At 65.4% G+C, this 85,610-nt stretch carries 73 protein-coding genes, 2 pseudogenes and 6 riboswitches (1 of these 81 only partly in view); of the genes and pseudogenes, 44 read left to right on the top strand and 31 right to left on the bottom strand.

The genetic code is table 11. From position 1 onward, the window contains the following. The first annotated feature begins 184 nt into the window (after nt 1-184). Entirely contained in the window at nt 185-661 is a 477-nt protein-coding gene (locus H7K34_RS06350; protein WP_276059345.1) for a SixA phosphatase family protein, read from the top strand. 5 nt (nt 662-666) lie between these two features. Here H7K34_RS06350 and H7K34_RS06345 read toward each other — a convergent pair whose 3' ends face one another. Together H7K34_RS06345 and H7K34_RS06340 are read right to left on the bottom strand one after the other, a co-directional pair. Next, nucleotides 667-1,212 carry a DUF3558 domain-containing protein gene (locus H7K34_RS06345; RefSeq protein WP_264060958.1) on the bottom strand — a complete coding sequence of 182 codons (546 nt, stop codon included), beginning with the start codon at nt 1,210-1,212 and terminating at the stop codon, nt 667-669. Then, nucleotides 1,212-1,760 carry a DUF3558 domain-containing protein gene (locus H7K34_RS06340; protein WP_264060957.1) on the bottom strand — a complete coding sequence of 183 codons (549 nt, stop codon included), beginning with the start codon at nt 1,758-1,760 and terminating at the stop codon, nt 1,212-1,214. The genes H7K34_RS06345 and H7K34_RS06340 overlap by 1 nt, the downstream gene beginning before the upstream one ends. Before the next feature lie 185 nt (nt 1,761-1,945). On the opposite strand from H7K34_RS06340, the gene H7K34_RS06335 reads away from it, so the two are divergent. The 9 genes from H7K34_RS06335 (at nt 1,946) to H7K34_RS06295 (ending at nt 14,261) form a co-directional block, all read left to right on the top strand. Next, nucleotides 1,946-3,712 carry an ABC transporter ATP-binding protein gene (locus H7K34_RS06335; RefSeq protein WP_264060956.1) on the top strand — a complete coding sequence of 589 codons (1,767 nt, stop codon included), beginning with the start codon at nt 1,946-1,948 and terminating at the stop codon, nt 3,710-3,712. Next, nucleotides 3,709-5,610, top strand: a complete 1,902-nt coding sequence (locus tag H7K34_RS06330) for an ABC transporter ATP-binding protein (protein WP_264060955.1) — start codon at nt 3,709-3,711, stop codon at nt 5,608-5,610. Before H7K34_RS06335 ends, H7K34_RS06330 begins: the two co-directional genes overlap by 4 nt. Before the next feature lie 120 nt (nt 5,611-5,730). Then, nucleotides 5,731-6,066, top strand: a complete 336-nt coding sequence (locus tag H7K34_RS06325) for a DUF732 domain-containing protein (protein ID WP_264060954.1) — start codon at nt 5,731-5,733, stop codon at nt 6,064-6,066. A 347-nt stretch (nt 6,067-6,413) separates the two neighbouring features. Then, nucleotides 6,414-7,148: an LppX_LprAFG lipoprotein gene (locus H7K34_RS06320; protein ID WP_264060953.1), complete on the top strand. Its 735-nt coding sequence runs from the start codon at nt 6,414-6,416 to the stop codon at nt 7,146-7,148. Between the two features lie 80 nt (nt 7,149-7,228). Then, on the top strand, nt 7,229-7,597 hold the full coding sequence (locus H7K34_RS06315) for a DUF4189 domain-containing protein (RefSeq protein ID WP_264060952.1): 369 nt from the start codon (nt 7,229-7,231) through the stop codon (nt 7,595-7,597). Nucleotides 7,598-7,739: 142 nt separating this feature from the next. Continuing rightward, a complete protein-coding gene (locus tag H7K34_RS06310) occupies nt 7,740-8,438 on the top strand; it encodes a C39 family peptidase (RefSeq protein WP_264060951.1) in 699 nt (232 codons plus the stop codon). Between the two features lie 202 nt (nt 8,439-8,640). Next, nucleotides 8,641-9,795, top strand: coding sequence for a BTAD domain-containing putative transcriptional regulator (locus H7K34_RS06305; RefSeq protein WP_264060949.1), 1,155 nt, complete (start codon nt 8,641-8,643; stop codon nt 9,793-9,795). Between the two features lie 228 nt (nt 9,796-10,023). Next, nucleotides 10,024-11,811, top strand: coding sequence for a serine/threonine-protein kinase (locus tag H7K34_RS06300; RefSeq protein WP_264060947.1), 1,788 nt, complete (start codon nt 10,024-10,026; stop codon nt 11,809-11,811). A gap of 80 nt (nt 11,812-11,891) precedes the next feature. Further along, nucleotides 11,892-14,261: an FHA domain-containing protein gene (locus tag H7K34_RS06295; protein WP_372510695.1), complete on the top strand. Its 2,370-nt coding sequence runs from the start codon at nt 11,892-11,894 to the stop codon at nt 14,259-14,261. A gap of 7 nt (nt 14,262-14,268) precedes the next feature. On the opposite strand, the gene H7K34_RS06290 is transcribed toward H7K34_RS06295, so the two are convergent. Further along, nucleotides 14,269-14,484 carry a hypothetical protein gene (locus H7K34_RS06290; RefSeq protein WP_264060946.1) on the bottom strand — a complete coding sequence of 72 codons (216 nt, stop codon included), beginning with the start codon at nt 14,482-14,484 and terminating at the stop codon, nt 14,269-14,271. Nucleotides 14,485-14,761: 277 nt separating this feature from the next. Here H7K34_RS06290 and H7K34_RS06285 point away from each other — a divergent pair, with 277 nt between their 5' ends. Then, the gene (locus H7K34_RS06285) at nt 14,762-16,630 is read left to right on the top strand and encodes a serine/threonine-protein kinase PknH/PknJ (protein ID WP_264060945.1); all 1,869 of its coding nucleotides are present in this window, start codon (nt 14,762-14,764) and stop codon (nt 16,628-16,630) included. Between the two features lie 56 nt (nt 16,631-16,686). Here the strand turns inward: H7K34_RS06285 and H7K34_RS06280 are convergent, their stop codons facing one another. Next, nucleotides 16,687-17,250 carry a hypothetical protein gene (locus H7K34_RS06280; protein WP_264060943.1) on the bottom strand — a complete coding sequence of 188 codons (564 nt, stop codon included), beginning with the start codon at nt 17,248-17,250 and terminating at the stop codon, nt 16,687-16,689. A 247-nt stretch (nt 17,251-17,497) separates the two neighbouring features. Further along, complete coding sequence (locus tag H7K34_RS06275; protein ID WP_372510702.1) at nt 17,498-18,673, bottom strand: adenylate/guanylate cyclase domain-containing protein; 1,176 nt, start codon at nt 18,671-18,673, stop codon at nt 17,498-17,500. On the opposite strand from H7K34_RS06275, the pseudogene H7K34_RS06270 reads away from it, so the two are divergent. Beyond that, nucleotides 18,672-19,166, top strand: a pseudogene (locus H7K34_RS06270) (DNA-deoxyinosine glycosylase). The gene H7K34_RS06275 and the pseudogene H7K34_RS06270 overlap by 2 nt on opposite strands. Here the strand turns inward: H7K34_RS06270 and H7K34_RS06265 are convergent. Next, nucleotides 19,161-20,549: an amidase gene (locus H7K34_RS06265; protein WP_264060940.1), complete on the bottom strand. Its 1,389-nt coding sequence runs from the start codon at nt 20,547-20,549 to the stop codon at nt 19,161-19,163. The pseudogene H7K34_RS06270 and the gene H7K34_RS06265 sit on opposite strands and share 6 nt — an antisense overlap. Nucleotides 20,550-20,611: 62 nt before the next feature. Here H7K34_RS06265 and H7K34_RS06260 point away from each other — a divergent pair, with 62 nt between their 5' ends. The 4 genes from H7K34_RS06260 to H7K34_RS06245 all read left to right on the top strand — a co-directional run bounded on the left by H7K34_RS06260 (nt 20,612) and on the right by H7K34_RS06245 (nt 25,630). Beyond that, nucleotides 20,612-21,040: an HIT family protein gene (locus H7K34_RS06260; RefSeq protein ID WP_264060939.1), complete on the top strand. Its 429-nt coding sequence runs from the start codon at nt 20,612-20,614 to the stop codon at nt 21,038-21,040. A gap of 10 nt (nt 21,041-21,050) precedes the next feature. After that, complete coding sequence (locus H7K34_RS06255; protein WP_264060938.1) at nt 21,051-21,503, top strand: nitroreductase family deazaflavin-dependent oxidoreductase; 453 nt, start codon at nt 21,051-21,053, stop codon at nt 21,501-21,503. 132 nt (nt 21,504-21,635) lie between these two features. After that, nucleotides 21,636-22,661 (top strand): hypothetical protein, encoded by a 1,026-nt coding sequence (locus H7K34_RS27025; protein WP_264060937.1) that lies wholly within the window; start codon nt 21,636-21,638, stop codon nt 22,659-22,661. Next, the gene (locus H7K34_RS06245) at nt 22,601-25,630 is read left to right on the top strand and encodes a diguanylate cyclase domain-containing protein (RefSeq protein ID WP_264060936.1); all 3,030 of its coding nucleotides are present in this window, start codon (nt 22,601-22,603) and stop codon (nt 25,628-25,630) included. The genes H7K34_RS27025 and H7K34_RS06245 overlap by 61 nt, the downstream gene beginning before the upstream one ends. Here the strand turns inward: H7K34_RS06245 and H7K34_RS06240 are convergent. From H7K34_RS06240 to H7K34_RS06230, 3 genes are read right to left on the bottom strand one after another with little or no spacing between them, the layout of a single operon-like run. Beyond that, a complete protein-coding gene (locus H7K34_RS06240) occupies nt 25,614-26,645 on the bottom strand; it encodes an LLM class flavin-dependent oxidoreductase (RefSeq protein ID WP_264060935.1) in 1,032 nt (343 codons plus the stop codon). The genes H7K34_RS06245 and H7K34_RS06240 overlap by 17 nt on opposite strands. A 38-nt stretch (nt 26,646-26,683) precedes the next feature. After that, a complete protein-coding gene (locus tag H7K34_RS06235) occupies nt 26,684-27,814 on the bottom strand; it encodes an FAD-binding protein (RefSeq protein ID WP_264060933.1) in 1,131 nt (376 codons plus the stop codon). Between the two features lie 6 nt (nt 27,815-27,820). Next, nucleotides 27,821-28,657: a uracil-DNA glycosylase gene (locus H7K34_RS06230; protein ID WP_264060991.1), complete on the bottom strand. Its 837-nt coding sequence runs from the start codon at nt 28,655-28,657 to the stop codon at nt 27,821-27,823. Between the two features lie 71 nt (nt 28,658-28,728). Here H7K34_RS06230 and H7K34_RS06225 point away from each other — a divergent pair, with 71 nt between their 5' ends. Beyond that, nucleotides 28,729-29,976: a multidrug efflux MFS transporter Tap gene (locus H7K34_RS06225; RefSeq protein WP_264060931.1), complete on the top strand. Its 1,248-nt coding sequence runs from the start codon at nt 28,729-28,731 to the stop codon at nt 29,974-29,976. A gap of 69 nt (nt 29,977-30,045) precedes the next feature. After that, on the top strand, nt 30,046-31,365 hold the full coding sequence (locus H7K34_RS06220; protein ID WP_264060990.1) for an FAD-binding oxidoreductase: 1,320 nt from the start codon (nt 30,046-30,048) through the stop codon (nt 31,363-31,365). A 32-nt stretch (nt 31,366-31,397) separates the two neighbouring features. Here the strand turns inward: H7K34_RS06220 and H7K34_RS06215 are convergent, their stop codons facing one another. Beyond that, nucleotides 31,398-32,111, bottom strand: coding sequence for an MgtC/SapB family protein (locus tag H7K34_RS06215; protein ID WP_276059301.1), 714 nt, complete (start codon nt 32,109-32,111; stop codon nt 31,398-31,400). Between the two features lie 328 nt (nt 32,112-32,439). Beyond that, a riboswitch (M-box (ykoK) riboswitch) is annotated at nt 32,440-32,608 on the bottom strand. Nucleotides 32,609-32,781: 173 nt separating this feature from the next. Further along, entirely contained in the window at nt 32,782-33,081 is a 300-nt protein-coding gene (locus H7K34_RS06210) for a hypothetical protein (protein WP_264060930.1), read from the bottom strand. Nucleotides 33,082-33,092: 11 nt separating this feature from the next. Next, nucleotides 33,093-33,275, top strand: a riboswitch (M-box (ykoK) riboswitch). A gap of 428 nt (nt 33,276-33,703) precedes the next feature. Here H7K34_RS06210 and H7K34_RS06205 point away from each other — a divergent pair. The 4 genes from H7K34_RS06205 (at nt 33,704) to H7K34_RS06190 (ending at nt 36,518) form a co-directional block, all read left to right on the top strand. Then, complete coding sequence (locus H7K34_RS06205) at nt 33,704-34,711, top strand: VWA domain-containing protein (RefSeq protein WP_264060929.1); 1,008 nt, start codon at nt 33,704-33,706, stop codon at nt 34,709-34,711. A 289-nt stretch (nt 34,712-35,000) separates the two neighbouring features. After that, nucleotides 35,001-35,074: riboswitch (Fluoride riboswitch) on the top strand. Nucleotides 35,075-35,165: 91 nt separating this feature from the next. Continuing rightward, on the top strand, nt 35,166-35,633 hold the full coding sequence (locus tag H7K34_RS06200; protein ID WP_264060928.1) for a fluoride efflux transporter FluC: 468 nt from the start codon (nt 35,166-35,168) through the stop codon (nt 35,631-35,633). Further along, a complete protein-coding gene (gene crcB, locus H7K34_RS06195) occupies nt 35,630-35,998 on the top strand; it encodes a fluoride efflux transporter CrcB (RefSeq protein ID WP_264060927.1) in 369 nt (122 codons plus the stop codon). The genes H7K34_RS06200 and crcB (H7K34_RS06195) overlap by 4 nt, the downstream gene beginning before the upstream one ends. A gap of 25 nt (nt 35,999-36,023) precedes the next feature. Beyond that, nucleotides 36,024-36,518, top strand: coding sequence for a universal stress protein (locus H7K34_RS06190; protein WP_264060926.1), 495 nt, complete (start codon nt 36,024-36,026; stop codon nt 36,516-36,518). Between the two features lie 97 nt (nt 36,519-36,615). Here the strand turns inward: H7K34_RS06190 and H7K34_RS06185 are convergent, their stop codons facing one another. Continuing rightward, a complete protein-coding gene (locus H7K34_RS06185) occupies nt 36,616-37,110 on the bottom strand; it encodes an inorganic diphosphatase (protein WP_264060925.1) in 495 nt (164 codons plus the stop codon). A 217-nt stretch (nt 37,111-37,327) separates the two neighbouring features. Beyond that, a riboswitch (Fluoride riboswitch) is annotated at nt 37,328-37,390 on the bottom strand. Between the two features lie 263 nt (nt 37,391-37,653). Here H7K34_RS06185 and eno point away from each other — a divergent pair. From eno to H7K34_RS06155, 6 genes are all read left to right on the top strand, one after another. Then, nucleotides 37,654-38,913, top strand: a complete 1,260-nt coding sequence (gene eno / locus H7K34_RS06180) for a phosphopyruvate hydratase (RefSeq protein WP_264060924.1) — start codon at nt 37,654-37,656, stop codon at nt 38,911-38,913. Nucleotides 38,914-39,012: 99 nt separating this feature from the next. Further along, a riboswitch (Fluoride riboswitch) is annotated at nt 39,013-39,092 on the top strand. 142 nt (nt 39,093-39,234) lie between these two features. Next, on the top strand, nt 39,235-39,804 hold the full coding sequence (locus tag H7K34_RS06175; protein ID WP_264060923.1) for a histidine phosphatase family protein: 570 nt from the start codon (nt 39,235-39,237) through the stop codon (nt 39,802-39,804). A gap of 160 nt (nt 39,805-39,964) precedes the next feature. Further along, nucleotides 39,965-41,317: a PPE family protein gene (locus tag H7K34_RS06170; protein WP_264060922.1), complete on the top strand. Its 1,353-nt coding sequence runs from the start codon at nt 39,965-39,967 to the stop codon at nt 41,315-41,317. An 88-nt stretch (nt 41,318-41,405) separates the two neighbouring features. Next, complete coding sequence (gene crcB, locus H7K34_RS06165) at nt 41,406-41,798, top strand: fluoride efflux transporter CrcB (protein ID WP_276059299.1); 393 nt, start codon at nt 41,406-41,408, stop codon at nt 41,796-41,798. Further along, complete coding sequence (gene crcB / locus H7K34_RS06160) at nt 41,798-42,175, top strand: fluoride efflux transporter CrcB (RefSeq protein WP_264060921.1); 378 nt, start codon at nt 41,798-41,800, stop codon at nt 42,173-42,175. Before crcB (H7K34_RS06165) ends, crcB (H7K34_RS06160) begins: the two co-directional genes overlap by 1 nt. Then, nucleotides 42,172-43,275 (top strand): DUF190 domain-containing protein, encoded by a 1,104-nt coding sequence (locus tag H7K34_RS06155; RefSeq protein WP_264060920.1) that lies wholly within the window; start codon nt 42,172-42,174, stop codon nt 43,273-43,275. The genes crcB (H7K34_RS06160) and H7K34_RS06155 overlap by 4 nt, the downstream gene beginning before the upstream one ends. A 52-nt stretch (nt 43,276-43,327) precedes the next feature. Here the strand turns inward: H7K34_RS06155 and H7K34_RS06150 are convergent, their stop codons facing one another. From H7K34_RS06150 to H7K34_RS06140, 3 genes are read right to left on the bottom strand one after another with little or no spacing between them, the layout of a single operon-like run. Further along, nucleotides 43,328-45,109: an NAD-binding protein gene (locus H7K34_RS06150; RefSeq protein WP_264060919.1), complete on the bottom strand. Its 1,782-nt coding sequence runs from the start codon at nt 45,107-45,109 to the stop codon at nt 43,328-43,330. Further along, on the bottom strand, nt 45,106-46,419 hold the full coding sequence (locus H7K34_RS06145) for an MFS transporter (protein WP_264060916.1): 1,314 nt from the start codon (nt 46,417-46,419) through the stop codon (nt 45,106-45,108). The genes H7K34_RS06150 and H7K34_RS06145 overlap by 4 nt, the downstream gene beginning before the upstream one ends. Then, on the bottom strand, nt 46,409-48,409 hold the full coding sequence (locus tag H7K34_RS06140) for an APC family permease (protein WP_264060915.1): 2,001 nt from the start codon (nt 48,407-48,409) through the stop codon (nt 46,409-46,411). The genes H7K34_RS06145 and H7K34_RS06140 overlap by 11 nt, the downstream gene beginning before the upstream one ends. A 606-nt stretch (nt 48,410-49,015) precedes the next feature. Continuing rightward, nucleotides 49,016-49,078: riboswitch (Fluoride riboswitch) on the top strand. A 360-nt stretch (nt 49,079-49,438) separates the two neighbouring features. Between H7K34_RS06140 and H7K34_RS06135 the strand changes: the two genes are divergently transcribed. After that, the gene (locus tag H7K34_RS06135; protein ID WP_264060914.1) at nt 49,439-49,738 is read left to right on the top strand and encodes a hypothetical protein; all 300 of its coding nucleotides are present in this window, start codon (nt 49,439-49,441) and stop codon (nt 49,736-49,738) included. A 145-nt stretch (nt 49,739-49,883) separates the two neighbouring features. Then, nucleotides 49,884-50,162, top strand: a complete 279-nt coding sequence (locus H7K34_RS06130; protein ID WP_264060913.1) for a DUF3892 domain-containing protein — start codon at nt 49,884-49,886, stop codon at nt 50,160-50,162. 382 nt (nt 50,163-50,544) lie between these two features. Here H7K34_RS06130 and H7K34_RS06125 read toward each other — a convergent pair whose 3' ends face one another. After that, nucleotides 50,545-51,333, bottom strand: a complete 789-nt coding sequence (locus H7K34_RS06125; RefSeq protein ID WP_264060912.1) for a hypothetical protein — start codon at nt 51,331-51,333, stop codon at nt 50,545-50,547. Between the two features lie 156 nt (nt 51,334-51,489). Here H7K34_RS06125 and H7K34_RS06120 point away from each other — a divergent pair, with 156 nt between their 5' ends. Both H7K34_RS06120 and H7K34_RS06115 read left to right on the top strand, forming a co-directional pair. Next, a complete protein-coding gene (locus tag H7K34_RS06120) occupies nt 51,490-52,731 on the top strand; it encodes a cytochrome P450 (RefSeq protein ID WP_264060911.1) in 1,242 nt (413 codons plus the stop codon). After that, nucleotides 52,731-53,312 (top strand): TetR/AcrR family transcriptional regulator, encoded by a 582-nt coding sequence (locus H7K34_RS06115; protein WP_264060910.1) that lies wholly within the window; start codon nt 52,731-52,733, stop codon nt 53,310-53,312. The genes H7K34_RS06120 and H7K34_RS06115 overlap by 1 nt, the downstream gene beginning before the upstream one ends. A gap of 24 nt (nt 53,313-53,336) precedes the next feature. Here H7K34_RS06115 and H7K34_RS06110 read toward each other — a convergent pair whose 3' ends face one another. The 3 genes from H7K34_RS06110 to H7K34_RS06100 form a co-directional block, all read right to left on the bottom strand. Further along, complete coding sequence (locus H7K34_RS06110) at nt 53,337-54,053, bottom strand: siderophore-interacting protein (protein ID WP_264060909.1); 717 nt, start codon at nt 54,051-54,053, stop codon at nt 53,337-53,339. Between the two features lie 68 nt (nt 54,054-54,121). Then, a complete protein-coding gene (locus tag H7K34_RS06105; protein ID WP_264060907.1) occupies nt 54,122-55,261 on the bottom strand; it encodes an acyltransferase family protein in 1,140 nt (379 codons plus the stop codon). Beyond that, entirely contained in the window at nt 55,258-56,973 is a 1,716-nt protein-coding gene (locus H7K34_RS06100) for a DEAD/DEAH box helicase (protein ID WP_264060905.1), read from the bottom strand. Before H7K34_RS06100 ends, H7K34_RS06105 begins: the two co-directional genes overlap by 4 nt. An 87-nt stretch (nt 56,974-57,060) precedes the next feature. Here H7K34_RS06100 and H7K34_RS06095 point away from each other — a divergent pair, with 87 nt between their 5' ends. Together H7K34_RS06095 and H7K34_RS06090 are read left to right on the top strand one after the other, a co-directional pair. Continuing rightward, a complete protein-coding gene (locus tag H7K34_RS06095; RefSeq protein ID WP_235616618.1) occupies nt 57,061-57,645 on the top strand; it encodes an LppP/LprE family lipoprotein in 585 nt (194 codons plus the stop codon). Nucleotides 57,646-57,703: 58 nt separating this feature from the next. Continuing rightward, nucleotides 57,704-61,117, top strand: coding sequence for a TM0106 family RecB-like putative nuclease (locus tag H7K34_RS06090; RefSeq protein WP_264060904.1), 3,414 nt, complete (start codon nt 57,704-57,706; stop codon nt 61,115-61,117). 7 nt (nt 61,118-61,124) lie between these two features. Here H7K34_RS06090 and H7K34_RS06085 read toward each other — a convergent pair whose 3' ends face one another. Further along, complete coding sequence (locus H7K34_RS06085) at nt 61,125-63,020, bottom strand: MFS transporter (protein ID WP_372510694.1); 1,896 nt, start codon at nt 63,018-63,020, stop codon at nt 61,125-61,127. 268 nt (nt 63,021-63,288) lie between these two features. Here H7K34_RS06085 and H7K34_RS06080 point away from each other — a divergent pair, with 268 nt between their 5' ends. The 4 genes from H7K34_RS06080 to H7K34_RS06065 all read left to right on the top strand — a co-directional run bounded on the left by H7K34_RS06080 (nt 63,289) and on the right by H7K34_RS06065 (nt 69,851). Next, on the top strand, nt 63,289-64,077 hold the full coding sequence (locus tag H7K34_RS06080; RefSeq protein ID WP_264060903.1) for a hypothetical protein: 789 nt from the start codon (nt 63,289-63,291) through the stop codon (nt 64,075-64,077). Between the two features lie 188 nt (nt 64,078-64,265). Beyond that, nucleotides 64,266-67,991 (top strand): multifunctional oxoglutarate decarboxylase/oxoglutarate dehydrogenase thiamine pyrophosphate-binding subunit/dihydrolipoyllysine-residue succinyltransferase subunit, encoded by a 3,726-nt coding sequence (locus tag H7K34_RS06075; RefSeq protein WP_264060902.1) that lies wholly within the window; start codon nt 64,266-64,268, stop codon nt 67,989-67,991. 79 nt (nt 67,992-68,070) lie between these two features. After that, nucleotides 68,071-68,937 carry an SDR family NAD(P)-dependent oxidoreductase gene (locus H7K34_RS06070; protein WP_264060901.1) on the top strand — a complete coding sequence of 289 codons (867 nt, stop codon included), beginning with the start codon at nt 68,071-68,073 and terminating at the stop codon, nt 68,935-68,937. 80 nt (nt 68,938-69,017) lie between these two features. Beyond that, entirely contained in the window at nt 69,018-69,851 is an 834-nt protein-coding gene (locus tag H7K34_RS06065; protein WP_108921738.1) for an SDR family NAD(P)-dependent oxidoreductase, read from the top strand. 4 nt (nt 69,852-69,855) lie between these two features. Here H7K34_RS06065 and H7K34_RS06060 read toward each other — a convergent pair whose 3' ends face one another. The 3 genes from H7K34_RS06060 to H7K34_RS06050 are packed head-to-tail and all read right to left on the bottom strand — an operon-like array spanning nt 69,856 to nt 72,938. Next, nucleotides 69,856-70,734: a glycine betaine ABC transporter substrate-binding protein gene (locus tag H7K34_RS06060; protein WP_264060900.1), complete on the bottom strand. Its 879-nt coding sequence runs from the start codon at nt 70,732-70,734 to the stop codon at nt 69,856-69,858. Then, nucleotides 70,731-71,903 carry an NAD(P)-dependent malic enzyme gene (locus tag H7K34_RS06055; protein ID WP_235616708.1) on the bottom strand — a complete coding sequence of 391 codons (1,173 nt, stop codon included), beginning with the start codon at nt 71,901-71,903 and terminating at the stop codon, nt 70,731-70,733. The genes H7K34_RS06060 and H7K34_RS06055 overlap by 4 nt, the downstream gene beginning before the upstream one ends. A gap of 45 nt (nt 71,904-71,948) precedes the next feature. Continuing rightward, entirely contained in the window at nt 71,949-72,938 is a 990-nt protein-coding gene (locus H7K34_RS06050) for a malate dehydrogenase (RefSeq protein ID WP_264060899.1), read from the bottom strand. A gap of 196 nt (nt 72,939-73,134) precedes the next feature. On the opposite strand from H7K34_RS06050, the gene corA reads away from it, so the two are divergent. Further along, entirely contained in the window at nt 73,135-74,235 is a 1,101-nt protein-coding gene (gene corA / locus H7K34_RS06045) for a magnesium/cobalt transporter CorA (protein ID WP_264060898.1), read from the top strand. Nucleotides 74,236-74,259: 24 nt separating this feature from the next. Here corA and H7K34_RS06040 read toward each other — a convergent pair whose 3' ends face one another. The 6 genes from H7K34_RS06040 to H7K34_RS06015 form a co-directional block, all read right to left on the bottom strand. Then, nucleotides 74,260-74,871 carry a suppressor of fused domain protein gene (locus H7K34_RS06040; RefSeq protein WP_264060897.1) on the bottom strand — a complete coding sequence of 204 codons (612 nt, stop codon included), beginning with the start codon at nt 74,869-74,871 and terminating at the stop codon, nt 74,260-74,262. Next, a complete protein-coding gene (locus H7K34_RS06035) occupies nt 74,868-76,049 on the bottom strand; it encodes an ABC transporter ATP-binding protein (protein ID WP_264060893.1) in 1,182 nt (393 codons plus the stop codon). Before H7K34_RS06035 ends, H7K34_RS06040 begins: the two co-directional genes overlap by 4 nt. Before the next feature lie 4 nt (nt 76,050-76,053). Next, on the bottom strand, nt 76,054-76,893 hold the full coding sequence (locus tag H7K34_RS06030; protein WP_264060892.1) for a carbohydrate ABC transporter permease: 840 nt from the start codon (nt 76,891-76,893) through the stop codon (nt 76,054-76,056). Next, nucleotides 76,883-77,782, bottom strand: a complete 900-nt coding sequence (locus H7K34_RS06025) for a carbohydrate ABC transporter permease (protein ID WP_264060891.1) — start codon at nt 77,780-77,782, stop codon at nt 76,883-76,885. Before H7K34_RS06025 ends, H7K34_RS06030 begins: the two co-directional genes overlap by 11 nt. Next, nucleotides 77,779-79,122 carry an extracellular solute-binding protein gene (locus H7K34_RS06020; protein WP_276059335.1) on the bottom strand — a complete coding sequence of 448 codons (1,344 nt, stop codon included), beginning with the start codon at nt 79,120-79,122 and terminating at the stop codon, nt 77,779-77,781. The genes H7K34_RS06025 and H7K34_RS06020 overlap by 4 nt, the downstream gene beginning before the upstream one ends. A gap of 84 nt (nt 79,123-79,206) precedes the next feature. Beyond that, the gene (locus tag H7K34_RS06015) at nt 79,207-79,734 is read right to left on the bottom strand and encodes a general stress protein (RefSeq protein WP_264060887.1); all 528 of its coding nucleotides are present in this window, start codon (nt 79,732-79,734) and stop codon (nt 79,207-79,209) included. Between the two features lie 86 nt (nt 79,735-79,820). On the opposite strand from H7K34_RS06015, the gene H7K34_RS06010 reads away from it, so the two are divergent. The 5 genes and pseudogenes from H7K34_RS06010 to H7K34_RS05990 all read left to right on the top strand — a co-directional run bounded on the left by H7K34_RS06010 (nt 79,821) and on the right by H7K34_RS05990 (nt 84,917). Then, a complete protein-coding gene (locus H7K34_RS06010; RefSeq protein WP_372510693.1) occupies nt 79,821-80,390 on the top strand; it encodes a DUF4190 domain-containing protein in 570 nt (189 codons plus the stop codon). 59 nt (nt 80,391-80,449) lie between these two features. Continuing rightward, nucleotides 80,450-81,758: pseudogene (locus H7K34_RS06005) on the top strand (magnesium transporter MgtE N-terminal domain-containing protein); the annotation flags it as partial. Continuing rightward, a complete protein-coding gene (locus H7K34_RS06000; RefSeq protein WP_308203135.1) occupies nt 81,757-82,266 on the top strand; it encodes a DUF1003 domain-containing protein in 510 nt (169 codons plus the stop codon). The pseudogene H7K34_RS06005 and the gene H7K34_RS06000, both read left to right, overlap by 2 nt. Before the next feature lie 161 nt (nt 82,267-82,427). Continuing rightward, nucleotides 82,428-83,714, top strand: coding sequence for a lytic transglycosylase domain-containing protein (locus H7K34_RS05995; RefSeq protein ID WP_264060883.1), 1,287 nt, complete (start codon nt 82,428-82,430; stop codon nt 83,712-83,714). Between the two features lie 18 nt (nt 83,715-83,732). Next, nucleotides 83,733-84,917: an Mrp/NBP35 family ATP-binding protein gene (locus H7K34_RS05990; protein ID WP_264060881.1), complete on the top strand. Its 1,185-nt coding sequence runs from the start codon at nt 83,733-83,735 to the stop codon at nt 84,915-84,917. A gap of 3 nt (nt 84,918-84,920) precedes the next feature. On the opposite strand, the gene tatB is transcribed toward H7K34_RS05990, so the two are convergent. Both tatB and htrA read right to left on the bottom strand, forming a co-directional pair. Then, nucleotides 84,921-85,334, bottom strand: coding sequence for a Sec-independent protein translocase protein TatB (gene tatB, locus H7K34_RS05985; RefSeq protein ID WP_264060880.1), 414 nt, complete (start codon nt 85,332-85,334; stop codon nt 84,921-84,923). After that, nucleotides 85,335-85,610, bottom strand: partial view of a serine protease HtrA gene (htrA, locus tag H7K34_RS05980; protein ID WP_264060879.1) — the 3' end only. Its footprint extends 1,239 nt past the window's final position; only the last 276 of its 1,515 coding nucleotides appear in the window; its start codon lies beyond the right edge, outside the window; its stop codon occupies nt 85,335-85,337.

Below are 85,610 nucleotides of genomic sequence, written 5' to 3'. Positions count from 1 at the left end.
CACCCCAACGGCGACACCGAATGGATCCCACCCCCACACCTCGACCGCGGCCAACCCCGCACCAACACCTACCACCACCCCAACAAACTCCTCCTCAACCCCGACAACGACGAGCCGGCATAACAGCCGCGGTTACCCACGGGTTAGCGTTAGTCCCGTGAATCGTGAGCGCACCCTGCTGCTGATGCGGCACGCGAAATCCGGCTACCCGCCCGGCGTAACGGACCACGACCGGCCCTTGGCGCCCCGCGGCATTCGGGAGGCGGGCCTGGGTGGCGACTGGCTGCGCGCCAACCAACCCGGCATCGACGCCGTGCTGTGCTCCACGGCCACCCGCGCCCGTCAAACCCTGGCCAACACTGGCGTCGACGCGCCCGTGCAGTACCGCGAGCGCCTCTACGACACCACCCCGGGCACGATGATCGACGAGATCAACGGGATCGCCGACACCGTCGACACCTTGCTCGTCGTCGGGCACGAACCGACCATGTCTTCCCTGGCGATCGGCCTGGCAGGCAACGATGGCACCGATACGACTGTGGTGCAACGTATTTCAGAGAAATTTCCGACGTCGGCGATCGCGATCCTAAGGGTCGCCGGCGAGTGGACGGATCTGCAGCTACGACGAGCCGCGTTGATCGGCTTTCACGTTCCGCGCTGAACCCCCTAGGAGTTCGTCGAGAGCGTCAGCTCCATCAGCTTGAGGGCCTGGCCGCAGGCGTCGATACCGGGTGCTTGCGGGTTGACCCACCAGCCGACCACTCCGGCCGCATCGCTGGCCACACCGCACGCCCCGTTCGGGTCGTCCGGGCGCATCACAATCGAGTTCACGCCCGCGATCGTCCGCGTTTCCACCTTGTATTTCAGGAAGTCGGCGACCTTACGCTCTTCGCTCAGACTGCCCTGCTCGAACCAGAATCGGGTGATATCGATCAGGCCGGCCGGGTTGGCCGCCTGCCACCGACAGATCGCGCCGACGAACGTGCTCTGAATATCGAGCGGGTCGGCGCCCACGGTCTTAGCCAGGATGTCGCTGGTCAAAACCTCACATTCCTTGAGCAGGTTCGGGTACTGCTGCTGGGAGGTGTTGTTGCGCGGCACGCCGCCGGTGCCTGCCTTGACAGCATTACCCGCAATCGATCTCGAGCAGCCGGTCAGGATCACCAGCGCGGTCAGCGAGATGACCACCGCCGTCCGGACACGTCTTGCCATCATTTCGAGTTCGCAATCGATTGACGAGTCAATTCTCTGGCGATGTCGCACGGCTGCGGGAATGGCTTCTGGCTGAAACTGATCGACCACTCGATGAAGTCGTCCTGGAACTGAATGCCGACCTCACACAGCGAGTCACCCAGGTTCGGCTCGTTGCCGACCGCGATGAAGCCGCTGTGGCCGTTGATGTTGATGTCGTCGACGCTGGCGCGCGAAAGCTCCTCGGTCTTGCGTTCACGTCCGATTGGGCTGCCGCGGTACCAGGAAAAGGAGAAGTGCGGGCCGAGGATGCCACCGCCCGCCAGCCACTGGCATCCCACGGAGTTGCGGGCCGTGTTGATCAGGCCACTCACCTTGGTCAGCTCCGCGACCGTCTGGTCGCCGACGCCCCCGCATTGCGGAAACATCGGTCCGTGGTGGCCTTCTGCGTTCCCCGGCGCCGACGACGACGTCCCACCCGGTTTGTTGTCGCCGGAGCCTGAGCAACCCGCAACCGTCGGGATCAAGAGGGTGACCGCAAGGGCTAGCGCCGTGAGGTTACGACGCACCGCTACCCTGCTTCCGCTCAGCTTGCACCTGGTCCACACGATGCACTGTAGCGGCAGCCCACCGGGTCAACCACCGACGCGCCACCTGATCAGGCATTTTCCTTGCGTTGCGGGATGCGGCACGCGCGCACAGCCGCCCGGCGGTGCTCAGCGCCGCGCCGCGTGCCATATGCGACAGTTACCAAATGCTTCTGGCACTGCTGCGCCAGTACATCCGGCCGTACCGGCGGCTGGTGGCGGTGCTGATGGTGCTTCAAACGATCAGCACGCTGGCGACGCTGTACCTGCCGACGGTCAACGCCGCGATCATCGACGACGGCGTTGCCAAGGGCGACACCGCGGCGATCATCCGTCTCGGCATGGTGATGCTGGCCGTCACCGGATTGCAGGTGTTGTGCTCGGTCGGAGCCACCTACTTCGGGTCGCGGACGGGAATGGGATTCGGCCGCGACCTGCGCCTAGCGATGTTCGAGCACGTCACCACCTTCTCCGAGCGCGAGACCGCCCGATTCGGCGCGCCGACGCTGCTCACCCGCAGCACCAACGATGTTCGCCAGATCCAATTCCTGGTTCAAATGGCGGGCACGGTGCTGGTTACGGCCCCGATCATGTGCGTCGGCGGAATCTTCATGGCCATCCACCAGGAAGCCGCTCTGACATGGTTGCTGCTGGTCAGTGTCCCGATCCTGGCCGTGGCCAACTACTGGATCATGTCGCATATGCTGCCGCTGTTTCGCAGCATGCAAGCCCTGATCGACGGCATCAACCGGGTGATGCGCGACCAGCTGTCCGGCGTACGGGTGGTCCGGGCGTTCACCCGCGAAGAATTTGAGCGCGACCGGTTTTCTCGCGCCAATGTCGCGCTGTCGAATGCCTCGCTGACGGCGGGCAACTGGCAGGCGCTGATGCTGCCGGTGACCACGCTGACCATCAACGTGTCCAGCGTCGCGCTGATCTGGTTCGGCGGGCTGCGTATCGACCGCGGCCAGATGCAGGTCGGCTCACTGACCGCATTTCTGGCGTACTTCACGCAGATCCTGATGGCTGTGCTGGTGGCGACGATGACACTGGTAGTACTGCCGCGAGCTTCCGTGTGCGCCGAGCGGATCACCGAGGTGCTGTCCACTCACGCTGCTGTCGACAACCCGCAACATCCCAAGCTTCCGAAAGCGGGAATCAACGGCGTGGTGCGCTTGCAGGGCGCGACGTTCACCTATCCGGGCGCGGATCACCCTGTGCTGCAAGATATCTCGTTGACAGCGCTGCCCGGCACCACCACCGCGGTGGTCGGCAGCACCGGCTCGGGTAAATCGACGCTGGTGTCGCTGATCTGCCGGCTCTACGACGTGACCGCCGGCGCCGTGTTCCTCGACGACCTCGACGTCCGCGATTACGACACCGAGCGGTTGTGGTCGGCGGTCGGCCTGGTCCCGCAACGCGGATACCTCTTCTCCGGCACGGTCGCGGACAACCTGCGGATAGGCGCGGCTCCCGGCCAGGTGGTGACCGAGGAGGAGATGTGGGAAGCGTTGCGAGTCGCCGCCGCCGACCAATTCGTCCGGGCACACGCCGACGGGCTGCAGATGCGCGTCGCCCAGGCCGGGATCAATTTCTCGGGCGGGCAACGGCAACGGCTGGCGATTGCCCGCGCAGTCATCCGCCGCCCGGCGATCTACTTGTTCGACGACGCATTCTCCGCGCTCGACGTGCACACCGACGCCCACGTCCGGGCCGCGCTGCACGAAATCTCCGGCGGTGCGACCATTATTGTTGTCACACAACGTATCTCGGCGGCTTATCGAGCCGACCAGATCATCGTCGTGGACAACGGGAAACTGGTGGGCACCGGCACGCATGAATCGCTGCTGGCAGATTGCACCACCTACGCCGAATTCGCCGACTCGCAGTCGGTCGGCGCGTTGCGATCAGGTCAGGCTGGGGGCACGCCGTGACCACGACGACGAACCGCCCCGGCCGCGGCGCCGTCCCCAACACCCGATCCCGCGACTTCTGGGGCACAGCGGCGCGGCTGGTGAAACGGCTTGCGCCACAACGAACACTGAGCATCGCGGTGATCACCCTGGGCCTCACCGGCACCGTGATCGGCGTGGTCGTACCGCGAATTCTCGGCCACGCCACCGATCTGCTCTTCAACGGTGTGATCGGGCGGGAACTACCGGCGGGAATCACCAAGGCACAGGCCATTGCCCAAGCCCGCGCGCGCGGCGACCGGGCTTTCGCCGAACTGCTGTCCGGAATGAACGTGATACCGGGCCACGGCGTGGACTTCGGCGCGGTGGCCGCAACACTGGCCATTGCCCTGGCCATGTATATCGTTGCCTCACTGTTGATTTGGGCGCAGTCCCGGCTGCTCAACCTCACCCTGCAGCGCACCATGGTCGCGCTGCGGTCCGACGTCGAAGATAAAGTCCACCGACTACCGTTGTGCTACTTCGACGGACGGCTGCGCGGCGAACTATTGAGCCGGGTGACCAACGACATCGACAACGTCCAATCCTCGCTGTCGATGACGATCAGCCAGGTGCTGACGTCGATCCTGACCGTTGTCACGGTGCTGGCGATGATGCTGTCGATCTCGCCGATGCTGACGCTGATCACGGTGCTGACCGTGCCGCTCTCGCTGCTGGCGACCCGAGCGATCACGCGCCGCTCGCAACGGCATTTCAAGGCTCAGTGGACCAGCATCGGACGGCTCAACGCCCACATCGAAGAGACCTACAGCGGGTTCACCGTGGTCAAGACCTTCGGCCACCGCGACGCTGCACGTGAACAATTCCGCGACCTCAATGACGACGTCTACCAGGCCAGCTTCGGCTCCCAGTTCTTCTCCGGCTTGGTGGCACCGGCCACGACGTTCATCGGCAACCTCGGCTACGTCGCGGTCGCGGTGCTCGGCGGCCTACAGGTGGCCACCGGACACATCACCCTCGGCGACATCCAGGCGTTCATCCAATACGTCCGGCAGTTCAACAACCCGCTGAGCCAGGTGGCCGGGATGTACAACACGCTGCAGTCCGGGGTGGCCAGCGCCGAGCGGGTGTTCGAGCTGCTCGACGAGCCCGAGGAAGCGCCGGTCTCCGCGCAACTGCCCCCCAACGGCCAGGCCCCGCCGCACGGACGTGTCGAGTTCGACCGCGTGGGCTTTGCCTACCACCCGGGCACCCCGGTGATCGAGGACCTGTCGATGACGGTCGAGCCGGGCAGCACCGTAGCGATCGTCGGCCCGACCGGAGCGGGCAAAACCACGCTGGTCAACCTGCTGATGCGGTTCTACGACGTCGACGCCGGCCGCATTCTGGTCGACGGCGTCGACATCACCACGATCAGCAGACAAGCACTGCGCTCGCAAATAGGCATGGTGCTGCAGGACACCTGGCTGTTTGACGGGACCATCGCGGAGAACATCGCCTACGGGCGCCCCGAAGCCAGCGAAAACGAGCTGGTAGAAGCCGCCAAGGCGGCCTACGTCGACCGGTTTGTGCACACCCTGCCGGCCGGCTACCAGACCCGGGTCACCGGCGACGGCGCCAACATCAGCGCCGGTGAGAAGCAGCTGATCACGATCGCGCGCGCGTTTCTGGCCCGTCCGCAGCTGTTGATCCTGGATGAGGCGACCAGCTCAGTCGACACCCGCACCGAGGCCCTAATACAGCGCGCGATGCACGAGCTGCGCCGAGATCGCACGAGTTTCGTTATCGCGCAACGACTTTCGACGATTCGTGACGCCGACCGCATCGTGGTGGTCGAGTCCGGCCGCATCATCGAACAGGGCAACCATGCCGAGCTGATGGCCCGCCGGGGCGCCTATTACGCGATGACCCGCGCCTGACTTCAGCCACCTGAGACTTTACTGAAACGACGCCAAGAAGTTATTGAGGATCCATTTAGGAGCGGGGCCGACGCTAGTTCCATCAGCACCCCAACCGCACACCTGAAAAGGATCACCGCCATGTTCTCTCACCGCATCCGCACCATTGCCGCCACCGCGATCGGCGCCGCCGCCATCGGACTCGTCGCAGTTGGAACCGCCGGCACCGCCGGGGCCAGCACCGCCGACGACGCGTTCATTACGCAGATGGACAAGCTCGGTATCACCTTCAGCTCCCCCGCCGAGGCAGTCCGGGAAGGCCACCTGGTGTGCCAGGAGCTCGCCTCCGGCAAATCCGGGACCGACGTCGCCACCGAGGTCCTCAAGCAGACGAACCTGACCACCCACCAGGCGGCCTACTTCGTCGTCGATGCGACCCACGCCTACTGCCCGTCGCTCGCCCCTCAACTCACCTAGTCGCACCCACCACCCCAAATGGGGGGATCCCGGTAACCGGGATCCCCCCATTTACCTGTTTTCAGCTCCGATTTAGACATCTACTTCGCGCCGGCGGCGCATCGCACTCGCCGGCACGGCCGTGACTACACAGCAAGGCGATGATTGGAACACCTTGATAATCAAGGTGATTCAACCTCGCGCCAATACGCAATCGGTCGAGCGCAGGACCGCAATTCACGCCAGATCTCGTTGCGACCTTCCGAAGCCGGTGTCGGGCTCACTAAGCTTCGGGTTCGGCTGTTGATTTGCTGCGCGGCGATTGCTATGCAGTAAGCAGCTGTGGCCAACACATCAAGGAGATGTCGATGAAGCTCTCGCCTCGCGCCGTTACCGCCGCCGCTGCCGCCGCGCTGGCTCTGGTATTCGCCATCGGTGGTTGTTCGAACGACTCGAGCAATGGCAAATCGCCGGGACCCACCGCGACCACTTCCAGCAGCGAAGCAGCCACCCTGCTCAAGCAGGCTACCGACGCGATGAGCAAGGTCACCGAGATGCATGTGAGCGTGGCTGTGCAGGGCGACGTGCCCAACTTGCGGTTGACCAAGCTGGACGGCGACATCTCCAACGCCCCGCAGACGGTGGCCACCGGCACCGCAACGCTGCTGGTCGGCAAATCCTCCCAAGACGCGAAGTTCGTCTACGTCGACGGCCATCTCTATTCCGATCTCGGACAAGCCGGCACCTACACCGACTTCGGTAACGGCGCCTCGATCTACAACGTGTCGGTGCTGCTCGACCCCAACAAGGGGCTGGCCAATCTGCTGTCGAAGCTGCAGGGCGGGTCGGTCGCCGGTACCGATCAGGTCAACGGCGTCGCGACCACGAAGATCACCGGAAATTCGTCCGCCGACGACGTGGCCACGCTGGCCGGGTCCAAGCTGACCGCCCAGAGCGTGACGACGGTGCCCACCACGGTCTGGATCGCCTCGGACGGGTCCTCGCACCTCGTCCAGGTTCAGATCCATCCCACGAATGACACCTCGGTGACGCTGACCATGTCCGACTGGGGCAAGACAGTCACCGCCACCAAGCCCGCCTAGGGATCGACGTGGGTGTCGGCGCCGTGCATCGCAAACCCGTGGAAACCGCCGGACCGCCGGCATTCGGAAAGGAACCACCAATGAGGATGATTACTCGTCGCCGGCGGTTAACCGTGGCCGTCGCCGGAATGGCCGGCGCCGCCGCGATCAGCCTCGCGCTGGCTCCCGCGGCCGGCGCCGCCGATCAATACGGCGCAATTGCCTACTCCAGCAACGGTTCCTGGGGCCGTGCCTGGGACTACCCGACCCGGCCGGCCGCCGAGGCCACTTCGGTCAAAAACTGCGCCTACCCGGACTGCAAGGTGCTGACCAGCTTCACCGATTGCGGAGCGGTCGCGACCAACGGCCAGCGCTTTCAGGGAGGTGTCGGCCCCACGCTGGCCACCGCGATGAAAGACGCGCTGACCAAACTCGGTGGCGGCTCGATCGACACCTGGGCCTGCAACTAGCCCTACCAATAGGGCCGGACAAACCCGGCCTGCCAAGGCGGCACGAGGTCACTCCAAGAATTCCTGGAGATAACAAATAGGCCACGATCGCAACCTTTTCTCAACCAACCCCGCAGCACTGCGGAACGAGAAAAGGACAACGATGAAGACCACCAAGATTGCCGCGATCGCCAAGACCGCCACCCTCGCGGTCGTCACCGGTGCCATCGCGCTGGGATTGGCCGGCCCGGCCGAGGCGGCGGCGGGCACCATGTACGGCGACCCCGCGGCCGCGGCGAAATACTGGCGCTACCAGAAATACGACGACTGCGTCCTGATGTCGAGCGCCGACGTGATCGGTCAGGTGACCGGTAAGGAGCCCTCGGAGCGAACCATCATCAAGCGGGCACAGTCCACGCCGAGGGTCGTCCACCCCGGCTCGATCTACACCACGCCTGCCAACACCAAGAACCCAAACTCCGGGATGGGCACCAGTTTTGCCGACGTCCCGACATTGTTGGGGCTGTACAAGATCGGCGCCATGATCACCAACAAGGAGCACGCAGTCAAAGACGGCATCCCGACCGGCATCGAGGGCATCGAGCAGCAATTGAGTGCGGGCCACAAGGTCATCGTCAGCGTCAATGGCGAACTGATCTGGCACCAGCCCGTCGAGACGAAGGACGACAATGGAAACCCGCGGGGCGACCACGCCGTGGTCGTGACCGGTGTCGACACCACCAATAACGTGGTGCACCTCAACGACAGCGGCACGCCCAATGGTCGCGACGAACAGATTCCGATGGCACTTTTCCTTCAAGCATGGGGCGCCAGCAAGGAATTGATGGTCTTCACCACCTGAGCCAGCGACACCAGGCCGATCGGTGTTTTCGATGAACGCCAACGCATTTCAGCCGTCGGCGAGCACGCATCCGCACCGGACCGCGGCACGCCAATCTTCAGGGTTTTACCGAATTCGCCGGCTTCGTATCACAATGACAAGGAATGACACCGTATTGGCACGTGACGCCGCGCAGAGAACCCGGAAGGGCTGGTTAGCGACGATGGTAGACAAGAGTCTCGAATTCGGCCTGCTCGGGCCGTTGGAGATGACTGTTGACGGCACTCTGGTGCCGTTGGGCACGCCCAAACAGCGGGCAGTGCTGGCCATGCTGCTGATGAACCGCAACAGCCCGGTCGGCGTCGAGAGGCTCATCACCGCATTGTGGGACGAGGAGCCGCCGTCCGGCGCGCGGGCCAGTATCCATTCCTACGTGTCCAATCTGCGCAAGCTGCTCACCGGTGCCGGTATCGACCCACGAGTGGTGCTGGCCGCGGCGCCGCCCGGTTACCGGCTCGCCGTCGCCGAAAGCAGTTGCGATCTCGGGCGGTTCATCACCGAGAAGACCGCGGGCGTGCATGCGGCCGCGTCCAGCCGGTTCGAGCAGGCCAGCCAGCACCTATCGGAGGCATTGACGCAGTGGCGGGGACCCGTGCTCGAGGACCTGCGGGACTTTCAGTTCGTCGACACCTTTGCGACCTCGCTCGTGGAGGAAAAGATTCTGGTTCATACGGCGAAGGCGGAGGCCGAAATCGCTTGCGGACGTGCCGCCGCCGTGATCAGCGAGCTGGAAGCCCTGACCGCGGAGCACCCCTACCGCGAGCCGCTGTGGGCCCAGCTGATCACGGCTTACTACCTGACCGATCGCCAATCCGACGCGCTGGCCGCCTATCGCAGGGTGAAGACCACACTTGCCGACGAGCTGGGGATCGACCCCGGGCAGACGCTGCGTGACCTCAACGAACGGATCCTGCGCCAGGAGCCGCTGGACGCCAAGAAATCCGCCCGGACCACGGCCGTCGGCACCATTACCCTGCTGGACCAGCGCACCAAGGTCCCGGCCGGGAAGCCGGCCGCCTATCTGCACGAAGCGTCGGGCCGCAGCTATCCACTGCGCGCGGCGGAAACCCGGATCGGACGACTCAGCGACAACGACATCATCCTGGCCAGCGCCAATGTCAGCCGGCACCACGCCGTCATCGTCGACACCGGCACCAGCTACATCATCAACGACCTGCGCTCCTCGAACGGCGTTCATGTGCAACACCAACGGATCCGTTCGGCGGCCACGCTCAAAGACGGCGACCACGTCCGAATCTGCGACCACGAATTCACGTTCGAGATCCCTCGCGGCTATACCGGCGACGCATCGAACTGAGTAAGACCAATCCATCTGCTGTGCAACGTAATTCACGGCATTAGTTCGCGCGACGCGCCCAGTCAGCTTGGGCGACAACGGCATGACGGACGAGATCTCGCGATCGTCGCGCGTCCGGATCGGCAACGGCTTACCGTGATGGTTGCTGGCAACGGAGGTCAACGGCGCGGATCTGCGCGTAATTGTTGATATCGTCGGCGAGTCTGCTGTTGGTTTGGAGGATCAACGATGAGCGAGGAGCAGAACTCGCGGGCGGGGTCGATGTTCGGGCCCTACCACTTAAAGCGGCTGCTAGGTCGCGGTGGCATGGGCGAGGTCTACGAGGCCGAGCACACCGTCAAAGAGTGGACGGTTGCGGTCAAGGTGATGACCGCGGAGTTCAGCAGGGACCCCGTCTTCCGCGAGCGGATGCGGCGTGAGGCGCGAACCGCGGGCCGTTTGCAGGAACCGCATGTGGTGCCCATTCACGACTATGGCGAAATCGATGGGCAGATGTTCATGGAGATGCACCTCATCGAGGGCATCGACTTGGACGACATGCTCAAACGGTTTGGCCCGCTGACCGCGCCGCGCGCGGTCGCCATCATCACCCAGATCGCCTCGGCCCTCGACGCGGCCCACGCCGCCGGGGTCATGCACCGCGACATCAAGCCGCCCAACATCCTGATCACTCGCGACGATTTCGCCTACCTCGTCGATTTCGGCATCGCCAGCGCCACCACCGACGAGAAACTCACCCAGCTCGGCACCGCGGTCGGCACCTGGAAATACATGGCGCCCGAACGCTTTTCCAACGGCGAGGTGACTTACCGCGCCGACATCTACGCGTTGGCCTGCGTGCTGTACGAATGCCTGACGGGCACCCCGCCGTATCGCGCGAGCACCGCCGGCGAACTGGTCAGAGCTCACACGACCGACGAAATCCCCCTCGCCAGCTCGGTGCGCTCGGGCATCCCCAAGGCGTTCGACTCGGTGATCGCGCGTGGCATGGCCAAAAAGCCCGAGGAGCGTTACGCCAGCGCCGGCGACCTGGCCCTGGCGGCCCATGAGGCACTCAGCAATCCCGATCAAGACCACGCCGACAACATCCTGCGGCGCAGCCGCGAGGCGACCCTCGCCACCGACATCAACATCGCCCCTCCTCCCACCACCCCCGCCACGGCACAACCTCGGGTCAATACGCCGTATCCGGGACCGAGTTCAACGCCCGTGCCACCGCCCACGCAGGCCCCTCGACACTGGGCACCAGAAAGCGGCCCCATCCCTACCCCGAGTCAGCCCGCCTCCGGCCCGCAGTACTACCAGGGCACCGGCGGCAGCTGGGCCGGTCCGCCGCCGCCTGCCGGCCCCACCGGCTGGAACCTGGGATCCCAGCCGCCACCCAAGCCCAAACGCAACCCCTGGCCGATCGTCGCCGCTGCCGTCGGCCTGATCGCGGTTCTGGTGCTCGCCGCCATCGGCATCTATGTCGCCACGCAGGACGACGACAACCCGCATCCCCACCCCACGGCGACGAGAACGCCGACGCCGACGAAAACCACGACCTCGAATCCGACCACCACGACCACCGCGGCCGGCGACCTTGAAGGCCAGTTGCTCAGCGTGCTGCCCCCCGGTTACCCGAGTGGCGTGTGCACACCGGCGACCCCGAAACCGGACACCGTGTGGTCGGATGCGCTGGCCATGGTGGACTGCGACCAGAACACCAACCCGGGCGGCCCGTCTCGAGCGCGATACGCACTGTTCCCGAATCCGAACGTCCTGAAGGTCGCATTCGACGCCGACGTGAAGCTGCTGCAGCAGATGGCCACCTGCCCCGGCGGAACCGCGAACCCGGAGTCATGGCAGCACCCCAACGCCCCCAAGGTGGATGTGGGCATGGTCGCCTGTGGCACCTACGAGAGCCACCCAAACATGGTGTGGAGCAACCAGGTGAAGCTGCTGCTGTGCGATGTCTTCGGAGACCCGCCGACCATCGACGATCTGCACACATGGTGGACCAAGTACGGTGGCTGAGCCGCGGTAATTCGGCTTGTGTGGTGGCGAATCTCAACCAGCCCAACAACATTGGCTAGCTAACACAGCGGAGGCTATGCGTGGACGACAGGACCGATATGGTCACCACCATTCCCGGGTTGGAATTGCGGGTCGGTGGACGTACCTGGCAGGCCACCGGTGGCCGGTCCTGGAGCATTGGCCGCGCGAATGAAGCCGACATACAGCTGGAGAATCCGAGAGTGTCGCGCCAGCATGCGGTGCTGCAGCCGACGCCGGCGGGCTGGATTCTGGTCAACCGCAGCAACAACGGGATGTTCGTGAACGGTCGGCGAGTGGAGACCCTGACGATCCACCAGCCGATCACCGTCGTGCTCGGGTCGCCCTCCTCCGGGCAGGCGCTGGAGGTCTACCCCGTCGCGCAGCAGCCCAGCCGGCCCAGGCCGCAGCCCGTTGCTGCGCCGCAACGTCCGGTCGGCGAGACCACGGTTGCCCGGCCGCCGACCGCGGTACACACCATCGATCAGGTGGTAATCGGGATTGGCCGCGGAACCGACAACCACGTCGTGCTTGACGACTTGCTGGTCTCTCGCCACCATGCGGTGTTGCGCCGCTCCGGCAATCAGTGGGAGCTGGTAGATAGCAACAGCGCCAACGGCACTTACGTCAACGGCAACCGGATCAATCGCGCGATCATCGGACCGAACGACATCGTCGGCATCGGCCACCAGCTGCTGCATCTGTCCGGCGACCAGCTGGTGGAATACGTCGACACCGGCGACGTGTCCTACGAGGCGTCCAACCTGCGCGTGGTCACCAACAAAGGCAAAGTGCTGCTGACCAACATCAGTTTCGCACTACCGCAACGCTGCTTCATGGCAGTGGTCGGGCCAAGCGGCGCAGGAAAATCCACGCTGTTGGGCGCCTTAACCGGGTTTCGCCCGGCCGGTAGCGGCGCCGTCCGATATGACAATCGCGACCTCTATCAGAACTATGCCGAGCTGCGACACCGAATCGGCTTCGTGCCGCAGGACGACATCCTGCACACTCCACTGACAGTGCGGCGGGCACTGAATTATGCTGCACGACTTCGATTTCCACACGACGTTTCCTCCAGAGAACGAAAGCTGCGCATCGACGAGGTGCTGGGCGAGCTTGGGTTGGCCGCGCACGCCAATCAACGGATCGACAGTCTTTCCGGAGGACAGCGCAAACGGACCAGCGTCGCTCTGGAACTACTGACCAAACCGTCGCTGCTGTTCCTCGACGAGCCCACGTCGGGCCTTGACCCCGGGTACGAGAAATCCGTGATGCAGATGCTGCGCGCGCTAGCCGACGACGGTCGATCCGTCGTGGTGGTCACGCATAACACCGCGCAGCTGAACCTCTGCGACCGGCTGCTCATCCTGGCGCCGGGCGGTCGGCTGGCCTACTTTGGCCCGCCGCAGCAGGCGCTGAACTACTTCGGCTGCAACGACTTCGCCGACCTGTTCAACCTTCTCGAACACGACACGACGACCGACTGGACCGGCCGGTATGTCGCGTCACCGATTCACGGAGCGCTGAGCGGGCCACACGCATCGCTGCGAGCCGCGGCACCTGCCGCCCGCTCCGCGAAGCCGCTGGCTCAGCAGAGCGCACTGGCCCAATTCACCACCCTGTGCCGGCGCTATCTCGCGGTTATCGGCGCCGATCGCCAATACTCGGTGACACTGCTGGTGTTGCCGTTGCTGTTGAGCCTGTTCGCGCACGCCGTCCCGGGCCAAGCTGGGTTGTCGCTGACCAAGGCCATCGAGTCGAAGTCCACTCAGCCCTCGCAATTGCTGGTGCTGCTGATCATCGGCGGCGGGCTGATGGGCTGCGCCGCTTCGATCCGCGAGATCGTCAAGGAACGAGCCATCTATCAACGCGAGCACGGCATCGGGTTATCCCGCGGCGCGTATGTGGCTTCCAAGTTGGTGGTCCTCACCGCGTTGACCACGTTGCAGGGGCTGATTCTGGGTTTCCTCGGGGTGGTGGGTCTGCCGCCGCCCGACCAGGCCGTCGCACTGCCCTGGCCCAGAGCCGAAGTGGCCGTAGCGGTCGTCGCCGTCACCGTGGTTTCGATGATGATCGGCCTGCTGATTTCGGCGATGATCGGCAACGCCGACCGGGGTATGCCGTTGCTGGTGCTCGTGGTGATGGCCGAACTGGTGCTGTGCGGCGGGATGTTTGGGGTGAAGGGCCGCATCCCGCTGGAGCAGTTGGCATGGCTATCGCCGTCCCGGTGGGCGTATGCGATGGCCGCCTCGACCATCGATCTCAACGATCTGCGCCGGACCGCCGGCGGCGACGAAGACCCGCTGTGGGACTACGACCCCAGCAACTGGTGGCTGGCCGTGGTGGCGTGCACCGTCCAGGCGGTCGTGCTGGTGATCCTGCTCGCCCTGCGACTCAGAGCGCTTGACCCGCAACGCAAAGCGGGCAAGTGAGGGGTGTCTACGCGTGTTTCGCGACCAGCGGTAGCGCGCTGAGAGCCCAACAGCCACAGGTCATCTGAACCGACAGCAGCCGATACCCGACGCTGTACACGCCGTATGACCAGACTCGCTGGGCGCCGGCCCGCCAGTGCACGGGCAACACTGCCGCGACACCGATCAAGGCGGCCAGGACGGCGAGGCGGGCCCTGAAGTCGGTGCCGGTGATGGTGAGCATGACGTCCCTTCGCTGTAACTCGCTTTCCTATGGAGAAAGGGTCTGCCCACATACTGCGGAGATCCTTGATGAATCCTTGGAACGCACCGGACATTTGGGCCCCGGGATGAACGGATTGGGCAGCCGCGACACGCATGAACGATGTTTGCCGTTGTCGAGCGGGCGAGCCCGCCGGCGCATACCGTCATGGGTGCTTACCGGGGGGTTGCGGCCGCCGGGGTGGGCGGGAAATTGTTGATATGGTCGGCGGGTCTGCGGTTGGTTTGGAGGATCAGCGATGAGCGACGAGCAGGCCTCACGGGCGGGGTCGACTTTTGGGCCCTACCACCTCAAACGGCTGCTAGGCCGGGGCGGGATGGGCGAAGTCTACGAGGCCGAGCACACCGTCAAAGAGTGGACCGTAGCGGTCAAACTGATGTCGGATCAATTCAGCTCAGACCCCGTCTTTCGGGAGCGGATGAAGCGTGAGGCACGCACCGCGGGCCGTTTGCAGGAGCCGCATGTGGTGCCCATCCACGACTACGGCGAAATCGACGGAAAAATGTTCATGGAGATGCGCCTCGTCGAGGGCACCGACCTGGACAGCTTGCTCAAACGGTATGGCCCGCTGACGCCGCCACGCGCGGTCGTCATCACCACTCAGATCGCCTCGGCTCTGGATGCCGCCCATGCCGCCGGAGTGATGCACCGCGACGTTAAACCGCCCAACATCCTGGTCACCCGAGACGATTTCGCCTACCTGGTGGACTTCGGCATCGCCAGCGCCACCACCGACAAGAAGCTCACCCAACTCGGTACCGCGGTCGGCACCTGGAAATACATGGCTCCCGAGAGGTTCACCAACGACGAGGTGACCTACCGCGCCGACATCTACGCATTGGCTTGCGTGCTGCACGAATGCCTGACGGGTGCCCCGCCGTATCGCGCGGACAGCGCCGGAGTGCTGGTCAAGGCTCACATGAGCGACCCGATTCCACAGCCCAGTGCGGTGCGCTCGGGCATTCCCAAAGCATTCGACGCGGTGATCGCCCGCGGCATGGCCAAAAATCCCGAGGACCGCTTCGCCAGTGCCGGCGATATGGCGCTCGCCGCGCACGAGGCCCTCACCAATCCCGATCAAGACCACGCCGACAACATCTTGCGCCGCAGCCAAGAAGCCACCCTGCCCGGTAAAGAGGAGCTCAAGCAGCCGCCGACGGTCGCGGCCACCGCGCTGGCGCCGCCGGCCAACACACCACCGCCGCCGTACCCGCGACCGAGTTCAACCCCGGTGCCTCGCCCCGCGCAGGCTCCCCGGCCATGGGCACCGGAGAGCGGCCCCGTCCCCACCCCGAGCCAACCCGCCTCCGGCCCGCAGTACTACCCGGGCACCAGCGGCAACTGGGGTGGTCCGCCGCCGGGCACGCTGCCGCCCGCCGGTCACGCTCCGTGGGGCCTGGCACAGCAACCCCCACCCAAACCCAACCGCAATCCCTGGCCGATCGTCGCCGCGGCCGCGGTCGTCCTCGTCGTCGTCATCAGCGCGGTGGCGATCTGGGTGATCATCCCCGACCCCAAGCCGCCACCCGACCCGGTAGCGGCCACGCGACTGAACTCGCTGCTGCTGAGTTCCTCGGATATCAACTCCATCATGGGCGCGACGAATATCCAGCCCGGCAAACCCATCACGTCGATGGGCACCTCGTCGATGACGGTGTCGATACCGGACTGCCAGGGAGCGCTGTATACGACTCAGGATCCGGTGTACGCCGGAAGCGGCTACACCGGCATCAACGGAGTGGTGTCCCAGGAGCCGGGAGACAACAACGATCATTGGGTCAATCAAGCCGTGGTGGCATATCCGACCGCGGACAAGGCCAAGGCGTTCTTGCAGACCTCGACCGACAAATGGAAGAACTGCGCCGGCCAGACCGTGACGGTCAAGAATTCGAACAAAACCTACCGATGGACCTTCGCCCCGATCCACGGCAGCGCAACGAAGATATCGGTGCTGCAGACTCAAGAAGGCGCCGAAGGCTGGCAGTGCGAGCACGCGATGAGCGTGGCGAACAACGTGATCGCGGATATCAACGCATGCGGGTACCACATCAGCGATCAGGCCGGCCAGATCGCTGACAAGATCGTCGAGAAAGTCAATGAAGTCTAGCGACGCTGATTCGACTGCGAAGCGCACCAACGCCGAAGCGGCACTGCGGCATTGGCCTAGTTCTGTGGATCTGGTCCCTGCGCGCGCAGATCGTCGACCGCCGACATGGCGTTGCGCAGTTTGGCCAGCCATTCCTCGGTGTGTTCACCGACGAGCCTGACCGACCACGCCAGCGCGTCAGCGCGAGACCTGGCGACTCCGGCGTCGACCAGCGTGTCGAGCACCTGGCGTTCGGGTTGCTTCAGGCGGGTCATCACCGGAACGGCGATGTGCGTGAACAGAAGTCGTTCACCGCCGATCTCGACGCCCCAGGAAACCTTGCGCCCGTAGCGATCCTGGGCCTCGTCGGCGATGCGCATCCGCTCGGAACGGGTCTCCTCCCGGAACCGCGACGCGCGGCCCTCGGCACGCGACTCGCTCTCTTCGTTTCCGGCGGCGTCGGGCAACTTGCCGGCGACCGTGATCTCTTCGCGGTCGACGACGACCGTGGGGTCACCGTCGAACCAGCCTTCGGGCAGCCGTCCGGCGAACCATTCGGCCGCTCCGCTGGAGTCGGGTTGCTGGGCTTGCTGCCAGCCCCCGGGGCGACCGGACCGCCGCTGACTGTGATGCGATTTCATGATTACATGATTACACCGTTACAGAGGTGCTGCATAGGGGGTTCTCCAGGAGCGAACGCCTGACGAACCCGCGGCCACATCCCAGGGCGCAAAACCGTTGATATGGCCCGCTCAACGGCGTATTTTTGATGGCGAAGCAGGCCCGGAAGCGGCCGAGTCAAAGCGCTGGCAAGGGGAAGGAGCCGGCCGCGTCGGACCGTGTCAGACGCCCCCCAGAGCCGCCCGGGCCTGCCTAAACGTAGCCCAATCAGGCGCCTTCGCTGGCGTCGCCGCCGCGGCGAACCCGGAAAAGCTTGACTTCGCTTTTGACGCCCTTGAGGCGACGTGCGCCCGCGAATGACGCGGAAAACTCCCCTGTTTCGCCGACGGCCTCCCACACGGAATCGGCGACCAGGACGGTGCCCGGGCGTGCCACGCCGGTGACCCGGCTCGCCACATTGACCGGGCTGCCGAACCAGTCACCGGCCCGGCTCACCGCCATTCCGGACGACATCCCCGCTCGCAGCCGGGGAAAGTCGTTGTCGGTATCCACGGCCTCGACGAGTTTCAGCACGACATCGAGCAACGGCGCGGGTTCGGGGCAGACGAACATCACCGCGTCGCCGATCGTTTTGATGAACCGGACCGGCGGCGCCGTCACGTCGCGCGCCAGGTTCGCCAGCCTGCTGGCGAGATGACTCAGCTCCTCGGGCGAGACCACTTCACCCAGCCGGGTGAAGCCGACCAGATCGGCGAAGGCAACGCTGACCTGGCGCGCCCCGGGCAACGGCTCACCCGCGGCCCGCTCGGCGGCATTGACCGCTTCGGTCTCCATCATGTGGCGCAGCTGCATGAACAGCATCTGCTCGATCATCGGGCCGAGCTGCGGCCCGATCTGGCCCACCAGCTCCTTGGACGCCTTGGCGATCTCCAGCTCGGTGGCTCCCGGCCGCATGATCGCCGCCAGCGCGGCGTAGCGCATTACCTCAGCAGCGTGCGACAGACCTTCGGCGAGCACCCGAACGACGAGCACCACCTGGTCGGGGTTGAGCCCCAATTCGACGAAGCGCTGCGCGTACGCGGCCGCTTCACCATCGGCGCGCAGGTGAATCGCCGCATCGGGATCGTCCACCCGGGCCAGCCCGATCGCGCGCTGCACGCGCTGCAGCAGCATCAGGTCGATGTGGTGCCGGTCGCTGATCTCGCGCGCCGACACGTAAGTGCCGTCGCCGCCGATCAGGTGGCGGCTGGCCAGCAGCAGCGGCGGGTTGGTGGCACGGATCTCGTCGCCGCTGATGCCCTGTTCCAGCAGCCAGCCCACCAGCTCGGCGCGTTCCGTGCGCGCGGCGCCCTCGAGACCGTCGAGCAGATCGTCGATGTTGCGGTCTGCCCCGTCGTCCACGTGGTCAACGTACAACGCGGACGGGCCATGATGTGTTGTGATGACCCCGCCGCTTCTGCATGGCTTCGACCCCGTCGTCGACGACCGCGCCCGGATGCTGATCCTGGGCTCGTTTCCGAGTGCCCAGTCGCTGGTGGCCCACCAGTATTACGCCAATCCACGAAATGCGTTCTGGCCCATCACCAGTGAGCTGTTCGGATTCGACGCGGGCGCCCCATACGAGTCGCGTCTGGCAGCGCTGCGCGCGCAGGGAGTAGCTCTTTAGGATGTGCTGCACAGCTGCCGCCGGGTCGGTAGCGCGGACTCCGCGATCGACCCGAAAAGCTTGGTGGTCAACGACTTTACCGAGTTGTTCGCCAGCTATCCGGGCATCACCCGGGTCTACTTCAACGGCGCCAAAGCGGCGCAGGTGTATCACCGGCTGGCACAGCCGGATCAGCGGCTCCATTTCCGGCGGCTGCCGTCAACCAGCCCCGCTCACGCCACGCGGGCGGGCGTCAAACTGGCCGCGTGGCGGGAGATATTGCCGTCATGACACCGGAGGTCGGCGCTGGGCCCAGGGCCGTGCCGTTTCGATCTGTGCGGACAGCGACAACAGGGTTGCCTCATCGAACGGCCGAGCAATGAGCTGCACGGAGATAGGCAAACCGTCGCCGTCGAAATCCCACGGCACCACCGCGGCCGGCTGGCCGGTCATGTTCCAGACCGGGAAGTACGGAACCTGCTGGGCGACCAGCAGCAATGTCGACACCCAGCCCCGGTTCCGATATGCGCCGATGCGGGATGGGCCCACGGCGGTGCCCGGTGTGATCACGACATCGACATCGTCGAAGATCGACTGGACCCTGGCGCTCACCCGCTGCTCAGCGGCTCGCACCGCTGCCATTCTTCGGTCCGAGAAACGCGATCCCGCGCGCGCCATCTTGCGGGTGCGCGCTTCGAGTCGTTCCGGGTGAGCCTGCGCGTCGGCGTCGTCGCTGATGCCCCGCAGATAGCGCGGCAGGAAGTTCGCGTAGATCTGCCGCAGCGGATATTCGGGGTCGGCAGCGATCACCTCATGGCCCAGATCGCGTAGCAACGCACCGGCCTGGTCGGCGGCCGCCAACTGCGCGCGCCCCACTCGAACGGGAAGTGTTGGAACCTTGGTACTCAAGGCAATTCGCAATTTTCCGGGGTCGCGGGTCGCCGCGGCGACGAATTCGCCTGCGGGTCCGGGCAATGTCGAGGTGGCATCGAGAAATACCGCCGCGTCCAGCACCGAACGCGCGATCGGGCCGTTGGCGCTCAATCCTTGCCAAGCATCGTCATGCGGCGCTACGGACACCCGATCACGTTGCGGTTTCACGCCGAACAGGCCGCACCAGGAAGACGGGATGCGAATCGAGCCGCCACCGTCGGATCCCAACGCCAGCGGTGCCAGCCCGGCGGCGACCGCCGCGCCGCTACCGCCGCTGCTACCGCCCGGACTGCGATCGAGGTTCCACGGGTTGCGCGTCGCGCCGAACGTCAGCGACTCGGTGAACGGGAAGATCATCAACTCGGGCACATTCGTCTTGCCGATGATGACCGCGCCGGCCGCGCGCAGCCGTCGGACGGCTTCCGCGTCGGCGGTCACCGGCGGACCGTGGCCGCCACTGCCGCACGCCGTCACCTCGCCGGCGACGTCGATATCGTCCTTGATCGCAACCGGCACGCCGAGAAGCGGCAGCCGCTCGCCGGCGTCGAGGAGTTCCTGGGCGGCACGAGCGTCCTCGCGCGCGCTGTCGGACAGCACCACGCGGTAGCAGCGCAGCTGACTGTCGAGGCGCGCAATCCGTTCCAGATAGACCTCGAGCAGGTCCGGCGCGCTGACCTCACCGTCGGCAAGCATCCGTGCCAGTGCGGCCGCGCTGGAAAATGCGAGTTCGCGAGCGTCCACTGCGGCAGCGTAGCCCCTGCGGCGGCGGTCGGTCGTGTCGAGGCAACCAGTACCGTGGCGGCATGTCCTGCGTGTTCTGTGCGATCGTCGCCGGAGCGGCTCCGGCGATCCGGATCTGCGAAGACGACGACTACCTGGCGATCCTCGACATCCGCCCGTTCACGCGCGGCCACACCCTGGTGATCCCCAAACAGCACAGCGTCGATCTGACCGACACCCCGCCGCAGACGCTGGCCGAGATGATTGCCATCGGCCAGCGGATCGCACGCGCCGCCCGGGCCACGGAATTGGCCGACGCGACAAACATCGGGATCAACGACGGCAGCGCGGCCTTCCAGACGGTGTTCCACATCCACCTGCACGTGCTGCCCCGCCGCAATGGTGACAAGCTTTCGGTGGCCAAGGGGATGTTGCTGCGCCGGGACCCCGACCGCGAAGCCACCGCGCAACTACTACGCGACGCGCTGGCACGCATCGACGCCAGTCAGTAGAAATGGATTCATGAGCAACCTCACCCTCGTAGAGCGGCTGTTTCTGGCCCCTCTGCTGCGCGTACACGACACGCTCTACCGGAAGACTGACGGCCGGATCGGGCACCACGTGCCCGGAATGCCGAACAGCCTGCTGTTGCACACGATCGGCGCCAAGACCGGTCAACCGCGCAGCAGCACATTGACCTATGCCAAGGACGGCGACTCGTACCTGGTCGTGGCTTCCTACGGCGGTAGCGACGCTGCCCCCGGCTGGTATCACAACCTGCGCAAGCGTCCGGAGTGCGAAATCAACCTCGGCTCCAAACGATTCCCGGTCACCGCGCGCCCGATCACTGCCGAGGACGCCGACTACGCGCGGCTGTGGCAGCTCGTCAACAAGAACAATGCCAACCGGTACGACGGCTACCAGACCCGGACGTCGCGGCCCATCCCGATCGTCGCGCTGACGCCTGCCAAATAGCACCAACCCGCATAAAAACACCAGCTGGCACCAGTAGGACGTTTATTCTGCCCGAGCAGACGTTTATCCTGCCCTAGCAGTGGTGAAGCCTCCATCTGTTCACCGCGGGGGGACAGATCGGCTGGAGCAGCTATGAAACGCTGGACGGGGATTCCGTGGCAGCGATTCGGGCTGTCCGCGCGCGTCGGTTGGTTCGTGATCGCGGGATACTCCGTTGCCGGGTGCTTGGTCGCGGTCTCGTCGCAGCGCAAATGGCAGAGCGCCAACGTGACGCGGCCCCTGGACGTAATCGTGACGGTCGCGTGCCTGCTGGTCACCGCGACATTTGCCGGCCGCGCGGCTCACTTTGCGACCGGGCGCCGCAGAGTCGGCTGGCTGGCGATGGACACCGCCCTGCTGGGCTGGGCGATCGCCGAGATCGTGTGGGCGGTCTATGACGTCCGCCCGGAGCTGGATCACGCGATCCACCCGGCGACCGCCGACATCATCTTCCTGGTCTACCCCATCGGCGCTATGGCGTCCTTGCTGCTGTTATCCCAGGTGACGTGGCACAGTCCCCGGCGACTGGTACTCGACGGTCTGATCGTGTCGACGTCCCTCTTCGTCGTCTCGTGGGTCTTCGTCGTCGGCAAACAAGTGCGCGAAGACAGCGGTTCCCAGCTCGCGACGCTCGCTCAGGTTTTCGCCGATGTCTTGCTGCTGACTACCGGGATCCTGATGCTGTCGCGGAGTCGTCCCGGTGACCCACCGAGCCGCAGCCTGGTGGCCGCCGCAACCGCGGTGATCAACGTCGCCGACATCGCCACGGTGTTCCGCACCGGGGTGGGTACCTATCACGTCAACGATCTGGCCGACCTGGCCCGGGTGGCTGGAATGGGACTGATCGCGCTGGCGGCTCTGTCCAGCGTCAAGGAATCCCCCAGCACCTCGCCGCGAACCGAAGTGCTGTCGCGCTCCCTGCTGTGGTTGCCGTACCTGCCGGTGGTGCTGGCCGCGGCGGTGGGAATGAGTCGCGCTGTCAGCCTGATGGCGCACGGACCAATGGTCGCCGCGCTGGGGCTGCTCGTCGCGGGGTGCTCGCCCGACAGTTCGTGGTATTGCTGGAAAACCAGAAGCTGTTGTCCGAAGTCGCGCGGGAAGCGTTCCGGGACAGCCTGACCGGCCTGGCGAATCGGGTCCAATTCCTGCACCGGCTGGAAACCGCTATCGCCGCCCGGCAAAGCGACAGCGCGCCAATTGCGGTGTTGTGCCTTGATCTCGACAACTTCAAAGCGGTCAACGACGGCCTGGGGCACCCGGCCGGCGACGAGCTTCTTGTCCGGGTCGCTGGACGGCTCACCGCCGCTCTGCACGAGGACGGCCTGATCGCGCGGCTCGGCGGTGACGAATTCGCGGTGCTGCTAGAAGGTTCCGTCGAAGAGTCCCAAGCGGTCGCGCACGACGTTCTCGAGGCGTTCAGCGCTCCGATCGTGATCGACGGCGTGCCCGTCGCGGTCCGGCCGAGCATCGGCTTCACGGTGGCCACCGCCGCGTCGAAGTGCACCGTCGACCAGCTCCTGCGACATGCCGACCTGGCCATGTATACCGCCAAACGCGAAGGCGGCCAATGCGTCCGAAGCTTTGTGCCAGACATTCCGTTCTCCTATACATTCCCACGGTCGACCGACTCGCCGGCATCGAACTTGCCGGCCAAACTGGCCGAGTTGGCCCCCCTATCTGCGGCCGCTTCGGGCTACCGCGCCGTCGCGGGCGCATCCGGGCCGGCACGTGCCGCGCGGACGGAGCCAAAGCCCGCCACGTCGCTAGAGGAAGCGGCCGACGGCGTCTGGTGGCCACCGACGCCGATCCGGATAGCCATGGCACTGTTGGTAATTGGCGTATTCTTTTTCACCGCAACGAGCGTTGCCGGCGGCAATGCCGGCGACAACGCATCCTTCGCCAAGTATTTGTATGCGGGGTTGAACCTGTTGGCGGCCGGGCTGATTGCCGCTCGCGCTTACCACTTCACCACCGACCGCCTGGCCTGGCTGCTGATCGCGGCCGGGATGGCATGCTCGGCGATCGGTGACGTCGTCTACGCATTGCGGGTGCCCGACGGGCAGTCCCCCTCGTCGGCCGATCCGGAGTACCTCGCGTTCTACCCATTCGTCTACGTCGGGCTACTGCTGCTCCTGCGGTCACGCCTGGCCTCCGTCCCGATTCCGATCCGGCTCGATCCACTGGTGTGCGGTTTGGCCATGGCCGCGCTGGGGATTTCGCTGCGAGCCGGGCCCTTCCATGCGGCCGCGACCCGAGCACCGAACACCGTTCTGGTAGGCATGCTCTATCCGTGGGGCGACCTGGTCCTGTTGACTCTGGCCGCCGGAATATTACCAATAGTCGGCTGGCTCAAAGAATTCCGCTGGGCAATGCTCGTTGCGGGCCTGTTCGGGTTTGCGATCGCGGACACCGTCTATCTGTTCGAGACCTCTGCGGGCTCGTATCGGGTGGGCAGCACGCTGGATGCCGCCTGGCCCGCGGCGTCGCTTCTCATCGCGATGGCAAGCTGGGCGCCCGCATCGCCGGTGACGCCGGGGCTGCGACGCGGATTCGGCTCATACACCGTGTCGGTGGCGTGGGCGCTGGTGGCACTCGTCGTCGCCGTATGGGATCAAGACTCGCGATTGGCAGCGAGTCTGGCGGCATTAAGCCTGATCATGGTGGCCCTGCGCTTCTCGCTGACCTTCCGCGATGTCAGCATGGTGGCCGAAAACTACAAGCACGCCATGACCGACGAGTTGACCGCGCTACCCAACCGTCGTTCGCTGGCAACGGCTTTGACCTCATTGCACGGCCCCGCACCGACGGAGCTCGAGTCGGCTCTGAAAACGTCGTCACGCAAGGCGTTGCTGTTGGTGAAACTCTATGAGATTGGCGAGATTAGCGATTCGCTCGGCCGCCAATTCGGTGATGACCTGTTGCGCCACATCGCGGATCGACTTGCGACCAGCGTGCGCCGCGCGGACCTACTTGCGCGGGTGAGCGATGACGAATTCGCGATCCTGCTGACCGAGGGATCCGACCTGATCGGCGCCCGCGCCCAAGCGGGTCGTTTACTCGAAGCCCTAGGCGAACCGTTCGAGTTAGATCCGATAACCGTGCGCGTCGACGCGCGAGTCGCTATTGCGTTGTGCCCCGACCATTGTGAACATCCACAAGAGCTGTTGAGTCGCGCCGAGGCGGCGATGCCGCACGCCAAAACCGCCATGGGCAAGATCGCGGTCTACGACTCGGCATTCGAGGTGCATCGCGAAACCGACCCGAACCTCATCGACGAATTGCGCACCGCGCTGTTCGAAGGTGATGAACCGACGTTGTACTACCAACCCAAGATCAACACGAGCGACGGCAGCGTGCACAGTGTCGAGGCGCTGGTGCGCTGGAACCATCCCAGTCGTGGAGTCCTGCTGCCCGAGGTATTCCTGCCCGCCGCCGAACGCGCCGGGCTGATGCGCAAGATCGCCGACCGCACACTGAAACTCGCTCTCACCCAGATCCAGTATTGGCGCGAAACGGGCATCACCTCATCCGTCTCGGTCAACCTGGCGACCACGAACCTGCTCGACCTCGAGCTGGTCGGCACGATCGAAAGGCTGCTGTGGGCCCGCGGTCTACCGGCCGACGCCCTGATCATCGAGATCACCGAAGGCGCCCTCGTCGACTCGGTGCGGTCCCGCAATACCGTGGCCGAACTGCAACACCTTGGCGTTCGCATCTCACTGGACGACTACGGCACCGGCTGGTCGTCGCTGGCCCGCTTACAGGATGTCTCCGTCAACGAGTTGAAACTTGACAGAATCTTCGTGTCGCGACTGTCCCAGGACGCCCGGTCGGTCGCCATCGTGCGGTCCACAGTGGCGCTGGCCGACAGCCTCGGCGCGGACCTGGTGGCCGAGGGTGTCGAAGACGAGGACACGCTGAACGCGCTGCAGCGATACGGCTGCACCATTACCCAGGGATTCGTGCACACCCCGCCATTGCCACCGGCCGAACTAGAGGCTTGGATCGGCAGCCATGTACCCCAACCCAATTCGGGCGAATCCAAGCAGGAGAAAATCAGCGACGCCAGCGCTAGAACAATTCCTTAGCCAACAGCTCCAGCGTCGCCACCCGCCCCGGCGCAGTGGCCGGGTCGGTGCCGCGACGGGCCGACGCGACCGGGTTCACCATCACCTCGTCGACTCCGAACTGCTCGGCAAGCGCCTGCAGCTGGTCGGCGGCCTGGACCGCAGTACCCAGCACCGCGCGCTGCAACCCGCTTTCCACGATGTGCTGTTGGGGCGCCGTCAGTTCCGCGACTTGGGCCTCCTCCACCAGAGGCACCGGCCCCAGCGGTTGCCCGGTGCGCAGCCGCGCCATCATCTGCAGGTTCGGCAGCATCAAAGCCGTTGCCTCATCGCGTGTTTCGGCCACCGAGGCATTCACCGTCAAGAATGTCACAGGCTCGGCGGTCAACTTGCTGGGCACAAATCGTGAGCGATAGACCTCGAGTGCTTCTTCGGTTCCCTTGCCGGAGAAGTGATGTGCGAACACGTAGGGCAAGCCCTTGGCGGCGGCCAAACGAGCCGAGTACATCGACGAGCCCAACAGCCAGAGCCGTGGTTCGCTGGCCGCGGCCGGGGTGGCCTTGAGCCGGTAGTCGCCCGAGCGCAGCGGAACCATCACGCCGCGCGCACTCATCAGCGCAGCCACGTCGTCTAAGTACTCGGGGAAGTTCTCGATGTCGCGATCGTCGCGGGCCCCACGCAACGCGTACGACGTCACCGGGTCGGAGCCGGGCGCCCGGCCGATGCCCAGGTCGATCCGGCCGGGGGCCGCCGCTTCCAAGAGCGCGAACTGCTCGGCGACCGCCAGCGGCGCATGGTTGGGCAGCATTACGCCGCCGGATCCGAGTCGCAGCCGCGACGTCTGGGCGGCAAGGTACGCCAGCAGCACCGGTGGGCTGGTGGCGCCCACCGATTCCATGTTGTGGTGTTCGGCGACCCAGTAGCGCGTATAGCCGAGCCGATCGGCGGTCTGCGCCAGCGCCACGGTGGCCGCCAGCGCGGCGCCGGTCGACTGGTCGGTGCGTACCGGGACTAGATCAAGGACGGAAAGACGCACGATGGCCTCAACGCATTCGGTGCCGTGTTCGTTCCCAATCAGTAGGTGCTCAGCGTGATCGAACCCACGATCGCGTCGAACTGCTCCTGCGATATCGGCGCACCGCCGGGAATGTTGTCAGTCGCCAGGAATTGGGTGCGCTCGGTGTAGCCGTGAAAACGCCTGAAGTAGTTGGTAAAGGCGAGCCCGTGGTCTACCCAGTCGCCCTGGGAGGCTCGCTTGAGCTCGCCGGCCAGGATGTAGGCGCCCAGCAGCGCCACACTGGTGCCCTGCCCCGAAACCGGTGAGGAGCAATACCCGGAATCGCCCACCAGGGCCACCCGTCCGATCGACCAGTGATCCATCACGATCTGTGCCATCTCGTCGAAGTAGAAATCCGGTGCGCTGCGCATGAACTGAAGTAGTTGGGGCAGCACCCAGCCGGCGCCGGTCATGCGCTGCTCCACCTCGGCGAATTGGGCTTCGACATCGCGGTAGTCAAGGCGCAGTTCGGTATCCATGAAGCCCAACATGGCGCGCGCCTCGGTGTTGTTGCGGGCGCTGTAGATCCCGACCATCGTGGTGTCCCCGTAGTGCCACCTCTGCCAGAAGTCCAGATCCAGGAAGTTGGGTACGGTGAAGATGGCGGCGTGGATGCCCAACCTTTTGATGAATCGGTCCTCGGGACCGAAAACCAGACGGCGCACATTGGAGTGCAAGCCGTCGGCGCCGATCACCAAGTCGAAACTGCGGGCGGGCGAACGTTCGAACGTCACATCCACGCCCGCGCCGCGGTTCTCCAGCGCGGCGATGCTGTCGCCGAAGAGGTATTCAGTCGCCGGCTGGGTTGCCTGGTGAAGCAACTCGACCAAATCATCGCGCAGCAGCTCGATATCGGGGTTGTCGATGCGACCGCCCGTGGGCGTCGATTCGGTATCCCGGGACAGCTCGTTGCCGTCGCGGTCGACGACGGACGAACCGCGAATGCCGGTCTTGAGGTCGGCGGCAGCGGTGAGCAGGCCCATCCGGTCCAGCACCGTCAGCGCCGGGCCCCGCACATCGATGGCCTGCCCGCCCGGGCGCAGCCCCGGGTGCCTCTCCACGACGGTGACCGAAAAGCCATGCCGGGAAAGCCAATACGCCAATGTTGTACCGGCGACGCTGGCCCCGGAAATCAGTACTTTAGACATGGAAGGTCACTTAATCCCTGCCAGCTTCTTGGCTTCAATGAAGATGTCGTCGAGCATTGCCGGAGTCAGCCTACCGGTGAACATGTTCTGTTGGCTGGGGTGGTAGCAACCCAGCAAACGCATGCCCGAGGACAGCTCGGCAACTACGCCATGGCCGAACCGCGGCTTGGGCGTCCCCCGCGTCGCGGTGGCGCCCGGCAGCCGCAACGCGATCTGCCAGCCGAACCCGCCCAGCGCCACGACGGTGCGGACGTGATCGGACACCAACCGCCATTCGGCTTCCAGCCACGGCCAACAGGTGTCGCGCTCGGCCGGGGTCGGGGCGTTGGCCGGCGGCGCGCACCGGACCGGTGCGGAAATTCGAATCTGCTTGGTCTGCAATCCATCTGCGGCATCCACGCTGATCGGCTGGTTTACCAGTCCGGCACGGTACAGGGCCGCGTAGAGCTGGTCGCCGGACCGGTCGCCGGTGAACATCCGGCCGGTGCGGTTGGCGCCGTGCGCCGCGGGCGCTAGCCCGACGATGAAGATTCGCGGCCGCTGCGATCCCCAGCCCGGCACCGGCCGGCCCCAATACGGCTGATCGGCAAATGCCCGCCGTTTGGCCACAGCAACGTCCTCACGCCAGGTGACCAACCGCGGGCAGGCGCGACAGACGCTGACCGAGGCGTCGAGTTCCGCTATCGAGTCGGCCCCGCCGGCCAGCGCCCGAACCTGCTCGGCGTCAGCGGCCTGCGGCGTCTGCGGCACAGCCGGATCGCCGGGCCACCCGGTACCGGGCGCAACCGGCGAATCGAATGGCAATCCGGTATTCGGATGAACAAGCACAGCAACATCCTGCAGTCAACCAATGCCGCCCACGAAATTCGGTGGCTCGCGTGATCGCTTTAGGGTTAGATTCTCACGCGATATCCATGACAAATTCCAGCCGTGGCCCGGCGATTCTGATTCTGTTCGCAACGCTGATGGCGACCGCGGGTACCGGCATTTCGCTGGTTGCCTTCCCATGGTTGGCGTTACAGCAGCACAACAGCGCCGGCGACGCGTCGGTCGTGGCCGCTGCGATGACACTGCCGATGGTGCTGTCCACGCTGGTCGCCGGTACCGCGGTCGACTTTTTCGGGCGCCGCCGTATTTCGCTGATCTCCGATTCGCTGTCCGGCGCGGCCGTGGCGACCGTCCCGGTGATCGCCTGGCTGTTCGGCGCGGACGCGATCAACGTCGTCGAGCTGGCCGTGCTGGCATTCTTCTCGGCGGCCTTCGACCCGGCCGGGACGACAGCGCGCCAGTCGATGCTGCCCGAAGCCGCCGCCCGCGCCGCCTGGTCGCTGGACCGCACCAACAGCGTCTACGAGGCGATTCTCAACCTGGCCTACATTCTGGGTCCGGGCATCGGCGGTGTGATGATCGCCACCGTCGGTGGCGTCAACACGATGTGGATCACGGCATGCTGTTTCGGGTTGTCGTTCATCGCAATTGGGGCACTACGCCTGGAGGGCACCGGCAAGCCGCACCACACGGTCCGACCACAAGGGTTGATGTCAGGGGTCGCCGAAGGCCTGCGGTTTGTGTGGAACCTGCGGGTGCTTCGAACGCTCGGGTTGGTCGACTTGGTCGTCACCGCGCTGTACCTGCCGATGGAAAGCGTGTTGTTTCCCAAATACTTCAGCGACCGTCATCAACCCGCGGAGTTGGGCTGGGCGTTGATGGCCCTGGGGGTCGGCGGCGTGGTGGGCGCGCTCGGCTATGCCCTGCTCTCGAAATACACCCGGCGGCGCACGGCCGTGCTGACCGCGACGCTCACCTTTGGTGCCGCGTCGGTCGGCATCGCGTTCCTGCCGCCGTTGCCGGTGATCCTGGTGCTGTGCGCGGTGACCGGTTTGGTCTACGGGCCGATTCAACCGATCTACAACTATGTGATGCAGACCCGGGCCCCACACCACCTGCGCGGCCGGGTGGTCGGGGTGATGACGGGGCTTACCTTCGCCGCGGGCCCGTTGGGCTTGCTGGTGGCCGGCCCGCTGGCCGACGCCGCCGGGCTGCGGGTGACGTTCCTGACGTTGGCGGTGCCCATCATCGTGATCGGCCTGATCGCGATCGCGCTGCCGTCGCTGCGTGAACTCGACCGCGCACCCGAGTTTGCTGGCGATAACGAGCCGTAAAATCAGCCCGTGAGCACCACAGTCAATGACGACACCCTGGCCGGCCTGATCGCCGACCTGCCGGATGGGATGGTCGTCACCGACCCCTCCATCACCGACGGCTACCGCCACGATCGCGCTTTCGACCCGTCAGCCGGCACGCCGCTGGCCGTGGTCCGGCCGCGCCGCACCGAAGACGTGCAGAAGGTGTTGCGCTGGGCCACCGCCCATCAAGTGCCCGTCGTACCGCGGGGAGCCGGCAGCGGTTTGTCCGGTGGGGCGACCGCGCTGGCGAACGGGATCGTGTTGTCGACGGAAAAGATGCGCGACATCACCGTCGACCCGGTCACCCGCACCGCGGTATGCCAGCCCGGCCTGCTCAACGCCGAGGTGAAGAAGGCCGTCGCCGGATACGGCCTCTGGTACCCGCCGGACCCGTCGTCATACGAGATCTGCAGCATCGGCGGCAATATCGCCACCAACGCCGGGGGCTTGTGCTGTGTGAAGTACGGCGTCACCACTGATTACGTGCTGGGCATGCAGGTGGTGCTGGCCGACGGCACCGCGGTACGGCTCGGCGGCCCGCGGCTCAAGGACGTCGCGGGCCTGAGCCTGACCAAGCTCTTCGTCGGCAGTGAGGGCACGCTGGGTGTCGTCACGGAAGTGACGCTGCGGCTGCTGCCCGCCCAAAACACCTCCAGCGTCGTGGTGGCCACGTTCGCCTCGCTGGAATCGGCGGTCGACGCGGTGCTCGGGGTCTCGGCGCGGCTGCGGCCCGCGATGCTGGAGTTCATGGATTCGGCGGCGATCAATGCCGTCGAGGACACCTTGCGCATGGACCTGGATCGCGGGGCCGCCGCGATGCTGGTGGCCGCCTCCGACGAGCGCGGCCGCGCCAGCGGTGAGGACGCCGAACTGATAGCGGCGATATTTGCCGAGCACAATGCAACGGACGTTTTCACCACGGACGATCCGGATGAAGGCGAGGCGTTCGTCGCCGCGCGCCGATTCTGCATCCCGGCGGTCGAGGCCAAGGGATCGCTGCTGCTCGAAGACGTCGGGGTGCCGCTTCCGGCGCTGGGCGAGCTGGTCACCGGGATTGCCCGTATCGCCGAGGAACAGGACCTGATGATCTCGGTGATCGCGCACGCCGGCGACGGCAACACTCATCCGCTGATCGTGTACGACGCTGCCGACCCCGCGATGACGCAGCGGGCTCAGCTCGCGTTCGGCGAAATCATGGATCTGGCCACCGGGTTGGGCGGCACAATCACCGGTGAGCATGGCGTCGGGCGACTGAAGCGGCCATGGCTGGACGGCTACCTCGGGCCCGAGGTGGTGGCGCTGAATCAGCGCATCAAGCAGGCGCTCGACCCGCTGGGCATCCTGAACCCCGGCGCCGCGATCTAGTTCCGCGTTGGGGCCTTTGCTGGATATTGCCGCTAGTCGTCCAAGCTCATTTCGTCGGCGGTCCACCGCACCGCGGTGACCTCGGGGGCCTTGATGACGTCGGCGAGAGCGGCTTCGATACGGTGGTCGTCGCGTTCGTCGGCAATCACGGTCGCGGCGATGCGGACACCTTGATCACCGGGCAGGTCGATCGCTGTGATCGATTGCACGGTCAGGCTGGGGCGCGAAATGGCGTCAAACACCAAGCCGCGGATGTGCGCTTCGGCGCGCGTGGCGCAGCGGACCTCGAATCGGTATTCAGCAGAGGCTTTTTCAGTTCCCGGCCCATGATGGTGGTCCAGACGGCGCCCGATCGGTCGCAGGACGATATTGGCGGCGATCACCGCACCCGCGCCGATCACTGCAGGGATTAGCAGCCCGCCGCCGGCCAGCGCGCCCACCGCGGCGGCGGCCCACAAGGTGGCGGCGGTGTTCAGTCCTGAGATGGTGGCACCTTGTTTCATGATGACGCCAGCGCCGAGAAAACCGATACCGGAGGCGACTTGGGCGGCGACGCGGGTGGGGTCGGCGTTGACACCGGTAAACGCGTAGCCACCCATGACGACGAACAGCGTGGCGCCAAGACTGACCAGGGCTGCGGTGCGCAAACCGGCGTTGCGCGATCGCCACTGCCGTTCCAACCCGATAGCTGCGCCCAGGCCAAGTCCTGCGGCGATCCGCACGACGGTGTCCACTGTGTCGATCATGTTGTACTCCTGGTGTTTTCCCGACAGCGTGCTAATCACGTGACGGAAAGGGCGCGTCGGGTGGTGTCTGCGCAGGTTTGGATTTCGCGCACCGCGCCAGGCCGTGTCGGTTGTCGATCGACACTGCACACACCCGGGGGAACCCGGCTGCGACACCCACTCAGCGGTGCATGAGGTGTCCGGATAGACCTATTCGCGGATTGGGATACGGACCACTGCCACTTGCCATTCGGGTCCTCACCTCCCTCCAGCCACGGGGCAGTTCACCACGCCCACACGGTCGTACCTAACTAGCACAGGTGAGAGAGCACACATCTAAGAGATGGTCTCCGCACCCCTCTCGTCAAAGCTTTGGCACTGCACGGCGTATCAGTCTCGCTGAAGCCACTTGGGCTCAACCCTTAAGCCGGGAAGAGCTGTCCTGACCCGGGGCGTCTTTCGACGTTCGGGGTCAGTGGCCTGTATCCGTGCGGACGCCTCACCTATCGAGGTGCTGCGCGAACAAGCCTGGCACACATCAGCTCATCGGGTCAACCCACGGGCGGCGGCTGCCCCGAAGCGGCATGCCGTGACATCGGAAACCGTTCAGTCCCGAACCGAGGTGCCGTTCAGCCCAGCATCGGGGATGCCCTGACCGAGCGCGCACCGGGGCGTGTCAACCTCGACTGCATCATAGGGTGAGTCGGTGCGGACCGTCTCGCCGGTCGCGACAACTGTTGCACCAGAAGGGGTTCGATTCAGAAATCGGGTGATTGCGAATCCACCGGCTCCACGTCGCGGCGATCGGCCACTCCACGACTCCGACGAGCGCCAGCGCACCCAGTCCGGCGTAGTAGAGGTGGCCGGGCAGCCCTAGTGGCACGCCGAGAAGGGCGAGGGTGGGCGGCCCGGTCTCGGCGGCCGGTGTAATCGCGCCAGCGTCGGTGTCGGACTCACTGTAGAGAAAGCTTGACCGGTGCGAGCCCAGCATTGAGAATTGCGGTAGCACCTCGCTAGGTGAGGCGTCCGCACGGATACAGGCCACTGACCCCGAACGTCGAAAGACGCCCCGGGTCAGGACAGCTCTTCCCGGCTTAAGGGTTGAGCCCAAGTGGCTTCTGCGGCTGGATTTTTCGGTCGCGAATACGGCGTGCAGTGCCAAAGCTCTGACGAGAGGGGTGCGTGCTCAGCCGGTTCGGCTCGGCGCAACACCCCGTGTGCTGTGAGTTGACGCCCGCGTGCGTCCCGGCTGCGAGGAGGTGGGGAATCACCATTGGATAAAAGTAATAAACCGCCGTCCGCGGATTCGGTACTGTCCCCACTTTGCCGCGGGCCTATTTCGTCGTGCGGATCCTGAACGCCGTTCTCCATCAACCTGTTACGGTTGCGCTTCGTTGGGGTGCCAGACGGCGCAGACGGTTCTGGGCCACCTGGCGCACCCTTGCCTTGGCAACCCCGAATCGGCCAGTGCTGTCCCGCCGCGTAAGGCTGGGCTGCTCACCTTGCGCGGCTAACCACGCCCGCAGAAAGGATTCACAGATGCACAGCGCCGTGCGGCATACAGCTTCGTCGCCCGCAATCGAAAGTTACTGCCGCCGACGGGAATCCCGGAGATGACAGTGCCTATGCTGGGCCCGTTGACAACGTCAGGTTTCGAGCACAAGTGGTGGTTCTTATTTGTGTTCGTCGTCATCGGGTTGGTCGGCCTGTACGTCCTGGCCCTGATCAGCCGACGACGGCGACTGCTGCGATTTGCCAATATGGACATACTGGAGCGCGTAGCGCCGACGGGATCGAGGCGGTGGCGGCACCTGCCGGCGATCCTGCTCGTGGTTGCGCTGCTCGCGTCGACGGTGGGGTTGGCCGGCCCGACCCATTCGGTACAGATTCCGCGCAATCGCGCAGTCGTCATGTTATTGATCCAGGTATCGCCGGCGATGACCGCCACCGACATGGCACCGAGCAGGCTGGTCGCCGCCCAGCAAGTCGGTAGACAATTCACCGAACAGCTCCCTGCAGGAATCAATCTGGGGCTGATCGCCTTCTCTGGCACTCCAGCGGTGTTGGTCTCCCCGACAATCGATCACCAGGCCACCATGACCGCGATCGACAAGCTGCAAGTCTCTTATCGCACCGCTGTCGGCGACGCTATCTTCGCTGCACTGCAATCCATCGCCACTGTGGGCGCGGTGCTCGGCGGAGGTTCTGGTGCACCACCGGCACGGATCGTGCTGGAGTCGACCGGCCGGGAGAACCACCCGCCCGACCCCGATAATCCCCGAGGCGAATTCACCGCCGCCCGCGCCGCCCGCGATCAAGGTGTGCCGATCTCCACCATCACTTTTGGAACCCCCAACGGAACAATCCAGTTGGACGGTGCACACGTGTCGGTGCCAGTCGAAGACGACGCCCTCAAACGCGTCGCCGAATTGTCGGGCGGACACGCATTCCATGTCGATAACACTGCCGAACTCAAGACTGCCTACGCCAGCATCCAGCAGCAGATCGGCTACGAGACCGTCCGGGGAGACAACAGCACGAGTTGGTTTCGGCTGGGGGTGCTGCTCCTCGTTTGCGCCGCACTAGCCGGTCTCCTCATTAACCGGACGCTGCCGAATTGATATGCACAGCACGGATAATCACTGCCGCTTCAGTACCGAAGGGTGTCAGCACCCCGGCTGGCGGACGTGTTGTGGTCCCCAGGGCGAGGGACCGTCGAAGCCGCTGTAGGTTCTCACGCTAAGTGGCGAATAGCGCTCGCCCTAATTGCTGGTTTGCAGAAATTCTCACGAAAATGTCGCAGCTGGTTTCTCATTTTCGTGTCGAATCCTAGTAAGACACGAGTTGGATCAAGCGGCATCCGGCACCGTTAACGGGTTGCTTCACCTTGGGACCACACGCGAGGTACAGTCTTGCGCGGGTGATGGATCTCGCCTGAGCATCGCAGCTCGAACCGCCTCTGGGCTGATAGTTCCTGCCAGATATCGTCAATGGTTGGGAGATGCCCGTGCAATGCCCGTCGTCGCCCAGATCTGAGCTGATATGCGCGGCGGTTGACGTTGGTCGTGCCACACGATGAGTGACACACATTCCGAGTTGCCGACTGATCCGGACGCGACGGCATCGCCGCAACGATCGCTGTCTGCGGCATCGTTGTGGGTGTTCGTTGGTGGAGCTGCTGGGACGGCTCTTCGTGTCGCGGTCGAGGATGCGCTTCTCCATGACTGCGAGCAGTGGCCGTGGGCGACCTTGCTCATCAATCTCGTCGGCGCATTCGTTTTGGGTGCCCTGCTGGAGGGATTGGTTCGGACGGGCGATGACAGTCGGGTTCGTCAGCGGATCCGGTACGCGTTCGGCACAGGCGGCTGTGGCGCCTTCACGACTTATAGCACACTGTCGCTTGATATTTCGTTGCTAGCTAGGAGCGCGCATGTCGCGGCAGCGCTGGGTTACGGGCTGGCTAGCGTACTGGGCGGCATGGCCACTGCCTGGTTAGGCACCGTCGTTGCAGCCGGCGTTCACCGCAGGCGCTCACGCAGATGATCAGCTCCCTGACCATCCTTTTCGGCGCGATGGGCGCGGTAACGCGGTTCGTCGTAGACGCCCTCGTGAAGCGAGCCTGGCCCATGCGCTTCCCGTGGGCGACATTTCTGATCAATGTCACCGGATCTCTGCTGCTAGGCATCTTGGCCGGTGCGATTCTCTTTCAGCACCAATCGGCCAATTGGCAGAACATCATTGGCACTGGATTTTGCGGCGGGTACACCACGTTTAGTACGGCGAGCTTCGAAACCGTGCGCCTCGCCGAACAGGGCGCCGTTCGCGCTTCGCTTATTAACGCGTTCGGATCGCTCATTACGTGTGTGGCGGCGTGCGCTGCAGGCTTGGCTCTGGCCTGGCTGGTGTAGCAGCTATGTCGAGGAGGGAATCACGATGAATGCTGAAACGACTACTGCGCCTGACTATTTGGTCGGTCCAGGACATGTGCCGAACATCGTCCTAGGCTGGGACCGGCAGCGCGGCAGCGCTGCGGCACTGGCGGTCGCGGCCGACCTCGCGCAACGGCTTGACGCGCGTTTGCATGTCGTGCACGTGGCCGACACCGGTGACATGCCTATCGATCCCGACGCGGCGGACTGGGAGCAGCAGATCAATCAGCGCCTGAGGGATGACGAGGCATCCGCCCGGTCTTTCCTGGACCGGCTTGTCGTCGACTGGACATACCACTCCGCGCATGGCCAACCCAGTGAGATCATCTCCAACCTGGCCGATGAGACTCATGCGTTGATGATTGTCGTCGGCGGGCAACGCGGTGGCATGCACTCTTTCATCGGGACGCTTGCCGGCCAGTCGGTGTCGCGTCAACTGACTCATCACCACGGCCGACCCGTGTTGGTCGTGCCACCACCCCGCGAGGAGCAGACCTGACGGATCCATCGCTGCTCCCAGCCGCTATGCCCGACGCGTCAGGGCCCTGTTCGACGGCCCGGATTCTTTCAGCGACAGTCAATCTTGCGGCGAGGATTCAGTGCCGGTCTTCGTAGTAGCGCTCAAGCGAGCGTTGCAGTTCGGCTTCGGCGGCGTCTCTGTCGGCCCAGTCGCCGGTGTCGACGAACTTGCCGGGTTCGAGGTCTTTGTAATGGGCGAAGAAGTGTTTGATGGCCTCGCGCTCGAACGCGGGTACCTCGTCGATGTCGGTGATGTGCGCGTGTCGCGGGTCATCGGCTGGGACGCAGAGCAGTTTGTCATCCCCGCCGGCTTCGTCGGCCATTGACAGCATTCCGACGAGCCGGCCGCGCACGATGACTCCGGGGAACACGGGTTCAGGCAGCAACACGAGTGCGTCGAGGGGGTCGCCGTCTTCACCGAGTGTGTGATCGATGAAGCCGTAGTCGACGGGGTAGCCCATCGACGTGTAGAGGTAGCGGTCGAGGTGGACGCGGCCGGTGTGGTGGTCGATCTGGTACTTGTTGCGTTGGCCTCGGGGGATTTCAATGGTCACTTCTACAGATGTGGTCATGGCCTTCTCCTAGCGGCGTGTTGTCCGGGGTTGAGGTCGGTTAGATGAGATTGCTGCGTCGGGGCTCTTGCCGAATTGCGCGAGCGGCCCGACGTCGGCCCGCGGGGGGCAAAAGCAGTCCAATGTTCGGTCGGCGGAGTCGTCGACGCTGGCGTGCTCGATATGGGCGGTGCTCGCTTCATGGCTCTACCTCCGCAACGCCGTCATCCGACAGCAGGGTTGGGTAGAAGCCATCAGCGCTGGTGTGCGCGGTAGGGCGAGCCTCATCGCCGGCCGCGAGAGCTGGTGCGGCTGGCAGAAACATAGCAGCGCGCTAGCGGCAATCACAATACGTGTTGGTTGCCCGCTTCTGGCGCGACAAGAGTTCGTTAAGGAGAACCGTGCCGCCGGCCGGGGGATGCTGGTAGGTTTCTGTGAAACGGTGGTGGGGCTCGCCGCAACCGCAGTCCGGATCGGACAGCCAACAGTCCCTGCGTAACGATAATGGCCGGTTCGACCGCGCTCGCGCGGCTTCGGATCGGCCCTGAACGCAGGGGGATTTCCGTGGCCATCAAGTTTTCATCGATCTCTGCACTCGAAGTTCTCGACTCGCGCGGCCGGCCGACGTTGTCGGTGCGCGCGACGCTGTCCGACGGGCGGCAGGTTCGCTCGGGTGTGCCGTCGGGAGCCTCCACCGGCAGCCGTGAGGCCAAAGAGTTACGCGATCACGATGAGCGCTACGGCGGGCTGGGTGTGCGCAAAGCGGCGGCGTACGTGAACGGGATAATCGCCGAGGAGTTGTTGTCGCGGCCGTTCAGCAGTCTGGAAGGCCTGGATCAGACCTTGCGGCAGTTGGACGGGTCGGCGGACAAGTCGCTGTTGGGGGCTAACGCGATCGTGGGTGTCTCGATGGCGGCCGCGCAGGCATTCGCCATGGAGGCAGGACAACCGTTATGGCGGTGGCTGGTCCCCGACGGGGTCACCGCGCGGCTTCCTGTTCCTCATTTCAACGTCATCAACGGTGGCGCGCACGCGCTGAATGGGCTCGATTTCCAAGAGTTCATGATCGCCCCGCTCGGCGCGCCGTCGCTGCCGGAGGCCATCCGGGCGGGCGCGGAGGTCTATCAGCGGCTGCGCGCATCGCTGGCCGATCTGGATCTGAGCACCGGGTTGGGCGACGAGGGCGGTTTCGCCCCACAGATCGACGGCGCGAACGAGGCTTTGGCACTGCTCACCAAGGCGATCGAGGACGCCAGCTATACCGCTGGGCGCGACGGCGTGGCGATCGCACTCGATCCTGCCGCCAGCGAGTTCTACCGCGACGGGCACTACCAGCTGGGATGGAACTCCATTTCGAGTGACGCGTTGATCGATCACTACGCCGAGCTCGTCGACCGGTTCCCGATCTGGAGCATCGAAGACGGCATGGGAGAACACGACACCACCGGCTGGCAGAAGCTGACCGCGACGTTGGGTGATCGTCTGCAGCTGGTCGGTGATGACAACTTCGTGACCAACCCTGAGTACATCGCGGATGGCGTGCGGGCTGGGGTGGCCAATGCGGTGCTGATCAAGGTCAACCAGGTTGGCACGGTGACCGAAACACTTGATGCACTGAAGGTGTGCCGGGACGCCGGCTACGGGGCGATGATTTCGCACCGCTCGGGTGAGACCACCGATACGTTCATCGCTGATCTGGCGGTGGCCTCGGGCTGCGGTCAGATCAAGTCCGGCGCCCCGGCCCGTGGCGAACGCGTAGCGAAATACAACCGGCTACTTGAAATCGACTCAGCAGCACCGGATTTGGCATTCGGTCTTCCTTGATCGCTGGCGCCAGCGCTAGATCCCGGCGGCTTTATGTGGCTGGGACGGGGATACGACTTCCCGCGATCTGGTTTAAGGTTCCAGCCGCTCGGCTAACCTGGGCCCAGAGGCGATGGATCTCCGCCGGGGTGGCACGCGCCACCCGAACCGCCGACAAGGCTGATGGCTCCTGCTCGATTTCGTCGTGCAGGGGGCCGCGCTGATGTGCACCGGTAAACACGTCCGCTACTGGGGATTATGGGCTACGCGCCTACTCCCGACCTTGTGTAGGCTCGCACCCGCTGCGGGGGCTGAAGCGAGGGTCTTCTGGGCGGTTGGACGATGAACGCAGCCGCCGATCGTGTCTACCTCGCCAGACACGGCCAAACCGCACTTAACGCCCAGAAGCGACTGCGCGGTCTCAGCGATCCTCCGTTAGACGACGTCGGAACCGCCCAGGCGTCCCGGCTCGCTGTCGCGCTCGCACCCAAGCACCCCACGCTGGTCATCTGCAGCCCCTTGCAACGCGCCGTCGCCACCGCGCAAGCGATCGGTGCAGTATGCAGCGCGCCTGTTCGGATTGATCGGCGGCTCAACGACCGCGATTACGGGCCGATGACCGGCCGCGTACGAGCCGAGGTCGAAGAACAGTACGGCAGCGTCGATGCCGCGCCCGGCGTCGAGCCGCTCGAGACCCTGACCGCTCGGGCGCATCAGGCGTTCCTCGAGTTAGTCGAAGACTACGGCCCCGGACCGCTGGTCATGGTGTCCCACGACGCGTTCAACCGTGCCCTGCTCGGACAGATCGATCCCTTACTCGCTGACGTTGCGCAGCGAACCGCGTGCTGGAACGAGCTCAGCCAGACCGGAGACCACTGGCGCGTGGACGCATTCAACCTGGTCGCCGAATGACCCCACCACAGCCAAGGCCGGCACCCTTTAGCGATCACACGCCGTTCGGCAGGGCGCAGCATCGGTCACCGACTCAGACCGAAAGGAATCGCGAAACGTCGTTTTGTCGTCCCTCGGTTGTGCGCCCAACGCGCTGACTGAATGAAAGGAAGTGTGTGACATGGACTTTGCGGCACTACCACCGGAGATCAATTCCGGCCGCATGTACGCCGGCCCCGGGCCTGGTTCACTGTTGGCCGCGGCCACGGCCTGGGACGGGTTGGCCACTGAGCTGGGATCGACCGCGGCCTCCTATCAGTTTGCGATCTCGGAGCTGACCGGTGGGCCGTGGACGGGTCCGTCCTCGAGTTCGATGGCTGCCGCAGCCGCACCCTATGTGCAGTGGCTGACCACCACGGCCGCACAGGCCGAACAGACCGCTACTCAAGCCAAAGACGCTGCGGCAGCCTATGAGTCGGCATTGGCCATGACCGTGCCCCCGCCGGTGATCGCGACCAACCGCAGCCTGCTGGCGACCCTGATCGCGACCAACATCGTCGGCCAGAACGCTATGGCGATTGCCGCGACCGAAGCCGACTACGCCGAGATGTGGGCCCAGGACGCCGCAGCGATGTACGGGTATGCGGGATCCTCCGCGGCGGCGTCGACGTTGACGCCGTTCCCGACGCCACCAGAGACCACCAGTCCAGCGGGCACAGTCGGCCAGGCCGCTGCCGCGGGGCAATCCATCACGTCGAACGCGCCGCAGGTGATGTCGGGGATCACCCAAGCGTTGCAAGGGATGTCGGCGGCGCCGGCCGCGACGGACCCGACCACGGCACTGCTGACCGCGCTCACCGCAATCATCATCCCGCTGACCGCGGTCGACATTCCGATCGCCACCACCAGCGCGACAGCCTCGACGATCAGCGCGACAGCCTCGTTCACCTCGGTAGGCACCACCTATCGCGGATTGTTGATCAACGCCGACCGCGACTTCGGTGCCGGCAAAGGTCCCTACACCGGCTACGGTCCCGGCGCGGCCATGCTGCCCGAATGGATCCTGGGCGGGCCCAACGCTTTTCCCGAAACAGCCAGCACGCCGACGCCACCGATGGCGGCCGGGCTGGGCCAGGCCACCACCGTCGGGCGGCTCTCGGTGCCCACGGCGTGGACCGTAGCAGCACCAGAATATCGGCCGGCCGCGTACACGATGCCCTACAGCGGGGCCGCTGCTGCACCGGAGATTGTTGCGGGCACGTCGGATAATTGGTTGACCGACATGGCGCTGGCCAGTGCGGCGGGGCGCGCGGTCAGCGGTATTGCGCCGCATCAGCACCGCGATCAACGGGTCCGGTTCCTACACCGCGACAGCGGCACACCGCCGCCGGCGCAGGGTGAATCGGTGACCGAGATGGCCGCCCAGGTGCGCGAAATCGCGGCGCTGGCGCAGTCGCTGCTGACCAAGCTGGTCGACTCTGGGGTGATGACCGCCGATGAGGTGAACGAGCAGAAAAACAGGTTCCGCTGGTGAATCATGCGAATTCCATTGACGGTCAGCAGTATTGGCGTTCACCGTCTCGGCTATTGGCTGCGCCTTGGCACCGAAAGGCGGTGTGGTGATGGCTGATGTGCGGGCGTTAGCCGCGGTCTTCGCAGGTGGCGTGGTCGGCACCTTGGCCCGCGGTGGGCTCACCGCCGTGCTACCCGCCCCGGCGGCCACCGGCTGGCCGTGGTCGACCTTCACCGCCAACATCGCTGGCGCCTTCCTGATCGGTTTCTTCACCACCCGGCTGTTGGAACGGCTGCCGCTGTCGAGCTACCGTCGACCCTTCCTCGGCACCGGGGTGTGTGGTGGTTTTACCACCTTCTCGACCATGCAAGTCGAGCTTTTGGCGATGCTTAAACACCACAAATATGTTCTAGCAGTTGGCTATACCGTCACCAGCATCACGCTGGGGCTGCTTGCGGTCTATCTTGGGACCGCAGTGGTGCGGCGGGCACGGGTGCTGTGATGGCTGTCGCGCTCGATGTGCTGCTCGCCGGAGGCGCAGGAGGGGTGTTGCGCTTTCTCGTCGACGGATGGGTGGGCCGGCGAGTCAAGCGGTCGTTCCCCTTCGGCACGCTGACTGTCAATGTCAGCGCCTCGGCGCTGATCGGTCTGGTGACTGGGTTTTCGTTCGGACTCAGCGATCACGCCTTGGCCGCGATCGGCGGATACAGCACCTTTTCGACCTGGATGTTGGAAACCCAACGGCTAGAAGAAGAACGACAGCCCGGCGGCGCCCTTGCCAACATCGCCGTCAGCATGGTGCTCGGCTTGGCGGCGGCCTTGCTCGGGCAGTGGATCGCTGCGGCGATCCTCGGGCATCCGATTGGAGAACGACTGTGACAGAACCTGCCTGGAAACTCAGCGCCTACTTTCCTGAGCGGCAACGCACCGTGGTCGATGATGCAGACGGCTCGCGGCCCACGTTTTTGGCCGACCAGATGCTGGATCTGTTCGACGATCACGGCGTTGCCGCCAGCGTGATGCTGCGCGGAATCTCCAGCTTCGGCCCGGTTGGAGTGCTGCGCACCGACGAATCACTGAGCCTGTCGGAAGATCCACCCGCCGTGGTGTATGCCGTCGACGCTGAGTCGGCTATCACCCCACTGGTCGACGAGGTGGTCGCGATGACAGGACGCGGCCTGCTCACCCTGGAACGCGCCCAACTGATCCGCGGCGGCGCCACCCCGGCCTCGATCAGCTCCAGTGCCCGCGACGCGGTCAAACTCACTGTGTTCGTCGGTCGCACCGTCCGCGTCGGGGGTACAGCGGCATTCCGGGTGATCTGCGATATCTTGTACCGCCGCCGTTTCTCCGTTGCCACAGCGCTTCTCGGTGTGGACGGCACCGCCCACGGTGTGCGCTATCGCGCACAGTTTTTCAGCCGTAACGTCAATGTCCCGACGATGATCGTCGCGGTGGGTTCGGCCGAGAAGGCAGCAGACGCCGTCGCCGACATCGAAGAGCTCATCCCCGGCCTGTTAATGACGACCGAACGTGTCCAGCTGTGCAAACGCAGAGGCGAGCTGTTTCAGCGCCCGCGCGATATGCCCGCCGTTGACGTGCAGGGTCGTCCGCTGTGGCAGAAACTCATGGTGCATACCACTGAGAGTGATTCCTATGACGGCGCACCGATACACCGCCAGATCGTGCACCGGCTGTTGGCGTCAGGAACCGCGCAGGGCGCCACTGCGATACGCGGCGTGTGGGGTTTTCGCAGCGAACGCAAACCGCACGGCGACAGTCTATTTCAGTTTCTACGCCGTGTTCCGGTGCTGACCATTATCGTCGACACCCCGGAGTCGATCGCGCGCAGTTTCGACGTCGTCGACGAAATGACCGCCGAGCACGGCGTCGTGACGTGTGAAATGGTGCCGGCGGCGTTGTCGATCCACGGACCCGCGCGGCGCGGGACTCTCGTTCCAGCGCAACACAATTACTGAGCAGCGCCGGGCACTATTGCGCCAGGTTCGATGAACTGGTGCTGTTTGGAAGTCATCGATCGTCGCCGCTGCTGGATGGCGGCGCTGTTGTCGGAGCGGGCGGTCGGCCCTTCCGCAATGTGTCGAGTAGCTCGCGATGCGGCCCAACGATGTAGGCGGTGTCCTCTGCGCGCAGTTGAGCGTTGCGGCGCGGATGAAGCTGGAGTTCGTCGTCGGGGCGCGTGATCGCGATGACACGGACATGGGTGGACAGCTCATACATGTGCAGGCCGTCGAGTTCGCTGTCGGCTGCCACGCTCATCGCACCGACAACAAATGAGTGCTGGCCCACCGAAAACGTGTCGAGCACGTCGAGGCCGATCGCGGCGCCGATAAACCACGGTGCGGCCAACTCGACGGTGGAGCGGGCGTTGACGAAACCGAGGCGTTGCGCCAGCGCGAATCCCAGCGCCCGGTCGAAGACCCTTAGCACCAGCGGAACCTGGGGCCAGTGGTGCATCGGAGCCAGTCGACGACCGAGCTTTTTGGCTAGCACCATTCCGGTCTCTACATTGGTCATGTCATCGCGGGTCAGTACCGCGATCGCGCGGGCATGGTCCACGCGTGCGGTTTCCAGGGTCTTGTGCAGCGTGGCGTCTCCGAAGATCACCGGCACGTCGAGGGCGCGTGCGTCGGACAGAAATTTGTTCTCCTCGTTGATTTCGATCACCGCGACCTCATAGCCGCTGGTGACCAGGTCGCTGACGACGCGGATTCCCAGTGCGCTGAGCCCTACGACGACGATGTGGTTACGCAGCCGCCCGATGCGCGGATGGCGCGCGGCGATCAGGAACCGCTGGGACAGCAGAACATCGCCGATGAACGCCACCAGCAGCGCGATGGTTGTCACGCCGCCGAACATCAGCATCGCGGCGAACAGGCGCAGCCAGGTGGGTTGGTTGACGAAACTGAAATCGCCGTAGCCGGTTGTGGTGAGGGTTTCGATGGTGAAATACATGGCGTCGATCCAGCCCATTCGCGGGTTTTCGTGGCCGAACCGCAGCACCAGGGTGGAGACGATGACCAGCGCGAGCACGACGGCCACCACGGGATAGAAGGCGGGGTTGATGTCGTTGCCGAAAGCGCGTCCGGCATCCAGGATTCGGCGCAGGCGGGGCCGGCGCCGATGCTGTCGGGTGGGTTGGGGAACGTCGACACCCGCGGCGGTGACGGCCTCTTCGGTGCCCAGCACCATGATCCAGTCACCCTCGTCGACGTGCAGATCCCGGCGCGGGCACTCTTCCAAAGTGCCTGGGCTGGAGGAATGTCCACCCCGAATGACTGCGACCGGGGCCAAGTCGTCGCTGTAGAGTTCACGCAGCGTGGCGCTGCGCGACGCGGAGCTGCCCGAGACCACGAAACGCGTCCCCGCGGCCTCGAACGTGTGAACCCCGTGCGCCAGGCACGCCTCGACGATGGCCGGGGCGGCAAGTTCTGCGACGTTGAGGATCGCGCCGGGACCGTTCACATCGGTCAACGATTCACCCAAGACGTCATTGGTCACTCGCGCGACCACGCGCACATCGGGATTGGTGTTGCGGGCCAGTAAGTCGATCTCGACGTTGGTGGCGTCGTCGTCGGCGCCGCACACCACCGCGTGCGCTTCGGCGATACCCGCCTCGTCCAGATCGATGTCGGTGTCGGCGACCTGTGTGTCATCCAGTCGCACCACTATGACCCCAGCGTTTTTCAGCTCCGCCACGATTGTTTCGCTCAGGGCGTCATCTCCGCTGACGATGACGTGCTGGGCTCCCTGGACGCCAGCGTCGGTGCTGGCCGGCGCCGCGGTGTTCATGCGCCGGCCTCGGCCGCTGAGCCATCGACACCGCGGCCCAGCATTCCCGAGGTGAACGCCGCCGCCGCCATCCACGCTGCCGCATAACCGAACGCCGCCGCCGGTGAAGCAAATGTATAGAGCAGTCCGGCGATAACCGTTGCCACGACATCTCCGGAGGCCTGAACGATACCGAGTACTCCGAAACCACTGCCGCGCAACCTATCCGGCAGTAGCTGCGCCACCACCGCCGACTCGGCCGGCTCGGCGAGACCGATGCCTGCGCCCGCCGCGGCGAACATCAGCGCCACGACCGTCAGACTGTGCGGCCCGACCGCGAATCCGAGGTAGGCGATCACATAGACGGCGGCACCGGTTGCGAAGACTGCTCGGGGGCCCGCCCGGTCGTACCACCGTCCAGCGGCCAGGGACGCAATCGTGGCTATCACGTTGTGGCCGGCGTAAATCAGCACCGCGATCGACGTGGCGGCGGTCACCGAGCGGTGCGGATCGACCAGCAACTGAGTAGCCCGCAAAATCAGCAACGTGGTGGCCAGGTTTCCGAATTCGAACAGCAGCACCGGCGCGAGCGCCCGCAGCATCCCGGCATCGCGCAAGGCGCCGAACTCGAGGCGACGCGTTGCGGATTGCGGCCGCGGCGGAAGCTGACGTCGGGATTCGCGTGCTGCCACCACAATGGCCAGTGCTGCGAGTAGGCCCGGCACGGCCGCCAGATACAGCGTGGTGCGCACGCCCACCCAGCTCACCAGCCCGGCAGCCAGCAATGGACCGGCGACAGCACCCAAGTTGTCCCCGGCGCGTTCGAGCCCAAATGCCCGGCCTTGTGCGGCCTTTGGGCTCAACGACGCCAGCAGCGCGTCGCGGGCCGGTGAACGCAGACCCCGAGACAGCCAGGCGATCGCGCGCAGTGCACCGACCTGCCACACCGTGACCGCGGCCCCGATCGCTCCGGTTGCTATCGCGGTGCCCAGGTAACCCCCCGATGCCGTCGCTGCCCGCCGATGGGGATCGTTGGCTACGGGTCCTGCGAGAAGCTTCATCAGTCCCATGACCGCGTCGCTGATTCCGTCGATGACGCCGAGTACCGCTGCTGAACTACCCAAGATGCCGGTCAGAAATGCCGGTAGCACCGATGTCGTCACCTCGTGACCGGAATCGGAGAAGAAACTCGCCGCCGCAACGGCCCGGACACCCGGCGTCACCCATCGACCGCCCCCCGATGACGCTGGCGCAGGGTGCGCGCTCTCGACGCCACCGCTATCTGGAGTGGCGTTGCGCGGATCGTCAGAACCGTTGTGGCTATTGTTCATCGACGCTGACCTCCTTTCGTGCGATCTCGTGAGCGGAAGGATCACGTTGCTGCTCGGCCTCGCGGACGTCTTTGCGGGCGAGGCGGGAATTGATGTCGTAGGGCACGATGATGGCGGTCACTGCGGGGATCCGGCTGACCGCGCGGGCCATTTTGTCGGCGGTGCGGTCGTGCAATAGGCGCCCCAAAAGGGGTGAGAAGATGCGGCGCGGCAGCAGGACCGTCACCTTCGTGTCGGGGTGGTCTCGGCGCGTCTGCAGGCATAGCAGTTGCGCGGCGCGAGGCAGATTGCGATCCTGGCACTCGATCACGCGGAGTTCGATCTCGTGCTGGAAATGCTGCCAACGCTGTTGCAGGCGAGCCGAATGTTCGCTGTCGACAACGAAATGCACGGGAATCACCTCATCGGCGTGCAGGCCCTGGCTGTAGCGCAACGCTTCGATCTCGGCGAAATCGACGGAATCCACAAAGACGAAGACGGTCAAATGCTTGTGCTCAGACAGGTCTGGAGATGTGGTGCGCGACAACTCCAGGACCGCGGATTCCGCCTGGTACTGACGGTTGAGTCTGACTAACGCATATACCAGCAGCGGGAAGACGACCACGACCAGCCACGCACCCTCGGTGAACTTTGCGACCACAAAGATCGCCACGACGATCGTCGATAAGATCCCCGCGCACAGATTGGCCATCAGCTTGCGGCGCCAACCGTGCTCGCGGTGCGTGAAGTGGTGCCGGCTCATGCCGTAGCCGGCCATCGAGAACGCGGTGAAGACGCCGATCGCGTACAGCGGCACCAGCTTTGACACCGACGCATCGGTCGCCGGCAAGAGCGCGACGGCCAAGGCGGCCAGCGTGATGATGCCGTTGGAGAACCTCAGTCGGTGCCCGCGTTTGGTCAATGGCCGCGGCAGAAACCGGTCTTCGGCGACGAAACTGGCCATCGCGGGGAATCCGGTGAACCCGGTGTTGGCGCCGGTGAACAGGATCGCCGCGCTCGCTGCCTGCACCAGAAAGTAGAGGATGTTTCCCGCCAGTCCGTGCCCGAACACCACGCGAGCGATTTCGGAGAGCATGGAGGGATACTCAGCGCGATACGGGGCGACGTGGGTGGTGTAGGCCAGCCACGACACCCCGGCCAACAAGAACCCGAGGATCAGCGCCATGAGCGTCAGGACACGTCGAGCGTTGATGCCTTGGGGCTCACGGATGTAGACGACGGTGTTGGAGATCGCCTCGACGCCGGTCAGCGATGTCCCGCCGTTGGCGAATGCGCGTAACACCACCAGAATCGTTGCACCCATTACCAGTCCGCTGCCGTGATGAACCGGCACAGCACCCGCCACCCGGGTGGGGTCGAAGCGGGGCAGACCCCAGATCGCTTCGCGGATCAGGCCGGTGATGATGGTCGTGGTGATCAGCGCGACGAACGAATACGTGGCGATCGCGAACGTTCGCCCCGACGCCTGCAAGCCCCGTAGGTTCGCCAAGCAGATCAGCAGAACCACCGCGACTGTGATCTCCAGGTGATAGGGACGCAGTTGCGGGATGGCCGAGACCACCGCTACCGTGCCGGCCGCCGGCTGTACCGCCACGGTTACCACGTAGTCGATCAACAACGCCGCGGCGGCCATTTGTGCGACCCGCGGTCCGAAGTTCTCCCGCGCCACCATGTACGACCCGCCGGCGCGGGTATAGGCCATGATGACCCCCCGATAGGTCGCGGTCACCAACAGCAGAATCACCAAGATCACGCCGATGATCGGCAACAGCAACACAAATGCAGCCATCCCCGCGGCCGGTAACAGCTCGATCATGAGCTGCTCGGGCCCATAGGCCGTGGATGAGATCGCTTCTGGCGCAATCGCACCCAAGGCCAGCGGCGGTGACAACCGTTGTGACTCCAGCTGGTCTGTCGTCAGTGGCTTGCCCAGTACCCGCCGCTTCACGACGTCGGACAGCGACGGCGCGTACCCGCGCCTGCGATCCATATTCAAGGTTTCCGTCCTCGCTGCTGTTGGCTCTTGGAAAGGCTCTAATGCGCCGAGCGGCGCGCAGGGTCACGAAATACGCACCCGCCCTTCACAGAGCCGACGATCGCCGATAACCCGGCGACGGCGGAAGCAGTGAAAACTGACATCCCATAAGTGGCTGCGTGGCGGCAGACCCGGGCGCGCCGCCGCACCGTTCACACGGCTCAACTCTGAAGCCGCAGCGGCGCGGGGGCGCACGACCCCGAACGTCGAGGTCGTCAGCGCAACGACAGGATGCGCCGCTGGCCGGAACGGAGCGCAAAACATAAAAGGCTTCCACCCTCTCGAGTCATGCCGAGATCACTTGGGTAGAAGCCATCAGCTCCGTCAGAGCCCACGGACAATGACGGTGCGGTAAGCGAGCCTCATCGCTGTTGCATTGCCACCGACTGTACAGCAGGCATCCAGGCGGCGAACACCGAATTGCCGCGCGGTCAGTCGCCGAGCGTCTCTACGCCAGAGTCAGACTTTTACCTGCGGGACGGACTGATCCGATAGCTGAACGAATGTAGATCCTCAACTACCCCGTGAAGGGTTGCGCACTCGATTCGCGTCGCGTTAGCCTGAGGTCGAGGCGATGAAGCTCGCCTTTAACCGCCCGCCAGGGCTGATGGCTTCTACCCCGCTGTTCAAGGGTAGGAGGCTGGCCGATGGTGATGTGCGAGAGTTATCCACCGATCCCGCAGCGACCGTGTCCGAAACGCGGCGCGGGGAGTACTTCGCGTCTCGCTCGCGTACGAGTCGCTAGCCGTGCCCCCCCTTCTTCAGTCCCGGTATTCGCTGATTCTGCCGGCATGCCAGGACACCATGTGGGCTCGCTGGCCGAGCACGCAATACGCGCGGCAGACTTTCCGATTGACTGTCGGCCAGCGGCAGTAAGCCTAGATGCGTCTCTTTAGCGCGAGAGGCGAGCGCGGATGCCTTTACCAATTCTATTGTCGCACAGCACTTCCCATGACATTTACATACGAGGAGATCAACACATTCATGAGCGCCCACGACAGCGACGACAGCCACAACGCCGAAACAAAGCCCGAAACTGACACCCGCGGGCAGGCTCGGCAGGCATCAGGCAGCGATGTTGAACTCAGCGAGGAAGGCCGTGAAGAAGTTCATCAGATGGTCGAGGCGTATGAGGATAAACCGACAGTCACGCTTCCTGGGACCGGGGGCACTATCACCGGCACGGCGATAAACGACTGGCTCGACGACGAGGGTAATCCAAAATTCGGCGATCCCGACGAACACCCTTCCGAGGACCAGACCGACGCCGCAGACTCCGACTGAATATCCGCATCAGTCGAACTACGACGCGCGTGCACCGCGCGAGTTCGGCACCGCCGGACGAGCGCACTGAGTTCACGTACTGGGTCACTCGCGCGCCCGGCGCACCATCGCCCTCCAGGGCAGCTTTTACGAAAGGTCGACACCGATGGCCATCCGCATCACAGCCGTTCGCCTTACAGGAGGCGCCACCCACGAACACATCGACCACCTCTGGTGGACAGACTCTTCGACTGGGCAGACTGGTGAGGGCACTCCAGCAGACATCGCCTCCCGGATCGAAACCCACAGCGACACCGCCTATGTCGAAGACGGGGGCGACATGATTAGCGTGGGAGTGGTTCAGACCGACAGCGGGACCAAGCATCTACGCACGCACAACCACGGCGTCTGGAGCGACCACCTTTTAACGCTGCCGCAAGAATAAATGCACAGAAGGAATGTGCGCTCGGTCAGGCTCGGCCGGCGTGCGTCGACGCTCCCGCCGACTCCGACACGAACGGAGGACTACGACGCGATCGAACAGCTCGTTCGTATGGCGGCGTCGAATATGCATGGTGCACTGCTGTTTGGCATTGGCAACGCTCGCCGACTCACATTTCTATCTCATGCAGAAAGTTCGACCTCGTCGTTCTTGTACCTCGTTTGTTCGTTTCTGTACTGCAGGTCTCATCGTCCGTGTCGTGGCGGTTTGTTGACCTGCGGTGACGCCTTGTGTTGGACGCTATGTCATGCAAATTCTGTCTCATTCTCGTGTCATATCCTCGGGTGTATTCGTCCCCACGGCTCTGCCCGACCCTCGCGTAGAACTAGATCGCCCGGGCCCGTACCTCGAACAGGCGGACGGCTTCTCGCATGAGTAGCCACGCAGGAAATCCGCAGCAGAGGAGTCGTTTGTGGTCGGTGGTGGCCCGGACCAGCGACACACCTTGACCGATGACGGGGCTGATTTGGAGCTCGCTCATGCCAAGAGTTGCCCATTGGCGCCCGTGAGCGAAGCCCGAGCAGAGCTGCCACATGATGCGCGGGTTAGGCTGGATGCCGGTTTCGTTTGCGGCGTAATCCATTACACGAGTGATTACGTGGCCGCCCCCGACCTGAGTTTTACTGCAGCCCGCGACCCCGGCGACCTCTTTGACTGCGGCGATGTTGACCGCTTTTGGTCGATAATTGGGCACCCCGAGATCTTTGATGGCGCTGTCTTGGTCGATGAAGTTCTGAGCGGTGCACTGCAGCGCGCGCTGAATGCGGATCCTCGGATCGGATGTGTTAAGGACCCAATAGGCAACCCCGAACAGCTCCAATGCTCCGCGGATCAGGGTGTAGTCCGCAGCTGCATGGATCACTGGCTGATCACCGAGGATCAACTCGTTTACCGCGTGCAAGTGATCGATGCCGTCATTGAGAAAGTGCTGCACACAGTGGGACACCTGATAGGGGTTGCTGGGTATATCGTCGGCGGCGAGTTCGGAGTACGGATTGACGGCGAAACCATCGAGCGTGTCTTTTCGATCAACCAGCAGCTGAGTCTCGATCGCGATGCGCTGCCACTGCCCCACAGCCATCTCATCAGTCAACTCGCCCGGGTTCGCTGCCATGCAACCATGATGCTCGTCGATAGCCACTGTCGTGACGACGACCCGGGCTAGCAGTCGCGCACCGCGCGCTCGCTTCTTGCTTGTCTCGCCGCCAACGCAGTCTCAAGCGCGGCCGCCGGGGTTGACATCTAGTCATCATTGTCGTACGAATGACACATGACAGCAGTTATGTCTCATAACACACCGGCCATGTTCGAGCTCGCCGCCGCCGATACCTGGCCGAACCCGTGGCCGATGTACCGCGCGCTGCGCGACCACGACCCGGTGCACCACGTTATACCGCCCAAACACCCCGAGCAGGACTACTACGTGCTGTCCCGGCACGCCGACGTGTGGTCGGCGGCCCGCGACCACGAGACGTTCTCCTCGGCACAGGGACTGACGGTTAACTACGGCGATTTGGCAATGATTGGCCTGCAAGATAATCCGCCGTTCGTGATGCAGGATCCACCGGTACACACCGAGTTTCGCAAGCTGGTATCGCGAGGGTTTACCCCCCGGCAGGTCGAGGCGGTAGAGCCCAAGGTGCGCGAGTTCGTCGTGCAGCGCATCGAGAGGCTGCGCGCCGAGGGCGGCGGCGACATCGTCGCCGCCCTGTTCAAGCCACTGCCGTCGATGGTGGTCGCGCATTACCTCGGTGTGCCCGAACAGGATTGGTCTCAATTCGACGGCTGGACACAGGCCATCGTCGCGGCCAATACCGCCGAGGGCGGCATCGCAAGCGCGCTGGAAACCGTCGGCGACGCGGTCGGATCGATGATGGCCTACTTCACCGGGCTGATCGAGCGCCGCCGCACCGATCCGCAGGACGACACCATTTCCCACCTGGTCGCGGCCGGGGTCGGCGCCGACGGCGATATCTCGGGCACGCTGTCGATTCTGGCGTTCACCTTCACGATGGTTACCGGCGGCAACGACACGGTGACCGGCATGCTCGGCGGTTCGATGCCGCTGCTGCACCAGCGGCCGGATCAGCGAGAGCTGTTGGTGGACAAGCCCGAACTGATCACCGATGCGACCGAGGAACTGTTGCGGCTCACCTCACCCGCACAGGGTTTGGCGCGCACGGTCACCCGCGACGTGACGATCGGCGACACCACCGTCCCGGCCGATCGCCGGGTGCTGCTGCTGTACGGGTCGGCCAACCGCGATGAACGCCAATACGGGCCGGACGCCGGCGAGCTCGACGTGACCCGCTGCCCGCGCAACATCCTGACCTTCAGCCACGGGGCTCACCACTGCTTGGGTGCGGCCGCGGCGCGGATGCAATCCCGGGTCGCACTGACCGAACTGCTGGCCCGCTGCCCGGATTTCGACGTCGATGAGAACTCGATCGAGTGGGCGGGCGGTAGCTATGTGCGGCGTCCGGTGTCGGTGCCGATTACGGTGAAGTCCTGATGCCCGGTAACGACTGGCTCGCGACAAGCCGCAGCGAAGCAGCCGCGGACCGGATCCTCGACGCGGCCGAGCAGCTGTACACCGCGCGCGACTCGGATTCGATTGGCATGAACGAGATCGCAAGGGCCGCAGGCTGTTCCCGCGCGACGCTGTACCGGTATTTCGACAACCGCGAGGCACTGCGAACCGCGTATATCCACCGCGAGACGCACCGGCTGGGCCGCGAGATCATCGTGCGGACCGGCGACATCGCGGATCCCCGCGAAAGGCTGATCGAGAGCATCCTCGTCACGCTGGGGATGGTTCGCGAAAGTCCGGCGTTGGCAGCGTGGTTCGCCACCACCCGCGCACCGATCGGTGGTGAGTTGGCTGGACAGTCCGACGTGATCGCGGCCTTGGCGGTGGCGTTCCTGCACTCGCTGGGCCCTGACGATCCCGCCGTCGTCGAACGCCGGGCCCGCTGGGCAGTCCGGGTGATCGTCTCGCTGTTGACGTATCCAGGCCGCGACATAACAGAGGAGCGGGCGATGATCGAGGAATTTGTCGTCCCGATCATCGCCCCGGCAAGCGCCCGCCGCTAGCTGGCAGCCATCCCCCTCTTCGTATCAGGCCACCCAATAGGCTTGCGCCTTAATGGATTTGCGTGGGATACCGAAGTCCTCTCGTAACGTCTTGGCAACCGAGCGGGTGGTGCGGTTGTCGCAGGCCACCCAGCCGAAGTGGTCGCCGGCATCGAAAGCCGCCGATCGCACCGCCTCCAGCAGGGCCTGACCGGCGTTCTTGCGGTCCACCCAGGTGATGTCGGCACCAATCACCACCGGCAGGTCTTTGTCGTCGTCGTGGCCGGCTTCCAAGAACACCTGCGCCGGGGCGTCGCCGATCGCGGCGAGCAGTGAGTTGATGGCCGGCAGCGAGGCGCTGTCGCCGACGATGACGTATCCGGCCGGCGGCGGTTCGGGAATGGCGAACCTGCTGCCCAGCACGGTCGCCTCGATGGTGTCGCCGGGCTGGGCCGCGCGCGCCCACTGCGATGCGATGCCGTCGTGCAGTGCGAATTCGATGCTTACCGTGTCGGTGCCCGGGTCGGGGTCGACCAGGGTAAAGCCACGCTGGTGCACCTTGTCGCCGTCGGCGAACCACATCCGGATCCACATCGTCGGATGGACCGAGTGCGCGGCGAGCATGCCACCGGCGTCGAAGCTCAGCTGCAGGTAGTGCGGGCCGATCTCGCGCCGGCCGGTGACCGTCAGCCGGTAGTCCCCGGCGCCCATCAGCCTAAGCACCGTGCCCGTCCAGCCGCGGGTTGCCTTGTGTTCGCTCATCGAGTGATGCCCTCCCATAACTCTGCATCGAGTTAGGTTAGGGTAACCTATCTAAAGCGGATTGTCACTCAGCCGGGTACTCGGGTGACGCGGTGCAAGAGCCCGGCCAGCGGGATCGTCACCACCAGCGTCGCGATGAACAGGTAGAGCATCGACCCGGTGTAGACGTGGGCTCGCACGATGTAGACCATCGCGAATTCCATGGTCACCAGATGGATCAGGAAGATCTCGTAGGAGATCTCGCCGAGCCACACCATTGGCCGGCTGGCCAGCAGCTGCCAGTACCAACCGTCGCCCTCCAGCGCCAGCGGGGCCACCGCCAGGGTGGCGATCACCGTATAGAAGACCGTCTTGACCACCGCCTCCGCCATCGCCGAGGGTGACGTCGTGGGTGCGCCCCCGATCGGGGTGGCGACGATGAAATAGCAGATGACCGCCAGCGGTACCGCCGCGAATGCGTAGCAGCGCACGCCCATTGCCTGCAGCACCGCGAGCAACATGCCGCCCAGAAACCAGGCCAGGTAGGTCGGCAGCCACAACCGGGCGCCGTCGGGAAACCAGTGATCGATGCGCACCAGGACCACCCACACCGGGCTGATCAATGCCAGCGCCAGCACAGTGCCCACCAACAGGTTCGGCCGCCAGCGCCGCCGGCAGACAACCACCAGAAGTAGGTACGCCAAGAACGGCAGAATGACATAGAACGACGCCTCCACGGCCAGGCTCCACATCTGGGTCAGGCCCTGATGCAGGTACTTGCCGAGGTAGCCGTCGGTGTAGATCTGCGTCAACGTGAGGTTGCGGACCAGCCCGAGCCAGGAATGTCCGGGGTTGGGGCCGGCTTCGCGGTAGTGGTAAAGCAGATAAGCGATCAGCACGGTGATGACGTAGGCGGGCATGATGCGCCGAACCCGGTGCCGCGCATACCGACTCACCGACGGAGGCGGCCCGCCGGTGGCAGCCGCCTGCACCCACGGGCGGAACAGCAGAAAGCCGGACAGCACGAAGAAGATCGGCACTCCGATTTCCAGCCGGGCCCCCACCAGGCCCCAATAGCCGTGCGTGTACTTGCCGGTGGTGTAGGCGGCATGTGTGCCGACAACCAGGATCGCGGCGACCGCGCGGACACCGGTCAGGGAAGCGACCCGGTCGACATGCGAGACCTGCTCGAGGCCGCCTTGGGCGTCCTGTTCCTCGGACAGGGTCATCCAGCGCCTTTTCTGCGCGGTTTGCCGCCACCGCGCCGGGGCTTTTCGGAGGACTTGCCGGACGACCGGTCCGGCTTGAGGTCGATCAGCACACCCGAAATACGGGTGCGTTCAAGCTTTTTGAGCGTCGATGGGGACAGCTTGGCAGGCAACTCCACCAACGAGAAGTCGGGTCCGATGGCGATGTGCCCGAAGTCGCTGCGATGCAGGCCGCCCTCGTTGGCGATGGCGCCGACGATCGCGCCCGGCCCGATCTTGTGACGCTTGCCCACGGCGATCCGGTACGTCTGGAACGACCGCATGTCCCTTGACCTTTCGGGACGGTCCCGGCGCTCGGTGTCGCGCTCGGGCCGCTCGCGGCGCCGGGGCGGCGGCTCGGGCGACATCAAGAACTCTTCGCCGTCGCGGGACTGCACTGCCAGCGCCGCGGCGATGTCGGCGATCGGGACGTCGTGGTCGCGTTCGTAGTCTCCGACCAGCTTGCGGAACAACTCGATCCCGGGGTTAGCGAGCGCGTCGGTGATGGAGTCGGCGAATTTCGCCACCCGTTGCGCGTTGACGTCCTCGACGGTGGGCAGTTGCGCCTCGGTCAAGGTCTGGCGGGTCGCCTTCTCAATTGCCTTGAGCAGATGGCGTTCTCGCGGCGAGACGAACAGCAGCGCGGTGCCCGAACGCCCGGCGCGGCCAGTCCGCCCGATGCGGTGCACGTAGGACTCGGTGTCGTGCGGGATGTCGTAGTTGAGCACGTGCGAAATGCGTTCCACGTCCAGTCCGCGGGCCGCGACGTCGGTGGCCACCAGGATGTCGATGCTGCCGTCCTTGAGCGCGGCGACGGTCCGCTCACGCTGCGCCTGCGCGATATCGCCGTTGATGGCTGCCGCGGAAAAACCGCGGGCACGCAGCTTTTCGGCTACCTCCTCGGTCGCCTGCTTGGTGCGCACGAAGATGATCATCGCCTCGAACGGCTCGACTTCCAGAACCCGGGTCAACGCGTCCATCTTGCGAGGACCGGCCACCTGGATGTAGCGCTGCGAAATATTCTCGGCGGTAGCGGTTTTCGCTTTGGTGGTGACTTCGAAAGGGTCGTGCAGGTACTTGGTGGTGAGCTTACGGATGGCGGGCGGCATGGTCGCGGAGAACAGTGCCACCTGTTTGTATTCCGGGGTGTCGCTCAAGATGCGCTCGACGTCCTCGGCGAAGCCCATGGTGAGCATCTCGTCGGCCTCGTCGAGCACCAGGTAGTCCACGTGCGACAGATCCAGCGTCCCGCGCTCGAGGTGGTCGATGACCCGGCCGGGCGTGCCGACCACTACTTGCGCGCCGCGCCGCAGCCCGGCCAACTGCACGGTGTAGGACGACCCGCCGTAGATCGGCAGCACATTGACCTTCAGATGCGCGCCGTAGCGGCTGAACGCCTCGGCGACCTGCAGGGCCAGCTCGCGGGTGGGTGCCAGCACCAGGGCCTGGGTCGCCTTGCTGCCGACATCGATCTTGGACAGGATCGGGATCGCGAACGCCGCCGTCTTGCCGGTGCCGGTCTGCGCCAGTCCCACCACGTCGGAGCCCGCCATCAGCGCCGGGATGGTCGCCGCTTGGATCGCCGTCGGCGTCTCGTAACCGACGTCGGCCGTCGCTCGCAGGACCGCAGGGTGAATCTGCAGGTCGACGAAGGTAGTAGGGGCAGGTTCAGGCGGGCCGTCGGGGACTGTCATCGTGGAAGAAGTTTAGTGGTGACCGCGAGCGCAGTGCAGCTGGGCGCGGCGGGTCGCCACCAGCCGGTGCACGCGATGCCGGTACGGTTGCGCGATGTGTGGTGCCTACCGTGCCGTGTCGAGCCACTGACCGTCGGCCTGCTGCTCGCCGTGACGTTGACCGGCTGCGGTTCTGGCGATTCGACGGTCGCCAAGACGCCGCAAGCCACGACATCGACCGCGTCGATCACCGCCCCCGCCACACCCAGGCCGAACGAAGCCGCGTCACCCGGCAGCACCGCGCCGGCCGACCCGTGCGCGGTCAACCTGGCCTCGCCCACGATCGCGAAGGTGGTCTCGGACCTACCCCGCGATCCGCGCAGCCAACAAGCTTGGAACCCGGAACCGCTGGCCGGCAACTACAACCAGTGCGCCCAGCTTTCGGCGGTGATCATCAAGGCCAACACCAACGCGGTCAATGCGACCACGCGCGCGGTGCTGTTTCATCTTGGGCAGTTCATCCCGCAGGGCGTGCCGGACACCTACGGATTCAACGGCATCGACGCGGCGCAAACCACCGGCGACACGGTGGCGTTGACCTACCCCAGCGGTATCAACGGCTTGAACACCGACGTGCGATTCCATTGGAACGGCAACACCGTCGAGCTGATCGGTAACGCCACCGGACGCTGACCCGGCACACCCTCGCAGAACGCCTTCGCCGTCGGTCGCCTGACCTACAGTGGCTGCTGTGTTCGTCACCGGCGACAGCATTGTGTACAGCGCGTCGGACCTGGCCGCGGCCGCCCGATGTGAGTACGCCCTGCTCCGGAGTTTCGACGCGAAGCTGGGCTGGGGCCCCGCCGTCGAAGTCGAGGACGACCTGCTGGCCCGCACCGCCGCCCTCGGCGACGACCACGAGCGACGCGACCTCGACCGGCTGCGCGAACAGTTCCCCGACGGCGTCGCGGTCATCGGACGTCCGTCGTACACGCTGGCCGGACTGGCCGCTGCCGCCGAGGCGACCCGGCGCGCCATCGCCAACCGTGCCCCGGTGGTGTACCAGGCCGCGATGTTCGACGGCCGCTTCGTCGGATTCGCCGACTTCCTGGTCGCCGCGGGTCAGCAGTATCGGCTCGTCGACACCAAGCTGGCCCGCTCCCCCAAGGTCACCGCGTTGCTGCAGCTGGCGGCTTACGCCGACGCGCTCACCGGCATGGGCGTGTCCGTCGCGGACGAGGCAGAGCTGCGACTGGGCGACGGCTCGGTGGTGCGGTATCGCGTCTGCGATCTGATCCCGGTTTTCCAATCGCAGCGCGCGCTGTTGCAGCGGCTGCTCGACGACCACTACGCCGCGGGCGTCGCCGTGCGCTGGGAAGACGAGAGTGTGCGGGCATGTTTCCGGTGTCCGCTCTGCGTCGAACAGGTGCAAGCGACCGACGATCTACTCTTGGTTGCCGGCATGCGAGTCAGCCAGCGGGACAAGCTGATTGACGCCGGGATTGCCACGGTCGCCGGCCTGGCCGGGCATGCCGGACCGGTGCCCGGGCTGGCTCCCAGCGCACTGGGCAAGCTGACCGCTCAAGCCAAACTGCAAGTACGGCAACGTGATAGCGGCGTCCCGCAATTCGAGGTCGTCGATCCACAGCCGCTGAGCCTGTTGCCGGAGCCCGACCCCGGTGACCTGTTCTTCGACTTCGAGGGCGATCCGCTGTGGACCGCCGACGGTCACGGCTGGGGGCTGGAATACCTGTTCGGCGTCTTGGACGCCGCGGGGAAATTCAGCCCGCTGTGGGCGCATACCCGGGTAGACGAGCGCAAGGCCCTGGTCGACTTCCTGGCGATGGTGAAAAAGCGCCGCAAGCGCCGACCCAACATGCACATCTACCACTACGCGCCGTACGAGAAGACCGCCTTGTTGCGACTGGCCGGACGCTACGGGGTCGGCGAGGACGAGGTCGACGAGCTATTGCGAAACGGAACGCTGGTTGACCTATATCCGTTGGTGCGCAAGAGCATTCGGGTGGGCGCTGAGTCGTTCAGCCTGAAGGCGCTCGAGCCGCTGTATATGGGGACACAGCTGCGCTCGGGTGAGGTCACTACGGCCGCCGATTCGATCACCTCATACGCCAAGTCCTGCGAACTACGCGATGCCGGCCGCGTCGACGACGCCGAAACGGTGCTCAAGGAGATCGAGGACTACAACCACTACGACTGCCGGTCGACTCAGGAGTTGCGTAACTGGCTGCTAGTGCGCGCCTGGGAGTCCGGCGTCACACCGGTTGGAGCCCAACCTGTTTGCGGTGGCGACACCGTGGACGACCATGACGAGCTGGCGGCCGCCCTATCAGCGTTCACCGGCGATGCCGCCGTCGGCGACCGGACACCGGAGCAGATCGCCGTCGCGCTGGTCGGCGCGGCGCGCGGCTACCACCGGCGTGAGGACAAGCCTTTCTGGTGGGCACATTTCGACCGACTCAACTTCCCGGTCGACGAGTGGGCGGACAACACCGACGTGTTCATTTCCGACCCGGCATCGGACAGCGTGTCGGTCAGCGTGGACTGGCATCTGCCGCCACGTGCCCGCAAGCCGCAGCGGCGGGTGGCGCTGCGCGGCGAACTGGCCCGCGGCGACCTGATGAAGGACGTGTTCGCGCTCTACGAGGCGCCGGCTCCGCCGAGCATGAGCGACAATCCCGACCGGCGCGCGACCGGGCGCGCACAGATCGTCGAGGTCGACGACCCCGCAATACCCACCGAAGTCGTCATCCTGGAACGAGTCGGCAGTGACGGCAATGCATTTCACCAGTTACCGTTCGCCCTGACACCCGGGCCACCCATTGCCACCACCGCACTGCGCGAATCCATCGAATCCACCGCTAAGACCCTGGCCGCCGGACTGCCGCGACTCCCCCACACCGCGATGACCGACGTCCTGCTGCGCAGAGCGCCCCGCACGAAAAGCGGCGCCCCGCTGCCGCGCAGCAACGACACCATCGCCGACATCACCGCGGCGGCGCGCGACCTCGACTCGTCCTACCTCGCCGTACACGGCCCGCCGGGCACCGGAAAGACTTACACCGCCGCACAAGTGATCACCCGCTTGGTCGCCGATCACGGCTGGCGCGTCGGTGTGGTGGCGCAATCGCATGCCACGGTGGAGAACCTGCTGGGCGCCGTGATCGATGCGGGGCTGGACCCGGGCCGGGTCGCGAAGAAGAAGTACGACCACCACGCGCCGCGCTGGCGCGAGATCGGCAGCGGCGACTACGGGACATTCATCTCGGCCAGCGCCGGATGCGTGATCGGCGGCACGGCTTGGGATTTCGCTAACGCCAACCGAGTGCTGCCGGGCAGCCTGGATCTGCTCGTCATCGACGAGGCAGGCCAGTTCTGCTTGGCCAACACGATCGCCGTGGCGCCGGCGGCGGTCAACCTACTGCTGCTCGGGGACCCGCAGCAGTTGCCGCAGGTCAGTCAGGGCACTCATCCCGAACCGGTCGACACATCGGCACTTGACTGGCTGGTCGACGGTCAGCGCACGCTGCCCGATGAGCGCGGCTACTTCCTGGACTGCTCCTACCGGATGCATCCGGCGGTCTGCGCCGCGGTATCCGAGCTGTCCTACGAAGGCAGACTGCATTCGGTCATCGAGCGCACCGCCGCACGCCGCCTCGATGGCTGTCAGCCCGGTGTGCGCGCGCTTTCCGTTGGACACCAAGGTAATTCGATCGAAAGCCCCGAGGAAGCCGGCGTGATCGTCGCCGAGATCGCGGGCCTGCTCGGGTCGTCCTGGACTGACGAGCACGGCAGCCGACCGTTGGCCGCCGCGGACGTGTTGGTGCTGGCGCCGTACAACGCCCAAGTGTCGCTGGTGCGGCGGCGGTTGGCCGCCGCGGGTCTGGGCGACGTGCGGGTCGGGACCGTCGACAAGTTCCAGGGCGGGCAGGCTCCGGTGGTCTTCATCTCGATGACGGCGTCCTCAGCCGATGAAGTGCCACGCGGAATTTCGTTCTTGCTCAACAGGAATCGGCTCAATGTCGCCGTCAGCCGGGCGCAGTACACAGCAGTGATCGTGCGTTCGGAATTGCTGACCGAGTACCTGCCGGGCACGCCGGCCGGCCTGCTGGAACTGGGCGGCTTTTTGGCCCTGACGAGCGCCTGAGGCCGGCCTAGCGCCCCGCGGAATGCCGGCCGTGGCCTTTGGTGTCGTCGTCTGGATCGTGGTTGTAGTGAGGGCCGCGCGGCGCCTCACCCTCGGTGAGCCGACGCCGGATGGGACTGTTCGTGCGCCGTCCCGGCGGCGGCGCGCCGCGATCGCTGCGGGTGGCGGGACCGTGCCAGTGCGGCGCAGGCTCGACCATCGGGCGAACCCGCTTTTCGTGGGTGACGTGAGAGCTGTTGTGGGCGAATCCCATCGGTTCCGGTCGCCACGGCGGTTGGGCAGCCGCGCTGGGCTCACGCCGCAGGATGACTTCGACATAGTCGTCGTCATCGTCGTCGTCGTGCTGGGGCGGCGCACCGCCGATGCCCGCGCGGGCCAGCAGCGCAGGGGTGAAGCCGACCAGGAACAGCGCGGCGACTATGCCGAACAACGCGATGAATGCGGGCAACAGCACCGACTGCGACATCGCGGCCGAGAACGGCTCGCGGACGAATTCGGGCAGTTGCAACGGAATACCGCCATCCCCCGCGTCATGATCGGACACGTCAGGCGGCATCTCGGTGCTGATCCGCCACGTCATGAACGCCGCCATGGCGGCGCTGCCCAGCATCGCGCCGAGCTGGCGGACGGAGTTGTAGACAGCGGAGCCGGCTCCGGCCAGCTGCGCCGGCAGGTTGCGGGTCGCGGTAGCCGTCAGCGGCGACCACACAAACGCCATCCCGACACCAATTGCGCCGAACGGCAACACCAACCGCCAAATCGGGGTTTCCGGAGTCATCTCGAAGGAAAGCCAGGTCATTGCGATTGCCAACACCGAGAAGCCGAAACCGAGCACCGGCCGCGGGTGGTATCGGTCAACGATCCGGCCGACGAACGGCGCCAGCACTCCATTAGCGATCGCCATCGGAGCGAGCAGCAGGGCCGAACGGGTCGGTGACAGCCCGCACACCGTCTGGGTAAAGAAGGTCAGCGGCAACATCATCGCCGTCGCGGCGAACGACGTGATGGCCACCCCAACGCTGCACAGGCTGAAGTCGCGGTCGGTGAAGACGTCCAGTGGGATCAGCGGCTCCTGGGTGTTCACCGACTGCCAATAGACGAACGCCGAAACGAACCCGGCTCCCGCGACGATCGTCGCCCAGATCCACGGCTGCCATCGTTCGGCCTGGCCCTGCTGCAGACCGAACACGATCGCAAACATGCCGACCCCGGACAGGGCGACGCCGATCAGATCGAACCGGTGCGCCTGGGTGGGCAGCTCGGGAACCAGCCACACCGCCAGCGCCACGCCGACGACACTGATCGGGACATTGACGAAAAAGATCCACTCCCAGCCCAGCCCGTCCACCAGCACGCCGCCGGCCAGCGGACCCACCAGGCTGGCGACGCCGGCGGTGGCGCCCCACACGCTGACCGCCACCCCGCGCCGCTCCGGCGGGAAGATCCGGGTGATCGTCGACAACGTCTGCGGGGTGAGCACCCCGGCGCCGACCCCCTGTACCACCCGAGCGGCGATCAGCATGCCGGCGCTACCGGACAGCCCGCACCAGATCGACGCGACGGTGAACACCACCAGGCCGATCACGTAGAGCTTCTTCGGGCCGAACCGGTCACCGAGCCGACCGGCTACCAGCAACACCACCGCATAGCCCAGCAAGTAGGCGCTCGTCACCCAGACCACGGCGTCGTACCCGATATGCAGGTCGACCATGATCGTCGGGTTGGCAATCGCGACGATGGTCGAGTCGACCATGATCATGAAGAACCCGATCATCATCGCCCAGAGCGCGTTCCACGGGCTTGGGCTCCGCGGAGCGCCGAACTTGCGATCTTTGGCCAGGTCGGCACGACTCGGCACGGTGCGCCGGGGTCCCCCGGACGGTCCGGACGTGGCCGCGGTCATGCACTCACCTCACTTCGGCGACCCAACGACGGGCTTACCGCCGTGAGCAGGTGTGATACCGCCCGCATCCAGCGAGCCCTCAACGGCGGTCGACAAACGGCCCGCATCGCCACCGACCTGTGTCCAGCCTGCATTATTCCGGTTTTGCCGACGTGCTGCCCACCCCTTTTTCCGCCGCGGCCCAAAGAACGCGCACGGCTTACCGCTAACCGCGTGTTCAGCAAACTCGCGTTAGCCTGAAGGGAACGCCATTCGCAGGAGAGGCACTATGAGCGCTCGACGCAATAGGTCAGGGATTTGGCCCCTGAAACGATCTGAGCAACCGCCAAATAACGTGCCGCCCGGGCGCTCCGGTCGCCCCAAGGCATCTGCACGGGCATTGGCGCAGGTCATCGAGCGTAGTTCGCGGATCCAGGCTCCCGCCGCGGAAGCCTATGTGGCCCGGCTGCGGCGGGCGTTCCCCGGCGCGAGCCCGGCGGAGATCGTCGCCAAGCTGGAAAGCAGGTATCTGGCCGCATTGACGGCCAGCGGGGCCGCGGTGGGGTCGGCGGCGACATTCCCCGGTATCGGGACGTTGACGGCGATGTCGGCGGGCGCCGGCGAGACCGTGTTCTTCATGGAGGCAACGGCGATCTTCGTCCTGGCGCAGGCCCAGGTCTACGGCATCCCCGCCGATCACCACGAGCGGCGTCGCGCGCTGGTGCTGTCCGTGTTGGTCGGCGACGACAGCAAGAAGGCCATCGGCGAGCTGATCGGTCCCGCGCGTACCAACGGCGGATGGCTGGCCGAGGGCATGGCGTCGCTGCCGCTGTCGACTCTGGGCCGGCTGAACAGCCGAATGCTCAAATACTTCGTCAAGCGGTATGCGGTGCGACGCGGCGCGCTCATGTTCGGCAAAATGCTGCCTGTCGGCATCGGGGCCGCGGTCGGTGGCGCCGGCAACCGGATCGTGGCTAAGAAGATCGTCCGTAATGCCCGCCAGGCATTCGGCGCCCCGCCGGCCCGCTGGCCGAACACCTTGCACGTGTTGCCGGCGGTGTGCGAAGCGAGCCAGTAGCCATCGCGACCCGGGTTCCGACGTCTCGCTGGCGAAATAGCGGCGAAGGGTTAGCCTTTATGAGGCGGAAACGCAGTAGTCCGCCGCGGGTGTGAGGTACCTCGTCAACCGAGGTGCGCAGAGTCCAAGCGGCGGGCAATAGCGCTTATAGAGCCTGCAGGACAAGAGAATTGAGGAGAACAGCGGCCGTGAGCAACATCAGTTCACCATTCGGGCAGAACGAATGGCTGGTCGAGGAGATGTACCGCAAGTTCCGAGACGACCCCTCCTCGGTGGATCCGAGCTGGCACGAGTTCCTGGTGGACTACAACCCCGAGCCGACCACCACAGCCGGCCAGGACACCCCGAGCCCCGCGCAACCACCGCCCGCCGCTGCCGCCCCGGCGCCCACGCCGGTCGCCGTCGCCGAGCCGCCGGCCGCCCCGCCGGCCCCCGCCAGGCCTGCCAGCCCGGCTCCCGCCGGCAACGGCGCCGCGACGCCACCGCCCGCTGCGCCCGCCCCAAAGCCCCCCCAGCCCCTGCCGGCCGAGGGCGACGAGGTGCAGGTGCTGCGCGGCGCCGCCGCGGCCGTCGTCAAGAACATGTCCGCGTCGCTGGACGTGCCGACGGCAACCAGCGTCCGTGCCGTCCCGGCGAAGCTGATGATCGACAACCGGATCGTCATCAACAACCAACTCAAGCGCACTCGCGGCGGCAAGATCTCCTTCACGCATCTGCTGGGCTATGCGCTGGTGCAGGGGGTCAAGAAGTTCCCCAACATGAACCGGCACTACGCCGAGGTCGGCGGAAAACCCAACGCCGTCACCCCGGCGCACACCAATCTCGGTCTGGCCATTGACCTTCAGGGCAAAGACGGCAAACGCTCCCTGGTGGTAGCCGGCATCAGGGGCTGCGAAACAATGCGGTTCGCCGAATTCGTCTCCGCCTACGAAGACATCGTGCGCCGCGCCCGCGATGGCAAGCTGACCGCCGAAGACTTTGGTGGAGTCACGATTTCGTTGACCAATCCGGGCACCATCGGCACCGTGCACTCGGTGCCGCGGCTGATGGCCGGCCAGGGCGCCATCATCGGTGTGGGCGCGATGGAATACCCCGCCGAGTTCCAGGGCGCCAGCGAGGAACGCATCGCCGAGCTGGGCATCGGCAAGCTGATCACCCTGACCTCGACCTACGACCACCGCATCATCCAGGGCGCGGAGTCCGGCGACTTCCTACGCACCATCCACGAGATGCTGCTCTCGGATGCGTTCTGGGACGACATCTTCCGGGAGCTGGGTAACCCGTACCTGCCGGTGCGGTGGAGCACCGACAACCCGGACTCGATCGTCGACAAGAACGCCCGCGTGATGGAACTGATCGGGGCCTACCGCAACCGCGGACATCTGATGGCCGACATCGATCCACTGCGGTTGGACACCAGCCGATTCCGCAGCCATCCCGACCTCGAAATCCTCAATCATGGCCTGACACTCTGGGATCTGGATCGGGTGTTCAAGGTCAACGGGTTCGCCGGTTGCGAATACAAGAAGCTGCGCGACGTGCTGGGCCTGCTGCGCGACGCGTACTGCCGGCACATCGGCGTGGAATACACCCACATCCTCGAGCCCGAACAACAGCGATGGCTCGAAGAGCGAGTCGAGACCAAGCACGTCAAACCGACGGTGGGCGAACAGAAGTACATCCTGTCCAAGCTCAACGCCGCCGAGGCCTTCGAAACCTTCCTGCAGACCAAATACGTTGGGCAGAAGCGCTTCTCGCTGGAAGGCGCCGAAAGTCAGATCCCCCTGATGGATGCGGCGATCGACCAGTGCGCCGAGCACGGCCTGGACGAAGTGGTCATCGCGATGCCGCACCGCGGCCGGCTCAACGTACTAGCCAACATCGTGGGCAAGCCCTACTCGCAGATCTTCAGCGAGTTCGAGGGCAACCTCAACCCGTCACAGGCGCACGGGTCCGGCGACGTCAAGTATCACCTCGGCGCCACCGGCGTGTACCTGCAGATGTTCGGCGACAACGACATTGCGGTTTCGCTGACGGCCAACCCGTCGCACCTGGAAGCTGTCGACCCGGTGCTGGAGGGATTGGTCCGGGCCAAGCAGGACCTGCTGGACAAGGGCAACAGCGACGACGGCTTCTCGGTCGTGCCGCTGATGTTGCACGGCGACGCCGCATTCGCCGGCCAGGGTGTGGTCGCCGAGACGCTGAACCTGGCCCTGCTGCCCGGTTATCGCGTCGGCGGCACCATTCACGTGATCGTCAACAACCAGATCGGCTTCACCACCGCGCCGGAGTACTCCCGATCCAGCGAGTACTGCACGGACGTCGCCAAGATGATCGGCGCGCCGATCTTCCACGTCAACGGCGACGACCCGGAAGCGTGCGTGTGGGTGGCGCGGCTGGCCGTGGACTTCCGCCAGACGTTCCGCAAGGACGTGGTCATCGACATGCTGTGCTACCGCCGTCGCGGGCACAACGAAGGCGACGACCCGTCGATGACCAACCCCTACATGTACGACGTCGTCGACACCAAGCGCGGGGCCCGCAAGAGCTACACCGAAGCCCTGATCGGCCGCGGTGACATCTCGATGAAGGAAGCCGAGGACGCGCTGCGCGACTACCAGGGCCAACTCGAGCAGGTGTTCAACGAAGTCCGCGAGGTGGAAAAGCACGGCGCGCTGCCAAGCGAATCGGTGGAGGCCGACCAGCTGGTGCCCGCGGGGCTTGCCACCGCTGTCGACAAGTCGCTGCTGGCCCGGATCGGCGACGCATTCCTTTCCGCCCCAGAAGGTTTCACCGTGCACCCACGCGTGCAGCCGGTGCTCGAGAAGCGCCGCGAGATGGCCTACGAGGGCAAGATCGACTGGGCGTTCGGCGAGCTGCTGGCACTGGGAACCCTGGTCGCCGAGGGCAAGCTGATCCGGCTGTCGGGACAAGACACCCGCCGCGGCACCTTCTCGCAACGGCATTCGGTGATCATCGATCGCCGCAACTGCGAGGAGTTCACGCCGCTGCAGCTGCTTGCGACCAACAAAGACGGCACCCCGACCGGGGGCAAGTTCCTGGTCTACGACTCACCGCTGTCCGAGTACGCCGCGGTGGGCTTCGAGTACGGCTACACCGTGGGCAACCCGGACGCACTTGTGTTGTGGGAGGGGCAGTTCGGCGACTTCGTCAACGGCGCGCAGTCGATCATCGACGAATTCATCAGCTCCGGCGAGGCCAAGTGGGGGCAGTTGTCCAACGTGGTGCTGTTACTGCCGCACGGCCATGAAGGCCAGGGCCCGGACCACACCTCCGGCCGGATCGAACGCTTCCTGCAGCTGTGGGCCGAGGGTTCGATGACGATCGCGGTGCCGTCTACCCCGTCCAACTATTTCCACCTGCTGCGCCGGCACGCGCTAGACGGCATCCAGCGCCCGCTGATCGTCTTCACTCCGAAGTCGATGCTGCGCAACAAGGCAGCGGTCAGCGACATCAGGGATTTCACCGAGATCAAGTTCCGCTCGGTGCTAGAGGAACCCACCTACGAAGACGGCATCGGCGATCGCAGCAAGGTCCGCAGAGTCCTGCTGACCAGCGGCAAGATCTACTACGAGCTGGTGGCCCGCAAGGCCAAGGACAACCGCGACGATGTCGCGATTGTGCGCATCGAGCAGCTGGCGCCGCTGCCCAAACGCCGATTGGCCGAGACGCTGGACCGCTACCCGGAGGCCAACGAGTTCTTCTGGGTACAGGAAGAGCCGGCCAACCAGGGCGCCTGGCCCCGCTTCGGCCTGGAGCTGCCCGAGTTGCTGCCGGAAAAGTTGACCGGGATCAAGCGCATCTCCCGACGCGCCATGTCGGCTCCCTCCTCGGGATCGTCGAAGGTGCACGCCGTCGAGCAACAGGAAATACTCGACACCGCGTTCGGCTGAGGTTCGTCAGTCCGCCCGCTGGACCTTTGCTGGCACCGGCTAACCTCGACGGACGGGGCGGACTTGAGGAAGGTTGTCTATGAAGAAGTTCGCCGGCAAGGTCGCGGTGGTCACGGGCGCGGGTTCGGGAATCGGCCAGGCGCTGGCCGTCGAACTCGCCCGCTCGGGTGCCAGCGTCGCGATCAGCGACGTTGACGCCGAGGGCCTGGCCCAGACCGAGCAACAGCTCAAGGCCATCGGGGTGCCGGTCAGGGCCGATCGGCTCGACGTGACCGAACGCGAAGCCTTCCAGGCTTACGCCGACGCGGTCAACGAGCACTTCGGCAAGGTCAATCAGATCTACAACAACGCGGGGCTGACCCACATCGGCACCCTCGAGTTCAGCGACTTCAAGGACGTTGAACGGGTGATGGACGTCGACTTCTGGGGAGTCGTCAACGGCACCAAGGCATTTCTCCCCCACCTGATTGCCTCCGGGGACGGCCACGTCATCAATATCTCCAGCGTGCTCGGTGTGATCGCCTTGCCGGGTCAGGTCGGCTATGTCTCGGCGAAATTCGCCGTCCGCGGCTTCACCGAGGCGCTGCACCAGGAGATGGTGGTGGCCGGACACCCGGTCGGGGTGACCGTGGTGCACCCGGGCGGCGTCAGGACGTCTTTCGGGACCAACGCCGAGATCGCCGAGGGCATGGGACTCTCCCAGGACGAGATCCTGGAGAACTTCGACCAGCAGATTGCCAAGACCACTGCCGAACAGGCCGCCCGCATCATCTTGGCTGCGGTGGGCAAGAACAGGGCCCGGGTGCTGATCGGCTCGGATGCCAAATCCGCAGACCTGATGGTCCGGGTGTTCGGTGGGCGATATCCCGAACTGATGTTCGGTGGGTCCACGCTGCTGGCCCGGTTGGCGACCTGGGTGCGGCGGTTGCTGGCGCCCAAGAGCTGATCGACCGGGCACCCTGCCGCTATCCGAGACCGCCGGTACCGGTAACCTTGAGGCAATTGTGGACACGAGGGAGAGTGCACATGCAGGGGTTCGCTGGCAAGGTCGCGGTGGTCACGGGCGCGGGTTCGGGAATCGGCCAGGCGCTGGCCGTCGAACTCGCCCGCTCGGGTGCCAGCGTCGCAATCAGTGACGTCAACACCGAGGGACTGGCACAGACCGAGGAACAGCTGAAAGCAATCGGGGCGCCGTACCTATGCGACCGACTCGACGTGACCGAACGCGAGGCCTTCCTGGCCTACGCTGACGCGGTCAACGCCCACTTCGGCAAGGTAAACCAGATCTACAACAACGCCGGCATCGCGTTCACCGGCGACATCGAGGTCAGCCAATTCAAGGACATCGAACGGGTGATGGACGTCGACTTCTGGGGAGTCGTCAACGGCACCAAGGCATTTCTGCCGCACCTGATCGCTTCGGGTGACGGCCACGTCGTCAACGTGTCGAGTGTGTTCGGGCTGTTCGCCGTGCCGAGTCAGGCGGCGTACAACGCGGCCAAGTTCGCGGTCCGCGGCTTCACCGAAGCGCTGCGCCAGGAGATGTTCGTGGCCGGCCACCCGGTGAAGGTGACCACGGTGCACCCGGGCGGCGTCAAGACCGGGATCGCGCGCAACGCCACCGTCGCCGAAGGACTCGATGCGGCCGAACTGGCCAAGGTATTCGACAAGCGGATGGCCAGCACCACTGCAGAGAAGGCCGCGCGCGTCATCTTGGAGGGGGTTCGCAAGAACAAGGCCCGGGTGCTGGTCGGCACGGACGCCAAGGTGCTGGATGCGCTGGTGCGGCTGATGGGCCCGGCCTATCAGCGGCTGTTTGGAACCGTCACACACCGGCTCACTTCGTTCAGCAACCGCTAGGTCCTCAGCGGCCCAGCGGGTGTTCGGCGAGCCACCCGCCGGCGACCGCCAATGCATCGGCGCCTGCCGCGACTTGGCGGCGCATGTCGGCTAACGCCGCGGTGTCCAGCACACCCGCTACTTCGTTGATCGCCAGCACCTGCCGATCGCTCAGCACATTGCGACGGTAGAGCGGCACCACATTCTCCGCCCGGATCAGCGCGGGTGTGCCGTCGGCCAGTGGCACCAGATCACCCGGCATCGCGGGATCGGCCGTGGTAGTCCATCCCGCCGTCAGCTGCCCGGCCCGCACTGCCGCGAACATCGTTGTGCCATCCGGGAATTCGCGCGGGGCGGGCAGCCGGCAGGTGCCCACCAGCGACGGCGCTTGACGGCCGGTAACGATACCGACGGTCAGCCCGCCGCAGTGTCTTCCCAGCGTGGAAAGATCCGCGCTGCGATCCTGACCACCCCAGGCCTTGGCGGTGGGTTGCGCGACCAGCAGGACGGGTTTGTCCTCGGCGGCCGTCGTGTAGTCGCCGGCGGCAATACCTTCGGGCAGTGCCGACACCATCGCACGGTAGACCGGCGCATCGGAGGTCGCCGTCGCGCCGGGCTGCAAGGTCTGCAAGGTCTGGCCGGTAAAGGCCGGCGTGACGGTGAAGGCGCCGGAGTCCAGTCGCGCCATCGGGTCGTCACCGGTCTGAGCTTGCGCGGCGAAACCGTACGATCGCAGCGCCGCGAGGTACACGCCGGTCAGCAGCTTCGACATGGCGTCATCGCGGGAACCGACCACCAGGGCGGGGGCGCCACGATGGTCGCCGGTGCCGGCCGCACAGCCGGCGCACAACGGGGCAGCGAGCACGGCAGCGAGCAGAAACGCCGCGAGCCTGCCGATTTTCACTCCGTGCTGTTCGCAGCCCGCGCCACGGCTTGCGCCACTGCCTCACCGACGCCTGGGTCCAGTGGGCTGGGCACGATCCGGTCGGGTGCCAGGTCGTCGCTCACGACGGAGAAGATCGCCTCGGCCGCGGCCACCATCATCTTTTCGGTGATCCGCCGCGCCCCGGCATCCAGCGCGCCGCGGAACACCCCGGGAAACGCCAGGACATTGTTGATCTGGTTGGGGAAATCGCTGCGGCCGGTGGCCACCACTGCGGCGTACTTGGCCGCGACGTCGGGCGCGATCTCCGGGTCCGGGTTGGACAGCGCGAACACAACGCAATCGGACGCCATCGTGGCGATGAGCTCCTCGGGGACCACGCCGGCCGACACCCCGAGAAACACGTCGGCTTCCTTCAGCGCTTCCACCATGCCGCCGGTCAGACCGCGCGGATTACTGCTGCGCGCCAGATCGGTCTTGACGATGTTCATGTCGTTGCGGCCGGTGTGCAGGATGCCCTGCGAGTCGAGCACCGTGATGTCCGAAACGCCCATTGCGAGAAGAAGTTTCGAGCAGGCAACGCCCGCTGCCCCGGCACCCGAGACCACTACCCGCATCGAGCCCATGTCGCGGCCCAGCAGCTTGCTGGCGCCCATCAGCGCGGCCAGCACGACAATCGCGGTGCCGTGCTGGTCGTCGTGCATCACCGGGCAGTCCAGCGCCTCGATGACCCGCCGTTCGATCTCGAAGCAGCGGGGCGCCGAGATGTCTTCGAGGTTTACCGCGCCGAACGTCGGCCGCAGCCGCACCAGCGTCTCGACGATCTCGTCGGGCTCCTTGGTGTCCAGCACGATCGGGATCGCGTCCAGATCGGCGAACTGCTTGAACAGCGCGCTCTTGCCCTCCATCACCGGCAGCGCCGCGGCCGGTCCGATGTCGCCCAGGCCCAGGACGGCGCTGCCGTCGCTGACGACGGCCACCAACCGGTTCGCCCACGTGTAGCGGTCGGCCAGAGTGTGGTCCGCGGCGATCGCCCGACTGACCTGTGCGACACCCGGCGTATAGGCAATCGACAATGCGCGCTGCGTGTCCAGCGGAGCCTTCATCTCGACCGAAAGCTTCCCGCCTACATGGGCCTCGAAGATCTCGTCGTCCCCGATGACGATCTGTGACGGCACGATTTCGGACACGGGCCCAGGGTACTTACTACCCATTAGTAGCCCTAATCGACTGCCTCAGATCAGCTTCAGTTCCGTGACGGCGGCGCGCTCATCGACCAGCTCGGCGGTGGTCTTGTCGATGCGGCCGCGGGAGAACTCGTCGATCTCCAGCCCCTGCACGATCGACCAGTTGCCATCCTTGGTGGTCACCGGGAACGACGACACGATTCCCTCCGGGACGCCGTAGGAGCCGTCGGAGAGGACCGCCATCGACACCCAGTCATCCTTCGGGCTGCCCAGCAGCCAGGAGCGGGCGGCATCGACGGTCGCCGACGCGGCCGAGGCGGCCGAGGAGGCGCCGCGTGCGTCGATGATCGCAGCACCGCGCTTGGCGACCGTGGGGATGAAGTCGTTCTCGATCCAGTTCTGGTCGTTGACGACCTCGGCCGCGTTCTTGCCGCCGACCTCAGCATGGAAGATGTCGGGGTACTGCGTGGCCGAGTGGTTGCCCCAGATCGTCACCTTCTTGATGTCGGTGACGTCGGCGCCGGTCTTGCGGGCCAGCTGCGAGATCGCCCGGTTGTGGTCCAGGCGGGTCAGCGCGGAGAACCGCTCCGTGGGGATGTCGGGGGCGTTGCTCAGCGCGATCAGTGCGTTCGTGTTGGCAGGGTTGCCGGTCACTCCGATGCGGACGTCGTCGGCGGCGACCGAGTTCAGCGCCTTGCCCTGCGCGGTGAAGATCGCGCCGTTGGCCTCCAGCAGGTCACCGCGTTCCATGCCCGGGCCACGCGGCCGCGCACCGACCAGCAGGGCCAGGTTGACGCCGTCGAAGATCTTGTTCGCGTCCGCGCCGATCTCGACACCCGACAGCAGCGGGAACGCGCAGTCATCGAGCTCCATCACGACGCCCTCGAGCGCCTTGAGCGCGGGCTCGATCTCGAGCAGCCGCAGCTCGATCGGGCGGTCGGGCCCCAGCAGCGAGCCGGATGCCAGGCGGAACAGCAGGCTGTAGCCGATCTGGCCGGCAGCGCCGGTGACGGCCACCTTGAGTGGACTTGCGCTCACGTCGGTTTACTCCTTATGGAGAAGGTCAAGCGGTCGCCCACGAAACTAGCGCACCGCTGGCCGCGCGAAATCTCCGGTCCGAATTCGCCGCGGCGCACCGGGCAACCGTTGCCGGCCGCTGGCCGCGCCATTTCACGCCGTGTTTTACCTGCACGCGTAGCATGAGCACCGCTCTGCGGTGCGATAGGAGGTTGAGGTGTTCGAGGGTTTCGACGCATTGCCGGAGGCGCTTCGGACGATCGCGCACGAGCCGCAACCACAACCCGCTCCCGAACCCCCAGCACCCCACGAGGCCCTGGTCGACTGCGCCGTCTACGTCGGAGGTAACCGGCTTCCCGGCAAGTTCAGCTACCCAGCCGCATGCAGCAAAGTGCACCAGATCGAGATGCTGGGGCACGACGCCTTCGTTTGGGTCGGCTTGCACGAGCCGAACGAGACCCAGATGAAAGAGGTGGCGGACGTTTTCGGATTGCACCCGCTGGCCGTCGAAGACGCGGTGTGCGCACATCAGCGACCCAAGCTGGAGCGCTACGACGACACGCTGGTGCTGGTGCTCAAGACGGTCAAGTACGTCCCACACGAGTCGGTCGCGCTGGCGCGAGAGATTGTGGAAAGCGGCGAGGTGATGGTCTTCGTCGGCAAGGACTTCGTGGTCACCGTCCGCCACGGCGAGCACAGTGGGCTGGCCGAAGTGCGCAAGAGCATGGAAGCCGATGGTGAGCAGCTGCGACTGGGGCCGTTCGCAGTGATGCACGCGATCGCCGACTACGTCGTGGACCACTACCTCGAGGTGACCCGGCTGATGGAAGGCGATATCGACAGCATCGAGGAGGTGGCGTTCGCCCCGGGCCGCAAGCTCGACGTCGAACCGATCTACCTGCTCAAACGTGAGGTCGTCGAGCTACGCCGCTGCGTCAACCCGCTGTCTGCGGCATTCCATCGAATGCAGATGGAGAACAAGGATCTGATCTCCAAGGAGGTGCGGCGCTACCTGCGCGATGTCGGCGACCACCAGTCCGAGGCCGCGGACCAGATCGCCAGCTACGACGACATGCTCAACTCGCTGATCCAGGCGGCGTTGGCGCGCGTCGGCATGCAGCAGAACAATGACATGCGCAAGATGGCGGCCTGGGCCGGTATCGCGGCGTTGCCCACCGCGGTCGCCGCGATCTACGGGATGAACTTTCATTTCATGCCCGAGCTGGACTGGACGTGGGGCTACCCGGGCGTCATGGCCCTGATGACCCTGGCTTGTTTGGTCCTGTACTTCCAATTCCGCAGGAACAACTGGCTTTAGCCACATTGAGTGTGCGGCCTTGGCTCAGTTAGGTTGTGCCGCGCGACGGTTCGGATCCAGCACGTCGACACCGTCGCTCTCCCAGGCCTGCCGCATCGCGTCGGCGCCTTTGAGTCGCACCCACGCCGCCTCGGTCGCGGTGATCGGAGTCGCCGAGAGAAACACCACCGGGTCGCACGGCGGCTGTAGCGGCAGGTCCGGAATGTCGCTGTCGCTCAACAGAACAGCGGTAAACGGCACTCGTCGCGACGGCCAGGACCACAGTGGCGACCCGAGGTCCACCAGCGCGCCGGGGGCCAGCACCACACCATCGACAGCCGGTGCGGCCGCCAGCATCGCCAGGCTGCGGGCGATTCCGGTGGCCGGGCCGGGATCTCGCAGGCACAGCGCGACTTCGGCACGCGGGCCGCGCAACGGGTCGACGATGATTTCGCTGGGATCACCCATCGGATGCCGCGAGCACCCCAGCGACACGTACTGCACCACTGAGTCGGTGGCAAGGAATCTCAGCATCTCGATCGGTTCGGTACCCAGAAATGTCACGCTCGCCGAATCGGGCTCACCCCACGCCCCCTCACTCGCCTTGGCGAAGTAGTCGCGCAGGTGTGCCCTTACCTGGTCCAGGATTTGTGTCACTGCGCGGCTTGCGTCCCGGCGATGGTCAGGTTCACCCCGGAGTCGGCGTCGAAGACCGCGAGTTTCCCGGTGTCGAAAGCCAATTCGACGGGCTCGCCGATGACGGCTTTCGACTCGGCGGGAACCCTTGCCACGAACTGGTTTTCGGCGACCTCCGACTCGGCGGCCAGCTCGTCGAGCTGGACGGAATGGACGTCGCATCCCGCGGTGGTGAAGTACACGTACTTGTCGGCCCCGAGCGATTCGACCAGGTCGACCTTCACCTGGAAGGTTGTCGCCGCGATGCGCTGGAAGCCGTCGATCAAACCGGCATCCAGCAGATGTTCGGGCCGCACCCCGACGATGACGCTCTCGGGCTTCGGATGCGCGGCGATCACCTCCTGGACATCCGGACTCAGCATCACCTCGCCGAACGGCAGCGTCAGACCGTTCGGCGTCAGTGTGCCGGGGAAGAAGTTCATTGGAAGCGAGCCGATGAACCCCGCCACGAAGAGATTCGCCGGACGCGCGTAGAGCTCCGCGGGGGTTCCGGTCTGCTGGGCGACGCCGCCGTGCATCACCACCACGCGATCACCCAGCGTCATCGCCTCGGTCTGGTCGTGGGTGACGTAGACCGTGGTGGTGCCCAACCGGCGCTGCAGCCGGGCGATCTCGCCGCGCATCTGCACGCGCAGCTTGGCGTCCAGGTTGGATAGCGGCTCGTCCATCAAGAACGCCTTGGGATGACGCACGATGGCGCGGCCCATCGCGACCCGCTGACGCTGACCACCGGACAACTGAGAGGGTTTGCGGTCCAGGAGTTCGCTGAGGTCAAGGATTTTGGCGGTTTCGGCGACTTTCTGTGCGATGTCGGCCTTCGGCATCTTCGCCAGGGTCAGCGGGAAGGCGATGTTCTGCCGAACCGTCATGTGCGGATACAGCGCGTAGGACTGGAACACCATCGCTATGTCGCGGTCCTTGGGCGCCTTCTCGTTGACTCGTTCACCGTCGATTCGCAATTCGCCCGACGAGATATCTTCAAGTCCGGCAATCATATTCAGCGTGGTGGTCTTGCCGCATCCGGACGGGCCGACCAGGATCAGGAATTCACCGTCGGCGATGGTGAGGTTCAGGTCCTGCACCGCCGTATGACCGTTGGGGTAACTCTTGTTCACGTGTTCCAGCACAATATCGGCCATCGCGCTATCCCTTCACGGCGCCTGAGGTCAACCCGGCGACAATCCGTCGTTGAAAGATTAGAACAAACACGATGATCGGAACCGTAATCACGATGGCACCGGCCGCGATCGATCCGGTTGGTTCCTCGAATTGCGAACTGCCTCCGAAATTCGCAATCGCCACCGGCGCCGTGATCGCCGCCTTGGTGGCAGTCAGCGACAACGCCAGCAGCAGGTCGTTCCAGGCGAATATGAATACCAGGATCGCCGCAGTGACCAATCCGGGCGCCGCCAGCGGGACGACGATCTTTCGGAAGGCCTGCGCCGGGGTGGCGCCGTCCATCTTGGCCGCCTTCTCCAGATCCCACGGGATCTCCCGGAAAAAAGCCGACAACGTGTAAATGGCAAGGGGCAAAGCAAAGGTGATGTAGGGCAGAATAAGCCCGGGCCAGGTATCGAAAAGCCCGATCCAGCGTTCGATTTCGAACAACGGCGTCACCAAAGAGATCGCCGGGAACATGGTAATCAGCAGGGTCGAACCAATCAGCAGTCGCTTGCCGGGAAAGTTCAGCCGGGCGATCGCATAGGCCGCCATCGCGCCCAGCAGCACCGCGATACCGGTGGCGATCAACGCGATCCCGATGGAGTTGATCAGCGCCGAGGCGAACAAGTCGCCACGGAAGATACCGCGATAGTTTTCCAGTGTCACCGCCGACGGAATCAGCTTGCCGTCCTTGACAGTTGACGTTGGCTTGAGCGACAGGCTGAGAATCCAGAGCACCGGCAGCAGGGCGTACACCACGACCGAGGTATTGATGACGGCCCATATCGCCGTGCGCCGTGCGCCCGTCAACTCAGCGTCCATCTACGTCACCACCCGGTGCCGCGGCACCGAATACCTTGATGAAGATCAGCGCGATGACGCCGACGCATGCAAAGATCAGCACGCTGATCGCCGAGCCCAGTCCAACGTCGAAGCCTTCGAAAAGGTTGTCGTAGCCCAGGATCGACACCGATCCGGTGTTGTTGTTGCCCTCGGTCAGCACGTAGATGTTGTCGAAGATGCGGAAGGCGTCCAGGGTCCGGAATAGCAGCGCGACCACGACCGCCGGCTTGATGATCGGCAACATGATTCTGGTCAGCCGCCGCCAGGCACTGGCCCCGTCAACCTGCGCAGCTTTCAGCAAATCCTCTGGAACCAGCGCTAATCCGGCGAGCAACAACAGGGACATGAACGGCGTCGTCTTCCAGACTTCGGCGATGACGACAATGCCCAACGACGGAATCTGCTCGGTGAGCGGCGCGCTGCCTTGTGGCAGCAGGTTGGCCAGATAGCCGGTGCCCGGCGTCCAGGCGTAGTACCAACTGTAGGAAGCGACCACCGTCACGATGCCGTACGGCACCAGCACCGCGGTGCGAACCAGGCCCCTGCCGAACAGGGTGTGGTGCATCGCCAGCGCCAGCGCCAGGCCCAGCACGAACTCGATCGACACCGAAACCACGGTGATGGCCAGCGTCACCGCCAGCGCCGTCCACCAATACCGGTCGGTCAGGACCGTTTGGTAATTGCCCAGTCCAATGAACCTGGTGTCGTTCGGGGTGGCTAAGTTGTTGTGCTGCAGACTCAGCCAGATGGAGTAGGCGATCGGATAAGCCGTCACCGCCACCATGAGCGTTGCCGCCGGCGCGACGAGGATGAAGGCCAGTCGCTGCTCGGGCGGACGGTTCCAGAGTCGGGGCACCGTGGTATTCACGGCAATAGCCCTTTACCGTCGATGGCCTTGCGCACCTGCGTGGTCAGTTCGTCGGCCGTGCGCTCGGGGTCGATGTCGGTGATGGGGCTCAATGTGGTCGCCAGCCGGATCCCCACCGCCTGGTAGGCCGGCGTCACGGGACGCACCGCGGCATCGGTCAACTGCTGGCGAATGATGGTGTACATCGGATACTTCGCCTGGAATTGCGGGTCGGAGTACAGCGACGTCCGCACCGCGGGCAGACCGCCGTCGATCGAAATGTACTTCTGATTCTGCAGGCTGCGCAGGCATCTGATCGCTTCGAACGCTTCAGCTTTATGACGGCTCGTGCTGGCCACCGCCAGGTTCAGCCCCCCGATCGTCACCTTGGCCGGCCGGCCCGGCACCACAGGCGGGTAAGGCGCGAAGCCGAACACCGACAGGGCGGCCTGATACGCGATGCCGAACTGCTCGTCGTTGGGCACGAAAGTCCCGAACTGGTTGACGCTGCCGGCCAGCGCCGGATTGCGGTTGAGCGGAAGGAAGTTCACACCACCCTTGACCGCGTTCTGAAGCATCGACGCCAGCACATACGGCCAGTTGACTTCCAGTGCGGCTCTGCCCTGTTCGACGGCCAGCCGCGCCGTGCTCTCGTCGGTGCGGGTGATCGACGGGTCGGCTCCCGGCGCGGTGGCCACCGACTTGAGGATTCGCAGCGCGTTGACGGTGGCGGCCCGGTGCGCAGGAGTGTCGGTCAGGGTGACGTGCTGGCCGTCTTCGGAGAGCACCTGGCCGCCGGCGCTGACCAGCAGCGTGTTGAACCACACCACCAAACCCTCGCCCTGATTGGCCTGCACGGCGATCCAGCTGGGCTGTCCGGCGGCGTGCAAGCGGGCCGCCTCGGCGACCATGCCATTCCAGTCGTGCGGCGGTTGATGCACCAAATCTGATCGATACCAAAGCAATTGGGTGTTGGTGGTGAGGGGCGCGCCGTAGAGTTTGTGCTTCCAGCCGGCGGTCGCAAGCGGACCCGGCAAAGTGTCGACGGCTACGTCGGCCTCCGCCCGTCCGGCCGGATCGTCGGAGAGCGGCAGCACCCAGCCCGCTTCGGCGAACTCCGCGGTCCAGATGACGTCCAGCGACATCACGTCCAGCGTGCGGTCATGACCGGCGAGCCGGCGGGCGTATTGCAGCCGTTGCGCACCAGGGGCTCTGGGAAGACTGACGTGTGCGACGGTGTATCGGCCACCGGAGTCTTGACTGCAGCGCCGGGCAACTTCGGCGAACGTCGCCCCATCGGCCGCCGGGGAGTAGAAGGTGATCACCAGCCCGGTGTTCACCGCCCCGCAAGCCGGCAGCATCGACACGACAGTCAGAATCGCCAGCACGACGGCGCCCACTCGGCGCACGCGTGCCCGGCGACTCACCACCAATTCATCCGGCCGTCAGATCGCCAGGCGCGCAAGTAAATCCCGGGCCTTCTCCGCGTTCTGCGGATCGCAGAGTACGTCGTAACGGCCGGCGACCAACTGCATGGTCGAGCTGAAATCCCTGGTGCCACGTGCCATTGCATACGGAACAGCGGATGTGATCAAGCCAAAGAACACCCCGGCGACCAACCCGGTCGCCAGCGCACCCCACGGGTTCGGGCTGAAGAAGCCGAGCACCAACCCGATGAACAGCCCGAGCCAGGCCGCGCTGAGCACACCGCCACCGAGCACCTTGGGCCATGACAGCCGGCCGGTAACCCGTTCCACCTGCATCAGGTCGACGCCGACTATGGTCACCTGCTGCACCGGGAACTGCTGCTCGGATAGGTAGTCCACGGAGCGTTGCGCCTCGGCATAGGTGGGATAAGAGCCCACCGGCCAGCCCTTGGGCGGAGTCGGCAACTGCGGCACCCCGCGGCGCCCGGAGGCCGCGCCCGTGGGCGTCGCACCGGGGACTTGGCCAGGCTGGAACGGACTAGTCATTTCGGCTCATTCTCCTCTGCCGAGACCATAGTTTCACCTCGGCCCTCCCACCCTATCGAGGCAGCCTGCAGGCTAGGTTGAACACCATGACAGCTCCCGGCGGCGCCAGCGGCGAGGATGCCGCTGAGCCACACCCGGCCGGTGGGCAGCACCCGCAGCAGCCGGGTTGGGCAGGGCCCTGGGATTACCCGGCATCACCGCCACCAGCCGACTATCCGCCCCCGCCGTACTCGCCCGACGTTCCACTCGACTACCCACCGGGCACCCCGCCCTTCGGATACCAGCAGCCCGGCCATGGCGGCTCGGCCTACCCGCCGGGCCCGCCGCAATTCGGTGGCCCGCCACCCGGCTACGGCGCTGCGCCCTATCCCGGCGGCTATTACCCGGCGCCGGGGTATAAGGGCGATTACTGGTCCGCGGAGGTCGCGGCACCCGGGACAAACGGGATGGCGATCGCGTCGCTGATCGCGTCGTTTACCGGCCTGTTCTGCTGCATCGGCGGAATCGCGGCCATCGTGCTGGGCATTATCGCGATCGACCAGATCAAGCGGACGCGCCAGGACGGCTACGGCACGGCCGTCGCCGGCATTGTGATCGGCGTCGCGACCCTGATCGTGGGTCTGATCGTCATGATTTTTGCGGTGCATTCGCATTAGCGGGGCTCACCAGAGCGGGTTCGCTGCCGTCACGCGCCTAGCTGCCTAGGCTCTTTCCCATGGCATCGGTCAACAGGGTGTACATCGCGCGGCTGGCGCGGATGTTGGTGTTGGGGCCAATGGGCGAGAACTTCGGGCGTATCCGCGATGTCGTGATCAGCATCAGCATTGTTCGCCAGCAACCGCGGGTGTTGGGGCTGGTTGTCGACTTGGCGACCCGCCGCAGCATCTTCATCCCGATTTTGCGGGTCGCCGCGATCGAGCCCAACGCGGTGACGCTCAACACAGGAAGCGTGTCCCTGCGTCACTTCGAACAGCGTCCGGGCGAGGTCCTGGCGATCGGACAGATTCTCGACACCCCGGTCGCGGTCAACGACCCGCAACTACCGGAGCTGGTCGGCCGCGATGTCGTGATCACCGACCTGGGCATCGAGCAATCCCGGACCCGAGACTGGCTGGTGACCAGGATCGCCGTGCGCAGTCACCGTCGACTCCGACGGCGCGGGCCTGCCCACGTGGTCGACTGGCAGAGCGTGCACGGATTGACGCCGTCGGCATTGGCGATGCCCGGTCAGGCGGTGGCCCAGCTGCTCAACCAATTCGAGGGACGCCGCGCCGTCGACGTAGCGGACGCTATCCGTGGGCTGCCGGCCAAGCGGCGCACCGAGGTGTTCCGGGCCCTGACCGACGAGCGGCTGGCCGACATCCTGCAGGAGTTGCCGGAGTCGGACCAGGCCGATGCGCTGTCGCAGCTGGGCACCGAACGCGCCGCCGACGTGCTCGAGGAGATGGACCCCGACGACGCCGCCGACCTGCTCGGCGAGCTGAATCCCACGGATGCCGAGCTGTTGTTGGCCCGGATGGACCCCGACGAATCCGCCCCGGTACGAAGGCTTTTGAAGCACTCCCCCGACACCGCTGGCGGCTTGATGACGTCGGATCCGGTGGTGCTGACCGCGGACACCACGGTCGCCGAGGCCCTCGCGCTGGTCCGCAATCCCGACCTCACGCCGGCACTGTCGTCGATGGTGTTCGTGGCACGACCGCCGACGGCCACGCCCACCGGGCGGTACCTGGGCTGCGTTCCGCTGCAGCGGCTGCTTCGCGAACCGCCGAGCGAGCTGATTGGCGGGATCGTCGACAGTGACCTGCTCACCCTGAGCCCGGAGACCACACTGGCGGCTGTGACCCGCTACTTCGCCGCCTACAACCTGGTATGCGGACCCGTCGTGGATGCCGCGAGCCACCTGCTGGGCGCGGTCACCGTGGATGACCTGCTGGATCACCTACTGCCGCACGACTGGCGCGCGGCAGCCCAAGAGGTGAGCGCCGGCATCGCGCGCGCCGAAGCAACTGAGGGGGCCTCGTGAGCAAACCGGCGGCACCGCGGCGGCTGTACACCCCGCGGACATCGCGTGGGATCTCACTGCGCTTTGATCCCGAGACGGTCGGGCAGAGCACCGAGGCCATCGCGCGGTTCTTCGGTACCGGCCGTTACCTGCTGATACAGACCCTCATCGTGATCGTGTGGATCGCGATCAACCTGATCGCGGCCGAATGGCGGTTCGACCCGTACCCGTTCATTCTGCTGAATCTGGCCTTCTCGACACAGGCCGCCTATGCCGCGCCGCTGATCCTGCTGGCCCAGAACCGTCAAGAGAACCGGGACCAGGTCACACTCGAAGAAGATCGTCGTCGCGCCGCACAGACCAAGGCCGACACCGAGTACCTGTCCCGTGAGCTGGCCGCCCTGCGGCTGGCCATCGGCGAAGTCGTCACCCGTGAATACCTGCGCGATGAGCTGGAGGAACTGCGCGCCTTGCTGACCGGTCTGGACGTGCAGATCCCGGCGGACGAACGCCCGGCACGCCGGTGAGGGCGTACTGCTGACCAGTAAGAGATCCACGTGAATACCGGATCCACCATTGCGCCACTCCCGTCACAAGAGTTATGTATGGTGATCTAGTTCACGATGCTAAGAAGAGGTTTCCGGCAGCTCACAGGGTTTCTGACGGCCCAAATACTTAGGACGGTGGAGTGCGCATAGGGGGTCGTTCGGGTGCACACCCGGTCGTCGCGTCGGTGCGGAAGCGGAGGCTTCCGGTAAGTCGGGCACAGGCATTCAGCGTGGCGGTGATCAGTCCGCTGGTGTTCGCGGGTGCCGTCGGCGCCACGCCCGAGCCGATACGCGGACACGGAAAGAGCCCCATCCCGTCGGTGCACGCCGTGATCACCCCGGTCGCCGCCGTGTCCCCGACCGTCCCCGACCTGTCCGGACCGGTAGTCATCGCCATCGACCGGGCACCGACCGCCTTCCACGTCGCGGCGGGCGCCGCGTCCGCACCGCCACCGCCGAGAGTGGTGAGTGCACCTGGCGCGCTCGGCATTCCGATGATGGCGCTGTCCGCCTATCGCAACGCCGAACAGAAAATGGCCTTCTCCGACCCAGCCTGCGGCGTCAGCTGGAACCTGCTGGCCGGCATCGGGCGCATCGAGTCCGGCCACGCCGGCGGCGGCGCCGTCGACGCCCGCGGCACCGCAGTCAACCCGATCTACGGTCCCGCGCTGGACGGCACGCTGCCCGGCAACGAGGTGATCATCTCCAGCAGCGCCGGCAACCGCGTCACCTACGCCCGCGCGATGGGGCCGATGCAGTTCTTGCCCGGCACCTGGGCCCGCTACGCCGCCGACGGCGATGGCGATGGCATTGCCGACCCACAGAACCTGTTCGACTCCACGCTGACGGCGGCCCGCTACCTGTGCAGCGGCGGGCTGAATCTGCGCGACCCGGCACAGGTCATGGCCGCGATCCTGCGCTACAACAACTCGGCTGCCTACGCACAGAACGTGCTGGGTTGGGCCGCGGCCTACGCCACCGGCGTGGTCCCGGTCGACCTGCCCCCAATCACCGGACCACCGCCGCCGCTCGGCAATGCACACGACGAGCATCCAGAGGGACTCGGACCCGGCCTGCCGATCAACATGATCGGCTTGCCCCAGGACGACCCGATGGCACGGATGCCGCTGATCGACCTGACCGGCCAGCCTGCCCAGGTCAGCCCGACGCAGCCGATGTTCCCCTGGATGACGCCGCCCAGCCCGCCGGTGTCACAGGGGCACACGCCCGGGTGCACGGTGATCTGCATCAGCTCGCAAACCCCGCCGCAGGGCGCACCCGGCATGCCGCCGCAGCCGTTCGGACCGTTGGCTCCGCCGCCACAGCCGTTCGGACCGCCGGCCCCGCCGCCACAGCCGTTCGGACCGCTCGCCCCGCCACAGCAGCCGTTTGGGCCGCCGGCGCCGGCGCCGGCTCCGCCCGGCTGACGCCTGCCAGTCGCTCGGTTGCCGAGCCGCCTACACTCGGCGGTGATGTCTCGTCATGACTCCGCTGGTTCGCAAGCCGACCTCAACGCTGCTATCCGCACCGCACTGGGCAAGGTGATCGACCCCGAATTGCGGCGTCCCATCACCGAACTCGGGATGGTCAAGGGCATCGACGTGGAGCCCGACGGCGGCGTACACGTCGGGATCTACCTGACCACCGAGGCCTGCCCGAAGAAGGCCGAAATCAGTGAGCGCGTCCGCGAGGCCGTCGCCGACGTGCCCGGCACCGGGGCGGTGAAAGTCAGCCTGGACGTGATGAACGACGAGCAGCGCACCGAGCTGCGCAAGCAGCTGCGCGGCGACGCTCGCGAGCCCGTCATCCCGTTCGCCCAGCCCAGCTCGCTGACCCGGGTCTATGCGGTTGCGTCCGGCAAGGGCGGCGTCGGCAAGTCCAGCGTCACCGTCAACCTGGCTGCGGCGATGGCGACCCGTGGCCTGTCGGTCGGCGTGCTCGATGCCGACATCCACGGCCACTCCATCCCCCGGATGATGGGCACCACCGACCGGCCCACCCAGGTGGAGTCGATGATCCTGCCGCCGATCGCGCATGAGGTGAAGGTCATTTCGATCGCCCAGTTCACCGAGGGCAACACCCCGGTGGTGTGGCGCGGACCGATGCTGCACCGGGCGTTGCAGCAGTTCCTGGCCGACGTCTACTGGGGCGATCTGGATGTGCTGCTGCTCGATCTGCCACCCGGGACCGGTGATATCGCCATCTCGGTGGCTCAGCTGATTCCCAACGCGGAAATCCTGGTCGTGACCACGCCGCAGCTGGCCGCCGCCGAGGTCGCCGAGCGGGCCGGCAGCATCGCGCTGCAAACCCGCCAGCGCATCGTCGGCGTCGTCGAGAACATGTCGGGGCTCGTCCTGCCGGACGGCTCGACCATGCAGGTATTCGGCGAGGGAGGCGGCGAGCAGGTGGCCGAGCGACTGTCCCGGGCGGTCGGCGCCGATGTGCCGCTGCTGGGGCAGATCCCACTGGACCCGGCGCTGGTCGCGGCCGGCGATTCGGGCGTACCGATCGTGCTGAGCGCACCCGATTCGCCGGTGGCCAAGGAGCTGCGCGGTGTCGCCGACAAGCTGTCGGCGCGAAAGCGTGGGTTGGCAGGCGTGTCGCTCGGGCTCGACCCGACCCGACACTGAGATTCAGGTCGCGTCGGAGTCGAACGGCGCCGGGCCGTGCTGGGGGGTCCCTAGCGCCGGGCTGCCAGTCGGCCCCACCGCCGGCCCGGCCGACGGCTGCGGCGGCGTTCCATTGACCGGCCGCTCGAAATTGCCGGTGAGGAACGAATCGTCGCCGTCCAGCAGGTGCTTGGTCAGCGCCGCGCGCGGCGTCATCCCGCGCAGTTTCTGCAGCTCGCTCAGCGGGGCACGCAGGTCGTCGAACTCGGGCCCGAGATCCTGGCGCAGCTGGCTGCTCATCCCACTGAGGTAGTCACGCGCCTGCCGAAGCGAGGTTGACGTCCAACGGATCGCCCCCGGAAGCCGCTCCGGCCCGAGGATCACCAGCCCGACCACCACGAGGACCAGGATGTGCTCCCAGCTCAGGTTCCCGAACATCTACCCGCTATCGGGGTCGGGTTTGACGGTCAAAGTGACGTTGCGACCATCGCGGACCACCTGTATCGGCGAGTCCTGCCCGATCGTCAGCTGTCGCACGGCGACGACGAACTCGTCGGAGTCGGCGACCTTACGGCTACCGACCTTGACGATGACGTCGTTCTCCAGGATTCCGCCCTTCTGCGCGGGACTGCCTGCCTTGACGTTGGCGACCTGAGCGCCGGCGGCAATCGAGTTGCTCACCGACCGGGTGCTGACGCCCAGCGTCGGGTGCAC

This window comes from Mycobacterium montefiorense, assembly GCF_025823255.1.
GTDB classification, from domain to species: Bacteria; Actinomycetota; Actinomycetes; order Mycobacteriales; family Mycobacteriaceae; genus Mycobacterium; species Mycobacterium montefiorense.
Note: the sequence above shows the minus strand (reverse complement) of the source record. Positions and strands in the feature narration are given on the sequence as shown.

Excerpts from the sequence above, each read along its gene's own strand:
- H7K34_RS06065 (WP_108921738.1), top strand. The coding sequence starts at position 69,018 with ATGCAGGGGTTCGCTGGCAAGGTCGCGGTGGTCACGGGCGCGGGTTCG.
- H7K34_RS06105 (WP_264060907.1), bottom strand. The coding sequence starts at position 55,261 with ATGACCCTGTCCGAGGAACAGGACGCCCAAGGCGGCCTCGAGCAGGTC.
- H7K34_RS06100 (WP_264060905.1), bottom strand. The coding sequence starts at position 56,973 with ATGACAGTCCCCGACGGCCCGCCTGAACCTGCCCCTACTACCTTCGTC.
- H7K34_RS06300 (WP_264060947.1), top strand. The coding sequence starts at position 10,024 with ATGAGCGAGGAGCAGAACTCGCGGGCGGGGTCGATGTTCGGGCCCTAC.
- H7K34_RS06190 (WP_264060926.1), top strand. The coding sequence starts at position 36,024 with ATGAATGCTGAAACGACTACTGCGCCTGACTATTTGGTCGGTCCAGGA.
- H7K34_RS06080 (WP_264060903.1), top strand. The coding sequence starts at position 63,289 with ATGAGCGCTCGACGCAATAGGTCAGGGATTTGGCCCCTGAAACGATCT.
- H7K34_RS06010 (WP_372510693.1), top strand. The coding sequence starts at position 79,821 with ATGACAGCTCCCGGCGGCGCCAGCGGCGAGGATGCCGCTGAGCCACAC.
- H7K34_RS06115 (WP_264060910.1), top strand. The coding sequence starts at position 52,731 with ATGCCCGGTAACGACTGGCTCGCGACAAGCCGCAGCGAAGCAGCCGCG.
- H7K34_RS06125 (WP_264060912.1), bottom strand. The coding sequence starts at position 51,333 with ATGGCAGCGAACCCGGGCGAGTTGACTGATGAGATGGCTGTGGGGCAG.
- H7K34_RS06170 (WP_264060922.1), top strand. The coding sequence starts at position 39,965 with ATGGACTTTGCGGCACTACCACCGGAGATCAATTCCGGCCGCATGTAC.
- H7K34_RS06350 (WP_276059345.1), top strand. The coding sequence starts at position 185 with ATGCGGCACGCGAAATCCGGCTACCCGCCCGGCGTAACGGACCACGAC.
- H7K34_RS06085 (WP_372510694.1), bottom strand. The coding sequence starts at position 63,020 with ATGACCGCGGCCACGTCCGGACCGTCCGGGGGACCCCGGCGCACCGTG.
- H7K34_RS06135 (WP_264060914.1), top strand. The coding sequence starts at position 49,439 with ATGAGCGCCCACGACAGCGACGACAGCCACAACGCCGAAACAAAGCCC.
- H7K34_RS06325 (WP_264060954.1), top strand. The coding sequence starts at position 5,731 with ATGTTCTCTCACCGCATCCGCACCATTGCCGCCACCGCGATCGGCGCC.
- H7K34_RS06070 (WP_264060901.1), top strand. The coding sequence starts at position 68,071 with ATGAAGAAGTTCGCCGGCAAGGTCGCGGTGGTCACGGGCGCGGGTTCG.
- H7K34_RS06285 (WP_264060945.1), top strand. The coding sequence starts at position 14,762 with ATGAGCGACGAGCAGGCCTCACGGGCGGGGTCGACTTTTGGGCCCTAC.
- H7K34_RS06290 (WP_264060946.1), bottom strand. The coding sequence starts at position 14,484 with ATGCTCACCATCACCGGCACCGACTTCAGGGCCCGCCTCGCCGTCCTG.
- H7K34_RS06120 (WP_264060911.1), top strand. The coding sequence starts at position 51,490 with ATGACAGCAGTTATGTCTCATAACACACCGGCCATGTTCGAGCTCGCC.
- tatB (WP_264060880.1), bottom strand. The coding sequence starts at position 85,334 with ATGTTCGGGAACCTGAGCTGGGAGCACATCCTGGTCCTCGTGGTGGTC.
- H7K34_RS06335 (WP_264060956.1), top strand. The coding sequence starts at position 1,946 with ATGCTTCTGGCACTGCTGCGCCAGTACATCCGGCCGTACCGGCGGCTG.
- crcB (WP_264060927.1), top strand. The coding sequence starts at position 35,630 with ATGATCAGCTCCCTGACCATCCTTTTCGGCGCGATGGGCGCGGTAACG.
- H7K34_RS06235 (WP_264060933.1), bottom strand. The coding sequence starts at position 27,814 with ATGTCTAAAGTACTGATTTCCGGGGCCAGCGTCGCCGGTACAACATTG.
- H7K34_RS06255 (WP_264060938.1), top strand. The coding sequence starts at position 21,051 with ATGAGCAACCTCACCCTCGTAGAGCGGCTGTTTCTGGCCCCTCTGCTG.
- H7K34_RS06205 (WP_264060929.1), top strand. The coding sequence starts at position 33,704 with ATGACAGTGCCTATGCTGGGCCCGTTGACAACGTCAGGTTTCGAGCAC.
- H7K34_RS06035 (WP_264060893.1), bottom strand. The coding sequence starts at position 76,049 with ATGGCCGATATTGTGCTGGAACACGTGAACAAGAGTTACCCCAACGGT.
- H7K34_RS06145 (WP_264060916.1), bottom strand. The coding sequence starts at position 46,419 with ATGAACAATAGCCACAACGGTTCTGACGATCCGCGCAACGCCACTCCA.
- H7K34_RS06320 (WP_264060953.1), top strand. The coding sequence starts at position 6,414 with ATGAAGCTCTCGCCTCGCGCCGTTACCGCCGCCGCTGCCGCCGCGCTG.
- H7K34_RS06345 (WP_264060958.1), bottom strand. The coding sequence starts at position 1,212 with ATGGCAAGACGTGTCCGGACGGCGGTGGTCATCTCGCTGACCGCGCTG.
- H7K34_RS06310 (WP_264060951.1), top strand. The coding sequence starts at position 7,740 with ATGAAGACCACCAAGATTGCCGCGATCGCCAAGACCGCCACCCTCGCG.
- H7K34_RS06225 (WP_264060931.1), top strand. The coding sequence starts at position 28,729 with ATGACAAATTCCAGCCGTGGCCCGGCGATTCTGATTCTGTTCGCAACG.
- crcB (WP_276059299.1), top strand. The coding sequence starts at position 41,406 with ATGGCTGATGTGCGGGCGTTAGCCGCGGTCTTCGCAGGTGGCGTGGTC.
- H7K34_RS06110 (WP_264060909.1), bottom strand. The coding sequence starts at position 54,053 with ATGAGCGAACACAAGGCAACCCGCGGCTGGACGGGCACGGTGCTTAGG.
- H7K34_RS06220 (WP_264060990.1), top strand. The coding sequence starts at position 30,046 with ATGGTCGTCACCGACCCCTCCATCACCGACGGCTACCGCCACGATCGC.
- H7K34_RS06150 (WP_264060919.1), bottom strand. The coding sequence starts at position 45,109 with ATGAACACCGCGGCGCCGGCCAGCACCGACGCTGGCGTCCAGGGAGCC.
- H7K34_RS27025 (WP_264060937.1), top strand. The coding sequence starts at position 21,636 with ATGAAACGCTGGACGGGGATTCCGTGGCAGCGATTCGGGCTGTCCGCG.
- H7K34_RS06200 (WP_264060928.1), top strand. The coding sequence starts at position 35,166 with ATGAGTGACACACATTCCGAGTTGCCGACTGATCCGGACGCGACGGCA.
- H7K34_RS06015 (WP_264060887.1), bottom strand. The coding sequence starts at position 79,734 with ATGACTAGTCCGTTCCAGCCTGGCCAAGTCCCCGGTGCGACGCCCACG.
- H7K34_RS06305 (WP_264060949.1), top strand. The coding sequence starts at position 8,641 with ATGGTAGACAAGAGTCTCGAATTCGGCCTGCTCGGGCCGTTGGAGATG.
- H7K34_RS06260 (WP_264060939.1), top strand. The coding sequence starts at position 20,612 with ATGTCCTGCGTGTTCTGTGCGATCGTCGCCGGAGCGGCTCCGGCGATC.
- H7K34_RS06175 (WP_264060923.1), top strand. The coding sequence starts at position 39,235 with ATGAACGCAGCCGCCGATCGTGTCTACCTCGCCAGACACGGCCAAACC.
- H7K34_RS06020 (WP_276059335.1), bottom strand. The coding sequence starts at position 79,122 with ATGCTGCCGGCTTGCGGGGCGGTGAACACCGGGCTGGTGATCACCTTC.
- H7K34_RS06215 (WP_276059301.1), bottom strand. The coding sequence starts at position 32,111 with ATGATCGACACAGTGGACACCGTCGTGCGGATCGCCGCAGGACTTGGC.
- H7K34_RS06280 (WP_264060943.1), bottom strand. The coding sequence starts at position 17,250 with ATGAAATCGCATCACAGTCAGCGGCGGTCCGGTCGCCCCGGGGGCTGG.
- H7K34_RS06210 (WP_264060930.1), bottom strand. The coding sequence starts at position 33,081 with ATGCTGGGCTCGCACCGGTCAAGCTTTCTCTACAGTGAGTCCGACACC.
- H7K34_RS06030 (WP_264060892.1), bottom strand. The coding sequence starts at position 76,893 with ATGGACGCTGAGTTGACGGGCGCACGGCGCACGGCGATATGGGCCGTC.
- H7K34_RS06315 (WP_264060952.1), top strand. The coding sequence starts at position 7,229 with ATGAGGATGATTACTCGTCGCCGGCGGTTAACCGTGGCCGTCGCCGGA.
- H7K34_RS06185 (WP_264060925.1), bottom strand. The coding sequence starts at position 37,110 with ATGACCACATCTGTAGAAGTGACCATTGAAATCCCCCGAGGCCAACGC.
- H7K34_RS06130 (WP_264060913.1), top strand. The coding sequence starts at position 49,884 with ATGGCCATCCGCATCACAGCCGTTCGCCTTACAGGAGGCGCCACCCAC.
- crcB (WP_264060921.1), top strand. The coding sequence starts at position 41,798 with ATGGCTGTCGCGCTCGATGTGCTGCTCGCCGGAGGCGCAGGAGGGGTG.
- H7K34_RS06140 (WP_264060915.1), bottom strand. The coding sequence starts at position 48,409 with ATGGATCGCAGGCGCGGGTACGCGCCGTCGCTGTCCGACGTCGTGAAG.